99 protein-coding genes, 1 pseudogene and 3 riboswitches (1 of these 103 running past the window's edge) are annotated in these 115343 nt (G+C 72.2%); of the genes and pseudogenes, 41 read left to right on the forward strand and 59 right to left on the reverse strand.

Annotation, left to right across the window (positions count from 1 at the left end; all coding sequences use genetic code 11):
* Positions 1-168: 168 nt before the first annotated feature.
* Positions 169-1611: a hypothetical protein gene (locus tag AB0K00_RS36170; protein WP_363530144.1), complete on the forward strand. Its 1443-nt coding sequence runs from the start codon at positions 169-171 to the stop codon at positions 1609-1611.
* Positions 1608-2189: a bifunctional 4-hydroxy-2-oxoglutarate aldolase/2-dehydro-3-deoxy-phosphogluconate aldolase gene (locus AB0K00_RS36175; protein WP_363530147.1), complete on the forward strand. Its 582-nt coding sequence runs from the start codon at positions 1608-1610 to the stop codon at positions 2187-2189. The genes AB0K00_RS36170 and AB0K00_RS36175 overlap by 4 nt, the downstream gene beginning before the upstream one ends.
* Positions 2190-2255: 66 nt before the next feature.
* Here AB0K00_RS36175 and AB0K00_RS36180 read toward each other — a convergent pair whose 3' ends face one another.
* Both AB0K00_RS36180 and AB0K00_RS36185 read right to left on the reverse strand, forming a co-directional pair.
* Positions 2256-3404 carry a hypothetical protein gene (locus AB0K00_RS36180; protein WP_363530149.1) on the reverse strand — a complete coding sequence of 383 codons (1149 nt, stop codon included), beginning with the start codon at positions 3402-3404 and terminating at the stop codon, positions 2256-2258.
* A complete protein-coding gene (locus AB0K00_RS36185; protein ID WP_363530444.1) occupies positions 3401-3745 on the reverse strand; it encodes a helix-turn-helix transcriptional regulator in 345 nt (114 codons plus the stop codon). Before AB0K00_RS36185 ends, AB0K00_RS36180 begins: the two co-directional genes overlap by 4 nt.
* A 115-nt stretch (positions 3746-3860) precedes the next feature.
* Here AB0K00_RS36185 and AB0K00_RS36190 point away from each other — a divergent pair, with 115 nt between their 5' ends.
* Together AB0K00_RS36190 and AB0K00_RS36195 are read left to right on the forward strand one after the other, a co-directional pair.
* Positions 3861-4220, forward strand: coding sequence for a PadR family transcriptional regulator (locus tag AB0K00_RS36190; RefSeq protein WP_363530152.1), 360 nt, complete (start codon positions 3861-3863; stop codon positions 4218-4220).
* Positions 4217-5602, forward strand: coding sequence for a permease prefix domain 1-containing protein (locus tag AB0K00_RS36195; protein ID WP_363530155.1), 1386 nt, complete (start codon positions 4217-4219; stop codon positions 5600-5602). The genes AB0K00_RS36190 and AB0K00_RS36195 overlap by 4 nt, the downstream gene beginning before the upstream one ends.
* A 32-nt stretch (positions 5603-5634) precedes the next feature.
* On the opposite strand, the gene AB0K00_RS36200 is transcribed toward AB0K00_RS36195, so the two are convergent.
* Positions 5635-6870, reverse strand: coding sequence for an MFS transporter (locus AB0K00_RS36200; RefSeq protein ID WP_363530158.1), 1236 nt, complete (start codon positions 6868-6870; stop codon positions 5635-5637).
* Between the two features lie 64 nt (positions 6871-6934).
* Here AB0K00_RS36200 and AB0K00_RS36205 point away from each other — a divergent pair, with 64 nt between their 5' ends.
* The 6 genes from AB0K00_RS36205 to AB0K00_RS36230 all read left to right on the forward strand — a co-directional run bounded on the left by AB0K00_RS36205 (position 6935) and on the right by AB0K00_RS36230 (position 13394).
* Positions 6935-7504 (forward strand): DUF1349 domain-containing protein, encoded by a 570-nt coding sequence (locus AB0K00_RS36205; RefSeq protein WP_363530161.1) that lies wholly within the window; start codon positions 6935-6937, stop codon positions 7502-7504.
* A gap of 120 nt (positions 7505-7624) precedes the next feature.
* A complete protein-coding gene (locus AB0K00_RS36210; protein ID WP_363530164.1) occupies positions 7625-8056 on the forward strand; it encodes a hypothetical protein in 432 nt (143 codons plus the stop codon).
* Between the two features lie 38 nt (positions 8057-8094).
* Positions 8095-10029: a S8 family serine peptidase gene (locus AB0K00_RS36215; RefSeq protein ID WP_363530167.1), complete on the forward strand. Its 1935-nt coding sequence runs from the start codon at positions 8095-8097 to the stop codon at positions 10027-10029.
* Positions 10030-10051: 22 nt separating this feature from the next.
* Positions 10052-10351 carry a hypothetical protein gene (locus tag AB0K00_RS36220; protein ID WP_363530169.1) on the forward strand — a complete coding sequence of 100 codons (300 nt, stop codon included), beginning with the start codon at positions 10052-10054 and terminating at the stop codon, positions 10349-10351.
* Entirely contained in the window at positions 10348-10734 is a 387-nt protein-coding gene (locus AB0K00_RS36225) for a hypothetical protein (RefSeq protein WP_363530172.1), read from the forward strand. The genes AB0K00_RS36220 and AB0K00_RS36225 overlap by 4 nt, the downstream gene beginning before the upstream one ends.
* A gap of 71 nt (positions 10735-10805) precedes the next feature.
* Positions 10806-13394 carry a tetratricopeptide repeat protein gene (locus tag AB0K00_RS36230; RefSeq protein WP_363530175.1) on the forward strand — a complete coding sequence of 863 codons (2589 nt, stop codon included), beginning with the start codon at positions 10806-10808 and terminating at the stop codon, positions 13392-13394.
* An 18-nt stretch (positions 13395-13412) separates the two neighbouring features.
* On the opposite strand, the gene AB0K00_RS36235 is transcribed toward AB0K00_RS36230, so the two are convergent.
* The 11 genes from AB0K00_RS36235 to AB0K00_RS36285 all read right to left on the reverse strand — a co-directional run bounded on the left by AB0K00_RS36235 (position 13413) and on the right by AB0K00_RS36285 (position 26866).
* The gene (locus tag AB0K00_RS36235; protein ID WP_363530178.1) at positions 13413-13976 is read right to left on the reverse strand and encodes a hypothetical protein; all 564 of its coding nucleotides are present in this window, start codon (positions 13974-13976) and stop codon (positions 13413-13415) included.
* Between the two features lie 136 nt (positions 13977-14112).
* A complete protein-coding gene (locus AB0K00_RS36240; RefSeq protein ID WP_363530181.1) occupies positions 14113-14742 on the reverse strand; it encodes a response regulator transcription factor in 630 nt (209 codons plus the stop codon).
* Complete coding sequence (locus AB0K00_RS36245) at positions 14739-16022, reverse strand: sensor histidine kinase (RefSeq protein WP_363530184.1); 1284 nt, start codon at positions 16020-16022, stop codon at positions 14739-14741. Before AB0K00_RS36245 ends, AB0K00_RS36240 begins: the two co-directional genes overlap by 4 nt.
* 3 nt (positions 16023-16025) lie before the next feature.
* Entirely contained in the window at positions 16026-16766 is a 741-nt protein-coding gene (locus tag AB0K00_RS36250) for an ABC transporter permease (protein ID WP_363530187.1), read from the reverse strand.
* A gap of 10 nt (positions 16767-16776) precedes the next feature.
* Positions 16777-17685: an ABC transporter ATP-binding protein gene (locus tag AB0K00_RS36255; RefSeq protein ID WP_363530190.1), complete on the reverse strand. Its 909-nt coding sequence runs from the start codon at positions 17683-17685 to the stop codon at positions 16777-16779.
* A 1317-nt stretch (positions 17686-19002) separates the two neighbouring features.
* Entirely contained in the window at positions 19003-19560 is a 558-nt protein-coding gene (locus AB0K00_RS36260) for a hypothetical protein (protein WP_363530193.1), read from the reverse strand.
* An 80-nt stretch (positions 19561-19640) separates the two neighbouring features.
* Positions 19641-20618, reverse strand: coding sequence for a ribonucleotide-diphosphate reductase subunit beta (locus tag AB0K00_RS36265; RefSeq protein WP_363530196.1), 978 nt, complete (start codon positions 20616-20618; stop codon positions 19641-19643).
* A 17-nt stretch (positions 20619-20635) separates the two neighbouring features.
* On the reverse strand, positions 20636-22978 hold the full coding sequence (locus AB0K00_RS36270) for a ribonucleoside-diphosphate reductase subunit alpha (protein ID WP_363530199.1): 2343 nt from the start codon (positions 22976-22978) through the stop codon (positions 20636-20638).
* A 154-nt stretch (positions 22979-23132) separates the two neighbouring features.
* Positions 23133-23356: riboswitch (cobalamin riboswitch) on the reverse strand.
* A gap of 67 nt (positions 23357-23423) precedes the next feature.
* Positions 23424-25424, reverse strand: a complete 2001-nt coding sequence (locus AB0K00_RS36275) for a DnaJ C-terminal domain-containing protein (protein WP_363530201.1) — start codon at positions 25422-25424, stop codon at positions 23424-23426.
* 210 nt (positions 25425-25634) lie between these two features.
* A complete protein-coding gene (locus AB0K00_RS36280; protein WP_363530204.1) occupies positions 25635-25775 on the reverse strand; it encodes a hypothetical protein in 141 nt (46 codons plus the stop codon).
* 575 nt (positions 25776-26350) lie between these two features.
* On the reverse strand, positions 26351-26866 hold the full coding sequence (locus AB0K00_RS36285; protein WP_363530206.1) for a hypothetical protein: 516 nt from the start codon (positions 26864-26866) through the stop codon (positions 26351-26353).
* Positions 26867-27224: 358 nt separating this feature from the next.
* Here AB0K00_RS36285 and AB0K00_RS36290 point away from each other — a divergent pair, with 358 nt between their 5' ends.
* On the forward strand, positions 27225-27497 hold the full coding sequence (locus tag AB0K00_RS36290; RefSeq protein WP_363530209.1) for a hypothetical protein: 273 nt from the start codon (positions 27225-27227) through the stop codon (positions 27495-27497).
* A 120-nt stretch (positions 27498-27617) separates the two neighbouring features.
* Here the strand turns inward: AB0K00_RS36290 and AB0K00_RS36295 are convergent, their stop codons facing one another.
* From AB0K00_RS36295 to AB0K00_RS36320, 6 genes are all read right to left on the reverse strand, one after another.
* On the reverse strand, positions 27618-29282 hold the full coding sequence (locus AB0K00_RS36295) for a lectin (RefSeq protein WP_363530212.1): 1665 nt from the start codon (positions 29280-29282) through the stop codon (positions 27618-27620).
* Positions 29283-29507: 225 nt separating this feature from the next.
* Positions 29508-32078, reverse strand: a complete 2571-nt coding sequence (locus tag AB0K00_RS36300; RefSeq protein WP_363530215.1) for a glycoside hydrolase family 2 TIM barrel-domain containing protein — start codon at positions 32076-32078, stop codon at positions 29508-29510.
* Entirely contained in the window at positions 32075-32923 is an 849-nt protein-coding gene (locus tag AB0K00_RS36305) for a carbohydrate ABC transporter permease (RefSeq protein WP_363530218.1), read from the reverse strand. The genes AB0K00_RS36300 and AB0K00_RS36305 overlap by 4 nt, the downstream gene beginning before the upstream one ends.
* Complete coding sequence (locus AB0K00_RS36310) at positions 32920-33870, reverse strand: sugar ABC transporter permease (protein ID WP_363530221.1); 951 nt, start codon at positions 33868-33870, stop codon at positions 32920-32922. Before AB0K00_RS36310 ends, AB0K00_RS36305 begins: the two co-directional genes overlap by 4 nt.
* A gap of 65 nt (positions 33871-33935) precedes the next feature.
* Positions 33936-35228, reverse strand: coding sequence for an extracellular solute-binding protein (locus AB0K00_RS36315; protein ID WP_363530224.1), 1293 nt, complete (start codon positions 35226-35228; stop codon positions 33936-33938).
* A gap of 196 nt (positions 35229-35424) precedes the next feature.
* A complete protein-coding gene (locus tag AB0K00_RS36320) occupies positions 35425-36285 on the reverse strand; it encodes a substrate-binding domain-containing protein (RefSeq protein ID WP_363530227.1) in 861 nt (286 codons plus the stop codon).
* Between the two features lie 131 nt (positions 36286-36416).
* Here AB0K00_RS36320 and AB0K00_RS36325 point away from each other — a divergent pair, with 131 nt between their 5' ends.
* The 3 genes from AB0K00_RS36325 (at position 36417) to AB0K00_RS36335 (ending at position 43722) form a co-directional block, all read left to right on the forward strand.
* Positions 36417-37592, forward strand: a complete 1176-nt coding sequence (locus AB0K00_RS36325) for an ROK family transcriptional regulator (RefSeq protein ID WP_363530230.1) — start codon at positions 36417-36419, stop codon at positions 37590-37592.
* A 282-nt stretch (positions 37593-37874) separates the two neighbouring features.
* Positions 37875-40391 (forward strand): discoidin domain-containing protein, encoded by a 2517-nt coding sequence (locus tag AB0K00_RS36330; RefSeq protein WP_363530233.1) that lies wholly within the window; start codon positions 37875-37877, stop codon positions 40389-40391.
* Between the two features lie 28 nt (positions 40392-40419).
* Positions 40420-43722 carry a discoidin domain-containing protein gene (locus AB0K00_RS36335; protein WP_363530236.1) on the forward strand — a complete coding sequence of 1101 codons (3303 nt, stop codon included), beginning with the start codon at positions 40420-40422 and terminating at the stop codon, positions 43720-43722.
* Here the strand turns inward: AB0K00_RS36335 and AB0K00_RS36340 are convergent.
* Positions 43719-44648, reverse strand: coding sequence for a WYL domain-containing protein (locus AB0K00_RS36340; protein ID WP_363530238.1), 930 nt, complete (start codon positions 44646-44648; stop codon positions 43719-43721). The genes AB0K00_RS36335 and AB0K00_RS36340 overlap by 4 nt on opposite strands.
* Before the next feature lie 63 nt (positions 44649-44711).
* Between AB0K00_RS36340 and AB0K00_RS36345 the strand changes: the two genes are divergently transcribed.
* Genes AB0K00_RS36345 through AB0K00_RS36360 form a run of 4 tightly spaced genes read left to right on the forward strand, consistent with a single transcriptional unit; the run spans position 44712 to position 47116 of the window.
* Complete coding sequence (locus AB0K00_RS36345) at positions 44712-45569, forward strand: hypothetical protein (protein WP_363530241.1); 858 nt, start codon at positions 44712-44714, stop codon at positions 45567-45569.
* A gap of 32 nt (positions 45570-45601) precedes the next feature.
* Entirely contained in the window at positions 45602-45916 is a 315-nt protein-coding gene (locus AB0K00_RS36350) for a helix-turn-helix transcriptional regulator (RefSeq protein ID WP_363530244.1), read from the forward strand.
* The gene (locus AB0K00_RS36355; protein ID WP_363530247.1) at positions 45913-46890 is read left to right on the forward strand and encodes a hypothetical protein; all 978 of its coding nucleotides are present in this window, start codon (positions 45913-45915) and stop codon (positions 46888-46890) included. The genes AB0K00_RS36350 and AB0K00_RS36355 overlap by 4 nt, the downstream gene beginning before the upstream one ends.
* 10 nt (positions 46891-46900) lie before the next feature.
* Positions 46901-47116 (forward strand): zinc-ribbon domain-containing protein, encoded by a 216-nt coding sequence (locus AB0K00_RS36360; RefSeq protein WP_363530250.1) that lies wholly within the window; start codon positions 46901-46903, stop codon positions 47114-47116.
* A 97-nt stretch (positions 47117-47213) separates the two neighbouring features.
* Here AB0K00_RS36360 and AB0K00_RS36365 read toward each other — a convergent pair whose 3' ends face one another.
* Positions 47214-48458 carry a hypothetical protein gene (locus AB0K00_RS36365; protein ID WP_363530253.1) on the reverse strand — a complete coding sequence of 415 codons (1245 nt, stop codon included), beginning with the start codon at positions 48456-48458 and terminating at the stop codon, positions 47214-47216.
* A 360-nt stretch (positions 48459-48818) separates the two neighbouring features.
* Complete coding sequence (locus AB0K00_RS36370; protein WP_363530256.1) at positions 48819-50192, reverse strand: MFS transporter; 1374 nt, start codon at positions 50190-50192, stop codon at positions 48819-48821.
* Between the two features lie 68 nt (positions 50193-50260).
* Here AB0K00_RS36370 and AB0K00_RS36375 point away from each other — a divergent pair, with 68 nt between their 5' ends.
* The gene (locus AB0K00_RS36375; RefSeq protein ID WP_363530260.1) at positions 50261-50836 is read left to right on the forward strand and encodes an XRE family transcriptional regulator; all 576 of its coding nucleotides are present in this window, start codon (positions 50261-50263) and stop codon (positions 50834-50836) included.
* On the opposite strand, the gene AB0K00_RS36380 is transcribed toward AB0K00_RS36375, so the two are convergent.
* The 3 genes from AB0K00_RS36380 to AB0K00_RS36390 form a co-directional block, all read right to left on the reverse strand.
* Positions 50828-51157 carry a nuclear transport factor 2 family protein gene (locus AB0K00_RS36380; RefSeq protein ID WP_363530263.1) on the reverse strand — a complete coding sequence of 110 codons (330 nt, stop codon included), beginning with the start codon at positions 51155-51157 and terminating at the stop codon, positions 50828-50830. The two genes, AB0K00_RS36375 and AB0K00_RS36380, sit on opposite strands and share 9 nt — an antisense overlap.
* Before the next feature lie 202 nt (positions 51158-51359).
* Entirely contained in the window at positions 51360-52109 is a 750-nt protein-coding gene (locus AB0K00_RS36385) for a CbtA family protein (RefSeq protein ID WP_363530266.1), read from the reverse strand.
* Between the two features lie 14 nt (positions 52110-52123).
* Positions 52124-52342: a CbtB domain-containing protein gene (locus AB0K00_RS36390; protein WP_363530269.1), complete on the reverse strand. Its 219-nt coding sequence runs from the start codon at positions 52340-52342 to the stop codon at positions 52124-52126.
* Positions 52343-52381: 39 nt separating this feature from the next.
* A riboswitch (cobalamin riboswitch) is annotated at positions 52382-52513 on the reverse strand.
* Between the two features lie 162 nt (positions 52514-52675).
* Here AB0K00_RS36390 and AB0K00_RS36395 point away from each other — a divergent pair.
* Both AB0K00_RS36395 and AB0K00_RS36400 read left to right on the forward strand, forming a co-directional pair.
* A complete protein-coding gene (locus tag AB0K00_RS36395; RefSeq protein ID WP_363530272.1) occupies positions 52676-53266 on the forward strand; it encodes a class I SAM-dependent methyltransferase in 591 nt (196 codons plus the stop codon).
* A 273-nt stretch (positions 53267-53539) separates the two neighbouring features.
* Positions 53540-53953 carry a hypothetical protein gene (locus tag AB0K00_RS36400; RefSeq protein WP_363530275.1) on the forward strand — a complete coding sequence of 138 codons (414 nt, stop codon included), beginning with the start codon at positions 53540-53542 and terminating at the stop codon, positions 53951-53953.
* Here the strand turns inward: AB0K00_RS36400 and AB0K00_RS36405 are convergent.
* On the reverse strand, positions 53932-54399 hold the full coding sequence (locus tag AB0K00_RS36405) for a hypothetical protein (RefSeq protein WP_363530278.1): 468 nt from the start codon (positions 54397-54399) through the stop codon (positions 53932-53934). The two genes, AB0K00_RS36400 and AB0K00_RS36405, sit on opposite strands and share 22 nt — an antisense overlap.
* On the opposite strand from AB0K00_RS36405, the gene AB0K00_RS36410 reads away from it, so the two are divergent.
* Positions 54380-54616 carry a hypothetical protein gene (locus AB0K00_RS36410; RefSeq protein WP_363530280.1) on the forward strand — a complete coding sequence of 79 codons (237 nt, stop codon included), beginning with the start codon at positions 54380-54382 and terminating at the stop codon, positions 54614-54616. The genes AB0K00_RS36405 and AB0K00_RS36410 overlap by 20 nt on opposite strands.
* Positions 54617-54806: 190 nt before the next feature.
* On the opposite strand, the gene AB0K00_RS36415 is transcribed toward AB0K00_RS36410, so the two are convergent.
* The 5 genes from AB0K00_RS36415 to AB0K00_RS36435 form a co-directional block, all read right to left on the reverse strand.
* Positions 54807-55136: a metalloregulator ArsR/SmtB family transcription factor gene (locus AB0K00_RS36415; RefSeq protein ID WP_363530283.1), complete on the reverse strand. Its 330-nt coding sequence runs from the start codon at positions 55134-55136 to the stop codon at positions 54807-54809.
* Positions 55123-55560 (reverse strand): SRPBCC domain-containing protein, encoded by a 438-nt coding sequence (locus AB0K00_RS36420; protein WP_363530286.1) that lies wholly within the window; start codon positions 55558-55560, stop codon positions 55123-55125. The genes AB0K00_RS36415 and AB0K00_RS36420 overlap by 14 nt, the downstream gene beginning before the upstream one ends.
* A gap of 119 nt (positions 55561-55679) precedes the next feature.
* Positions 55680-59153, reverse strand: a complete 3474-nt coding sequence (locus tag AB0K00_RS36425) for a discoidin domain-containing protein (RefSeq protein WP_363530289.1) — start codon at positions 59151-59153, stop codon at positions 55680-55682.
* A gap of 275 nt (positions 59154-59428) precedes the next feature.
* Entirely contained in the window at positions 59429-60184 is a 756-nt protein-coding gene (locus tag AB0K00_RS36430) for a DUF899 domain-containing protein (protein WP_363530292.1), read from the reverse strand.
* Entirely contained in the window at positions 60177-61133 is a 957-nt protein-coding gene (locus AB0K00_RS36435) for a sigma-70 family RNA polymerase sigma factor (RefSeq protein ID WP_363530295.1), read from the reverse strand. Before AB0K00_RS36435 ends, AB0K00_RS36430 begins: the two co-directional genes overlap by 8 nt.
* A gap of 66 nt (positions 61134-61199) precedes the next feature.
* Here AB0K00_RS36435 and AB0K00_RS36440 point away from each other — a divergent pair, with 66 nt between their 5' ends.
* Positions 61200-61709 carry a hypothetical protein gene (locus tag AB0K00_RS36440; RefSeq protein WP_363530298.1) on the forward strand — a complete coding sequence of 170 codons (510 nt, stop codon included), beginning with the start codon at positions 61200-61202 and terminating at the stop codon, positions 61707-61709.
* Here the strand turns inward: AB0K00_RS36440 and AB0K00_RS36445 are convergent.
* Positions 61681-62547, reverse strand: coding sequence for a hypothetical protein (locus tag AB0K00_RS36445; protein WP_363530301.1), 867 nt, complete (start codon positions 62545-62547; stop codon positions 61681-61683). The two genes, AB0K00_RS36440 and AB0K00_RS36445, sit on opposite strands and share 29 nt — an antisense overlap.
* Positions 62541-62861: a PadR family transcriptional regulator gene (locus AB0K00_RS36450; protein WP_363530304.1), complete on the reverse strand. Its 321-nt coding sequence runs from the start codon at positions 62859-62861 to the stop codon at positions 62541-62543. Before AB0K00_RS36450 ends, AB0K00_RS36445 begins: the two co-directional genes overlap by 7 nt.
* A 65-nt stretch (positions 62862-62926) precedes the next feature.
* Here AB0K00_RS36450 and AB0K00_RS36455 point away from each other — a divergent pair, with 65 nt between their 5' ends.
* Together AB0K00_RS36455 and AB0K00_RS36460 are read left to right on the forward strand one after the other, a co-directional pair.
* The gene (locus AB0K00_RS36455) at positions 62927-63484 is read left to right on the forward strand and encodes a hypothetical protein (RefSeq protein ID WP_363530307.1); all 558 of its coding nucleotides are present in this window, start codon (positions 62927-62929) and stop codon (positions 63482-63484) included.
* A gap of 46 nt (positions 63485-63530) precedes the next feature.
* Positions 63531-64142 (forward strand): hypothetical protein, encoded by a 612-nt coding sequence (locus AB0K00_RS36460; RefSeq protein ID WP_363530310.1) that lies wholly within the window; start codon positions 63531-63533, stop codon positions 64140-64142.
* Here AB0K00_RS36460 and AB0K00_RS36465 read toward each other — a convergent pair.
* Positions 64079-65278, reverse strand: a complete 1200-nt coding sequence (locus AB0K00_RS36465) for an alpha/beta fold hydrolase (protein WP_363530313.1) — start codon at positions 65276-65278, stop codon at positions 64079-64081. The genes AB0K00_RS36460 and AB0K00_RS36465 overlap by 64 nt on opposite strands.
* Positions 65279-65422: 144 nt before the next feature.
* Here AB0K00_RS36465 and AB0K00_RS36470 point away from each other — a divergent pair, with 144 nt between their 5' ends.
* Positions 65423-66445, forward strand: a complete 1023-nt coding sequence (locus AB0K00_RS36470; protein ID WP_363530316.1) for a serine/threonine protein phosphatase — start codon at positions 65423-65425, stop codon at positions 66443-66445.
* Positions 66446-66462: 17 nt separating this feature from the next.
* Here AB0K00_RS36470 and AB0K00_RS36475 read toward each other — a convergent pair whose 3' ends face one another.
* Together AB0K00_RS36475 and AB0K00_RS36480 are read right to left on the reverse strand one after the other, a co-directional pair.
* Entirely contained in the window at positions 66463-66621 is a 159-nt protein-coding gene (locus AB0K00_RS36475; protein ID WP_363530319.1) for a hypothetical protein, read from the reverse strand.
* A 10-nt stretch (positions 66622-66631) separates the two neighbouring features.
* Positions 66632-68926, reverse strand: coding sequence for a hypothetical protein (locus tag AB0K00_RS36480; protein ID WP_363530321.1), 2295 nt, complete (start codon positions 68924-68926; stop codon positions 66632-66634).
* A 47-nt stretch (positions 68927-68973) separates the two neighbouring features.
* Here AB0K00_RS36480 and AB0K00_RS36485 point away from each other — a divergent pair, with 47 nt between their 5' ends.
* Positions 68974-70986, forward strand: a complete 2013-nt coding sequence (locus AB0K00_RS36485; RefSeq protein WP_363530324.1) for a hypothetical protein — start codon at positions 68974-68976, stop codon at positions 70984-70986.
* On the forward strand, positions 70983-71510 hold the full coding sequence (locus AB0K00_RS36490) for a GrpB family protein (RefSeq protein ID WP_363530327.1): 528 nt from the start codon (positions 70983-70985) through the stop codon (positions 71508-71510). The genes AB0K00_RS36485 and AB0K00_RS36490 overlap by 4 nt, the downstream gene beginning before the upstream one ends.
* A gap of 15 nt (positions 71511-71525) precedes the next feature.
* On the opposite strand, the pseudogene AB0K00_RS36495 reads toward AB0K00_RS36490, so the two are convergent.
* Positions 71526-71852: pseudogene (locus AB0K00_RS36495) on the reverse strand (GrpB family protein); the annotation flags it as partial.
* 36 nt (positions 71853-71888) lie between these two features.
* A complete protein-coding gene (locus AB0K00_RS36500; RefSeq protein WP_363530330.1) occupies positions 71889-73856 on the reverse strand; it encodes a hypothetical protein in 1968 nt (655 codons plus the stop codon).
* Between the two features lie 225 nt (positions 73857-74081).
* Here AB0K00_RS36500 and AB0K00_RS36505 point away from each other — a divergent pair, with 225 nt between their 5' ends.
* From AB0K00_RS36505 to AB0K00_RS36535, 7 genes are all read left to right on the forward strand, one after another.
* Positions 74082-75050 carry an NAD(P)-dependent alcohol dehydrogenase gene (locus AB0K00_RS36505; RefSeq protein ID WP_363530333.1) on the forward strand — a complete coding sequence of 323 codons (969 nt, stop codon included), beginning with the start codon at positions 74082-74084 and terminating at the stop codon, positions 75048-75050.
* Positions 75051-75101: 51 nt separating this feature from the next.
* Positions 75102-75314: riboswitch (cobalamin riboswitch) on the forward strand.
* Positions 75315-75452: 138 nt separating this feature from the next.
* On the forward strand, positions 75453-77720 hold the full coding sequence (gene metE / locus AB0K00_RS36510; RefSeq protein WP_363530336.1) for a 5-methyltetrahydropteroyltriglutamate--homocysteine S-methyltransferase: 2268 nt from the start codon (positions 75453-75455) through the stop codon (positions 77718-77720).
* Positions 77721-77883: 163 nt separating this feature from the next.
* A complete protein-coding gene (locus AB0K00_RS36515) occupies positions 77884-79356 on the forward strand; it encodes a DUF1996 domain-containing protein (RefSeq protein ID WP_363530339.1) in 1473 nt (490 codons plus the stop codon).
* Between the two features lie 171 nt (positions 79357-79527).
* Positions 79528-80826 carry a ferric reductase-like transmembrane domain-containing protein gene (locus AB0K00_RS36520; RefSeq protein WP_363530342.1) on the forward strand — a complete coding sequence of 433 codons (1299 nt, stop codon included), beginning with the start codon at positions 79528-79530 and terminating at the stop codon, positions 80824-80826.
* Positions 80827-80917: 91 nt separating this feature from the next.
* Positions 80918-82150, forward strand: a complete 1233-nt coding sequence (locus tag AB0K00_RS36525) for an LLM class flavin-dependent oxidoreductase (protein ID WP_363530345.1) — start codon at positions 80918-80920, stop codon at positions 82148-82150.
* A gap of 22 nt (positions 82151-82172) precedes the next feature.
* The gene (locus tag AB0K00_RS36530; protein ID WP_363530348.1) at positions 82173-83426 is read left to right on the forward strand and encodes a cation:proton antiporter; all 1254 of its coding nucleotides are present in this window, start codon (positions 82173-82175) and stop codon (positions 83424-83426) included.
* On the forward strand, positions 83410-85047 hold the full coding sequence (locus AB0K00_RS36535) for a tryptophan 7-halogenase (RefSeq protein WP_363530351.1): 1638 nt from the start codon (positions 83410-83412) through the stop codon (positions 85045-85047). The genes AB0K00_RS36530 and AB0K00_RS36535 overlap by 17 nt, the downstream gene beginning before the upstream one ends.
* Before the next feature lie 28 nt (positions 85048-85075).
* Here AB0K00_RS36535 and AB0K00_RS36540 read toward each other — a convergent pair whose 3' ends face one another.
* Genes AB0K00_RS36540 through AB0K00_RS36570 form a run of 7 tightly spaced genes read right to left on the reverse strand, consistent with a single transcriptional unit; the run spans position 85076 to position 90645 of the window.
* On the reverse strand, positions 85076-85954 hold the full coding sequence (locus tag AB0K00_RS36540) for an LLM class flavin-dependent oxidoreductase (RefSeq protein ID WP_363530354.1): 879 nt from the start codon (positions 85952-85954) through the stop codon (positions 85076-85078).
* Complete coding sequence (locus AB0K00_RS36545) at positions 85869-87236, reverse strand: glycosyltransferase 87 family protein (protein ID WP_363530356.1); 1368 nt, start codon at positions 87234-87236, stop codon at positions 85869-85871. Before AB0K00_RS36545 ends, AB0K00_RS36540 begins: the two co-directional genes overlap by 86 nt.
* A complete protein-coding gene (locus tag AB0K00_RS36550) occupies positions 87233-87628 on the reverse strand; it encodes a hypothetical protein (protein ID WP_363530359.1) in 396 nt (131 codons plus the stop codon). The genes AB0K00_RS36545 and AB0K00_RS36550 overlap by 4 nt, the downstream gene beginning before the upstream one ends.
* Positions 87625-88749: a molybdopterin-dependent oxidoreductase gene (locus AB0K00_RS36555; RefSeq protein WP_363530362.1), complete on the reverse strand. Its 1125-nt coding sequence runs from the start codon at positions 88747-88749 to the stop codon at positions 87625-87627. The genes AB0K00_RS36550 and AB0K00_RS36555 overlap by 4 nt, the downstream gene beginning before the upstream one ends.
* A complete protein-coding gene (locus AB0K00_RS36560; RefSeq protein ID WP_363530365.1) occupies positions 88725-89369 on the reverse strand; it encodes a methyltransferase domain-containing protein in 645 nt (214 codons plus the stop codon). Before AB0K00_RS36560 ends, AB0K00_RS36555 begins: the two co-directional genes overlap by 25 nt.
* Entirely contained in the window at positions 89366-89995 is a 630-nt protein-coding gene (locus tag AB0K00_RS36565) for a DUF2064 domain-containing protein (RefSeq protein ID WP_363530368.1), read from the reverse strand. Before AB0K00_RS36565 ends, AB0K00_RS36560 begins: the two co-directional genes overlap by 4 nt.
* Entirely contained in the window at positions 89992-90645 is a 654-nt protein-coding gene (locus tag AB0K00_RS36570) for a glycosyltransferase family 2 protein (RefSeq protein WP_363530373.1), read from the reverse strand. Before AB0K00_RS36570 ends, AB0K00_RS36565 begins: the two co-directional genes overlap by 4 nt.
* Positions 90646-90758: 113 nt before the next feature.
* On the opposite strand from AB0K00_RS36570, the gene AB0K00_RS36575 reads away from it, so the two are divergent.
* Positions 90759-91784 (forward strand): NAD-dependent epimerase/dehydratase family protein, encoded by a 1026-nt coding sequence (locus AB0K00_RS36575; RefSeq protein ID WP_363530378.1) that lies wholly within the window; start codon positions 90759-90761, stop codon positions 91782-91784.
* Here the strand turns inward: AB0K00_RS36575 and AB0K00_RS36580 are convergent.
* On the reverse strand, positions 91779-92720 hold the full coding sequence (locus AB0K00_RS36580) for a LysR family transcriptional regulator (protein WP_363530380.1): 942 nt from the start codon (positions 92718-92720) through the stop codon (positions 91779-91781). The two genes, AB0K00_RS36575 and AB0K00_RS36580, sit on opposite strands and share 6 nt — an antisense overlap.
* A gap of 128 nt (positions 92721-92848) precedes the next feature.
* Here AB0K00_RS36580 and AB0K00_RS36585 point away from each other — a divergent pair, with 128 nt between their 5' ends.
* A complete protein-coding gene (locus tag AB0K00_RS36585; RefSeq protein ID WP_363530383.1) occupies positions 92849-94075 on the forward strand; it encodes an MFS transporter in 1227 nt (408 codons plus the stop codon).
* Here AB0K00_RS36585 and AB0K00_RS36590 read toward each other — a convergent pair.
* Positions 94072-94752 carry an SHOCT domain-containing protein gene (locus AB0K00_RS36590; RefSeq protein ID WP_363530386.1) on the reverse strand — a complete coding sequence of 227 codons (681 nt, stop codon included), beginning with the start codon at positions 94750-94752 and terminating at the stop codon, positions 94072-94074. The genes AB0K00_RS36585 and AB0K00_RS36590 overlap by 4 nt on opposite strands.
* 70 nt (positions 94753-94822) lie before the next feature.
* Complete coding sequence (locus tag AB0K00_RS36595; protein WP_363530389.1) at positions 94823-95224, reverse strand: GNAT family acetyltransferase; 402 nt, start codon at positions 95222-95224, stop codon at positions 94823-94825.
* Between the two features lie 57 nt (positions 95225-95281).
* Here AB0K00_RS36595 and AB0K00_RS36600 point away from each other — a divergent pair, with 57 nt between their 5' ends.
* Positions 95282-95692 (forward strand): hypothetical protein, encoded by a 411-nt coding sequence (locus AB0K00_RS36600; RefSeq protein WP_363530392.1) that lies wholly within the window; start codon positions 95282-95284, stop codon positions 95690-95692.
* Here AB0K00_RS36600 and ahcY read toward each other — a convergent pair.
* The 4 genes from ahcY to AB0K00_RS36620 form a co-directional block, all read right to left on the reverse strand.
* Positions 95689-97149 carry an adenosylhomocysteinase gene (gene ahcY / locus AB0K00_RS36605; RefSeq protein ID WP_363530395.1) on the reverse strand — a complete coding sequence of 487 codons (1461 nt, stop codon included), beginning with the start codon at positions 97147-97149 and terminating at the stop codon, positions 95689-95691. The genes AB0K00_RS36600 and ahcY overlap by 4 nt on opposite strands.
* Positions 97150-97191: 42 nt before the next feature.
* A complete protein-coding gene (locus tag AB0K00_RS36610; RefSeq protein ID WP_363530398.1) occupies positions 97192-98046 on the reverse strand; it encodes a hypothetical protein in 855 nt (284 codons plus the stop codon).
* Complete coding sequence (locus AB0K00_RS36615) at positions 98039-102136, reverse strand: SNF2-related protein (protein ID WP_363530401.1); 4098 nt, start codon at positions 102134-102136, stop codon at positions 98039-98041. The genes AB0K00_RS36610 and AB0K00_RS36615 overlap by 8 nt, the downstream gene beginning before the upstream one ends.
* A gap of 144 nt (positions 102137-102280) precedes the next feature.
* Positions 102281-102667 carry a hypothetical protein gene (locus AB0K00_RS36620; RefSeq protein ID WP_363530404.1) on the reverse strand — a complete coding sequence of 129 codons (387 nt, stop codon included), beginning with the start codon at positions 102665-102667 and terminating at the stop codon, positions 102281-102283.
* A 136-nt stretch (positions 102668-102803) separates the two neighbouring features.
* On the opposite strand from AB0K00_RS36620, the gene AB0K00_RS36625 reads away from it, so the two are divergent.
* On the forward strand, positions 102804-104096 hold the full coding sequence (locus AB0K00_RS36625; protein ID WP_363530406.1) for an MFS transporter: 1293 nt from the start codon (positions 102804-102806) through the stop codon (positions 104094-104096).
* Here the strand turns inward: AB0K00_RS36625 and AB0K00_RS36630 are convergent.
* Positions 104071-104727: a hypothetical protein gene (locus tag AB0K00_RS36630; RefSeq protein WP_363530409.1), complete on the reverse strand. Its 657-nt coding sequence runs from the start codon at positions 104725-104727 to the stop codon at positions 104071-104073. The genes AB0K00_RS36625 and AB0K00_RS36630 overlap by 26 nt on opposite strands.
* A 142-nt stretch (positions 104728-104869) precedes the next feature.
* On the opposite strand from AB0K00_RS36630, the gene AB0K00_RS36635 reads away from it, so the two are divergent.
* Positions 104870-106138: an MFS transporter gene (locus AB0K00_RS36635; protein WP_363530412.1), complete on the forward strand. Its 1269-nt coding sequence runs from the start codon at positions 104870-104872 to the stop codon at positions 106136-106138.
* Here AB0K00_RS36635 and AB0K00_RS36640 read toward each other — a convergent pair.
* From AB0K00_RS36640 to AB0K00_RS36655, 4 genes are all read right to left on the reverse strand, one after another.
* Positions 106128-108167: a prolyl oligopeptidase family serine peptidase gene (locus AB0K00_RS36640; RefSeq protein ID WP_363530414.1), complete on the reverse strand. Its 2040-nt coding sequence runs from the start codon at positions 108165-108167 to the stop codon at positions 106128-106130. The two genes, AB0K00_RS36635 and AB0K00_RS36640, sit on opposite strands and share 11 nt — an antisense overlap.
* 4 nt (positions 108168-108171) lie before the next feature.
* Entirely contained in the window at positions 108172-110460 is a 2289-nt protein-coding gene (locus tag AB0K00_RS36645) for an EAL domain-containing protein (protein WP_363530417.1), read from the reverse strand.
* A gap of 130 nt (positions 110461-110590) precedes the next feature.
* Positions 110591-111949, reverse strand: coding sequence for an NAD(P)/FAD-dependent oxidoreductase (locus tag AB0K00_RS36650; RefSeq protein WP_363530420.1), 1359 nt, complete (start codon positions 111947-111949; stop codon positions 110591-110593).
* A 137-nt stretch (positions 111950-112086) separates the two neighbouring features.
* On the reverse strand, positions 112087-112323 hold the full coding sequence (locus AB0K00_RS36655) for a hypothetical protein (RefSeq protein WP_363530423.1): 237 nt from the start codon (positions 112321-112323) through the stop codon (positions 112087-112089).
* Between the two features lie 209 nt (positions 112324-112532).
* On the opposite strand from AB0K00_RS36655, the gene AB0K00_RS36660 reads away from it, so the two are divergent.
* Positions 112533-114452: a S8 family serine peptidase gene (locus AB0K00_RS36660; RefSeq protein ID WP_363530425.1), complete on the forward strand. Its 1920-nt coding sequence runs from the start codon at positions 112533-112535 to the stop codon at positions 114450-114452.
* A gap of 102 nt (positions 114453-114554) precedes the next feature.
* Here AB0K00_RS36660 and AB0K00_RS36665 read toward each other — a convergent pair whose 3' ends face one another.
* Positions 114555-115343, reverse strand: the 3' portion of a protein-coding gene (locus AB0K00_RS36665; RefSeq protein WP_363530427.1) for a hypothetical protein. 525 nt of this gene lie beyond the right edge of the window; 789 of the gene's 1314 nt are visible here — the last part of the coding sequence; its start codon lies beyond the right edge, outside the window — the gene reads right to left on this strand; the stop codon is at positions 114555-114557.

Consider the following 115343-nt stretch of genomic DNA (forward strand, 5'->3'; position numbering starts at 1 on the left):
ACCCTCGACGACCTGCACGAAGAGTCCGGCATCCCGGGCAACGCGGCGTTCTACCCTCGTCCTGGACGGCGGCGCCACCGCCGTCCAGCCCGCCGCCCTGCTCAGACCCGGCCCGCGGGCCGGCCTCGGCCTCCCGCCGCTCACGGAGGCCCCTGCAAAGGAGTCCTGATGCCACTCACCCGTCGCACCGCCCTCGCCGCGAGTGCCGCCGGAACGGCCGGTGCCCTCATCGGCGCCGCCGCCCGCCCGGCGCCGTCCGCCGCTGCCGCCGCCGACTACGTCATCCGCCACGACCAGCCCCGCCAGACGATCCTCGGCCTCGGCGTCGAGATCCAGTCCGACTCGATCGGCTCCGGCAACAACGGCCTGCCGGCGGCGACCACCTCCGTCCCGCACGACCTCGTCGCGTCCGAGCGCACCCGCATGTACCGCGACCTGTTGAAGATCCGCGACGACCGGGGCTTCCGCTACCTGCGGCTCGCCCTCGGCCTCTACCTGCGCGGCCTGGACAGCACCCAGAAGCAGATCATCGGCCGCTGGCCGACCCAGCTGGCGGAGCTCGCCGAACTGGTCGCCCAGTCCGGGATCGAGGGCGTGTCCGCCGAATACTGGTCGCCGGCGCCGGGCTGGAAGTCCAACGGCAGCTACGTCGGCGGCACGATCGCGTCCACCGACCCCGGCTGGCTCGACCAGTACGGCGACGCGATCGTGCGCGACCTGCAGTACCTGCGCGACAACGGCGTACCGGTGAAGATGTTCAGCCTGCAGAACGAGCCCAGCATCGGCTCCGTCGCCTACTCCTGCTGCACCTACAGCAACGACCAGTACTACAAGGCGTTCAAGGCGATCGCGCCGAAGATCCGCGCCGAGTTCCCCGGCATCGTCATCCACGCCGACGCCGAGAACGGCCAGCGCGGGCGGGGCGGCGCCCTCATCCGCGCCGACGCCACCGCACTGTCCCAGGTGGACGGCTGGTCGTTCCACCGCATCGGCAGCGACAGCAACGACCAGCTGCAGAACAACTACACCAGCGACGCCGCCGGCAAACCGGTGTTCAGCAACGAGTTCGAGTATCAGGTGCCGACCAGCGACTGGAAGATGGTCAACACCGCACAGTCGATCATGAACTGGATGACGTTCCAGAACTCGCCGACCTGGTTCTGGCTGCACGCACTCAAGCCGACCTACAACTCGGAGGCCTCCGGCTACTCGCTGGGCTTCTGGCGCCCCTATGACGACGACGACTTCACCAAGTACCCGACCATCGCCAAGGGACACTGGGACTACAACCCGCGCAACTTCAACGGCATCCACGGTTTCGTGAAGTACCTGCCGTGGAACTCGGTGCGCTACGCCGTCGACGAGGGCACGGTGCGCACCGAGCAGCGGATCATGGCGTGGAAGACGCCGCAGGGCAAGCTCGTCTTCGCCATGACGAACCGGAGCCTGTCCACGGTGACCTATACCGTCGACACCGGCAGCGTGCGGTCGTTCCAGGGCCAGCAGTACACGCCGACCGCCCGCAACACCAACCTGACCGACAAGACCGGCCCGGTGCTCACCCTCACCTTGCCACCGACGTCGGTCCAGTTCTGGATCGAGCGGCTGTGACCTTCGACGACCTGCTGGCGGGCCGCCCGCTGGTGGCGATCCTGCGGGGCGTGCCGCTGGCGCGGGCCGTGGAACTGGCGACCGCCGTGTGGGAGAGCGGGCTCGGCGTCGTCGAGGTGCCCATCCAGACCGGCGAGGCCGTCGACGTGCTGCGGGACCTCGCGTCCCGCGGCACGCCGGTCGGCGCCGGCACCGTGCGCAGCCCCGGCCAGGTCGCGATCGCGGCCGCGGCCGGCGCGGCGTTCACGGTGGCGCCGGGGTTCGACGCCGAGGTGGCCCGCGCCAGCCACGACGCCGGGCTGCCACACCTGCCCGGCGTCGCCACCGCTACCGACGTCCACCACGCGCTGCGGGCCGGCTGCGGCTGGCTCAAGGCGTTCCCCGCGGGGTCGCTCGGGCCGGGCTGGCTGCGCGAGTTGCGCGGCCCGTTCCCCGAGGCGCGCTTCGTCGCCACCGGCGGCATCGGCGCGCACAACGCCCGCGACTACCTCGGCGCGGGCGCGGCGGCACTCGGCGTCGGCGGCGCGGTCACCCGCGACGGCGGGCTCGCCGCCCTCCTCGACGTCCTGCGCCGCTGAGTCGACGTCGTGCGGCGCTGAGCCGCCGTCCTGCGTCGGCGAGTCGACGTCCTGCACCGCTGTCCGTCACAGGGCGATCTGCCCCGACAGGCCGAGGAAAGCGACCACGAGACTCAGCGCGACCAGCCACACCACCGGATGCTTGGCCCGTGGCAGGGGACCGGCGGGCACCGCGACCGCGGGGGCGAGGGCGGCGAGGACCGCCGTGCCCGCCAGGCCCAGCGCCACGAGCGACGCCATGACGCTCGAACCGCGCAGGACCGCCGCGGCGATGAGGGAGTCGTGCGGCGACCAGCCGTCGATCGCGGCGAGCCCGACCACACCCGCGACCGTGGGCAGCAGCACGGTAGTGACGCCCAGCGCCAGTGACGACAGGCCCAGGACCAGGGTGGCGGTGCGCAGCCGGGAGCGGTGGCGGGCCCTGGCGTGCAACGCCCAGACGGCCAGGAGCCAGCCGGTCACGGCGCCGGCGAGCAGCCCGGCGAGGGCCAGGGTGGTGACGGCGGCGGGCGCGGGGCGGTGGACGCTCACGATGAGATACACCGGGTCGCCCTCGCTCCACGAACCGCCGCCGTCGGGATCGCGGTCACCGAGCCGCGCCGCGACCCGCACGACCTGGTCGTCCTTCGAGGCCCAGAACACGCCGTCGGCGGAGGGCGGGTCGGTGCGCCAGCCGGCCGCGGCCATCCGCTCCCGGGAGCCGGCCAGCACGGCGGCGACGTCCTGGGTGCCGGTGCGCAGGCGCAGGTGGACCGCGCCGGGCGCGGGCTGCGGGCCGGTGTTGCCCTCGTCGCCCGGTGCCGTGCGCATGCCGAGCCAGTCCTGGTCCAGGGGGTCGCCCGGGTCGACGACGGGTGCCTGCGCCGGCTGCCCGAAGGCGACCTGCGCGGTCGCGGCACCGGCCGCGGCGGACGGCATCGTGGTCGACGCCTGCCAGCCGAGCCAGCCGGTGGCCGCGGCACCGCCGATCCCGACGAGGAGCGCGACGACGGTGGCGGTGACCGCACCGGCCGCGCCGGGCGGCGGCAGGAACCGGGCCCGGACCCCACCGGCGAGCAGGTCGACGGTCTCCCACGCCGTCGGGCGGCGCTGGCCGGGCGGCGCCGCGTCGAGCAGCGTGGTCAGGATCTCCGCGCCCTTGTCCCGCCGGAAACGGCGCGGATAGGCCAGCAGCAACCGCCGGTAGGCGCGTTCCAGCCCGGCGTCGTCGTTCATCGTCCGGCTCCGAACGCGTAGGCGAACCCGCCGGCCTCGTGGGTGCGCAGGCGGGCCGCGGCCATCGACGCGGCCGTGCGCATCCGCACCACCTCGGCGCCGAGCGCGGCGGACCCGGCGTCGGTCAGCCGGTAGTAGCGGCGCAGTCGCCCTTGCAGCGCCTCCTCCCGGTCCACCGCGAGGAGCCCCTCGCTGGTGAGCCGCTCCAGTGCGGCATACAGCGTGCCGGCGCGCAGCGTGACCCGCTCCCCGGACAGCCGGGCGACGGTCTGCATGATCCCGTAGCCGTGCTGGGGTCGCTCGGCGAGGGCGGTCAGGATGTAGAAGGTCGGCTCGTGCATCGCCATGCCGCGACTATACCGACGGTCGGTATATGCAAGCCATAGGTATTTCAGTCGATCATTGCGTGACCAGATACCTAGCAGTACTATGCATCGTACTTCTAGGGGTGATGCCGTGAAGGTTGCCAAGGACCTGGTGGCCGCGTCTGCCACGCCGATCGTGCTCGGCATCCTCGCCGAGGGCGAGAGTTACGGCTACGCGATCCTCAAGCGCATCAACGAGCTCTCCGGCGGCGAGCTGGACTGGACCGAGGGCCTGCTCTATCCGCTGCTGCACCGGCTCGAGCGACTCGGCCACGTCGAGTCGACCTGGCACGCGGTGACGGGGGAGCGGCGCCGCAAGTACTACCGCGTCACCGACCAGGGCCTCGCCGAGCTCGCCGAGCAGCGCCGCCAGTGGGACACCGTCGTCGACACGCTCAAGGAGATCTGGCGCGCCCCGTTCACCGTCATCCCATTGGAGAGCCCGTCATGACGACACCCGACGGCCACGAGGGCGCGCGCGAGGGTCTGGAGGCGCAGATCGGCCAGTGGCGCCAATACGTGCAGCGCCGCCGCGAGCTGCAGACGTCCGACGCCGACGAGCTCGAGGACCACCTCCGCGGCTCCGTCGACGAGCTCGTCGCCGCCGGCCTGAGCGAGGACGAGGCGTTCCTCGTCGCGGTCAAGCGCATGGGCAGCCTCGACGAGCTGTCCCGCGAGTTCGCCCGGGAGCACTCCGAGCGGCTGTGGAAGCAGCTGGTCCTCACCGGCGAGCCCGGCACCCCCGCCGCCGACACCAGGTCGCGCCGCACCCTCTGGGTGATGATCGGCTGCGCCGCCGGCGCCGCCGCGACGTTCAAGGTGCCGGCGCTGTTCGGCATGGACCTCGACGACGACGGCGTGTTCTACGCGACGAACATCAGCCTGTTCACCCTGCCCTGGCTGGCCGGCTTCCTCGCCTGGCGCCGGCAGGCCCCGCGCCCGCTGATCGCGATCCTGGTCGCCCTGTTCGCGCTCGGTGCCGTCGCCGCCAACGTTTACCAGCTCGACGAGGACTCGCAGTCGCTGGTCATCACCAGCATCCACCTGCCCATCGCGCTGTGGCTGGTGGTCGGCCTGGCGTATGTCGCCGACGACTGGCGCAACACCCGACGGCACATGGACTTCATCCGGTTCACCGGCGAGGTGTTCGTCTACTTCGTCCTGATCGCCCTCGGCGGCGGCGTCCTCATCGCGTTCATGGTCGGCACCTTCCAGGCCATCGGCGTCAAACCCGAGCGGTTCATCCTCGAGTGGCTGCTGCCGTGCGGCGCCATGGCCTCGGTCGTCGTCGCCGGCTGGCTCGTCGAGGCCAAGCAGAGCGTGGTCGAGAACATCGCGCCCGTCCTGACCCGCCTGTTCACCCCGCTGTTCACGGCGGTGCTGCTCGCGTTCCTCATCGCGGTGGGCGTGACCGCCTCCCGCATCGACGTCGAGCGTGAGGCCCTGATCCTGTTCGACCTGCTGCTGGTCGTGGTCCTGGGGCTGCTGCTGTACTCGATCTCCGCCCGCGACCCGTTCGCACCGCCCGGCGGGTTCGACAAGCTCCAGCTGGCCCTCGTCCTCAGCGCGCTGGCCATCGACACCCTGGTGCTGATCGAGATCACCGGCCGCGTCACCGAGTTCGGCACCACCCCGAACAAGGCCGCCGCGCTCGGCGAAAACGTGATCCTGCTGGTCAACCTCGCCGGCTCCGCGCTGCTCCTGCTGCGGTTCATCCGCCGCCAGGGCAGGTTCGCCGCGCTGGAGCTGTGGCAGACCCGCCACCTGCCGGTGTACGCCGCCTGGGCCTGGATCGTCGTCCTGCTCTTCCCGCCGCTGTTCAGCTTCGCCTGACCCGGCCCCAGGGGTAATACCCCCCGATTCCCCTACCCGTTGTCACGGCGGGCGGGGGGCGGGGGACCGTCCGGGCCGCCGTACCGGACGAGGACGATCGTGGCGGCGAGCAGTGCGGCGCAGGTGGCGAAAGCGAGCGGCGGGCCGCCGAGCCGGGCGACCGCGGCGACGCCCAGCCCGCACGCGATCGCGCCGACGTATTCGGCCTGGGCGAGCAGCGAATGGACGGTGGCCCGCACGTCGCTGCCCGTGTGCCGGTTGATCCAGATGGTGCCGAAGGTACGGGTCAACGGCAGCGCGCCCGCCGCCAGCAGCACCGCCACGCTGCCGGTGAGCTCCTCGGGTGCGACGGCGAGGCCGAGGGCGCCGGCCACCGCGACCCCGCAGGCGACGACGAACCCGCGCCGCACCGTGCGCCCGCCGTCGATGTGCGGCTGCACGGCGCGCAGCGCGACCGCGCCGAGCGGGAACGTCAGCGCGCCCAGCGCGGTGAGCCACGCGACGGGATCGGCGGGCAGGCCGAGGTCGACCAGCCGCAGCGGATACAGCCGCCCGAACGCGCCGGCGACGCCGTTGGCCAGCAGCGTCGCCGCGAACACGACGAGGAGCACGCGGCTGCCGCGTACCACGGCCGAACCGCGCCGCAGGATCACCCAGGACGCCGCCCACCGCCCGGTGCCGGCCCGGACGAACCGCCGCTCCGGGAATCCGACCACCACGACGGCGCCGAGCAGCAGCATGGCGACGCCGGCCACGATCATCGCCGGGGCGGGGCCGGTCAGCCAGGCCAGTCCGCCGACGCCGAGCAGGCCGGCGACGGCACCGGTCAGCTGGGCCCGGCCCGAACGGACCAGCACGGTCGGCACGCGCGCCGGGTCGTCGAGCTCGTCGCTGATCCAGGCGACGTCGGCGCCGCTGGCGAACGTCCAGGCCAGCCCCCACAGCATCTGTGTGGCGACCAGCGGCCAGAACCCGGTCACCAGGGCGGTGACCACCATCGCGGTGCCCATCAGCAGCTGGGACACGACCAGCGACCACTTGCGGCTGACGGTGTCGGCGAGGACGCCGGCCGGGATCTCGAACAGCAGCGCGACCGCCCCCTGCGCGACCCCGATCAGCACCAGGTCCGACGCCGGCAGGTGCGCCTCGACGACCAGGTAGACGCTGGTGACCAGCCACCAGCCGCGGTGCAGCACGGCCCGGCACCAGGTCCACCGCACGAAGACCGTGTCGAGCCGCGCCCCGCGCGAGGTGTCCGGCGACGTCACGGCACGACCGTACGGGCATCGTGCGGGTCGGCGCGGGCCCGTCCCGGCAACTACGCTCTGCGGCGTGCTGGAGAACATGTCGTGGTTGAACGAGCCGCGGGACTGGTCGATGCGCGACGGCGTGCTGCACGCGGTCACCGACCTGAGGACCGACTTCTGGCGCGCGACGTTCTACGGCTGGACCACCGACAACGGGCACTTCTTCCACCACGCGGCGACCGGCGACTTCACCGCCGAGGCCGTCGTGTCAGCCGCGCACACGACCCGGTTCGACCAGGCCGGCATGATGCTGCGGGCCGACGAACGCAACTGGCTCAAGACCGGCCTGGAGGTCACCTCCGGCGCGGTGCAGATCAGCACGGTCTTCACCCGCGGGTACTCGGACGTGTCGATGGCCCCGGTGGCAGGGTCGCCCAGCGAAGTCGCGATGCGGATCTCCCGCTTCGGCGCCGCGGTGACGGTGCACTACCGCGGCGACGACGGCCCGTGGCACCTGCTGCGCCTCGGCCACCTCGACCTGCCCGCCACCGTCGACGTCGGTCTCATGTGCTGCTCGCCGGAGCGCGCCGGGCTGCGGGCCACCTTCCGCGACTTCCGGATCGGTCCGCCGATGTCGCGGGACAACCTGGAGTAGCACGGTTGCGCATGGACGGGGCGGCCAGTTGTGTCAAGTTCCGTTAAGACCGGCCGGGACGGCTGAGGCTCGAAGACAGGGCCGCCGCGGTGGCGGTCCACCGGGCACTTGGAGGTCCTGATGACCGTCGTCGACGACAAGCCGCTGACCGAGGAGCAGGTGCGGGAGCTGGTGATCCGGGCGGGGATGCTGCTGCGCTTCCGGCCGGTGCCCGGGTCGGACCCGAAGCAGGCCAAACTGTGGTTACAGTCCGTCGCGGAGTACCTGGCGTCCGAGGCGCTGCGGCGGGTGCTGCGGCAGCTCGGCGTGGAGGTGCCGGCCGACCTTGCCAAGCCCGTCGAGGACCAGTCGGCGGTGCTGGACCACCTCACGCAGGTGATCGACGGTCACGACCGGCACGACGACAACCCCGCCCTGGCCGTCGCCGGTCTCGTCGGGCTCGCGTACCTCGGTCTGGTGACGTACGCGATCTACTGGAACGTCACGCAGGAGTCGTCCGGGGGAGAGAACCCGGATGCCGGATCCCCCGTCGACGGCGGCGCGTCAGGCTGAACCGGACGCGACGACACCGCGACGCACCGGAGGCCACGATGACCGAGCCTGACCAGCCACGCCTGATCCGCCACGCCGGTCGCACCATGGACCCGCGCACCGCAACACCGGCCCGGGCGGCGGCGAGCGTCGCCGGCCGGTCGCCGGGCGCGGGCGTGCGCAGCGTGGTGCAGTTCCGCCGGGCGCTGACCCGCGACGAGCGGGCCCGGGTCCAGCGCGAGCACGGCCTGGCATTGACGGACTACCTGCCCGACGGCGCCTACGTGGAGAGCGTGCCCGCCGACCGGGTCGCGGACCTGGAGCGGGACCCGCTGGTCCAAGCGGTCCTGGCGTTCGGCGCGGACCTGCGCCGGCCCGCCACCGGCGGCCGCAGGAGCCTGGTGCGTCGGCAGCGTCCACGGTACGAGGTGGCGCTGTTCGCCGACGCCGACGGCCCGACGGTCCTCGCCGAGCTGGCGGGCCTCGGGGCGCAGGAGCCGGTCGTGCTCGACGACCGGCCTCACGGGGGCACCGTCAAGATCCGGTTCGGACTGCCGGAGCCGGTGGAGCCGGCCCTGGACGGGATCGCCGGCCTCGACGACGTCCGATGGCTCGACGAGGTCGGCGAGGCGAAGCTCGACTCCTCCGAGGTGGCACCGCCGGTGGTGGCGGCCGTCGCCCGCGACTGGGCGGCGCCGCTGTGGCGGCTCGGCCTCACCGGCGCCGGCCAGGTCATCGGGGTCATGGACAGCCCGGTCGACCTCGGGCACCGGTTCTTCGCCGACCCGCAGCAGCAGGTCGGACCGTCGCACCGCAAGGTCACCGGGTACCGCAACGCGGTGGCGGAGCCGCCCGCCCGGCACGGCACGTTCGTCGCCGGAATCGCCGCCGGCGACGACCCGGGCCGGCCGGGCGGGCACCCCGACCGCGGCGTCGCGTGGGCCGCGCGGCTCACCTACGGCAACGCCGACGACATCGAACGCGCCGGCGTGCTCGCGTACCTTGCGGCGGCCGCCGCGGACGGGGCGCACGTGCACACCAACAGCTGGCACGACGAACCCGAGATCCAGTACGACCAGCTGGCCGCGGACCTCGACACGTTCACCTGGAACCACGAGGAGCACCTGGTCCTCGGGTCCGCCGGGAACCGTGGCGAGCGCATGGGCCCGCCCGGCACCGCGAAGAACGTCCTGTCGGTCGCGGCGTCACTGGGTCCGGCGCCGGCCGGGTTCGGTGACGGCGCGACCGGCCCGGCCGCCGACGGCCGCCACAAGCCGGAGGTGATGGCGCCCGGCTGCTCGATCCGCTCCGCCGTCGTCGGCACGGCCGCCGGCGTCGACCTCGACCGGCACGTCTTCGGCAGCCTGACGGCCATCTGCGCGAGCAGCTGGGCCACCCCGGCGGTCGCCGCCCTCGCCGCACTGGTCCGCCAGTACTACGTGGACGGGCACCACCCGGGCGGCCCGCTGGTGCCGTCCGCGGCGCTGCTGCGGGCCACCGTCATCGCCGGTTGCCTGCCCGACAGCCCCGGTTCGTACCCGAGTGACACCGGCGGCTGGGGTGCCGTCCGGGTCGACGAGACGCTGCGCGGGCCGCTGCTGGTCCGCGACGTGCGGCACGCCGGCGGCCTGGACACCGGCGAGAGCGCCACCCTCGAGGTCGACGTCGCCGGCCCGGCGCGGCCCCTCAGCGTGACGCTCGTCTGGACCGACCCGCCGGGGCTGGCCGGGTCGGACGCGCCGGCGGTCAACGCCCTCGACCTCACCGTCGAGCCACCGCACGGCGGGCCGCCACTGCACGGCAACGTCTTCGCCGGCGGGTTCTCAACCCCCGGCGAGGCATCGGGGCGGCGTGACACGGTCCAGCGCGTCCTGGTCCGCGAACCGGTTCCCGGGCGGTGGACCGTGCGCGTCACCGCGACCGCCGTTCACGTCGGCAACCCCGGCCAGGGGTACGCCCTGACGGTCGCCGGCGACATTGCACAGCTCTTCTGACATCAGCGAAGGAGGCACCACCATGCAACAGATCAAGGGTGTGCGGGCAGTGGTCCAGGGGGACCTGCCCGAGGAGATCATGGAGCGGATCGCGGTCGCCGTGCGGCGCACCGTCCTGCACGAGCTCGCCGACGTGGACCTCGGGCCGCGGCTGCGGCAGGTGCCGCTGCAGCCCGTGGCGAAGCCCGCGGCCGAGGACATCGGCGTGGTCGACTTCGTGCCGCCGCTGATCCCGTTCGTCCTCGGCATCTGGTTCCAGCCCGGTGAGGAGCCGCTCCTGCCGGACATCGGCGGGACGGTCGAAGGAGCGGTGGACGCATGAGCACGTGCCCGAGCAGCTCGTGCACGCCGGGGAACCTGCTGATCGGCATCGTCCGGCCCGACGGGACCCTCGCCGGGGTCAGCCCGCCGCTCGAACTCGACACCACCTTCGTGGAACGGGCCCAGGCCGGCGAACGGGCACCGGAGGCGCGGATGCGCTTCGCGGGACCGTGCGTCACGTCCCGCTGCCGGCAGTGGACCGGCGACCGGTGCGGCGTCGCCGACCTGATTGCCGACGCCGCACCCGGCGCCGGCCAGGAACCGGCCGGCCTGCCGCCGTGCCCGATCAGGGCGACGTGCCGGTGGTGGGCGCAGCGCGGCGCCGCCGCGTGCCGGATCTGCCCGTCCGTCGTGCACACCTGGCGCACCGACCCCAACGGGTGACCGGACCGGCCACCCTTTCCAAGCGGCGGGCCGCCGGGGGACACTGCGGTCAACCGTCCGTGGAGGATCGTGTGCGCGCGCTGCCCCGGCCAACGCTGCCCCCGGGACCACTCGCAGACCTGTTCGACGAGCTGCACCAGCTGCACCATCGGGCCGGCTGGCCCAGCCTGCGGCGGATGGCGGCCGAGGTCGGCTGCAGCCACACCACCATCGCCACCGCGTTCAGCGGCCCCCGGCCACCGCGCTGGGGGCTGCTGGAGCTCATCGTCGAGGCCCTCGGCGGCGACCCGGAACACTTCCGCGCCGGCTGGCTCGCCGCGACCCAGTCCGACCCCGACGAGACCACCGGCGGCCCGCCCGCGGCGGCGGCGTTCACCTACGTCACGCCGCGGGACCTGCCGGCACCGGCCGCGCCGTTCATCGGCCGGGCCGCGGAGTTCGCGCTCCTCGACGAGGCCCTCGCCGCGGCCCGCGCCGGCGACGCGTCCAACGTCGTGCTCATCGCCGGCCCGCCCGGCGTCGGCAAGACCAGCCTCGCCGTGGCGTGGAGCCACACCGTCGCCGACCGGCACCCCGACGGGCAGCTCCACCTGGACCTGCGCGGCTACGACGTGAGCCGCCCCCGCACCCCGTCCGCCGCCGCCGACGCGGTCCTCCGCCGGCTCGGCGTCGAGGCCTCGGCGTTGCCGCGGGAACTGAGCGAGAAGTCGGCGCTGCTGCGCTCCCACCTCGCCGACCGGCAGCTGCTCATGGTGCTGGACAACGCGCACTCCGCCGACCAGGTGTGGCCGCTGCTGCCCGGCCCGTCGTGCTTCGTCGTCATCACCAGCCGGGACAGCATCCCCGGGCTCGTTGCCCGTACCGGTGCCCGCCGGGTCCTGCTGGACCGCCTCGACGCGGCCACCGCCGCCGAACTGCTCACCAGGCTCCTCGGCGCGCCGGCCCACGCGGACCCGGACGCCGTCCGCGCCCTCGCCGTGCGCTGCGCGTACCTGCCGCTCGCGTTACGCGTCGCCGCCGAGGTCGTCACCCAGGACCCGCAGCAGCCGCTCGCCGAACAGGTGGCCCGCTTCGACCGCCGCACCGCCCGGCTCGACCTGCTCGACGCGGGCGGCGACGAGCGCACCGCCGTCCGGAGCGTCTTCTCCTGGTCGCTGCGCCGGCTCAGCGCACCCGCCAGGAACCTGTTCGAGCTGCTCGGCCTCAGCCCCGCCCGGCACCTCGACGACGACGCGGCGGCGGCGCTGCTCGGCGCCGGCCCGGCAGCCGGGGCCGCCGCCGTCGGTGAGCTGCTGCGCGCCCACCTGGTCGAGCGGCGCGCCGACACGTTCGGGCTGCACGACCTGCTCCGCGACTACGTGGTGGAACTCGCCGCGACCCGCCCCGAGGCCGAACGCCGCAACGCCCGCCTGCGGCTGTTCGAGCACTACGTCGCCGCGTGCCGGCGGGCCGTCGCGCAGGTGCGCACCGACCCCGACGCTGCCTGGCTGCGCCGGCACCGCTCCTCCCTCGTGGCGGTCGCCCGCTCCGCCGCGCAGGACAGCCCCGCCCTGTGCCTGGAACTCGCGTCGCTGCTGCACGGATACCTCGAGGGTGCCGGGCACTACAGCGACGCGATCGCGGTCCAGCGCACCGCCATCGAGGTCGCCCGCCGCCGCGGCGACGCCGGGCCGCTGTGCGCCGCCCTGTGCCGGCTCGCCGACGTCCTGCGCCGCGCCGGCGCCCTCACCGACTCCCTGGCCGCGGCGAGCGAGGCACTGACCATCGCCGAGGCGCTCGGCGAGCCGGTCCGCGTCGCCGGCGCGCTGCAGGCGTTGGCGGCCGTTCACGTCCGGCAGGGCCACAACGAGCTCGGCAGCGACGAGCTGGGCCGGGCCGCCGGCATCTTCCGCGACGTCGGCGACCGCGCCGGCGAGGCGGCCGCCGCGAACCGCCGCGGGATCGCCCTCATGCAGTTGGGCCGGCTCACGGAGGCATTGCAGCAGCACGAGCGGGCGTACACCGTCTACCGCGACCTCGACCTGCGGCTGCCGATGGGACGGGCCGCGAACAACCTGGGCGTCCTCTGCGTCCGGCTCGGCCGGTACGACCATGCCACCGCCGTCCTCACCGAGGCGCTGGGGCTGGCCCGGTCCACGGGCAACCGCGCCGGGGTCGGGGTGGCCCTGGCCAACCTCGGCGACGTCGCCGCCCGGCAGGGACGCTGGCAGGACGCCGCCGGCCACTTCCGCCAGGCGGTCGACGCCTGCGAACAGGTCGGGTACCTCGGTGGTCTCGCCGACGCCCGCCGCGGCCTCGGCCTGGCCGTCGCGCACCTCGGCGACCACGACGAGGGCCTCGCGTTGCTGCACGACGCGCTGCGCCTCGGCCGGCGCGTCGGCGACGCCGACATCGAGGCCGCCACCCTCATCGACATCGGCCACCTGCACCGGCTGACCGGCAAGGACGGCTCCGGCAGCTACCGGTCCGCGTTCGCCACGACCGTGACCACCGGCGACCTGTACCAGCGGGCCCGTGCCCTGGACGGCCAGGGCCACTGCGCCAGGGACGCGGGGCACCCGGACAGGGCGGCCGAGCACTGGCGCGCGGCGCTGGAGCTGTTCGAACGGCTCGGCGTCCCGGAAGCCGCCACCGTCCGTGCTGCCCTCGCCGACCTGTGAGCGGCGGCCGTCCTGCGCTTACAGGGGTGCGAGCCAGCTGGGCCAGACGACCATGATGTGCGCCGCGGCGACGTCCGCACCGGCGGTTCCGGCCAGCGTCGCGCCGAGGACCGCAGCGGACCCGACGACCGCGGTCAGCAGCACGTTCCACGACGTGACCAGGCTGGCGTCGGGCAGGGACGAGGACAGCGCCTCGTACACGGTGGTCGGCAGCGCGTCGGTGACGTGCATCGAGAACTCCGCGGGGGCGGCGAGGGCCTGCAGCGCCTGAATCCTGCCCTGCAGCTCGGCGCTCTGGTCGACGGTCAGCACCTTGCCGTCCGCCAGGGCCATGACCGCCCGGGTCGCCAGGCCCGCCAGCGCGGCCACCGGCGCGTCCCGCAGCGTCGCCACCTCGACCTGCCCCCAGGTGACCACGACGTCGCGGACCAGCTCCTCCTGCTCCTGCGGGGTCAGCACCGTCGCCAGGTCCTTGCTGTGCCCGGTGCCGAAGTTCTTGCTGTGCCCGGCACCGAAGTTCTTGCTGTGCCCCGCACTGACGTTCTTGCTGTGCCCCGCGGCGACGTCCTTGCTGTGGCTCATGGTGGGCTCCCGTCTCGTGACCGACCTCGATGCCCTCATTCTCATGGCGCCGGGACCGGGGTTGACGAAATTGGCCGGAACCCCGCCCGACCAGGTTGCCCGTCGGCCGGGGTTGCCCGTCGGCCGGGGTTGCCCGTCAGCCGCGGGGCGTCAGGTAGCCGCGGGAGAACGCTGCGGCCACGGCGGCCGCCCGGTCGTTGACGCCCAGCTTCGCGTACACGTGCAGCAGGTGGGTCTTGACGGTCGCCTCGCTGATGAACAGCTGCCGCGCCGCGTCGCGGTTCGTGGAGCCCTGCGCGATGAGCTCCACCACCTCCAGCTCACGCCGCGACAGCGGCTCCGACGCGGGCTGGCGCAGCTGCCCCATGAGCCGGGTCGCGACGGTGGGGGAGAGCACCGCCTCTCCGCGCGCGGCCGCCTCGACCGCGCGGAACAGCTCCTCCCTGGGCGCGTCCTTGAGCAGGTAGCCGGTGGCGCCCGCCTGGATGGCGGGCAGGACGTCGCTGTCGGTGTCATACGTGGTGAGCACCAGGATCCGGGCCGGCACCCCACGCCTGGCCAGCTCCTGAATGGCGGTGACCCCGTCGGTCCGCGGCATCCGCAGGTCCATCAGGATCACGTCGGGCTGGAGCCGCTCCCCGGCAGCGACGGCCTCCGCGCCGTCCCCGGCCTCGCCGAGCACCTCGAAGCGCGGGTCGGCGCTGAACATGCCGCGCAGCCCGTCCCGCACCACCGGGTGATCGTCGACGATCAACAGCGAGATCACTCTCCACCTCCAGCTGGAATGGCCGGTACCGTCGCTGAGATCGCCGTGCCACCGCCCGGTTCCGACTCGATCTCCAGCCGCCCCGCGAGGCGCTGCACCCGCTGCCGCATGCCGACGAGGCCGAATCCTTGGTCGCGGGCGCCGTTGACGCGCCTGGCGTTCGGCTCGAAGCCCACTCCGTCGTCGCGCACGTCGAGGGTCACCAGGTCCTCCATGTAGGACAGGGTCAGGCCGACCCGGCTCGCCCGCGCGTGCTTGGCGACGTTCGCGAGCGCCTCCTGCGCGGTCCGCAGCAGCGCCACCTCGACGTCGGTGTGCATCGGCCGGGCGTCGCCGGTGGTGGTCAGCGCCGCGTCGATCAGGTTGACCTCCGACCACCGCCTGGCCACCTCGCCGATCGCATCCGGGAGACGGGCCTCGGCGAGCGCCGCCGGCTGCACCGCGTGGACCGTCTGGCGGGCCTCGGTGAGGCTCTCCCGGGCCAGGTTCATCGCGTTCGTCATGTGCTGGCGCACCGCCGCCGGCTGGTCCAGGGTCTGCTCGGCGGCCTGGAGCTGGGTGAGGATGCCCGCCAGGCTCTGCGCGAGCGTGTCGTGGATCTCCCGCGCCATCCGTTGCCGCTCGTCGAGCACCCCCGCCTCACGCGCGTGCACCATCAGCTGCGCGTGCAGGGCGGCGTTCTCCGCGAGGGCGGTCTCCAGCTTGACGTTGGCCTTGTGCAACTCGGCGAGCGCCTGCTTCTGCCTGTCGTTGCGGTGCTCGGCCATCTCGGTGAAGTAGAAGACGGCGCCGGCCAGCACCGAGGAGACCGCACCGACGGCCAGCCACGCCCACCACAGGCCGTCGCCGCTGATGTTGGCCAGCCCGCCCATGAACGCGATCGCCGAGATCATCGCGGTGGCGACGACACCGGCGTACCGCCAGCGGCCGCGCAGGCACTGGAACGCCTGCGGGTAGCCGAGGAAGGCGAAGAAGCCGTACCAGGGCGCGATCGCCACCAGCGCGGCGGCCAGCGCGAGGAGCCCGATGTAGTACAGGCCCATCAGCAGCCGCTTGTCGTGCCACTGCGGGTGCAGCGTGTAGAACCACAGCAGCCAGAGCGCGGCCACGAGCGACAGTCCGAGCACCGTGGTGAGCTGCCCCGACACGTGCCAGAGCGGCTCCAGCAGGGTGATGGTGACACTGACCGCCAGCAGCAGGTACGGCATCACCTTGAGCGCCGCGGTCTCCTTGCGCTCCCACCGGTCGAACTCCTCGCGCAGCTCGGCCTCGATGCTCACCTCTTACTCCCACCGGAAGTGTCGTGCGGCCAGCCCTCCGGCCAGGATCGTCCACCCCACCAGGACCGCAAGGTGCAGCGGATGCGGCCAGTGACCTGCGGTGGCGTCCTGCAATGATTGCACGCCGGCGCCGAGCGGCGTGTAGTCGCTGATCGTGTGCAGGACATCGTTCATCGTGTCGCGGGGCACCCAGAGCCCGGCGAAGAAGACCAGCGGGAAGAACACCAGGGACCCGATCGCACTGGCGCTCCTGCCACTCGGCGCGAGCGCGGCGACCAGCAGCCCGATCGCGAACATCGCCAGCGCCACGAGCAGGTAGCTGACCAGGTACGCCGGCAGCTGTCCCGGCAGCCCGACGTCGAAGCCGAACCGGCCGATCGCCAGCATGACCAGCATCGTGACCACGGACATTGCCGTGGCCATCAGCAGCTGCGCGCCGATCATGACCCCCGGCTTGACCGGTGTGGTCCGCAACCGGCGCAGCACACCCTTCTCGCGGTACGTGGCGAACAGCTGCGACAGACCACTGAGCGCGAACAGCGCGATACCCATCGCGACGATGATCGGCAGGTAGATGTCGATCATCCGCATGCCGCCGAGCTCCTCGACGGGTTCGCGCATCGACGGGACCAGGCCGAGGACGACGAGCAGGACCGGGGCGAACGCGACTGCGAAGAACACGACGATCGGCTCGCGCAGGAACAGCCTGGTCTCCACGGCGGTGAGCTTGAACAGGGCGGACATGGTGCGCTCCTCAGGAGTCGATGCGGCGGCCGGTGAGCGCGACGAACGCGTCGTCGAGCGTGGTCTGCTCGACGCGCAGGTCGGCCGCGGCGACCTGGTGGCGGGCAAGGACAGTGGTCACCGCGAACAGCAGGTTCCCCGTGCCGGTCACGACGAGCTGGCCGCCGGCCCGTTCGACGGACACGACCTCCGGCAACGCGGTCAGCACGGCATGATCCAGCGGCACGGACGGGCGGAACCGGATCCGCTGCCGCTCGTCGACCCTCGCAACGAGCCCCGCGGGCGTGTCGAGCGCGACGAGCCGGCCCGCGTCGATCACGGCCAACCGGTCGCAGAGCCGCTCGGCCTCCTCCATGAAGTGCGTGACCAGCAGGATCGTGACGCCGCGGTCACGGATACGCTCGATAAGGTCCCACGCGTCGCGCCGTGCCTGCGGGTCGAGCCCGGTGGTAACCTCGTCGAGCACCGCCACCTTCGGGTTGCCGACCAGCGCGAGCGCGATCGACAGGCGCTGCTGCTGCCCACCGGACAGCCGCCGGAACTGGGTGCCGAGCTTGCTGGTGAGGTGCAGGGTCTCGATCAGCTCACGCCAGTCCGCCGGGTTGCGGTAGAAGGAGCTGTAGAGCTCCATCGCCTCGCCGACCTTGAGCTTGTCGGGCAGCTCACTGCGCTGCAGCTGCGCGCCGAGCAACTGCCGCAGCTCCCCGTCGTCGCGCTGCGGATCGATGCCACAGACCGTGATGGAGCCACCGTCGGCGGCCCGCAACCCCTCGATGCACTCGACGGTGGTCGTCTTGCCCGCACCGTTGGGCCCCAGGATGCCGAAGATCTCACCCGGCTCGACGGCGAAACTGATCCCGTCGACCGCGGTGTGCCCGCCGTACCGCTTGACGAGGCCGTCAACCTCGATGATTGCCATACCGGAAGCCTGCCGCCCGCGGCCCCGCACCGAATCGACCACGCAGCCACGGCCAGAGCGGACCGTGGCGGGCCCGCCGATCAACCGATCGGTGGACCGCCGCATCAACCACCGCTGCACTCCGGCCCGCGGCCCGCTCGACCTGAGGACACGGTGATAGACCTGAGGGACGCGCTGACAACCCGGTCGTCACCGCGATCGCGGGCGCCCGAGCAACTCGCCCACACGTAATACACCGTGACGTCGACCGTCCCGCTGGCCCGCCAAGCACGTCAACGGTCCCGCCGGCCCGGCCGAGGACGTCCGGGTGTCCCACTGGGCCTGGCCGAGGACATTGACTCGCACCGCCCGCCCGCCCGCCCGCCCGCCCGTCGCGCCGCCCGCCCGCCCGTCGCGCCGCCCGCCCGTCGCACCGACCGCTTGTCGGCACGGACGGCCGCCGGCTCGGATCGCCGTCGCACGCCTGCCGCGCCGCGCGTCCGTCGGCATGGATCGTCCGTCGGCATGGACGTCCGTCGGCACGGATCGCCCGCCGGCACGGACGTCCGCCGACACAGACCGGTCGGCAGCCAATCGGGCACGGAGACCCTGGGCGCCGAACGGCAGGGACCGAGGCCGGCTTGCGGCCGAACCTGATCCTGTGCGTGACGCTCGCCGCACCGACGTTCGTCGCACCGACGACGGCCGGCACGGATCGCTTGCCGCACGGATCGCCCGCTGGCATGGACCTGCCGGCCACAGAGGCCCTGGGCGCCGAACGGCAGGGACCGAGGCCGGCTTGCGGCCGAACCTGATCCTGTGCGTGACGCTCGCCGCGCCGACGCTCGCTGCACGGACGGCGGCCGGCACGACCGCCCGCCGCACGGATCGCCCGCTGACACGGACCGGTCGGCAGCCGGCCGGCCGCAGAGGGCTCCGGGCGCCGAACGGCAGGGACCGAGGCCGGTCCGTGGCCGAACCTGATCCTGTGCGTGACGCTCGCCGCGCCGACGCTCGCCGCAGGGACGGCGGCCGGCACGGATCGCCCGCCGCAGGGATCGCCCGCTGGCGCGACCCGGTCGGCAGCCGGCCAGCCACGGAGATACCGGGCGCCGTGCGGCAGCAGCCGAGGCCGGCCGGCGACCGAACCTGATCCTGCGCGACCAGGCACCGCGCTCCGCGCGACAGGCACCGCGCTCCGCGCGACAGGCACCGCGCTCCGCGCGACAGGCACCGCGCTCCGCGCGACAGGCACCGCGCTCCGCGCGACCAGCACCGCGCTCCGCGCGACGAGCACCGCGCTCCGCGCGACGCCCGTCGCGTGGTGCGTCGACGGGCCTACTTCGACATGCCGGGGCAGTACTGCTCGACTTCGGTGTTCACCTTGTCGATCTCGGCGTCGAAGGACGGGTCGCCGAATTTCTCGGCGCGCAGCATCTTCGCGATCGTCGCCGCGTAGTTCGCGATGGCCGTCTTCACCGCCGGGTCGACCGCCTTGGCCAGCTCGGCGTCGACCGCCTTGCTGATCCGGCCGAGGATGACCTCGCCCTTTGCCTGTGCCTTCGCCTGGGCGGCCTTGTCCCCGCTGACACTCGCCGCGGCCAGCTCACCGACCACCGGCAGGAGCGCTTCCTCCTCCGCCTCATAGACCGCCTTGACCGCCGTGCACACGGCCTCGGTGTTGGCCTTCACGTCGACCGTCGGGCTCGGCGCGGCGGCACTGCTCGCGGCGCCGCTCTGCGCTGCGGCGGCGGTGTTGTCCGGCTGCTGCGTGCACCCCGTGGCCAGCCCCACCGTGGTGGCAAGGGCCAGCGCCAGAAGAACTCGTTGCGATCGCACGTCATGCTCCCCGTCTCGTGAACCAAGCACGCAGATGATAGAGACCACCACCGACATTTTCCGACCTGTGCCGGTCAGCGCCGGGTCGCGAACGGCCCCGGGCGGACACCGCCCGGGGCCGTGCGGCATCCGACGCCTCAGAAGTCGTCGTCGAAGCTGACCGTCCCGGTGACGCCGACCTGGTACGCCGAGACGCGCCGCTCGAAGAAGTTCGACAGCTCCTGCACGTCCTGCAGGTCCATGAACCCGAACGGGTTGGCGGAGCCGTACAGCGGCGCGATGTCCAGCTGCGCCAGGCGACGGTCGGCGACGTGCTGCAGGTACTGGCGCATGTCCACGGTGGACAGTCCGGAGACGCCCTGGCCCAGCAGGTCCTCGGCGAACTGGACCTCGCACTCGACGGCCTCGGCGAGCATGTCGCGGACCTGCGCGGCCAGCGCGTCGTCGAACAGGTCCGGCTCCTCGGCGCGGACGACGGCGATGACGTCGAACGCGAACGCCATGTGCATCGACTCGTCGCGGAACACCCAGTTGGTGCCGGATGCGAGGCCGTGCAGCAGGCCGCGGGAGCGCAGGAAGTACACGTAGGCGAACGCGCCGTAGAAGAACAGGCCCTCGATGCACGCGGCGAAGCAGATGAGGTTGAGCAGGAACGCCCGCCGGTCGTCCCGTGTGGACAGTCGCCGCAGCGAGCCCAGGGAGTCGATCCAGCGGAAGCAGAACCCGGCCTTGCGGCGGATCGACGGGATGTTCTCCACCGCCGCGAACGCCTCCGCCCGGGCCGCGTCGTCCGGCAGGTACGTGTCCAGCAGGTTCAGGTAGAACTGGACGTGCACGGCCTCCTCGAACAGCTGCCGGGACAGGTACAGGCGGCCTTCGGGGGAGTTCACGTGCTGATACAGGTTGAGGACGAGGTTGTTGGCGACGATCGTGTCGCCGGTGGCGAAGAACGCGACGAGCCGGCCGACGAGGTGCCGCTCGGCCGGGGTGAGCTTCGCCAGGTCGGTGAGGTCGGTGTGCAGGTCGACCTCCTCGACCGTCCACGTGTTCTTGATGGCGTCGCGGAACCGGTCGAAGAACTGCGGGTACCGCATGGGCCGCAACGTCAGATCCATGCCGGGGTCCAGGAGACTCACTGGCACGCCTCGCACGACTCGGGGTTCTCCAGCGAACACGCAACCGCGTCCTCAACTGGAGCCACCAGGGACACCGTCGCCTGCTGGATGCGCGTAGCGGGGCGGGACCGCAGGTAATAGGTGGTCTTCAAGCCGGCCTTCCACGCGTACAGGTACATCGAGGAGAGCTTGCCGATGTTCGGCGCGCTCATGAACAGGTTCAGCGACTGGCTCTGGTCGATGTACGGCCCGCGGGCGGCGGCCAGGTCGATGAGCGCCCGCTGCGGCAGCTCCCACGCGGTGCGGAACAGCGCCCGGGTCTCCGCCGGTAGCGCCGCGACGCCCTGCACGGACCCGTCGGCGCGCTTGATCTCCTCCCGGACCTGCGACGTCCACAGGCCGCGGGACTTCAGCTCCCGCACCAGCGCCGTGTTGATCTGCAGGAACTCACCCGACAGGGTCTCCCGCTTGAACATGTTGGACACCTGCGGCTCGATGCACTCGTAGCACCCGGCGATCGACGCGATCGTGGCCGTCGGCGCGATCGCGATGAGCAGCGAGTTGCGCAGCCCGTACGCGGCGATGCGTGCCCGTACCGCAGCCCACCGTGCCTCCTGGGTCGGGATGACGCCCCACAGGTCCGGTTGCAGGTCGCCGCGGGCCGCCCTGGTCAGCTGATACGCCGGGTGCGGGCCGTGCCGCTCGGCGAGGTCCGCGGAAGTCTCGAGGGCGGTCAGGTAGATTTCCTCGGCGATGCGCGTCGACAGTTCCCGCGCCTCGGGCGCGTCGAACGGCAGCCGCAGCGCGAAGTACACGTCCTGCAGGCCCATGACGCCGAGCCCGACCGGCCGCCACCGCGGGTTCGACGCGGCCGCCTCCACGCTCGGGTAGTAGTTGATGTCGATGACCCGGTCCAGGAACGTGACCGCGGTGCGGACCGTCGCGCGCAGCCGCTCCCAGTCGATGCCGTCGCCGGCCACGTGCGCGGCGAGGTTGACCGAGCCGAGGTTGCACACGGCGGTCTCGCCGTCGCTCGATACTTCGACGATCTCGGTGCACAGGTTCGACAGGTGTACGACCTCGCCGGGCGTGCCGGTCTGGTTGCTGAGCCGGTTCGACGGGTCCTTGAACGTCATCCAGCCGTTGCCGGTCTGCGCCAGGGTGCGCATCATCTTGCCGTACAGGTCACGGGCCTTCACGGTCCGCACGGCGCGCTGCTCCGCGGCCCGGTATGCCTCGTCGAAGGCTTCGCCGTACAGATCCGGCAGCTCCGGCGCCTCGGCCGGGTCGATGAGCGACCAGTCCGCGTCCGCCTCGACGCGGCGCATGAACTCGTCGGGGATCCAGTTGGCGAGGTTGAGGTTGTGGGTGCGCCGCGCGTCCTCGCCGGTGTTGTCCCGCAGCTCCAGGAACTCCTCGACGTCCGGGTGCCACGGCTCCAGGTAGACGCACGCCGCGCCCTTGCGCCGTCCGCCCTGGTTCACGGCGGCGACCGACGCGTCCAGGGTGCGCAGCCACGGCACGATGCCGTTCGACAGGCCGTTGGTACCGCGGATCAACGCGCCCCGCGAACGTACCCGCGACCACGAGATGCCAATCCCACCCGCGAACTTCGACAGCTTCGCCACCTGTGCGTACCGGTCGTAGATCGAGTCGAGCTCGTCGCGAGGCGAGTCGACGAGGAAGCACGACGACATCTGCGTGTGTGCCGTGCCGGAGTTGAACAGGGTCGGCGAGCTCGGCAGGTACGCCAGCGACGACATCAGCCGGTAGAACCCGATCGCCTCGGCAGGGGTGGTCGACAGCCCGCACGCGACCCGCAGCAGCCAGTACTGCGGCGTCTCCACGACCAGGCGCGTCGTCGGGTGCCGCAGCAGGTACCGGTCGGCGACGGTCCGCAGCCCGAAGTACTCGAACCGCAGGTCCCCGCTCAGGTCGACGGCGTCGTCGAGCTTGCGCGCGTTGACCGCCACGAACTGCGCGGTCTCGGCCCCGATCAGCCCCTCGGCGTGCCCCACCCGGACCGCCTGGCTGAACGACGCGATGCCCTGCCCGCGGACCTCCTTGTCGAGGTACGCCGACAGCAGCCGAGCCGCCAGCCGCGAGTACTGGGGCTCCTCGCCGATCATGTCCGCCGCCGTCTGGATCGACAGCCGGTCCAGTTCCGCGGTGGTCGCGCCGTCGTACAGGCCGCTGATGGTCTTCGTCGCCACCCGCAGCGGGTCGACGTCGTCGAGGTCGTCGGCCCACCGCCCGACCGCCCGCACGATCTTGTTCACGTCGACCGGCTCGCTGGCGCCGTTGCGCTTGCGGACCTGCATCTGCGCCCGCCGCTGGACCGGCACTTCCTCCGCGGTCATCTGCGTGAGTGTCACCCTTGGTGCTCCTCTTGCTCGTCTCCGGAAAGAGGCGAACGCGGGACACGCAGGCGGAGCCGGCACGGCCGCCGCCGGCGACCGGGCACGTCACAGCCGTCGGCCGTCCCACGCGACCTCGGACCGCCGCACTCCCGTCCTCGGGCGCGGCGCTGCTGGCAGGTCTTCGGACTCGCGGGCACGGTCACGGCACGTGCCGCGAACCTCCTACCGGCCGTCACTTCCCAGGCCCGGATGGCCCAGTGTTTGCTCGACGGCTTTCGTTCCCACTCACCGCTGCGGGGCAGTCCCGGTCTCACACCGGGTTCCCTCTTGCCTCGACCGGACTGGATACCCGGCCGAACCAGCTGCGCCACGGACTATATCTGGTACCCCATCGCAGCACGCACACCCACATGTCGTGCCGCGTGTCGGGCAGGTCCGCCAAGGGTTAGTCGCCCAGCCCGTCGATGTGGTCACGCAACCGGTCGACGAACCTTCGCGGCTGCCGGGGTACCCGTGGCGGCGGCGCGGCTGCCGCCGTGGGTGGCAGCTCACCGCGCTCCTCCGCGAAGGCGCGCAGGATCTCCCGCTCCGTCGCGCGGACAGCAGCAGGCACGACCACAGTCACCCTGATAGAACCGGCGGACGATCCGAGCCCGTCAGTACGTCCACCGGAGAAGGGAACCCGGTCGCCGTGCTGGACACCGGGCTGCAAGCGGACCGTGACGGTCCCGTCGTAGGCCTTGTACCGCAGTGTGGTGCCCAGGGCCGCGACCGCCATCGGCAGACGTGCGAAGGCGTACCCGCGGAACAAGTCGCCGGAGAGATCCCCACGGTCGTCCGGCCTGGTGGCAACGAACTCATCGAGCAGCAGCCGTTGGGTGGCGGTCAGGTCGGTCGGCGTCGGCACGTCCACGTGTATCTCGAGGTTGCCCCGTCCCGCGCCGGCAGCGCGGGGCAGCCCCTGGCCCTGGACCAAGATCGTCGAGCCGGGCTGTGTCCCTGGCTCCAGTCGCAGCACCTCGTGACCGTCGAGGATCGGAATCCTCATGGTGCCACCGAGCGCTGCCAGGGCCATCGGCACCGTGAGCTGGTAGTGCAGGTTGTCGCCGGCGCTGCGCAGCGGCCCCGCCTTTTCGCGGACCGTGACATAGAGGTCGCCGGCGCTGTGTCCGCCCTCGCCGTGGTTTCCCTGACCGCGTACCCGCAGGGTCTGGCCCGCTCGTACGCCGGCCGGGATGCGCAGCGCGAACCCGCTCAGTTGCCGGTTGCGCTTCGCTCCCGAGCACGTGAGGCAGCGGCTGTTGACGACCTCGCCGGTGCCCCCGCACACCCCGCACGGAACGCTGCGCTCCAGTGTCAAGTCGATGGTCGTGCCGAAGACGCATTCCCGCACGCTGAGGGGCAGCTCGACGGACAGGTCCGACGTGGAGCGCTCCTGTACCCCGAACACGCGCTCGAACGTATCCGGATCATGTCGCTGCCGGCCCCCGCCGTCGCCGGCTTCGATGACGACGCGGCGGCGCCCGGCCGGGGGATGCGGCGCGCCGCCGGACTGCGGTGCGGCGTTGAACTGTGCACCGGCGCCGGTGCGTGACGGGTCGGCCGCGGATTTCTGCCCGCTGGCCACGGTCGGATGAGGCGCCGACGGGGTGGACCTTGCGCCCGGCCGGTAGGCCACGTTGCGAGCGATCGCCACCAGTCCGCCGGTGTCCCTCTCACCACGCTTGGGAATGGGCCGGCCGCGCGCCCGGAGCCGCTGGTAGATGTGGCGGTACAGGGTGTCGAGATCCAGCAATTCGGGACCGTCGGGGATGCCGTTCTTCAACGCCTCGATCAACTCGCCGGTGAAGGCGGTGTACGGCTCATTGTCCGGTGCGAGCGCGAGCCGGGTCCGGGCGGTCGCGGTGAGCACACACGTGCCGAAGATTTCCAGACCGTCCGGCGTCGGTCCGTCCGGGCTCATCCATGTGCCGAGTGCCCGGCCGCTGTAGCAGCAGTCGATGATGGCCACCTTCCGGCGGGCGCGGCTGGCGTCCAGGAACTCATTGCGGATCCACTTGAACGGAATCGACTCGCGGTTGGGTCGCAGCCGGTCCGCGCCCGGCAGCGCGAGATACACCTCGTCTTCGTCGCGGTCGTCGATCAAGCCGTGTCCGGCGAAGTAGAACAGCAGCGTGTCCGTGGCGCGGTCGGCCTGTTCCCGCAGCACGTCGAGCACCTCGGCGCTGCTGCTCGGCTGGTTGAGGACCCTGCAGTGCGCGCGCGGCAGACCCCACCGACTGGTGTCCTGCAGTAACCGCCGCAGCCCGGCGATGTTGTTTCGCACTGTCGGCAGATCGTCGAGTGCGCCCTCGTCGTCGCCGGCCCTGGCGGCGTGGCGTTGATACCGGGACACCCCCACCAGGACGGCCCGTGACGCTCGCGGATCCGGCAGCGTCCCGGTCATCGGACCGGCCGCCGCTGCATGGCGCCGTTCATCGGTGCCTCCGTCTCCCAGGATCCGGATCACTGACCTTGGGGCGCACGGTGCCGCCCGCACTCACCGCAGCCTACGACCGGGGGACGCCTACGCGGTGCAAGAATCCGAAGGCTGACGCTGTGCCGCAGCCGTTGCGACCGTCGAGCCTGGGCCCATGTCCGGCCGGCGGGTCGCGCGTCAGGTGGGCAGCAGGGACTCCTCGATCACGATGAACGGGTGCACGTGGAGGTGCAGGCTGCCGCGGAGGACGTCGACGTCGGGCGCGATCCGCAACGAGGTGCGAGCGCCGTCCGCCTCGATCGTGACGGTTTGTGGCACCCTCGTGGAACAGGTCCAGCACCGGGCGTCCGTGCCGGGTCCATCGCGTCATGTGGGCGGGGGAGTCCCCATCGTCAGGGCTCGCCGTCGGTTCGACGCCGAACGTCTCGAGGAACTCCCGTGCGCTGGGAACGTGGGGCTCGCGGTGTCGGATCATGATTGCCGGCGTCCTACGGACTGTCCGGCCGGGAGTTCCGGCGCGACCACGACGTCGATGACGGGCTGCTCGAGGCCGGTCGCGCGGCTCGACCGCCAGATCGTGCTGACCCGCAGCCTCCACCGGTCACGTGCATGCAATCGGGGACGGTCTGCGCCTCGACGACGCCCATGTGCAGGAACCGGAGCAGGAACCGGTCGAGATCCTCGGCCAGGGTGCTCATCGGGGCCGGTCGGGCAAGCGTCCCGGCTCGCGCGTCCGCCGGGTCATCCTCGCAGCGTGGTGGCCCAGTCGTCCGGTGCTTGAGCGGGTTCGCCGCTCATAGGTGCGGGCGGCCAGCGGCGGTGTGCCGCCGGTCCCCGCCCGCACCCATGAGCGCGCTGTGCGTGGTGCCGGTGCTGCTCCTTGCGGGCGCGAGCTACCCCGCCAGAGCCGGGCAGTACTTCGCGGCCTCGGCGCTGGCCTTGTCCAGCTCGGCCTCCAGTGCCGGGTCGTCGACGCCGTCCATGGAGCTCAGGAACTTCGAGAACGAGGCCACGAAGTTCTCGATCGCTGCCTTCGCCGCCGGGTCGGCGGCCTTCTCCAGCTCGACGTTGACCGCCTTCGTCAGCCGGGCCAGGACCACCTCACCCTTGGCCTTCGCCGCCGCGACTCCGGCCTTGTCGTCCTTGACGCCGGCGGTGAGCAGCTCGGTGAGGACCGTGGTGATCGCTTCCTTCTCCTTGTCATAGGCCGCTACGACGCCCTTGCACACCGCCTCGGTGTTGGCCTTCGCGTCGACGCTCGGGCTTGCCGCGGCTGCGGCGCTGGTGCCGCCGGCGGTCGCCGAGGCGGTGCTGCCCTTGGCGGCGCCGTCGGTCTCCTCGGCGCACGCCCCGGTCAATCCCACCGTGGTGGTCAGGGCCAACGCCAGGATGATCCGTCGCAACTGCATGTCTGTGTGCTCCCCAGGGGTGGTGTGATCCAAGCCTGCCGAGCATAGAGACGACCACCGACAATTTTCCGGCCCGCGGACCGTGAGACTGACCTCAACCAGCCAGCGACAGATGAGCAGATTCCGGGCAATGCGCACCCGGCGGAAGCATAGGGTGATCACGAGCTGACCGGCGGCAACGCGCTGGTGACAGGTGCGATGACGACGACCCGTCCCGTGTCCACACCACCGACCGGACTGACGTCGGCGCAGGCCTCCCGCCGTGGTTCCTCGTCCTGCGCACCGTCTGGCGGCGCGATCTCCTGCAGCGGATCCTCGGCCTCAAGGACCCGCGCGGCGGCGCGTAGGCTGCGGCCTCGTGACTGTTGACATCGCAGCTGAAACCCCCGGCGACAGCGACGCCGAGGAGACCTTCGAGACGGCCGCCGAAGCCGGCGACGGCCCGTCGATCATCTACACCGCGTACTTCACGGCAGCGGAGGAGCTGGTTGAGCACATCCGCGCCGCGGACGTGCTCAACCTCGGCTTCCGCGTCGAGTCCTACGTCGTCTCCTCGGACGAGGCATCCGACGCCACCCAGATCGAGTTCGAGTTCACCCTGCTCAGCGAGCTGCCCGTCCGCGGCGAGTGACGCCGCACGGCCCGCCACCCGGGGATCGCGACCGGGTGGCGGGCCTGCGGAGCAAACGGAACAAAGCGGGTCAGCAGAACAAAGCGGGTCAGCGGAACACAACGGAGCAGGCGGGTGCGGCTACGCCGCGATCTGGTCGAACTGCTCCCAGCCGCCGATCGCGGTGCGGTTCGCGATCAGCGCCGCGGCGCCCGCGTTCTCCGCGCAGACATAGCGGTTGTTCACCGTGGCCAGCAGGCTGACGGTGCCGTTGCTGTTGCGGATCAGCTTGAACGTCTCCCAGGGGCCGGCCGCGGTGCGGTTGGCGATCAGTGCGGCCGCGCCGGCGTTGTCCGCGCAGACGATCCTGCTGTTGACCCTGGCCCGCAGCGCGATGTTCCCGCCGCCGAGGTCGACGATCTCGAACCGTTCCGCGTTGCCGACGGCCGTGGCGGTGGCGATCAGCGGCGAGTTGCCGCTGTTCGCCGCGGAGACGTAGCGGTTGTTCGCCCTGGACCGGAACGCGACCGCGGTGCCGGTCGGTGGGGTGCTCGGCGGGACGCTCGGGCCACCGGCGATCGGCTGGGTCGGCCGGGTCGCGGTCAGGGGCGTCTCGCGCTTGAACATGCGGCCGCCGTCGGCGGTGATGCGCAGGTAGTAGTCCGAGGAGCAGGCCACGCCGTCGGCGTCGAGCGCGGGTCGGCCGAAGTTCGTCGGCTGCATCGAGGCGTTCTCCGCCGTCTTCGCGATCTGGTTGCCCTCGTTGAACTCGTCGAACATCGACACGTACAGGCCCTGCGCGCCGAGCCGGGTCATGTTGTAGATGTGATGCCAGTAGAAGTCGCCGTGGGCGCGGGCGCCGGCCGACAGGTCACCGGGCATCACGCAGGGCTGGTAGTCGATCCCTCTGGCGTTGCAGTCGGCCTGGTCGCCGACGTTGACGTTGTTGTAGTACGAGTCCAGCCCGCCGATGTCACCGGTGCGGCCGACCATCCACGGCGAGATCATGTTGAACGCGTGGTAGACGTCCAGGAAGCCGGGGCGGGAGTCGTTGACGCCGGTGCGCCACCAGGTCGGCACGCCGCCGATGACGTAGCAGCCCTGGGCCTTGAACCAGTTGATGACGTCCAGGCACGGCGCGGGCGCGAACGGCCGCCCGGGGTCGTTGAACCCGAAGCCCCAGATACACACGACCGGCTTGCCGTTCTGCCGCGCGTACGCCGGCGACGCGGTGTAGGCAGACATCTTCGTCGTCCAGTCGGTCTTGATCTGCGACTGCATGTTCGTCCAGCTGGTGACGTCGTACATGATGTAGAACTTGCGGCCGTAGGCCTCCGCGGCACTGCGGACCTTGACCGTCATCGCGTCGCGGATGGGTCCCTCGCCGCCGACCGGGTTGAAGCGCTGCAGGGCGGCGGTGTCGCAGCCGTAGTCGCGCATCCACTTGAAGTGGGTGTCGACCGTCTGCTGGTCGTAGGACGAGAACAGCTTGGCGGGCTGCCCGTTGCCGAGGTTCGCGTACGCGGTGGTGTAGCTCTTCGTGTACTCGCGCATGTCCGGCCACGAGACGAGGGTGGTGTTGCTCGGCGACGGCGGCTGGCTGCCGTTGGCGCTGTAGTGCCACCACTGGTTGATCGGTGACCCGTCGCCGAGGCAGGCGAACCAGCCCTGGTAACCGACGGAGATCTTGCCGACCACATCACCGGGAGCGCTGGCCGCCTCGGCGGTGCCGGCAACGTACGCGGTGGCACCGAGACCGGCGGCGGCGACGCCTCCGACCAGGATCTGGCGTCGGGAGAGGGTCATGGGGGTGTCCTTCCAGAGGGAACGCGGGCGGCGCGTGCCATGGTGGAGGAGCGCGCCGACGCACCTGCTGGAAACGGCGAACGGTGAGGGATTCGTCGCCGTCGTTGACTGTTGCAAGAGTGTTGCAGGGCTGTCAACGTCTTCATTGGATGACAGCCCGATTAAACCGAGGGTTGTGCCGGACGAAAGACGCATTTAAGGCACAGACATCGGTGGTGTGCGGCGTCATGGTGACGCTTCCTCCGCCGCGTGCCCGGCGACCTCGCCGAAGGACCGGACCGCGAGGCTGGGCAGGTCACCGGTCGCCGGACGCGTCGTGATCGCCGTGCCGTCGCGACGGGTGATCCGGAAGACGTGCTGTTCGCCCGGCAGGAGCGTGACGAGAGCGTCGGCGACGGCGACCGCGCTCGCCTCGGCGCCGAGCGTGGCGGCGAGCCGGTCGGCGAACACGCACACGTCACGCAGGACCGTCACGGCGGTGACCGTGACATGCAGCTCGCCGTCGACGACGGCCAGGTCGGTGCGGTGTTCGGGCCGCGGGGCGCGCAACGCCCGCTCAGGACGGTAGGCCCAGGTGGTCCGCACGCCGTCGGCGTCCACCACGAGCAGCTCGGCGGCCGGGTCCGCGGGCTCGCCGACCTCGGGGTCGACGGGCAGGCGGACGAGCCCTCCGGGCGGGCAGGTGGCCCGCAGGTGCGCTCGGGCGAGTTCCTGGCCGTCCAGCCCGATCCGCCGGACCAGGACCTCCGGATGCCAGGCGGCGTCGCCGTCGTTGACGAGCGCGAGCACGAGCCCCTCCGGGCCGGTCGGGTCGTGCGTCGGTCCCGGGTGGACCGGCTGGATCGTGGCGAGCCGCGGCGCGAACGAGCGGCGCAGGGCGTGCCACAGCGGCTTCTCGATCCCCGCGTGGTCGACGGCCGACCAGCTGATCGCGGGCCAGCAGTCGTTGAGCTGCCACACCACGACCCCGCCGCAGCGGTCGCGGGAGCGCAGCCACTCGACGCCGGCGGACACCGCCCGGGCCTGGACGACCTGGGTCGCGAAGTGCCAGTCGGCGCCGTTCACCGGGGTCGGTACGTGCGGCTGGAGCCCGCGGGTGAGCTTGTGCATGCCGTCGATCGCCCGCAGGTGGTGCTGGGTCAGGGTCGAGTCGGGGCCGGGGGTCTGCCCGTCGACGACGCGTTCGAGCGTGGTCCAGGCGGCCGGACCGCACCAGCCCATCTCGGCGACGAACGCCGGGTCGTGGTCGCGGTAGTGCGCGTAGTCGCCGTCGTTCCAGGGGTACCAGAGGTGGCTCGGCCCGTGCGTGTCCGCGAGCGGGTCCCGCTCGACGGTGCCCGACCAGGGCGAGTTCGGCAGGTACGGGCGGGTCGGGTCGAGCCGGGCGAGCACGCGGGGGAGCACGTCGAGGTAGTAGGCCGCGCCCCAGCCGCGGGTGCCGAGCTGGTCGGCCCACCCCCAGTGGTGCCAGCCGAGGACCGTCTCGTTGCCGCCGCACCACAGCACCAGGCTCGGGTGCGCCGACATGCGCGCGACGGCCTGCTCGGCCTCGGCGGTGACGAGGTCGACCATGTCGTCGTCCTCGCAGTAGGCGGCGCAGGCGAAGAGGAAGTCGTGCCAGACCAGGACGCCGCGTTCGTCGCAGGCGTCGAGGAACTCCTCGGTCGCGAAGTGCCCGCCGCCCCAGACGCGCAGCAGGTTGGCGTTGCCGGCGACCGCCTGGTCGATGCGGGCGGCCACCCGGGCCGGGGTGACGCGGCCGGCGAAGGTGTCGTCGGGGATCCAGTTGTACCCGCGGATCCGCACGAGACGGCCGTTGACGACGAGTGCCCAGCGGGTGCCGGCCTCGTCGGGGGTCTCGTCGACCGTCACGCTGCGCAGGCCGACGCGGACGCCGGTGGTGTCCAGCACGGTGCCGGCGTGCTCCAGCTCGACGTGGAGGCGGTACAGCGGCTGCCCGCCGACGCCGATCGGCCACCACAGCTCGGGATCGGTGACGGCAACGGTGACCGCCACCTCGTCGCCGGTGACCGTTGCCGTAGCGGATCCGGCGGACCGGCCGGCCGGGTCGGTCAGCTCGACCCGGACCTGGGCACCCTCCGGTGCGTCGACCCGGACGTGCGTCGTGACCTGGGCCGAGGTGTGGTCCGCGGCGAGCCGGACGAGCGGCCGGACATGATCGATCCGCCCGGCGTAGGTCTCCAGCCGGATGCCGCGCCAGATACCGGCGGTGACGTGGTGCGGCCCCCAGTCCCAGCCGAAGTTCGCCGCCGCCTTGCGCACGTGGGCGTACGGCTCGTCGTACGGGCTGGGCAGCGGACCGTGCGCGTGTTCGTGCGCGTACGCGGCGTCCCAGGCCGAGGCGAAGCGCACCTCGACGACGTTGTCGCCGGGCTGCAGGGCGTCGTCCACCCGCCACCGGTAGGCCAGGTGCTGGTCGCGGGCGGCCCCGATGTGCAGGCCGTTGACGTAGACGTCGGCGATGGTGTCGAGGCCGTCGGCGACGAGGTCGGTGCGGGTGCCCGGCGTCCGTGTCCACTGGACGCGGCGGTGGTAGCTCCAGTGGGAACGGCCGACCCACGCCTGCGCGTGCTCGCCCCGGCCGACGTCCGGGTCGGTGATGAGGCCGGCCGCCAGCAGGGCGGTGTGCACCTCGCCCGGCACGTGCGCGGGGATGCTCGTCGTGCGGACCGCGTCGGGCGCGGTGTCCGGGCCGTCGACCCAGGTCAGTTGCCATGCGCCGCCCAGGTCGAGCCGGGTGGCGGTGGTGGTCGTCGGTTGGGTGGTGAGTGTCATCCTTTGACCGCCCCTGCGGTGAGAGCTTCCTGCATACGGCGGTTCGACAGCGCGTATGTGATGTAGACCGGCAGCAGCGTGAGCACGGTGCCGGCGGTGAGCACACCGAAGTTGGTGGCGTCGGAGATGAGCGTGGGCAGCGCGACCTGCGCGGTTCGCACGCCCGGTGCGGTGCCGGTGATGGTCAGCGAGAACAGGTACTCGTTCCAGAACGTGAGCAGCTGCAGAATCGTCACGCTGACCAGGCCGGGCATCGCGATCGGGATGAACACGCTGATCAGCAGCCGCCAGTGCCCGGCGCCGTCGAGGGCGGCGGACTCCACCAGCGCGGGCGGCACGGTGCGCATGAACTGGGTGAGCAGGAGCACCGACAGCGGCAGGGCGCTGGCCGGCAGAAAGAGCATCTGGAACTCGCGCGTATAGAACAGGTCCAGCTTGATCGCCAGGATCACGGTGGGGATCAGCGCGGCGAACGGCGGGATGAGGAACCCCGCGGAGAACGCCCCCGTGATCACCCGGGAGAGCCGGTTGTTCTGGCGGGCCAGGGCGTACGCCGCGGGCAGCGCCAACGCCAGGGTCAGCACGATCGCGACGACCGAGATGAGCAGGGAGTTGAGCAGGGCCTGGCCCAGGTCGGCGGTGCGCCAGGCGGTGCTGAAGTTCTGCCACAGCCAGTGCGACGGCAGCGCGAACGGGCGGGTGAAGATCTCGACGTTGGTCTTGAGCGCGCTCACCGCGAGGTAGTACAGCGGCGCGGCGAGCAGCAGCGCGTACAGCCACGACAGGACGGTCGCGGCGGGTGCGCCGGCCCGCCGTGGCCGGCGGGTGACGTTCGGGGCGGTCATCGGGTGTTCTCCATCGGACTGCGCAGCAGCGCGCGGATCAGGGCCATCCCGGCGATGCCGATCAGCAGGAGCACGACCCCGACGACCTGGCTGTAGCCGAGGTCCCGCTGGGCGAACGCCTTCGCGTAGACCAGGTAGGACAGCGTGGTGGACGAGGTGCCGGGCCCGCCCTTGGTGAGCAGGAGGATCAGTGCGGCGGAGGTGAACAGCGTCCAGAGGAACTGCAGCATCGTGAGGGTGCGGACGTAGTCCTTGACCATCGGGAACGCGATCTGCCACATGATGCGGAACCGTCCGGCGCCGTCGATGCGGGCCGCCTCGATCACGTCGGCGGGCAGGCTCGACAGGCGGGCGGCGAACAGCACAGCGGTCCAGCCGACGCCGCGCCACAGGTCGATGGCGATGAGACTGGCGAGGGCGGTGTCCGGGTCGGCCAGCCACGCGGTGGCCCACGTGTCGAGACCGAGCGTGCGGAGCAGGCCGTTGACCCCGCCGTCCGGCGACAGGACCCCGTAGAAGACCATGCCGGTGATCGAGATCGAGATGAGTCCGGGGGAGAAGTACAGCACCGACAGCACCCGGTAGCCGCGCGGCTTGGTGTTGAGGTGGTACCCCAGCATGAACGCCAGCGGGATCATCACCGGGATCACCACGGCGACCTGCACGGCGCTGTTGCGCACCGCGGCGTAGAACGCGGGGTCGGCGAAGACCTTGCTGATGTTCTCCGTCCCGGCGTAGGTGGGCTCGTAGAGCAGCCCTTTCCACCGCAGGGTCGCGATGACGAACATCGCGCCGAGCGGGCCCACGGCGAAGACGGCGAACCACAGCAGGGACGGGACCGTCAGCCAGAGGACGCGGGACGAGTGCAGGCCGCCGCCGCGTCTTCGCCGTTCGGTGACGATCGGCGGCACGGCGCCGGTGCGGGCCAGGGTGCTGGTGGATGCCATGAGACGTTCCTTTGACAAGCGGGGGGCCGCAGCGGGTGCGGCCCCCCGGTGCTCAGCGGGCGGTGTCAGCCCTTCGTGGCGGTGTCGAGGCCGGCGCAGATCTGCTGCGGCGTCGACTTTCCGTACGCGCCGGTCAGGACCTGGATGATGCGGTCGGACGCGGAGCCGATCCAGACGTCGGGCAGCACCGCGTAGTCCACCGTGGCGTCCAGCCCGAGCGACTGGGACAGCAGCGGGTTCGTGGCGTACGTGGCGAAGTCGCCGGTGGTCGGCGGCAGGATGCCGGAGTCCTTGACGAAGTCACCGACGGCCGTGTCGGCGTAGAACTTCGTCACGAGCTTGCGCAGGTTGTCGATCCGGTCCTTCTCCGCGCCGCGCTTCGTGATCATGAAACCGACGCCGGTGAAGCCCCGGAACGCCGTGGGCTTCTTGAACGTCGCGCCGCTCGGGATCGGGAACCCGCCGAGGGTGGTGTGCTTGTCGATCCCCGTGCCGGACGCGGTGGACTCGGTGTACGCCCACGAGCCGGCCGGCATGATCGCCGCCTTGCCGCCGTAGTAGGACGCGTACATGTTGTCGGCGTTGAGCCCGGCGGCGTTGTCGACGAACACCCCGGCGTCGCGGAGCTGGGTGAACAGCTTGATGCCCTCGAGGACCGACGGCGTGGCGCAGTAGCCGCCCTTCTGCATGACGCCCTGCATCGCCTTGGCGTCGGTGTAGGACTGCGCGATCTGGTAGAAGAACTTCTGGCCGGTCCAGTCGTTGCCGCCGACGGCGAGCGGCGCGACACCCGCGGCGCGCAGCTTCCCGGCCGCGGCGATGAGCTCGTCCGTGGTCGCCGGGATCTTGTCGACACCGGCCTTCTTCAGCAGGTCGGTGTTGTACCACAGCGGCCAGCTGAACCCGGAGAACGGCAGGCCCTGCAGCTTGTCGCCGGCCCGCCACTCGTTGAGCGCGGCGGGCTTGATCTTGTCGGCCAGGCCCCAGTCCTTGAGGTACTGGTCGGCCGGCACGGTGACGCCGGCGTCGAGCCAGCCGAGTGTCTTGTCGAACAGGTTGACGATGACGAGGTCGGGCGACTTGCCCGCGGCCACGGCGTTCTCGACCTGGTCGTCGATGGTCTCGAGACCCTCGGTGACGTTGACCTTGATGCCGGTCTCCGCGGTGAACGCCTCGAAGACCCGGTTCTGGGCGGCCGCCGCCGAGTTGCCGGCCGACCAGCGGGTGACGACGTCGATGGAGTCGGGTGCTGCCGCTTCGTCGGAGCCGCAGGCGACGAGGGCGGGGCTGAGGGCGAGGGCGCTGAAGACGAACGCGGCCACGGCGCGCACGGCCCGTGGCCTGGTGCGGTGGTCCATGGGGATTCCTTTACATCTCGGGCAGGGGAGGGTGACAGCGCATCGAACTGCCGACCGGCGCTGTTTGCCGCAGGGGGAGGGGTGTCCCGGGAAGTGCTCGACACAGCGTCGCCGACGCCACGTCCGAAGTCAACAACAAAGATTTTTAATCTATGAACCTATGAGTGCTGCGCCGACACGGTCCGGCGGGACCCGGTCACCGGCTGGAGTGGCGGACCGTCAGCCGCGCCGGCGCGGCCCGCACGGTGCGCGGCGCCGCCCCGGACAATGCCTCGGCCAGGGTGTGTCCGACCAGCTCGCCCAGCTCCTGCACGTCATGGCTGACGGCGCTGAGCGACGGCACCGCCAGCTGGCACAGCGCCGAGTCGTCCCAGGCGACGAGGGACAGGTCGGCGGGCACCGCGATGCCGAGGCGGGCGGCCTCGTGCAGGGCGCCGAGCGCCATGACGTCGTTGTCGAAGACCAGCGCGGTGGGCCGCCGGTCGAGCGCCGCGAGGGCGGTGACCGCCCGGACGCCCGCGGCCTCGGAGTAGTCGCCGTCGAACGGCGTGGTGCGGATGCCGTGCTCGGCCGCGACCGCCTCGAACGTGCGGCGCCGGATGATGGTGTGCGCCATCTGCGCCGGCCCGCCGACGTGGCCCAGGTGCGTGTGACCTGCCGCGGCCAGCTCGACGACGACGTCGCGCATGGCGACCTCGTCCTGCGTCCACACCGTCGGCAGCCCCTCGGCCGTGACCGGGTCGCCGATGACGACGCTGGGCAGGCCCAGCCGCTTGACCAGGGCCACCCGCTCGTCGCCGGGCAGCAGGTCGATCAGGATGACCCCCTGCACCTGGCCGTACTGCGCCCAGGCCCGCATCCGCTCGACGGCCTGCGGCACCGTGGCCACGACCTGCAGCAGCACCGGCACGCCGAGCGGGACCAGGACGCGCTCCATACCGGCGATGAACTCGTGGAAGAACGGCTCGGCACCGAGGACCTCCGCGTCGCGCACGAGAGCGAGGCCGACCGGCGTGCCCTGCTGCGGTCGGGCCGTCGCAGCGGGTACCGCGGCCATTGCGTCCTCCTCGTGGGTTAATCTTCGTCCCCGTAACGTAGTCGTGCGACAGCGTACGGCGAGACGAGAGGCGGTTGCGCGTGGCGCGACGGGAGTCTGCGGCCGCAGGACCCGGTAGCCGCGCGCTCATCGTGGACCTGATCCGGTCCTCCGGGCCGATCAGCCGGGTCGAGCTGGTCAACGCGACCGGCCTGACCCAGCCGACGATCTCGAACATCGTGCGCCGGCTCATCGACGACGGTGTCGTGCGCGAGACCGGAGACACGGTCGCCACCCGCGGCAAGCCCCGCGCCATGCTGATCATCAACTCCCGCGCCGCCTACGGCGTGGGGATCCACGTGGGTGCGGACACGCTGACCTGCGTGGTGACGGACACCCGCGGCGGCACCGTCGGCCGCCAGCTGGTCGCCGCCGCCGAGGACGGCCGGCCGGAGAGCGTGGCCGCCCGGCTCGCGACGCTGTACCACGACGTCACCCACGGCCTCGGCCTGCCGCCGCAGAGCGTGGCCGGCATGGCCGTGGTCGGGCCGGGGCCGGTCGACGTGGCGCGGGGGCGGTTCCTCGCACTGCCGGGCCTGCAACGCCCGGCCGGGCTCGACCTCGCCCATGCCCTGACCGGCCGGCTCGGGGTGCCGGTGCTGGTCGACAGCGACGCGGCGGCGGCGACCGTCGGGGAGTTCTGGGGGCGGCAGGTGTCGCGCGAGCGCACCTTCGGCTGCCTGTACATGAACTCGGGCATCGGCTCCGGCGTCGTGCTCGACGGCGCGCTGCACCGGGGGGCGAGTTCCAACGCCGGGAAGCTCGGCCACATCGCGGTGGTCCGCGACGGCGAGCAGTGCCACTGCGGCAACCGGGGGTGCCTGGAGCAGTACGCCGCGCCGCGGGTGCTCGTCGCGCGGGCCCGGACCATCCGGGGACTGGCCGACCGCCTGCGGATCCGGGCCGAGGATCCCGACGCGCGGGCCTTCGACGTGCTCGCCCGCGCCGCGATCTACGGCGACGAGCAGGCCCGCGCGCTCATCGACGAGTCGGCGGCGATGCTCGCGGAGGGCGCGGTGGCCCTGGCGAACCTGTGGGACATCGACACGCTCGTGCTGGCCGGGCCCGGGTTCGCCGTCGCCGGGTCGATCTACGTCACCGAGATCCGCCGCCGGCTCGCGCAGCGGGCGTTCGCGCGCGACGTGCACGACGTGCGGGTCGACCTGTCCAGCAACCCGCGGGACTCCGCGGCGATCGGCGGCGCCGCGCTGGTGCTGCAGGGATCCGTCGCGCCCGGGCACGGCCCGCAGGTCGGCGCCCGGCTCTAGCGCGATCCGGCCGGTGCGGCTACGGTGCTCAGATCGGCCACCGCCACCGGTTGACGGACGAACTCGACCACGCATAGATTAAAAATCTAACTTAGTGCGGGACACCCTGGGTCATCGGCGGCCCAGCGGTCCTCTCCCGGCCGAATCCGCCACGGCCGGGCACCCGCTCGCATCCCACCCCACCGCCTGAGTCCTCGCCAGGCGTGCCACGCCATGTCATCGTCGCTGCCCACTGTGACCGGCGATCACGTTGGGAATCCGCCACCGCAAAGGACCCCCGCCTTGACACACAGCAGGACACCCAGCAGGACCCGCAGAGCCACGCGGGCACTGTGCGCCGCCGGCGCCGTGCTCGCGATCGCGACGGTAACGGCGATCGTGGCGCCCATGATCCCGGCGAACGCCGCCGGCCGCGCCATCCACGTCGCGAAGAACGGCAACGACGCCAACGCCGGCACGCAGGCCGCGCCGTACCTGACCATCAACCGCGCCGCGCAGGAAGCGCAGCCCGGCGACACGGTGCTCGTCCACGCCGGGCTCTACCGGGAGACGGTCAAGCCGGCCCGCGGCGGCACGGGCGAGACGGCCCGCATCACCTACACCAAGGCCGGCGACGGTGAGGTCGTCGTCAAGGGCTCCGAGGAGATCAACAACTGGGTGCGCGGCACCGGCAACGTCTGGAGCGTCACGCTGCCCAACACGTTCTTCGGCGCCTACAACCCGTACGCGACCGGGCACCCGCAGGGCGGCGGGGGCGGCTTCTTCCCCGGCTACAACGCCGGCGACGTTTACCTCGACGAGCAGGCATACCTGGAGAAGCCCGCGCTCAGCGACGTGCAGGCCGCGGGTGGCACCTGGTATTCGCAGGTGGCCGGGAGCAACACGACGATCTGGGCGAACTTCAACGGCCAGGACCCGAACGCCAGGCTGGGCGAGATCAACGCGCGCCGGCAGATCTTCGCCCCGGACGCGTGGGGCCTGGGCTACATCACCGTCGACGGCCTCACCGTGAAGCACGCGGCCAACACCTACTCCGACTTCCCGGACAGCCCGACGCGGCGGCAGGCCGGCGCCATCAGCGTCAACGGCGGCCTGCGCTGGATCATCCAGAACAACATCGTGATCAACGCGCGCACCATCGGCATCGACATCGGCCTCGGCAACGACGAGTGGGCGGGCAACCGGCCGGGCACCACCCGGACGAGCTTCCGCGACACCAGCAAGTACGGCTCGCACATCGTGCGCAACAACTACATCGGCAAGTCCGGTCAGTCGGGCATCGCCGGCGTCTTCTCCTGGAACTCCGACATTCTGTACAACATGATCGAGGACACCAACTACCGCAACGAGTTCAGCGGCGCGGAGACGGCCCCGATCAAGGTGCACTACATGAACGAGGGCCTCATCAAGGGCAACTACGTCAAGAACTCCCGCGGCGGCAACTCCGCCGGCATCTGGACCGACTGGGGCAACCAGAACGTCCGGATCACCGGCAACATCGTCATGAACAGCCCGTGGGGCTACTACGCCGAGGCCGTGCACGGCCCGATCCTGGTGGACAACAACGTCTTCATCGGCAACAGCGACATCCGCACGCTGGACGCCACCGGCATTGTCTTCGCCAACAACCTGTTCATCGACAACGGCAGGTTCGCCATCGACGGCGGCGGCCGGGACGCCTACTACTTCCAGCCGGGCACGATGAACGAGTCGACCGCGCTGACCTCGCCGCAGAAGGACTTCTGGTACAACAACCTGGTCCAGGGCTCGACCCTGCCGGACAACGCGACCGGCAAGACGCACGTGAAGGAAGGCAACTTCACCGGCGTCGTGTCCAACGTGCAGTACACCGCCACCAACACCTCGATGCAGCTCAACTTCAACCTCAACGCCACCGGCATCAGCGGGCTGACCCCGGTGACGAAGGCCCGCGTCGGCACCATCCCGCGCGCCAACGAGAGCATCGCCGCCGACGTCACCACCGATTTCTTCGGCGCCGCGATCAACACCGGCAACGTCATGGCCGGCCCGTTCGCCGGCGCGCGCAACGGCGCCAACACCTTCACCCTGTGGCCGCCGGCCGGTCAGACCGTGCCGAAGCCGCCGGCGCCCCCGGTCGGCACGCCGGTGAACCTGTCGCGGAACGCGGCCGCCCGCGCCACCGCGTCCTACCAGGACGGCACGCTCGTCGCCGCGAACGCCATCGACGGCAACACGGCGTCGCGGTGGTCCAGTGACCACAGCAACGACAACAACGCCTGGCTGCAGGTCGACCTGGGCGCCACCTACAGCGTCACCTCGGCGACGCTGCAATGGGAGGCCGCGTACGCCAGGGGATACAAGGTGCAGGTGTCCGACAACGGGACCCAGTGGACGGACGTGTACTCGACCACCACCGGTGACGGGGGTGCCGACACCGTGACGATCGGCCGGAACACCCGGTACGTGCGGATGCAGGGCGTCACTCCGAACACGCAGTGGGGCTACTCGCTGTGGGAGTTCGAGGTGTACGGCACCGCGACCAGCCCGACCGGCGGCCCGACGTTCTACGCCAACGCGGACTACAGCGGGACCGGGGCGACCCTCGGCACCGGCAACTACGACCTGCCGCAGCTGCAGGCTGCGGGCATCGCCAACGACACCGTCTCCTCGATCAGGGTGCCGAGCGGCTACCAGGTCACCGCCTACGCCGACGCCGGCTTCGCAGGCACCGCCTGGACGTTCACGGCCGACACCCCGAACCTCCTCACCACGGGCAACAACGACGCCATCTCCTCGCTGCGCATCACCACCCGGTGACCCTGACCGCCATCAGGAAAGGAACCCCATGAGACACAGCGCGAAACGGGCCCGGGTAGCCCGGCGCCTGCTCGGCGTCGCCCTCGCCGTACTGATCCTCGGCACGGCCGCGGTGCGGCTGCCGGCCGCCCTCGCCGACACGCCGGTCAACCTCTCCCGCAACGCCGCCGCCCGGGCCACCGCGTCCTACCAGGACGGCACGCTCGTCGCCCCGAACGCCATCGACGGCAACGCCGCCACCCGGTGGTCCAGTGACCACAGCAACGACAACAACGCCTGGATCTCCGTGGATCTCGGCGCCGCCTACGCGGTGACCACCGCGGTCCTGTCCTGGGAGGCCGCGTACGCGCGGGCGTACAAGGTGCAGGTGTCCGACAACGGGACCCAGTGGACGGACGTGTTCTCGACCACCACCGGCGACGGCGGTGCCGACACGGTGACGATCGGCCGGAACACCCGGTACGTGCGGATGCAGGGCGTCACTCCGAACACGCAGTGGGGCTACTCGCTGTGGGAGTTCGAGGTCTGGGGCACCGGTGACAGCACCCAACCGCCGCCCCCGCTGGGCGGCGCCCCGGCGGTCGCGACGTCGAACACCTATCCGCAGACCTACGGCGACTGGGCGAACGGTCTGCTGGCCGGCAACGGCAAGCAGGGCGTCATCGTGTTCGGCAACCCGCGCAACGAGACCGTCGTGTTCAACGACAAGCGGTTCTTCATGGCGCGGTCGGAGTCCCGCCCGCACCGCACGTTCAACACCGTCAGTGCGGGCAACATCAACACGATCCGGGACCAGCTGATCGCCGGGCAGTACCAGCAGGCGAACCAGCTCGCCGCCGACGTCCAGGGTTACGGCGGCGGCGGTGAGGGCAGCAAGCACCCGGGCTTCAAGATGACCATGCAGATGCCCGACGCCGGCACGGTGCGCAACTACGTCCGCTCCACCGACTACGCCAACGGCGTGGTCTCGGTGAAGTGGACCGACGACAAGGGCAACTGGCAGCGCGACGCGTTCGTGTCGCGGACCGACGGGGTCACGGCGCAGTACATGGCCGCGCCGAGCGGGCAGCGGGTGAACGTGACGCTCGGCCTGTCGATCGACGCGGGCATGAACCTGACGACCAAGGGCGTCACCTACACCAACAACTCCAACGTGAACTTCCTCAACCTGCGCGCGAAGTATCCCAACGGCTCCTACAATGCCGGCTATGAGGGCGTCACGCGCATCGTGACCGACGGCACGAAGACGATGTCCGGCACGAACGTCGTGGTGTCCAACGCGACCTACGTGACGCTGCTGTCGCTGACCCAGCGGTACAACGGCACCTACAACGGCGGTGTCACGGCCGAGACGGAGTGGAACCGGCAGCTGCTGCAGTCGCAGCTGAACGGGATCAACGACAGCTACCAGACGCTGCTGAACCGGCACACGAGCAAGCACCGCGAGATCTTCGGCCGGGTCAACATCGACTTCGGCGCCAGCGCCACGGACCGCGCCAAGCCGACCGAACAGCTGCTGGCCGAGCAGAAGAACTCCTCGACGCCGAGCGCGGCGCTGTACGAGCGGATGTTCTACGCCGGCCGCTACCACCTGCTCGGGTCGAGCAACGACACCGCGGCACCGGACCTGCTGGGCAACTGGACCGGAGACAGCAACGTCGGCTGGGACGGCTACTACCACCTCGACGCGAACCTCAACCTGCAGATCTCCGGCGGCAACGTCGGCAACATGCCCGAGGCCATGGCCGGGTACTTCTACCTGAACCAGCAGTGGCAGGCCGACTTCCGCACCAACGCCCGCAAGCTGCTCGGCACCCGGGGCATGCTCACCGGCGGCAACACGCCGAACGAGGAAGGCCTCATCTCCAATATCAACTTCGATTATCCGTACCAGTACGTCACCGGCGGCGAGTCGTGGCTGCTGCAGCCGTTCTGGGAGTACTACCAGGTCACCGGTGACACCACCTTCCTGGCCAACAAGTACTACCCGCTGATCCGGGACATGGGCGACTTCTACGAGGACTTCCTCGTCAAGAAGGACGGCAACGGCAAGTACATCTTCGCCGGGTCCATCTCGCCGGAGAACCGCCCGCCGAACGGGGTGCCGCTGGCCGTCAACTCGGTGTACGACATCTCCGGCGCGCGGTTCGCGCTGTCGACGCTCATCCAGACCAGCCAAACCCTCGGCCGCGACGCCGACAAGATCCCGGTCTGGCAGGAGAAGCTCAACAACCTGCCGCCGTACCTCATCAACAACGACGGTGCGCTGGCCGAGTGGGCCTGGCCGGGCCTGGCCAACCAGAACCAGTACCAGCACCGGCACTCCAGCGGCCTCATGCCGGTCTGGCCGTACCGCGAGGTCACCCCGGAGACCAACCTGGCGCAGTACAACGCGGCCCGCGTGTTCCTGCAGAAGAAGGACCAGGGCAGCTACGAGAACGCCGGGCACGGCCTGCTGCACGGGGCGTTGATCGCCGCCGACCTCAACAACGCCGACTCGGTCAACGCGAAGCTGCTGCGCTTCGCCAAGGACGACTACTACTACTCCAGCATGGCCACGTCCCACTACAACAACCACGGCGTGTTCGCCACCGACGTCGTCAACTCCGTGCCCACGATCATGATGGAGATGGCGGCCGCCACCAAGCCCGGCACGATCGAGCTGCTGCCGGCGATGCCCGCGGGCCTGTCGCGGGGCTCCATCAACGGCATGCTGGGCAAGGGTCAGTTCACCATCAACAACCTGACCTGGGACAACAACGCCCGCACGATCAAGGTCACGCTGACGTCGAAGACGAACCAGAACCTGACGATGATCCAGCGCAAGGGCATCGCCTCGATCACCACCGACGGCAGCGCCGTGCAGAGCTCGCCGCTGGGCAACATTGCCCGCGTCGTGCCGCTGCAGGCCGGCCGGGCGACCACCCTCACCATCACCACCACCGCGGGCCGGACCAACCTGGCGCTCGGCAAGACCGCGACGGCGTCGTCGCAGTCCAACGCGGATCAGACCGCCGCGAAGGCGGTCGACGGCGACGCGGCGTCGCGCTGGGCGGCCGGCCAGGACGCGAACGCCTGGATCCAGGTGGATCTCGGCGGCACGTTCAACCTCAGCGAGGTCGACCTGCTGTGGGAGGCGTCGTATGCGAGAGGATACAAACTGCAGGCGTCCACTGACGGCTCATCCTGGCGGGACATGTACACCACGACCACCGGCGCCGGTGGCACCGAGAAGATAACCGTCAGCGGCCAGGCCAGATACGTCCGGATGCAAGGCACCCAACTGTCCGGGCAATGGGGCTATTCGCTGTACGAGCTACAGGTGTACTAGCGGTACAGCTCGGCGACCGCCAACGCCGCGGCCCGCATCGCCGTCCGGACCTCCGCCGGACTCGTCACCTCGACCCGGGTGCCGAGTCCGAGGAGGACGCCGACGGCGTGCGGGACCGCGGCGAAGGTGAGCCGGACGGTCGTCGAGGTGCCGTCGTCGTCGTGCAGGTGGCGGGCGAGCAGCCGGCGGACCATCGCGACCGCGTCCGGGGCGGCGGTGACGACGACCGGCAGGTCGCGGGGGCGCACCTCGACCCGGTCACGCAGCCGGGCCCACGCGGCCTCCAGGTCGAACCCGGCGGGCAGTTCCGCCGGGTGCGGCAGCACCGTGCAGGCGTGCACGCGCGACACCCGTACCAACGCCGGTTCTGTCGTCACCAGATACCAGGTCCCGGCCTTCGCGACCAGACCGGCCGGGCTGACGGTGCGCCGCTCGCGGCGGCCGTCGCTGCCCTGGTAGTCGAGGTCCAGCCGGCGGCCGCGCAGCAGCCCGTCATGGATCAGCGGCAGCAGCGGCACCGCCTCGCCGGCCCGCATCCACGGGTCGACGTCCACGATCACATGCCGGCGACCCTGGGTGATCCCGCCGCGCAGCGCCTGCCCGCCCGCGCCGATGATCTTCTCGATGGCGGAGTCGAGCGCGTCGCCGAGGCCGAGCTCACCGGCGAGCCGGGACTGGCCGACGGCGAGACCGGCACCCTCGGCGCGGCTGAGGTTCGCCAGGCCCGACCGGTACGTGTCCAGCAGCCGGATGCCGCCGAAGCGGCCGCGCTCGGTGTACACCGGAATCCCCGCCGCGCTGAGCGCCTCGACGTCGCGCAGGACGGTGCGCACGGAGACGCCGAGCCGGTCGGCGAGCTCCGGGGCGGCCGCGTCCGGCCGGGCCTGCAGCAGCAGGACCAGCGACAACAGGCGATCGGCGCGCACCAGGCCGAGTTTATCCGTCAAACATGACAGAGGGTGTCCTGTTTGACCGGCGACAGTGCAGGCATGGACGCACACATCACCGGCCCGTATGACCTGGAACGCCAGAACGAGTACTTCGGCGGCTGGACCCAGCCCGCCGGCGACGCCCGCACCATCGTCATGGCGTTCCCGGTCGAGGGCTGGACCCACTCCGCCGCCGTGCTGCTGCGACAGACCGCACCCGACACCGTCACCGGCGAGGTGCAGGGCCCCGCGGCGGCGTGGCAGCAGGCACTCGCCGTGCTGTCCCTCGACGCCGACGGCAGCGGCTGGCCGCAGGTCGGCGAGCGCGACCCGGTCATCGGCGCGTTGCAGCGGCAGCATGCGTTCCTGCGCCCGGTGCTGTTCCACTCGCCCTACGAGGCGGCCTGCGCGTTCATCATCGCCCACCGGCTGCGCATCGAGCAGGGCCGCGCGATCCGGCAGCGGATGGCCCGCGCCTACGGCGAGTCGTTCGAGATCGGCGGCACCACCGTGCACGCGTTCCCCCCGCCGCAGCAGCTGCTGCGCATCACCGAGTTCCCCGGCATCAACGAGGAGAAGGTGACCCGCCTGCACGGCATCGCGGCCGCCGCCCTGGACGGCCGCCTCGACCGGGCCCGGCTGCGCAGCCTGCCGGTGCCGGAGGCCCTGGCGGACGTGAAGCGGCTGCGCGGCGTCGGGGACTTCTTCGCCGTCGCCATCGTGATGCGCGGCGCCGGCCTGGTCGACGCGCTGCCCGGCGACGAGCTGTCCAGGGCCGGCATGCAGCGCTGGTACGACCTGCCGGCCCTCCCGTCCGACGCCGAGGTGGCCCGGTTGACGCAGGCGTGGCGCCCGTATCGCATGTGGGGCTCGGTCCTCATGCACGCCTCGGAACGCCGGGCCCGCGCGGCGGCCTAGCGCGCGCTTCTCTATGTATATAGAGTTAACGGGTGACCCGAGCCAGACAACCATCCCCGCAGACCGCGGCCGTGCTGCGCGCCCTCGCCGCGGACCCCACGCGGTGGCGCTACGGCTATGAGCTCGGCCAGGAGGTCGGGCTCAAGGCCGGCTCGCTCTACCCGATCCTCATCAGGCTCTCCGACCGGAGCCTGCTCGAGGCGTCGTGGGAGACCGATCCGCCGCAGGGCCGGCCACCCCGGCACCTGTACCGGCTGACCAGCGCCGGCCTGGAGCTGGCCGCGGCACTCGCACCCGCGGCGGCGCCGGCCCGGCAGCTGCGCACCGAGCCGCGAGCTGCCTGGTGAGCGCCGACCTGCTGCTGGCCGTCGTGGCCCGGCTGCTGCCACCCGGCCGCCGCGACTGGGGCCGGGCGATGCGCGCCGAGACCGCCGCCGTGCCACCCGGCCGTGAGCGGTGGATGCACGCCCTCGGCTGCGCCAGCACCGTCCTGGCGCAGCCCGCGGTGCTGCGGACCATCGGCTATCCGCTCGCGGCCCTGGCGGTGCTCGCCGGGGTGCTGCAGTGGTCGGCGAGCATTGCGTACGCCCCGCTGCGGTGGGGGCTGGTCGGACTCATCGCGCTGCTGCACGTGGTGGCCCTGGTGGGCCGCCGGCCCGGCGTGCTCGGCCCGGTCGGCGACGGCCGGGCCGCCCGCGCCGTCCGAGCCGGCGGATGCCTGTTCATCGCCGTGATGACGGCGTCGTTCGTGGCCCGGCTGGGCACGCACGGGCCGCCGGACGAGCAGGCCCGCTTCGGGGTACCGATCTTCGCCGTGTTCCTGACCAGCTACCTGATCGGGCTGCTCGCCTTCACCGCCCGCCGGACCGCGGTGACCGGCCGCGCCCTCGCCACGGGCGTCGCCGCCTCGCTCGCCGCGGCCGGCATCTGGGTGGCGTGCCAGTTCGTGTTCCCGCCGGTGCCGGCGAATGTCGGCGGTGCCGTCTTCACCATCGGCTGCGGCGTCGCCGCCGTCATCCTGGTGCTGTCCCGCGCCGGCCGCCGCCGGGACACGCTGCTCGCCGCGTTGTCCGTGAGCATGCTCGCCCCGCTGCTGGTCTTCACCGGCGTCGTGCTGGTGTCCAGCTACGGCCCGGCCCGCCTGATCCCGGCGCTGGTGCCGGCCGCGCTGACCCCCGCGGACCGCCTCGCCAACAGCCGCATCGAGATCCAGGACCCGTATGTCGCCATGCTGTTCCTGGCCTGCCTGGCCGCGGTCGTCCTGGCCGTCGCGAGCCTCGTCGCCGGGCGCCGCGTCCACGACCGGACCGCCACCCGCTAGGCTGCCCCCCGTGCTGATCTTCGGTTGGGGTTGGCGGGTGAAGCACCTGCGCACGTTGACCCTGCGCTGCCCGCACTGCGGCAACACGGTCGCCCACCCGCTGTACAAGCGCGTGTTGAAGCTGTCGCTGTTCTTCGTGCCCCTGATCCCGCTGCGGGTCAAGCACACGGTCCAGTGCACCGCGTGCGGCACCGAACGCGACGCCGACCCGGCCCTCCTCGGCTAGACCACCGCCTTCAGCCGCATCCGGCGGCCGGAATGTGGAGGCGACCCGCGAACGGCGCGGACGCCGGGAAAGCGTCCGCGCCGCCGCACGCCTCAGGTCACCCGGTGCGCAGTGACGCGCCGAGTGCGTTGTTGATCGTCCGTGCGGATGAGAACAACACCCAGTCGCTGCACCAGTTGGCGCCGCCGTCGTGCACGCCGGTGCAGTTCTGCCAGCCGCCCTGCAGGCCCTGGATCATGCCGGTCGCCCGGACCTGACCGGCGCCGCCGAGGGTGAAGACGGGGCCGCCGCTGTCACCCTGAATGTTGGAGATGCCGTTGTTGACCTGGTGGCCGCGGATCGTGCAGATGTTGCCGAATCCCATGCCGTCGTTGAACAGCACGCACATGGTGCCGACCTGGATACCGCAATGCACGCCGGAGTTTCCGCCGCTGGTGCAGACCGAGTCGCCGGAGCTGACGTCGCCGTATCCGATAACCGTCTTCTTGTAGCCGGAACTGTCGTTCCACGCGCCGTCGAACATCCAGTAGAAGCCACTGGTGGTCATCACCCGGGCCGCTCCGTCGGAGGAGTTCACCAGGCCGTCACCGTAGCCGGCGCTGCCGTCGCGGGCCCGGTAGTCGTGCCGCCAGCAGTGCCGGGCGGTGGTGGTCCGGTAGACCCCGTTGAGCAGGATCCCCCAGCCCGTCGAACAGGTCGTGCCGCTGCTCGGAGACAGCATGTACCCACCGGCGTTGAACGCCGCCGTGTCGTTGGAGCGGGTCGCGACCGACGGCCTGATCGTGCCGTCCGCGCCGCCGACCGAGACGTCGACACCGATCTGCGCGGACAGCGCCTTGGCCGTCACCGCCTGGGCGTTGGCCAGCGCGCTGCTCGGCACGCCGGTGTGGCTGCCGCGGACCACGACGCCGTCGAAGTCGGGGTCCAGGGTGGCGACGGACGTCACCGAGAATCCCTGCAATGCGCCCTTTCCGGCGCTGCTCGACACCGCCTGGGCGGCGTCGATCAGGTGCTGCCGGGTGAATTTGCGCTGCCGGACGGTCACCGCGATGCCGCGGCTTTTCGCCTCGGCAAGGATGGCCTGCTGGAATGCGCTGACCGGCCCTGCCCACAGGATTGTCGTGGCCAGGTTCTTCGCGTCGTTCACCGACTCGACGTAGCCGCTGCTCTCCACGCCGGGTTGGGTGATGATCCAGGACTTCAATGCCATCAGGCGTTCCTGGCGCCCGGCCAGATCGGCCTGGACCAGCTGGTCACTCGCGCCGGCGGACGCGGACGTGCCGACCGGTGATTCGTCGGCCGCGGCCGGTGTGGCGGAGGTGATGAGCAGTGCACCCACCATCAGTGTTGCGCTTGCGATGAGTCTGTTTCGGCGGTTCATCCAGTTCCCCTCAGACGTGATGGACCCGCCGGCGACACCGGCAATCGCAGAGGCTGGCGACGTGATCATTCGACACCGTTGATGCCCATGCAGAAATGTGCCGCCGGAATCGGCGCGCGCGCACTTCTGTCCCCGTTGTTGGATCACCCGTCGGTGTCCAGGACATGACGAGCGTATATGTCTTCGACATTCCTCGTTGTCCCGCAAAGCGAGCATCTGAATAAAAGGCAGGCCCACTGATAGCGGCCGATTTCAGCACGGACGCCGGCAAAGCGCGCGAGGCGCAGGAAAAGGCGCGGCCTCCCGCGGCCTCCCCGCGGTCTACCGGCGGCCGGACGGGGAGACCCGGGCGACGGCGAGCAGGAGCAGGCCGCAGCCGGCGACGAGGAACCAGCCGGGCCGCGACGCCTGCGCGAGCCCGGCCGGCCCGGCCCCGGCGACCAGGCCGCCGGCGATCGCCACGCCGATCGCCGCGCCGAACTGGCGGGCCGTGGAGGTGATGCCGCCGGCGACCCCGGCCCGGTCCGCCGGCAGCCCGGCGACCGCGGTGTTGGTGATCGGGGCGTTCGCGAAGCCGATGCCGGCCCCGATGCACAGATACGCCGCCAGCAGCACCGCCAGGCCGGTGTGGTCGGTGAGGCGCACCAGGCACAGCCCGCCGGCGGCCGCGAAACCGCCGGCGAGCAGCAGCGGCAGCCGCGGGCCGAACCGCCCGACCAGGAACCCGGACAGCGGCGCGCACACCGTGGCGGCGACGGCCATCGGCAGCGTGACGAGGCCCGCGGCGGCCGGGGTCAGGCCCCGGGCGTGCTGCAGGTACAGGGTGCTCAGCAGCAGCGTCACGTTGAGGCCGGCGAACACGACGACCGCGCCGAGCACCGCGGCGGTGAACGGGGCGCGCCGGAACAGCCGCAGGTCCATGAGCGGTTCGCGGCGCCGCATCGAGGTGAGCACGAAACCCGCCAGCGCGACGGCGACGAAGGCGTAGCCGGCGGGGGAGTCCCAGCCGACGTGCGGGCCCTCGATGAGCAGCGCCACCGATCCACCGACGAACGCGATCAGCAGCAGCTGCCCCGGCACGTCGATGGCTCGCGGCCGTGGCGACCTGGACTCCGGGACGTACACCGCGGTGAGTGCCAGTACCGCGACGATCAGCGGCACGCTGACCCAGAACACGGACCGCCAGCCGAGACCCGACACGAGCAGGCCGCCGGTGACGGGGCCGAGCGCCATGCTGGCGCCGAACACGGCGGCCCAGACGCCGATCGCCTGGGCGCGTTCCTTCGGGTCGGTGATGACGTTGACCACGATCGCGAGGGCGACCGGGCTCAGCATCGACCCGCCGACACCCTGCAGGACCCGCGCCGCGATGAGCGTCTCGATGGAGGGCGCGACCGCGCACGCCACCGACGCGACCGCGAACACGACGAGCCCCAGCTGGAACACGCGCCGCCGGCCGAAGCGGTCGGCGACCGCACCGGAGGAGATCAGCAGGCCGGCCAGGACGAGGGTGTAGGCGTCGACCGTCCATTCCAGGCCGCGCGTGCCGACGCCCAGGCCCGCGCCGATCGACGGCAGCGCCACGTTGACGATCGTCGTGTCGAGCCCGACCACGAACAGGCTCATGGAGCAGATGGCCAGCACCAGCCAGCGGTGCCGGGTGGGCCTGGGCGCTTCACGGAGCAGGGTATCCATGCCGACGATCGTCACGGGCAATCCCGCCGAACCCGCAGAGAATTTGCCAGAACTGCAAAAATGGCGGAGTGGACGACGACGTGGCGCGGCTCATCAACGACATCGGCCCGCGGCTGCGGGCGTTGCGCCGCACGCGGGGCCTGACCCTCGAGGCGCTGTCCGCCGAGACCGGCATCTCCGTCAGCGCGCTGTCGCGCCTCGAGGCCGGCCGGCGCCGCCCGACGCTCGACCTGCTGCTGCCGCTGGCAAAGGCGCATCACGTGGCCCTCGACCAGCTCGTCGCGGCACCGGCGACGGGTGATCCCCGCGTACACCTCAAACCCCGGCGCAACCGCAAGGGCAGCGTTGTCGTGGCGTTGACCCGGTATCCCGGACCGGTGCAGGTGTTCAAGCAGGTGCTCGGCCCGAGCGAGCCGCAGCTGGTCACCCACGCCGGCTATGAGTGGCTCTACGTCCTGGCCGGCGAGCTGCGGCTCATCCTCGGCGAGCAGGAGCTGACGCTGCGCCCCGGGGAGGTAGCGGAGTTCGAGACGAACATCCCGCACTGGTTCGGCCCCGCGGGCGAACAGGCGGTGGAGATCCTGCACCTGTTCGGCCCGCAGGGCGAGAAGGCTCAGGTCAGAGCCCGCCCGCGGTCAGCGTGACTGGTAGGTCCACAGCTCCGCCATCAGGCCGTCGACGAGCCGGACCAGCCAGACGAGGTTGCCCGGGCCGCCATCGGCCGGTTGCCCGACGGAGCCGACCACGGCGACCAGGTCGTCGTCGCCCAGGATGCTGTGCACGGTGAACTGCAGGTCCGGGCGGGCGGCCCGGACGGCTTGGACGGACTGCTGCACGCCGGCCACGCCGGCGACCTCCGGGTGGGCGTGATCGACCCAGTCGGGGTGCAGGATCTCGGCGGCGACGGCGACGTCGCCGGTGTTCCACATGTCGAAGTAGCGTGCGACCACTTTGGCGTTGCTCATCGAGGGATCCCCGTTCCTGATGACATCGATCGGCGCAGTGCCCGACCAGCTTGCCACGCTACTTGTGTTCGCCGGGTTTGCCGGGCGCGCGGCGCCCGGCCGCAGGTCTCCAGCGTGCCCGCAGCACTTGTGAGCGCGGCAAGCATGCTGAAACGGTGATGCCCGGCGGAGACGGCTCCACCGGGCATCACGGACGAACTGGTCAGGCGGCGACCGGCTGGGCCCTCACCACGGTGGACGTGCGCTCGCTGCGTTCGGTGAGATAACCGAACAGCAGGCCGAGCGTGGCCCACGTGACCGCCTGCGTGCCCAGCGACGCCAGGCGGAACTGCCACAGCAGGACCGGGGCGAACCCTTCCGGCACCTCGTTGACCGCCGGCAGCAGGGCGATCGCGACACCGACGACGACGGCGGCGCCGACGACCCCGGCGATCGTCGCGTTCCAGGTGCCGTAGCGCGGCTGCAACGACCGGCTGACGACGATCGCGCCGACGACCGCGGCCACCCCGATGACGAGCATCAGGAAGTACAGGCCGGTGCGGTGCTGGAGCGTGTCGGGGTTGCCGGTGGCCGGCGGGTTGGCCGGGTACTTCAGGAACGGCACGAGGGCCACTCCGACGAACCCGGCGAGGGCGACGATGCCGGCGGTGGCGCGGGCGCTGATCCGGCCGATGCGACCGATGGTGACCGCGACGGCGATGGCGAACAGGCCACCGAGCGCGACCCCGTACACGATCGAGGCGGTGGCCAGGCCGACGGTGCTCTGCACGGTCCGGCTGACCAGCTCGTGCTCGTGCTCACCGGGCGCCAGGGGCGCGGCGTGGGCCTCCTCGAACGCGATCGCGTCGTTGATCGGGCCCTCACCGAACAGATAGGCGAACAGGAACGCGGCGACGCCGGCGACCACGCCGACGATCATCCCGCGCACCAGCAGGCTACGGGCATGCAACATCTGGGTTCCCCGTCTCAGTGGCAGGGGAAGCCGAGCAGGTGCCGGCCGTCGTGGACGAACTCGTGCACGGTCTCACCGGCGAAGACCGAGGTGATGCCCTGCTCGGCACCGACGAAGTAGAGCAGGACGACGGCGAGCACGACGCCGAACGCCGCCCACGGCAGGAGCTGCCGCAGCGGGATCGGGGCGGGTGCCGTGACCGGGGTGGTGGGAAGAGCCGAGATCGAGCTCATCAGATGCAGCCTCCTGCGGGATTTTCGCGTCCCATCGAGCGTTGTCGTGACAGTGGCCGGGTCTGACTCCCACGGGTGGTGGTTACAGCGGCGCGACCGTGCCGGGCTTGCACCGGCTTCCGTTCACCGTCACGTTTCGTTTCGGACGGTACGGACGGCGTACCAGCGTGTCAATCGACGCGCTGATCAGCGGCCCGCCGCGGGGCGACCTGCGCCGCAGCTCAGGGCGCGGGCAACCGCCGGGTGCGCAATCTCTCAGGTGATCAACTTCTCGGCCCGGCGCAGGGGGTCGGTGAGCTGACCGCCGCCACGGCACTGTGCCAGGATCGGCCGATGGGTGGTGCACGAGCAGTCTGGGACGCACACGCGGCGACGTTCGACGACGAGGCGGACCACGGCCTGCGCGACCCCGCCGTCCGCGCCGCGTGGGCGACCCTGCTGTCGGCCGCGCTGCCCGCCGCGCCCGTGTCGGTGGTCGACCTCGGCTGCGGGACGGGCAGCGTCTCGGTCCTCCTGGCCGAGGCCGGGCACCGGGTGTACGGCCTGGACGCCTCGGCCGGGATGCTCGACGTCGCGCGGGACAAGGCCGGGCGGCACGGCGTCACGGTGCCGCTGGTCCTCGGCGACGCGGCCGACCCGCCGTTCGCGGCCGCGTCCTTCGACGTGGTCCTCGCCCGGCACGTGCTGTGGGCGCTGCCCGATCCTGCCGCCGTGCTGGCCCGCTGGTCCGCTCTGCTGCGGCCGCGAGGCCGGCTGGTCCTGGTCGAAGGGCGCTGGTCGACCGGTGCGGGGATCTCCGCCGCCGACTGCGCGTCCCTGGTGCGCCGCAACGGCCGGGAGGCGGAGGTGCTGGCGCTGCGCGACGACGCGCTGTGGGGCAAGACGGTCACCGACGAGCGGTACCTGCTGCTCAGCCGCGGCTGAGCCCGGCGACGGCGCTGAAGGGCAGCAGCCACGCCTGGCTCTGGTTCAATGCCATGGGTGATCGACGGGCGAGCTCGGAGCGGCCCGCCAGGCCGCGGGCGCGTGACCGCTCTACCTTGTCGTGCTGGCCAGTCAGCGGACCCGGGCGTGGTCCGGCGTCAGCGTCGGCCGCGGGGCGCTCGGCTCGTAGCGCAGGGTCGGTTCCCCGCACGCATCGCCGGACGGTGATCCGGTGCGGATGCCCGCAGTGACAACCCGCGATATCGTCGGCGCGTGGGCATGCTGATGGAGTACTTTGCCGCGACCGGCGAAGAGCTGGCGGCGATGGACCTCGGCCTCGGCCCGGCGTGCAACGACCTGCCGTATGTCGACTGCCGGGGCTGGGTGCTGGAGGTCGAGGAGTTCGTCGCCGAGATCGACGGGCGGGACGTGAGCGAGTTCGGTCCGGACGAGCCCCTGGTCGACGGTGTCGACACCATCGACGCCGAGCGCCTGGGTCCGTGGACGGTGCGGGCCAACGACGCGTTCGTCGCCAGCCTGGTCCGCCTGCAGGAGGAGCAGATCCAGGCCTACGGGGACCGGTTCCTGCTGGAGGACTGGGAGGTCGACCGGCTCGTCGCCCTCGCCTGTCTCGCGCAGGAGGCCCGCGAGGAGGGCCGTGACATCTACTCCTGGTGGTCGCTGTAGTCCGTGACCAGCAGCGTCCACAGGATGTCGCGGACGTGCGGCGGCAGCCGGTTGCCGAGCATCCGCCGGCGGATCAGGATGAAGCCGTGCGGATCCCGGTGCGCGCCGGTGCGCAGGTAGTGCACCGCCCGCAGGGCCTGCTCGCACGAGGTGGGGTCCGGCCACTCGTGGTCCGGCTTCGCGCGGATCGCCGCCTCGGCGCTCGCGGTGCGCTCGTCGACGCGGTCGATGAGCGCATACTCGCTGCGGTCGTTGGGCCAGGTCTGGGCCCGCAGGTCGATGTTGCAGAAGGCGACGTCGACGAGGTCGGCGCCGCTGAAGTCGTTGCCGCGCCACCGGTTGCCCGGCCGGTCCGGGTCGGTGGACCAGCCTTCGGGGGCACCGTAGAACGTGCTGTGCCACACCCGCCCGTGGAACACGCAGTCGATGAACTCCGTGGAGTCCACCCGCAGGTCGCGCAGCCGCGCCTGGTCGAAGCGGCAGCGTTCGAAGCGGGTGTTGCCGAGGTACGTGTTACCCAGCGGAAACCGCGTCCGCCGGAACACGCAGTCCACGAAATGGGTCTGCCCCTGGTGCCCGACGCTGAACTTCCCGAATGACGTCTCGGTGAAGTCGCACCGCAGGAATGTCCCGCCGTATGCGCCGAATGTGTCGAACGTCTGACCTGAGAAGTCGACGTCAGCCAATTCCACATGACGGTGTTCCACTCGTAGCAGATCCACCATTGGACCGTATCAGCGTTGTGCGACAGGTACATTACGCCGCCGGGAACCAGTCGTGGCGGGACCGGCGGGCGGGATCCGATCCGGGCCGAATGCGCGGTTGTCCGCGTTGCCGACCGTTGCGGACGCATTCAGCGCAATTGTTGCCGCAGCGCGTCGAGCGGGCCGTCCCAGTCGCGGGCGAGGGCGGCGAGGAACTGCTGCGCCACCTTCATCGACGCCGAGTCCAGCCGGTAGCGGACCCGGCGCCGCTCACCCGGCTCGGCCACCACCAGGCCCGCCTCGGCGAGCAGGGCGAGGTGCTTGGCAATGGCCTGCCGGGTGATCGGCAACCGGCCGGCCAGGTGCGTGGCGGTGGCCGGCCCCCCGGCCGCGAGCGCGGCGAGGATCCCTCGCCGGCTCGGGTCGGCCAGGGCGGCGAAGACCTCCTGCGCCACCGCCTCCGGGTCAGGCCTGTCCATCGAGGTATGCGACCAGCTCGCCGAGCTCGCTGAGCCAGCCCTTGGTGTTGCCGTCGAACGCCGTGGAGTGGGCCTCGGCGTCGGCGACCTGCGCGAACCCGCTCTCCACCATCGTCAGCGTGGTGCCGGCGCCGTCGGGCTCAAGGGTGAACTCCACGTAGGTGCGCCGCGGGTCGCCGTCGGGCAGGCCGTTGACGGGCCAGCTGTAGCCGAAGACGCGGGGTGGCTCGAGGCGTTTGATGGTGAGGGTGGCGGTGTCGCCGCTGTCCCAGATGAGCGTTGCCTGGCCGCCGACGCGCAGGTCGACCTCGGCGCGGTTGCCGAACCAGGTGCCGAGACCCTCGGCGGTGGTCAGCGCCGCCCAGACCTTCTCCGGCGGGTGGGCCAGCTGCAGTGTGCGTTCGATCCGATCGGGGAACGTCATGTCCGCCTCCATATAGCAACCGTTCAGTTGCTACCAACGTATAGCAATCAACCGGTTGCGTCAACTGTCGGCTGGGGAGGGGGCGGCGTGCGGCGGCCGCCGCCCCCTCGTCGGTGGGGTCAGCTCACCGGCTCGACCCAGATGTTGCGGTAGAACACGTTCGCACCCGCGTCGCCGTGGTCCTGGAGGCGGATCTTGCCGGCGGTCGGGCCCTCGGCGGCGCCGTTGCCGGTCGGGCCGTCGATGGCGACGTTGTTGTGCACGGTGACGCCGTTCCACACGACGGTGACCCGGGCGTTCTCCGTCTTGGTGCCGGATGCGTTGAACCGGGCCGCGCGGAAGGTCACGTCGTAGGTCTGCCACGTCTCCGGGGCGGTGGCGGCGTTGCTCGTCGCCGCGACCTTGTTGTAGATCGACGCGCAGGTGTCGATGCCGGGAGCGGAGGCGACCCCGAACGAGTCGAGCACCTGCAGCTCGTAGCGGTCCTGCAGGTAGATGCCGCTGTTGGCCCTGGCCTGGCCGGTGACGTTGCCCGGCAGGTTCGGCAGCCAGAACTCGATGTGCAGCTTGAAGTCGCCGAAGCTCTCCTTGCTGCGGATGTCGCCGCCGAGGACCTCGACGCCGCCGTTACCGAGGGGCCACGTCACCGCGGCGCCGCCGGCGCCCTCGAAGTTGTTCATGTTCGAACCGTCGAACAGCACGGTGCGGTTGGTGCCGGTGGTGCTGTACGCCTCGAACTCGTAGATCCGGGCGGCCCCGTTGCCGTCACTGGCCGGTGTGGTGACGTTGAGCCGAAGGTACCGGGCCTGGGTGGTGGCGAAGTTGTGCGTTGTGGTGCCGGCGGTGTTGGCGGTGACGGTCGCGACCGTCGTCCAGGTGGTGCCGTTGGTGCTGGTCTGCAGGTTGAAGTCGCGGGTGTTCCAGGCGGCGTTCTCCCCGCCGGCGCTGGCGTGCTTGAGCACGACCCGGCTCACGTCCTGGCTGGCGCCGAGGTCGACCTGCATCCACTTGGTGGCGCCGGTCGAGCACCACTTGTCGGCGTTGCCGCCGGAGACGCTGCCGTTGACCGCCTTCGCCGGGGTCTCCGTCGTGGCGCAGGAGCTGTCGGCGGTCGCGGTCTTGTTCAGCGCGAGGTTACCGGTGGGCGGCGCGGTGCCGCCGTACACCTCGAAATCGTAGATCCGGGCGGCCGTGTTGCCGTCACTGGCGGGCGTGGTGACGTTGAGCCGTACGTATCTGGCCTGCGTCGCGGCGATGGTGTGGGTGGTCGTGCTGGCGGTGTTGGCGGTGACGGTGGCGACCGTCGTCCATGCGGTGCCGTTGGTGCTGACCTGGATGTTGAAGTCGCGGGTGTTCCAGGCGGTGTTCTCCCCGCCGGTGCCCGCGTGCTGCACGACGAACTTGCTGACGCTCTGCGTCGAGCCGAGGTCGACCTGCAGCCACTTGGTGGCGCCCTGCGAGCACCACTTGTCCAGGTTGCCGTTGGTGGTGGTGCCGTTGACGGCGCGGGCCGCCTTCTCCGACGTCGAGCAGTTGCTGTCGGAGGTGGCCGGCTTGCCCAGGGCCAGGTTGACCGGCGGGATCTGGCCGGGGATGGCGTTGAGCGTGTACCAGACCTCGGTGCTCCACAGCGACTGGCCGTTGGCGGCGGCGAACGGCTTGGGGGAGCGGATGTGCACGACCCGGCCGGCCTTGAGACCGTTGATGACCAGGGTGACCTTCTTGCCGTCGGCGGACAGGGTCGCCGAGGACACCGTCAGCGTCTCCTCGTCGATCTTCGGGCCGCCGTAGGCGGCGGTCGGCACGTAGCGCCACTGCTTCACCCGGTACTTGGTGGCCAGGGCGGTGGCGGTGGCGGCCGACAGCGGCTGGGTGTATTCGATCTCGAACCCGTTCGGCGTGGCCCGGGTGTTGAGCATGTCGAAGGTGTTGCCGCCGTTCGGGGTCAGCTTCTGCAGGCCGTAGGTGAGCTTGCCGGTCTGGCCCCAGTTGCCGCCAGCGCCGAGGCCGCCGACGTAGATGGCGCCGTCCGGGCCGAGCCCGACCTCGGAGATGCCGGCCTCGAGGCCCTGGGTCATCCGGTACAGCGCGCCCTGGTACTCGCCGTTGACCTTCTCCACGTTGGCCCGCTGCAGGCCGCCGTAGGTGACGTCACCGATGAGGAACTGCCCGGCGTAGATGCCGCTGGGCATGTACAGCGGCGTGCTCGGCGAGTTGCCGATCTCGTTCTGCGGCAGCCACAGCACCGGCTGGGTCACCGGGGCGTCGTCGAACAGGGCCTGCGGGTTGAGGTAGTGGTTGAAGAAGCGGCCCTGCTTGATGTGCAGCAGCTTCGACGACGGCTGGTAGCCGCCCTGGTTGTCGGTGACGAAGATGCCGCCCTCCGGGCCCCAGCCGATGCCGTGCGGGGTGCGCAGGCCGCCGGCGACGTAGGTGAACGTGCCGTCCGCCGGGTTGATCTTGATGGTGGTGCCGCGGTTGACCACACCCTGTGGGTTCGTGGTGGCGCCGCCGTAGTCGATCGACACCGACAGGTTCAGGTAGAAGAAGCCGTCCTGGTACAGCAGGCCGAACGCGAAGGAGTGGAAGTTGCCGTCGAACGGCATGGTCGCGACGGTCTGGTACTGGTCGGCGACCTCGTCGCCGTTGGTGTCGACCAGGCGGGTGAGCCGCTGCTTCTCCGAGACGTAGACGACGCCGTTGACGATCTTCAGACCCATCGGCTCCTTGAGGTTGCTGCCGATGCGCTTCGTGGTGACGTTGCCGGGTGAGGTGGCCCCGCCGGTGTTGCCGAGGATCCACACCTCGCCGGCCTGCGACGTGCCGGACTGGTCGTTGCCGCCCCAGGTGCAGATGACCAGGCGGCCGTCGGGCAGCCAGTCCATGCCGGTGACCTTCGGCTGGAAGCTGCTGTTCGGGCGCAGGTCCGTCAGCGTGAAGTTCGGGTTCACCGAGGTCAGCGGCAGCCCGTCGCCGGGGGAGTCGCCGGCCGTCTCGCACTCCTTGCGCCCGGGCGCGGTCACCCGCACGACCCCGGCGTCGGTGCTGAGCACCGAGTTGGGCACCGTCACGAACGAGGTCGAGCCCGGCGGCTGCCACTGCAGCGTCAGTTGCTGCCCGCCGCCGGCCTCGAAGAAGTCGATGCGCAGCGCGTGATACCCGGTGGTGAGCTGGATGGCGCCGTCCTTGGCGGTCGCGCCGTGCAACCCGTCGTGATTGATGACAACGTTGTCATCAACAAGAAGACGCGAGCCGTCGTCGCTGATGAGCCGGAACGTGTAGTTGCCGGCGGTCGCGATGTTGATGTTGCCGAGGGCCTGGGTGAGGAAGTTGTCCTCCAGGCCGAACTGGGCCGAGGTCGTCCAGTCGATCGTCGGCATGAGCTTGTCGACGTTGGGCGTCTGCGCGGCCTTCAGCGTGCAGATGCTGCTCAGCGGGGTCTGCAGGTCGAAGGTGCGCAGGGTGATGCCGGGCTCCTGCGGCGGTGGCGCGGCGGACGCACTCGTCGCGGGCAGCATCAGTGCGGTGGCCACGAGGGTGGAGGCGAGCGCACCTACGATCGGGATGCGCGTGCGCCGGGGCGGGACGGACACGGTTCCTCCAGGGGGAGAGCGGGATGCTCCGCCGGAGGTACGCCCGCCGTTGGGCACGGCGTGCGCGGACAACCGGCGGGCATCGCTGTCGATGTCCTGCGGGTTGCCTGGCACGCCGATGCCTGGCGCGGCCAATCTACGAGGCTTTCATTTCCATGTCTAGATGTTTTGCTCGCGATCAGCGAACTTTCCCGCGCCAGAGACTAAAGATTTAAGGTTCGCAGCCAGGTACGGCGGCCGCCCGCCCCCGTCGTTGCACGGACGGCCGCGGGCACTCAGCTGAAGTCGGGAACCGCGCCGCGGGAGGTGTCGGCGCGGCCCTTGGGCTCCTCCCAGTCCTCCTGCCGGCCGAGCGCGGTCAGGTCGAGGATCCCGTAGGAGCCGCCGACGTGTTCCGTGCCACGGGCGAACGTCGAGTACGTGTGGAAGACGTCGTCGCCGTCCCGCAGGAAGCAGCTCATCCCGGGCTGCTCGATCGGCTGGTCGTCGACGTTGAGGATCCACTCCATGCCGGCGGCACGCAGCTCGTCCGGCCCGCGGTAGTTGAACTCGATCGGCGCCACCGCCGCGTCGAGGGTCACGTGGAAGTCGTAGTTGAAGTCCGACCCGAACGACGAGTACAGCGGGATCGTCCAGCCCCGCTTCGCCCGGTACCGCTCCAGCGTCGCGATCGGCGCGCGCGCCACCACGGCGTACACCGTGCCACGCGCCCGCAGGTGCCGCATGAGCCCGTCGGACAGTTCGTCGACCGCGGCCGTGCAACTGCCGCAGCCGTCCTCCCACTCGGGGTTGAACATGAAGTGCTGGACGACCAGCTGCCGCTCGCCGTCGAACAGGTCCAGCAGGCTGACCTGCCCGTCCGGGCCGTCGAAGCGGTAGTCCTTGTCGACCCGCACCATCGGCAACTCGCGGCGGCGCGTGTTCAGCGCGTCCTTCGCCCGCACCGCCTCCTTCTCACTGCTCAGCAGCGCTTTGCGCGCCGCCACCCACGCGTCCCGCGTCACGACGTCCGGTCGATTGTTTTCACCCATACCGGTACGACGAACGGGCGCCCGCGAAATACACGGTCGGCAGCCCGAAAACTGCGAACAGGTCGGTGTCGAGGAAGCTGTGCAGCCCGGCGACCCGTCCGGCGCGGACCTCCACCACCTGCAGCGCCCACGGCAGGTGCCGGTCGCCGTGGCGGCGGTACTGCCCGAACGCGGCCGTCCCGTTCGCCTCCGTCGGCACCAGGATCGAGCCGGCGCACTCGGCACCCGGCCCGCGCAGGAACCATCCGATCTCCGCCGGCCCCCGCAACCATTGGGTGAACGGCGGCATCGACTGCACCGCGTCCTCGTGCAGCAGACCGACCAGCGCGTCGACGTCGTAGCGTTCGAAGGCCTCGACGTACCGCGACAGCAGCCGGCGGTCGTCGGCGCTGAGCTCCCCCTGCTGCCCGCCGCGCCCCTGCCGGGTGTCGAGCGTGGCCCGCGCCCGCAGGAGCATCGCGTTGGCCGCCCCGACGCTGACCCCGAGCAGCCCGGCCGTCTCCGCCGCCGACCAGGAGAGGACGTCGCGCAGGATCAGCACCGCCCGCTGGCGCACCGGCAGGTGCTGCAACGCCGCCACGAACGCCAGCCGGACCGTGTCCCGCGCCGCCACCACGTCACCCGGGTCCGTCGGCAGCGGCGTCAGCCAGAGCTGCTCCGGCGCCGTGCTCGTGCCGTCGAACATCGCGGCCGGCGACGCGGGACCGAGGTCCATCGGCACCGCCCGCCGGCGCCGCTCCCGCAGCAGGTCGACGCACACGTTGGTGGCGATCCGGTAGACCCAGGCCCGCGCCGACGAGCGCCCCTCGAACGTGTCGCCGCGCCGCCACGCCCGGACCATGGTCTCCTGCACGGCGTCGTCGGCCTCGAACACCGAGCCGAGCATCCGGTAGCAGTAGCCGACCAGCTCGCCCCGCATCGACGCCAGCTCATCGACGGCCAAGGTCATGCCCCGATGCTATCCACGCCGTCGCGGGCCCGCACACGGGCGAGGTGGCGGCTATGCTCCCGGGCCATGCGGGGGAGTGGATCAACGGCGCTGACCGTGGTCGTCTCGATCGTGCTGGCGGCTGGCACCTTGGCATGCTCGCTGGGCGACACCTTCACCAGCAACTGCACGTACGCGGGCGGGGACCAGTACGAGACCGGGGCGCTCGCCGGCGAGTACAGCGACCCGAAGACCGGCACCGTCACCCTCGCCGCCGACGGCACGTTCACCGCGAACGGGCTGCGGACCAAGGGCGCCACGGGCGAGGAGCCGCTCGGCGGGCACGGCACCTGGTCGCTGCGGGCCAGGCCGTCGCCCGCGGACACCGCCGAGGCGGGGATGCTCGTGCTCACCTTCCGCAACGACGACGGCACGACGAGGGACTGGACCCGGATCAACCCCGGCGGCTCGCGGGACGGCGTCGTGGACTACCTGTTCTACCTGTACGGCGACCTCGAATCGTGCGAGCTGCAGCAGATCCACCGGACCGGACCCCGGACGTCCGGTCTCACCCCCGGGTCACCGACGGCGAGCTGATCAACGGGTCCTGCGCGCCGGCCGCCGGGCGGCGGGCGCCGATGAGGGCGCCGAGGGCGAAGCCGGCGAAGACCAGGAACATCGGCGGCTCGAGCAGGATGTCGTCGCGCAGGACGAAGATCTCCCAGAAGTCCGGGTGGGGCAGGCCGAACGAGCTGTCGGTGAGCCACGCGAACAGCCACATCGGGCTGTACTCCCAGTGCCACGGGTTGTCCGGGGAAGGGATCGTGCCATACATGATGGTGGGGACCGCGGCGTCGAGGAACAGCAGCACGCCGGCCAGCCCGATGACCCAGGCGCGGCGGATCCTGTTGTGGCCGGCCGGGCGGGCGACGAACGCGAGCGTGGCGGCCAGGCCGGTGAAGAACAGCACCGTGGCCAGCGTGTGCCCGCCGTAGCTGTCGGCGTTGACGGTGCGCACCAGCACCACGCACATCGCGCAGCCCGGCACGGTCAGCACCGGGATGAGAGCGAGGGTCGGGGCGCGCCGGATGGTGAACCGGTGCCCGACGGCGACCATCACCAGCGCGCCGACCACGGACAGCGGCCCGAGCACGGCGCCGAGCAGCGCGACCGCCATCGTCACCAGCGGCATGAGCAGCACCAGCCGTGCGACCGCCGCCGTCTTCGCCGCCGCGGTGGCGAAGGAGAACGGGCGGACCGCCGGCCGCGTCGCGGCCAGGCTGGCGGCGAAGCGCAGCATCCGCCAGTGCCGGCGCCGCGCGGCGAGCGCGTGGACCTCCGCCGCCCACTCGAGGCGCATCTCCTCGCGCAGGTCCGCGGGCCAGCGCCGGGCGGCGATGGCCAGCAGCAGCCGCGCCAGCCGGGCGGTCACCACGCCGGCCTCGGGTCCGTCGCCGTGGCCGGGCCGCCGCCGAGCTGGGCGCGCAGCTCCGCCAGGGCCTGCCGGGCCTGCGTGGCGCCCTCGCCGGTCAGCCGGTACAGCCGGCGGGCGGGGCGGCCCGCCTCGGACGGGTCGATGCGCTCCCAGTGCCGCTCGACCCAGCCCGCGTCGGCGAGGCGGTGCAGGATCGGATAGAGCGTGCCGCTGGCCAGGCCGCAGTGCTGCATGAGCTCGAGGCCGTAGTGGTCGGCGTGCGGGTCGGCGAGCAGCGCCGCCAGCACCCGCGCCGTCGGCACGGTGATTCGCATGCGCGCACTATATCGTCGGTCTACATAGGGTGCCAACCGGCCCGGGCTCTGCGACACTCGCGGCCATGAACGCCGACGACGACCGCCTGCGCGCCGAAGACTTCGTCCCCGCGGCGGGCGGCGAGTGGTACGGGCTGCTGTTCGCCAACCCGGCCCTGCCGCCGCAGTTGACGTGGTCGTTCACGTTCCCGTTCGAGGACGTGGCGCGCGCCGACGACGCCCTCCTCTCGCTGACCGTCGAATGGCTGCCCGTGCCGGCGGCCGGCTGGCGCCACCTCGCCGGGCACCGCCTGACCTGCGCCGAGTTCGCCGAGCCGGCGGAGGCCAGCGTCTACCACTACCTCCACCACCGCTTCGACGCCGTCGACCTGCACCTCGTGGAGCAGCGGGAGCGGATGCTGCGGGCCGTCGCCACCGTCTCCGGCGACGTCGACGGCCTCGGCGTCGACCCCGTGCACGCCGACGCCTGGCTGACGTTCGCCGGCATCCTGGTGCAACTGCCCGGCGTGACCGACCCCGGCGTGGCGCTGGCCCGCCTCGGCGAGTTCACCGACCCGAGCGGGCTGATCTTCGACCCGGCCGGCGGCGGCGCGACCCTGCGCTTCACCGCGCGTCCGGACTGATCCCCGCCGAACGGTTACGCTGGCGGTCTCACAGAGGTGGGAGCTGATGTCGTCGACCTGGCCGACCGTGCGGCTGGACGCGATCCAGCGGCTGCGCGTGCTGAGCGCGACGCTGCGGGCGCCGCTCTACGCGGAGACCCGCTTCGCCGAGCCGCCCGACGACGTGTGGTCGGTCGCCGCTGACCTGCCGGCCTTCCTGCCCCGCTGGATCCGCACGATGCGCTCCTTCGACTACGTCGACGACGACATCGATGGCGCGGCGACGAGGCAGGCGGTCGCGGTGAGCCGGATCGGGCACCGCGCCGTGTTCGACGTGGCGCTGGAGCGGGGCTGGTGCCTGATGCAGAGCCGGAACGTGATCGGCGGGATGGCGGCGGTACCGGACGGCGACGGCACCCGGTTCGCCGTGTTGGGTGGCGTACGCGGGCGCCTCCCGCGCGTTCACGGGCTGGTGTTCGTGCCGTCGGCGCCGGGTCCGCCCGGCGCATGTTCGGCACCCTCGCCCAGCTCGTGCACGACCGCGCCGCCGGGCCCTCGCAAGCCGACTGAGCGCCCGGCGGGCGCGGGCCGACTGAACGCCCGGCAGGCGCGTGGTCAGGCAGGGAAGTGCGCCCGGATCCGCGCCGCGACCAGGTCCGGCCGCTCGTCCGGCAGGTGATGCCCGGCGCCCGGCACGACCTCGACGGTGAGGTCGTCGGCGTGCGCGGCGGCGTCGGACAGCAGCGCCGGCGCGATCACCCGGTCGCGGGCACCGGCCACGATCAGCGTCGGCACCCGCAGGCGCACCCCGTCGGACCGGCCGCGGTGCAGCGCCGCGATGTCGTTGACCACGAAACCCCAGTGCAGCGCCTGCCCGGCGTGCGCCGCCCCGGGCTCCCGGCCGGCGGCGACGAACTCGTCGAGCTCGCCCGCCCGCCAGGTGCCCGGATCGGCGACCCCGCGGCGTAGCAGGAACCGGGTGAACGCGGGCCAGTGCCGCAGCACCAGCCGCCCCAGCACCGGGTACTCGACGACCGCCGTGTACCAGAACCGCCACGCCTGGGTGAGCAGCGCCCGCTGCCGTGGCCACGGATGCATCATGTTCAACGCGATGAACCGGCTGAACCGCTCCGGCGCGCGCAGGCACGCGGCGAACCCGGCCCAGGCGCCCCAGTCGTGCCCGACGAGCCCGACGAGCCCGACCCGGTCGTGCCCGAGCGCGTCGAGCAGCGCCACGACATCGGCCGCCCGGTCGCCGGTGCGGTGCCCGTCCCGTGACGGCGCCGACCAGCCGAACCCGCGGAAGTCCGGGCAGATCAGCCGGTAGCCGGCCGGCAGCAGCGCGATGACGTGCCGCAGGTCGAGGACCCGCGCCACCGTCTTCTCGTCGAGCCCCTCGAGGTCGCGCAGCACCAGCATGGCGCGGTGCTCCGGGCTGAGCCGGCGCAGCGTGTCGCGGACGTCGCTGGCCAGCTGCGGATCGCCGCGCGCGGGCAACTCGCTCAGCTCGGCGGGCACGGCGTCCCCGCGGCGCCGGGCGACCCGCACCGCCTCACGCGCGCAGATGGTGCGTACCCAGCCGAACAGCGCCGCCGGCTCCTTGAGCTGCCCGATGCTGCGGAAGACGACAATCATCGACTTCTGCGCCGCGTCGGCCGCGTCCTGCAACGCGATCGGCGCGCACAACCGCCCGACATACGGGTCCAGGATCCGCAGCAGCGCGTCGATGGCCAGGGCGTCGCCACCCTGGGCCCGCCGCACCAGCGCGGCCAGCGTGCCGGGGTCGACCCCGCCGCCGTCCCCCGTCGACCTCATCCCCGATCACAGTAGTCAATGCCCCGCCGGCACCGCCGGACGGTCGCGATGCGTCACCATCCGGCCGGCTGCGGCCGCCGGGCCCGGACCCGTGCGTCTGCGGTCTGTGCCCGCACCTCGCCCGCTGAGGCATGATGGGCGGCGATGCGTACCACACGGCTCACCACCAGACGTTCCCGGCACGACCGCGTCTCGGCCTCGCTCGCCGGCCGCGACGACGACCAGCTGGCCGCGTTGCTGGATGCCGCACCCGGCGACGTCGTGGGTGTGGGCGGCGGCGCCACGGTCCTCGACGTCGACGGCGTGCCGGTGTTCGCCAAACGGATCCCGATCACCGACCGGGAGCTGGCCAGCCCGCACAGCACGGCGAACCTGTTCGACCTGCCGGTCTACTGCCAGTACGGCATGTACGCCCTCGGCGGCGCCGGCTTCGGTGCCTGGCGCGAGCTGGCCGCGAACACGATCGTCACCGAGGGCGTCCTCGCGGGCGAGACGGCGTCGTTTCCGTTGCTGTACCACTGGCGGGTGCTCCCGGGCCGCCCACCGGTCGCGTCCGAGCACCTCGACATCGACGCCGTCGTCGCCCAGTTCGGGGGCGCCCCGGCCGTGCGGACCCGCCTCGAGGGACTGGCCGCCGCGACCTCCTGCCTCGTGCTGTTCTTCGAGCACATCCGCCATCCGTTGCCCGACACGCTGACCGACCCCGTCGGCAGCGCCGAGACGATCGAGCGGCAGCTGTTCGAGATCGTGGCGTTCCTGCGCGACCGCGAGCTGCTGCACATGGACGGGCACTTCGGCAACATCCGCGCCGACGGCGACGGGATCTACCTCGTCGACTTCGGCCTGGCCACCTCACCCCGGTTCGACCTGTCGGCGGCCGAACGTGACTTCGTCGCGCACAACGCCGGCCACGACGCCGACTACGCGTCGATGCGGCTGGTCAACTGGCTGGTCACCAGCGCCTGCGGGGTGCCGGTCCCGGCCGGTGGCGGCCCGGTCGCCCGCAACGCGTACGTGCGCCGGTGTGCGAGCGGCAACATCCCGCGGGACGTGCCGGCGCCCGTGGCGGCAATCCTGGCCCGGCACGCGCCCGCGGCGGCCCGGATGAACGACTTCACCTGGCGCCTGTTCGACGGCGACATCCACGCGACGTACCCCGCCGCGTAGCCCACGCCCGTGGCGGCTCAGCGGGGCATGGCACGTTCGTGATGCTCGGCAAGGTCCAGGAGGCGCCGACGGCCGCTGCGTTGGACCATCACGAGCGCGGCCGGCAGGTAGCCCCCGAGCATCGTCGTGAGGATCGGGTGGTTCGTCGACAAGTACCGTGCGGTCAGCGCGTCCACGGCACCGGATTTACAGCAGGCCGCGGTCGTGGAGCAGGGTGAGGCGATCGGGGGGCAGGCAGGCGGGCAGGTTCCGTTCGAGGTCCGCCAGTTCCACGTCGACGGCGTAGACGACGAAGTCGTCGGTGGTCGGCAGCGACGCGGTCCAGTCGCGGGTGTTGAGGTCCGCGGCGACGGCGCAGAACAGTTCCCGGGCGCGTTGGCTCCCGCGCGGGCGGGGTACGCCCACGTCCTCGGCGTCGGTGAGGGCCAGTTCCTGCCCGAGCAGCCGGGCCGTGTCCGCCACCGCGTCGAGGTCGACCTGGGCCTCCGCGGCGAGGTCGGCGGGGTTCCAGACGGCGTCGCCGGATCCTTGCGTCAGCAGGGTCCTGCGGTGCGCGTCGAGGCCCACGTGCACCAGCACGTCGAGGGGGTTCGCGGACGCGTACGCCAGCGCGACGCAGTACGCGGCGCCGCCGCCGGCCAGCCCGGCGACGGTTGCCGGGATCGTCCTGACCAGTTCCCGATGGACCGCCAGGCAGGCCTCGTCGACGGTGAATGCGGGTGGCGGGCGTTCGTAGCGCAGGTCCGCGGCGTCACCGGAGTGGACCTCCAGGCGGCGCAGGCCGTCGGCGTCGTGCTCGGCGCTGATCGACGTGAAGGGCCTGACCGGCTCGAGCCGCCGTCCCGGGGTGCCCGTCGCGCTGCCGTGGTACACCCAGATCCAGGTCACGTGCGGGCCCGTGTACCGGTACGCCTCGTACCCGCCGCCGTGCCGGGCGACCGTGGTGGCGGAGCGGATCCGTCCCGCCTCGAACCGGTACCGGTGCAGGTAGATCGGCTTGCCGTCGGCGTAGAAGTGCGCCTGCTCCACGAGCCCGGCGCCGGCGTCATGGTCGCGGTAGGTCTCGTAGTACAGCCGGCCGTGCAGGAAGCCGCTGTACTCCAGGAACGCGACCGGCCGGTCGGCGGCGTCGAAGCCGATCCGGCAGTGGTCCCGGTCCAGTGGCGGGCGCTCGGCGAGCGGCCGCCCCGGTTTGCGCAGGTCCCGTTCGTAGTGCAACGGCCGGAGGTCGAACGCGTCGTGGCTGTACCAGTCCCAGCGGACCACGGCGTCGTGCGCGGCGGACCGGCGCGACGCGTACTCCTCGGCGAGGCCCTGGAACCGGGTGTCGAGGTCGGACACCTCCGTGCCGGCCGTGTACGAGACGCTGTCGAGCCCCTGTGCGAGCCAGTCGGCGCCTTCCGGGAGGAGGTCAGCCAGCGAGGTCCGGGCGTCACCGTCGAACCTGAAATCGCCGTGCGTCCCGAAGCAGCGGCGAGCGAGCATGTCGAGCAACGCCCGCTGGGCGGTGTCGAGCGGGCCCGCGGTTGGGAAGCCGTCCGGGAACGCCTTGCGGCGCAGCCGGATGCCCCATTCGTCGGCGTGGTAGATGACGCCGTTCGCGACGCCGAGCAGCGTGTCGAGGGCCGGGACCAGCTCCCTCAGGGGCACTCGGTCGACGGCGGCGGGCAGGATCCGGTACAGGTACAGCGGACCGTGGTGCGGTAGCAGCGTCTTGTACCAGTGGGTCGCGTCCGGTTCGGTCAGCGCGTCCAGCAGTGCCCGCGTGCCGGCGGCGCCGCCGGTGTGCACCGGTGAGAGCGCGGCGGCGGCTCGTACCAGCGGATCCGGATCCGAGGCGATGACCGGCGTCGTGTCGTAGCCCCAGTCCTGCAGGCTGACGACCACGACGGCCCTGGTGGGCACGTCGAGGGAGGCGAGTGCGTTGCCGCGCAGCCAGCCGGCGGCGTCGGGCCGGTGGTGGGCGAGTTCCGGGGCGTCGAGCAGGCAGGCGTGCAGCGCTTCGAGCGCCTTGGCCGCGACCGCCGGGTCGGTGTCGGTGCGCAGGGCGGCCGCGGCGTGGTACACCGACGGCCGCAGTGCCCGGCAGGCCGCGACGTCGGCGGCGCAGCCGGGCCGGCGCTCGTCCGGTTCGGCGGCGGCACCCATGACCGACGCCAGCCAGTCCAGCAGTCCGGCCCGCACCGGCACCGTGCCGGCGCGGGCACGAACGGGCGCCAGGGTGCGGGGGTCGCCGAGCGCGGCGACGGCGAACGTCACGGCCGGCGCCGTCGCGCTGCAGAGGCTGCGCTGATGGTGGATCAGCGTGTACAGGTCGGACAGCGCCCCGTCGCGACGGTCGGCGTCATCGTCCAGCAGCGCCGCGAGCACCTTAGGCGTCGACGGCCAGTCGGGCTCCGACGGGTCCGACTCTGGGTCCGAGTCGTAGCTGTGCGAAACCGTCGACCAGTCTGTCTGTGCCAGGACGTCCTCCGGTCGCATCGACGCAGCATAGAGCGGCCCGGGCGGGTGTGATCTACGCTACGGCCGTGTATGACGGGCTGGACGCGATCGACTGGGCCTCGATGCAGCACGCCTACGGGCCGGCCGTCGAGGTGCCCGACCTGTTGCGCGGACTGGTCGACGCGGATCCGGCGGTGCGCGAGGAGTCCCTCGACGCGATGTACCACGGCGTCCACCACCAGGGCGACGTCTACGACTGCACCCTGGCCGCGGTGCCGTTCCTGCTCGAGGCGCTCACCACGCCGGGACTTCCTGGGCGGGACGGGATCGCCGAACTCCTCGCCGGCATCGGCGCCGCCGAGAGCTGGCCGTTCGAGGACGGCGACGACGACGAGGACTTCCGTGCGATGGTCGCGCGGATCGGGCAGGCCCGGCGGCTGATCGCCGGCACCGACCTGCGAGGACTCGCCGCCGACCCCGACCCGCGGCTGCGGGCGGCCATGCCGCCGCTGCTGGCGATCGGCGGGGACGACGCGGGGACCGCCGAACTGTTCTTGCGCCGGTTCGGCGCGGAGACCGATGGCGACGTGCGCCGTGCGCTGCTGGACGGGCTCGGTCGGATCGCCGTCCGCACCGGCGACCGCGGCATCGTCGCGCACCTGCTCGGCGTCGCCGCCGCGGCACCGGAGGCGTCCGCCGCGGCCGCCGCACGCATCGCCGTGGCCCGCGTCGATCCCACCCTGGTGCCCGTCGACGGCGTCGCCGGGCTGCTGGAGCGGGCGTACGCCGAGGAGGCCGCGCCCGCCGAGCCGGCCGGGTTCACCACCAACACGCTGACCGGCACGGTCCGGGTGATGATGGAGCAGGCGAACGAGGGCCGCCGGGCACCGCACGCGGCCCGCCTGGTCGACCGGCTCACCGACGCCCTCGGCCCGCGCGTCGCCGAACGCACCGCGATCCTGCAGGAGCTGCTGCGCTCGCCGCACGCGGACGTGGCCGGCGACGCGCTGTTCGGCGCCGTCAAGCTCGTCGAGGGCTGGCGGGGCGAGCACGCCGGCCTGATCCGGCTGATCGGGGGGCGCCTCTCGCACCCGGACCCGCGGGTCGTCGGGAACGCCGCGGTCACGCTGCGGTACTGGGCGCCGTTGACCGCGGTGGTCGCCGAGCCCGTCGCGGCGGCGCTGGCCGCGCTGGACGCCCGGCCGTGGCGGGACGGACTGCCGGCGTGGACCGTCCCGTCCCGCTCGGATCCGCCCGGCCTGCACCCGGCCCTGGAGGTCCTGGCCCGGCTCGGCGACGAGCGGGCGCTGCCGTCGCTGCTCACCACGCTGGAGCTGGCCCGGCGTCCGCGTGACTCGGGATACCTGCTGGCCCGCTATCCGCAGCACGCCGAGCGGATCGTCGCCGCGATGCTGCCGGTCCTTCCCCCGCGCCCCGCAGCCGAACGTCGCGGCTTCCACGCCGCGCTCCAGGCATTCGGAGCCGCGGCGGCTGCGGCGGTACCGTGGCTGCTCGCGGCACCGCTCGACGACGACGCTGCCACGACGCTGGGTCGCATCGGCCCGGGCGCGGCCGAGGCTGTCCCGGCGCTGCGGGCCGCGACGACCGGCGACGACGCGCAACTCGCCGTGGCCGCCGCCGGGGCGTTGTGGCGGATCGAGGGTTCGCCGGACGTGCTGCCGCTGCTGGCCGCCCGCATCGATGGCGCCTACGGCGGGAGTGCCTTGAGGGAGATCGCCGGGCTGGGCTCCGCCGCCGCGGACGCCGCGCCGTACGTCGCGACGTTCCTGGACGCCCCGGACCGGGGCTGGTGGCTGCCGATGCGCGCGGCCGTCGCGCTGTGGCGGATGATCGGCGACGCCGAACGGACCGCGCCGGTGCTGACCGCCGCCTGGCACGGCAACCCGCACACCCGCAACGAGATCGCCGCCGCCGTCGCCGGCCCGCTCACCGCTGCTCTGGCACCGTTGCTGCGCGCCGAACTGGCGGACCCGCGCCGGCACGGCGCCCGGGAGACGGGCTGGTCCAGCGCCCAGGTGACCGACGACGAACGCCTGCTCGCCGCCTGCCGCACTGCACTCGACGGAGCTTCGGCGTGACGATCGAGGTCCGCGACTACGACCCGGGCTGGCCGGAGCTCGCCCGGCGGGCCGTCGAGGAGCTGACCGCGGCGTTGCCGGGGCGGCTCGCGGTGGTCGAGCACGTGGGGAGCACCGCGGTGCCGGGGCTGGCGGCGAAGCCGGTCATCGACCTGATGGCCGCGACACCCGCGCTCGACGTCGTGACCTCGGTCGAGGACGTGTTGGAGCGCCTCGGGTACCGGCGGGTCGAGACCGGCATGCGGGAGCGGCTGTTCTACCGGCGGGAGGGCGAGCCCGCGGCCTATCACCTGCACGTCGTCACGGCCGGGTCGTGGGACACCCGCAACGAGCGGCTCCTGCGCGACCACCTGCTGCGGCACCCGGCGGACCGCGACGCGTACGGCGCGCTGAAACGCGAGCTCGCCGCCGCCGGGCACGACGGTGACACGTACACCCGCGCCAAGACCGAACTCATCCAGCGCATGGTCGACGCGGCCCGGGCGGACCTGGGCCTGCCATGGGTCGACGTCTGGGAGGACTGAGCGGCCGGGACCGGGCTACGGGCGGGGGTAGGTCGCGTGGATGTCACCGTCGAACAGGCACCAGGTGAAGTCGTTCATCCTAGCCGCGGCGGGGGCGTGCCGGGCGAGGATTGCCGCCACGGGCGCCGGCATGTCTCGCGGGATGTCGCCGGCCGCGCAACTGCGCACGTACGCGTTGCGGGCGACCGGTCCGCCGATGGCCGGGACCGGCACCCCGCACACGCTGAGGGCGGCGGTCGCGGCCATCAGGTCGATGACCGGCTTCGCCGCCAGCCCCGGCACCGCGGTGCTCCCCACGTGCTCGACGACCCCGAGCCGCCCCGGCAACGCCGGGGTCAGCTCCTCGACGGCCCGGGTCGTAGTCGTGGACCTCGATCGTCATGCCGGGACTCCGCCGGTGCCGGCGAGTGCGGCGCGGCAGGCGGCGAGCAGGCGTTCGTCGTTGGTCACCTGATTGCTGGACCAGCCCCTGTCCCGGGCACCGTACCGGCGCGGGTCCACCGATTCGGCGCGCAGCAACGGCACCAGGGCAGCGGCGAGCGGGCCGGCGGTGAACGGGCCCGCAGGAGACGGACCGGCGACGGCGGCGACGATTGCGTTGCGGGTGTGCGGGTTGCCGTGCCAGGCGGCGGTCAGCACCGGCGCCGTCCGGTCCGCGTCGCCGATCATCCGCCACAGTGCGACGGCCGCGTGCATGGGCCGCCACCGGTCCCCGTCCGGGGCGCCCAGGACCGTCGCGACAATTGGTGCGGCGTCCGCGGCCGCAGCGCCGAGCTCGGCGATCGCTGCGAGGGCAGCCGTGCCCCACGGTCCGTCGATGTGCGCGGCCAGCAACGGCAGCACCGCCGGCGAGCCTTCGATCCGCCACAACGCGCCGGCCGCGGCCACGGCGAGTCTCGCGTCGTCGCCGGTCGCCGCGGCCCGCAGCGCCGGGACGGCCTCGGCAGCCGCGGGGCCGATGCGACCCAGCGTCGTGGCAGCGTCGTCGTCCAGCGGCGCCGCGAGCAGCCACGGTACCGCCGGAGCCGCTGTAACGCCGAATGCCTGGAGTGCGACGTGGATCCCGTGCCGTCCGGCCGCGCGGGGTGCGGACAGGACCGGCAGCATCGCCGCGACGATCCGCTCGGCGTGCCGCGGGTAGCGGGCCAGCAGGTACCCCGAGTCGGGCGGCCGCTGCCGCAGCTCCAGCGCGGTGAGCAGCAGCGGCAGCGCCCGCTCGTCGGCGAGCCGGGCGAGGACGTCCAGGGTCGGGTGCAGGCCGGGTGGCTCCGACCGGGACGGGACCGTCCACGCCGGCAGCCCGTCCCGCCACGGCAGGGCGTCCAGAGTGGACAGTGCCGCCGCGACGGGCTCGGCGACCACGGCGGTCAGCGGCGCCCAGCACCGCAGCGTGGCCGCGGTGTGGCCGACGACCCGCGGGTCCGGGTGCGAGAGGCGCCGCCCGATCGCGCGGATGACCTCGGCGTGCTCGCCCCGCCAGCGCTCGACGAGTTTGATGGCGCCCAGCAGCGCGTCGCCGGCCACGTCGGCGTGCGGCGAACGCAGCAGTTCCCGTAGGATCGCGACGCGGTCGGCGACGCGCGGGCCGAGTGCGTCGGTGAGCCCGTCGATCATGCGGGCCGCATGCGGTGCGCGGCGGGCTTCCGGGACCGCACTGGTCACTGTCTCCGTGGTGAATCCGGCGGGCTCGGCATACGCCCGCTCCAGCAGCCCGGCGGCACCGTCGAGGGGTACCCGGACGGGATCGGCGCGGGCGGCGGCGATGAGTGCGGCGGCCGCCACGGAGGGCTCCGGTGCCGCGGCGGCGACGCCGAGCAGGTGCGCGACGATGCCCGCGTCGCCGGTGCGGGCGGCGATCCGGCCGAGCCCGTCCAGCAGCGCCCGCCGCGCGTCGCCGTCGGTCTCCACGCCGAACCGGCTCGTGAACACCTCCGCGACCCGCGGATCGTCCTCGCGGATCGTCAGCAGCGGCGGCATGGCGGCCCGCAGCCAGGGGTCGGGGTCGGCGGCGAGGCCGAGCAGGTCGCCGCCGGCGATCAGCTGCCGCGCCTGCCCGATCCGCGCGACCGTCGCACCGAGGTCGTCATCGTCGCCGGCCACCTCGAACGGCCAGCTGCCGGCGGCGCCGATGCTCGCGAGGAGCTCGGCGATCCCGTCCCGGCCCGGAACCCCAGGTGTTCGCAGCACCTCCAGCAGGAACGGCACCGTGGCGAGCATGCGGTCGTCCAGGTCGCCCACGTTGCGCATCGCGTCCAGGGCCATCCCGCGCACCGCCGGGTCCGGGTCGATCAGCCCGCGCAGCAGGTCGGGCATCCCGGTGGCGGCGAAATCGAGGTCGTCGTACACGGCCGAAGCGTAGAACACCTGGTCCGGGGCGCCCTATGCTCCGCCGATGGCCGACCTCGTCCCCGAAGTCGTCGACTGGCTCACCAAGGACCAGTAGCGGTCAGCCGCCCTTCTCCCACACCGGCGCCGACGGGAAGCCGCGTTCGGCCCGCCCTTGCCGAGCCACCCGCAATGGCTGAGCGGCACTCAGCGTGGTAACAGCAACACTGCCGCATGATGGCGCGCATGCGAGCGGTCATGTTCCACGCATACGGTCCGCCCGAGGTCCTCGCCGTGGCGGAACTGCCGGCGCCGGTGCCGAAAGGTGACCAGGTCCTGGTTCGGGTGCACGCCACGACGGTCACGTCCGCGGAGTGCGGGATGCGCCGCGGCGAGCCACGATGGGGCCGGGTCATCCTCGGGCCACGCCGTCCCCGCAAGGGCATCCGCGTGCTGGGGCTGGAGTTCGCCGGTGAGGTCACCGCGGTCGGCCCGGCGGTGCGCCGCACGCAGGTCGGTGAGCGGGTCTTCGGGTTCACGGGCTTCGGCGTGGGCGCGAACGCCGAGTACAAGTGCCTCTCGGAGCGGGCGTCGTTCACCACGATCCCACCCGGTGTGAGCTACACGGACGCCGCGGCCAGCGTCGACGGGTACACCACCGCCTGGTATTTCCTGCACACCCTCGCCAACGTCCAGGCCGGGCAGCGGGTCCTGGTCATCGGCGGGTCCGGCAGCATCGGCACCTACGCCGTCCAGGTCGCCGCCCACGCGGGCGCGGAGGTCCACGCCGTCTGCAGCGGCCGCAACGCCAAGCTGGTGCAGGAGCTCGGCGCCGGCCGGGTCTTCGACTACACCGCCGAGGACTTCACCACCAGCGGCGAACGGTACGACGTCGTCTTCGACACCGTCAGCGGCAGCTCGTTCGCCCGGTCCCGGCCGGTGCTGACCCCGCGTGGCTGCTACCTGCCCACGACCGGCCTGGTGAACAACGTGCACGCGTGGCGGACCGCGGTCACCGGCGGTCCCCGGGTGCGCACCGGCATGTCGGTGCGCAAGCACGCGGCCCTCGCCGAGCTCCGCGAACTGCATGCGCAGCGACGGATCCGGGTCGTCATCGACCGCACGTACCCGCTGTCGGAGATCGTCGCGGCGCACCGCTACGTCGACAGTGGACGGAAGGTCGGCAACGTGGTCATCACCGTGGTCGGCGGCTGACCACCGGAACTCGCCCCCCGCCGGGCCGGACTGTGGGCCGGGCGGCGACGTATCATGGAGGGCAGTGCTGGTTCGCTCCTGCCACCGCAGGGGCGTCGTAAGAGGGAACCCGGTGGGAATCCGGGGCTGCCCCGCAGCGGTGAGTGGGAACGACCGCCGTCATGAGCACTGGGTCCGTGAGGGCCTGGGAAGCGACGGCCAGTAGGAGACCGGTGACGGTCGTGCCCGCGAGTCCGAAGACCTGCCCGCACCGCGTGCGCGACCCCGCGCACGCCGCCGACGGCTGCGCGGGCTGGCCAGGGCGACCCGGTGGTGCCCGGCGCCCGTCGCCGCAACCCCGTGGGCCGCCGTGCTGTGCCTTCCCGGGTGGTCGTCGACCACCTCGAGGGAAGGGACACCGGCGTGACGACGACGCCATTCGGCCTGAGCACTGTGCTCGGCTATCCCCGCATCGGCCCGGACCGGGAGCTCAAACGCGCCCTGGAGTCCTACTGGGCCGGCCGGATCGACGCGACCGCCCTGCAGCGCGTGGGCGCGCAGCTGCGCGCCGGCGTGTGGCGGGACCTGCGCCACACCGGCGTGGACGCGATCCCGTCGAACACGTTCTCGTTCTACGATCACATGCTCGATGCCGCGGTCGCCGTCGACGCGGTCCCGGACCGGTTCCGGCGCCTCGGCCTCGGCGACCTCGACACGTACTTCGCGATGGCCCGCGGCACCGCCGCCGAGCCGGCGCTGGAGCTGACGAAGTGGTTCGCCACCAACTATCACTACCTGGTCCCGGAGATCGGCCCGGACACGGTCTTCGTCGCCCGGCCCGGCAAGCCGGTCGCCGAGTTCACCGAGAGCCGAGAGCTGGGCATGACGACCCGGCCGGTGCTGGTGGGGCCGGCAACGTTCCTGCTGCTGTCCAAGGCCGCGGCCGGCGCCCCGGAAGGGTTCCGGCCGTTCGACCGCCTGGACGACCTCGTCACCGTGTACGGGGAGCTGCTCGCCGAGCTCGCCGACGCCGGAGTGGTGTGGGTGCAGCTGGACGAGCCGGCGTACACCGCGGACCGCACCGCCGCCGAGATCGACGCGTTGCGGGCCGCGTACGCCCGGCTCGGCGCGCTGCGGCAGCGCCCGCGCCTGTTCGTCGCATCGTACTTCGGGGACCTGGGCGACGCGCTGCCGGCGCTGCTGGCGACGCCCGTGGAGGCGATCGGCATCGACCTGGTCGCGGGGCCCGGCAACGTCAACCGGCTCGCCGGCTGCGGGCCGATCCCCGGCCGCACGATCGTCGCCGGGCTCGTCGACGGGCACAACATCTGGCGCACCGACCTGCGTGCCGCCGCCGCCCGCGCCGCGGTCCTCACCGGCATCGCCGACGACGTCGTGGTGTCCACGTCGTGCTCGCTGCTGCACGTGCCGGTCGACCTCGACGCCGAGGCGGACCTCGACCCGCAGCTGCGGGCGCGGCTGGCGTTCGCCCGGCAGAAGGCCGGCGAGGTCGTCCAGCTCGGCCGGGCGCTGCGCGACGGCGTCGCGGTCCTGCCCGAGCCGCCGGCGGCGCCGCCCGCGGCGTGGCGCGACGACGAGGTCCGTTCCCGCCTGGCGCGGCTGCCGGTCGCCCGGCGCGGCGCGTACGAGGACCGGGCGAAGGCGCAGCAGGAACGGCTCGGGCTGCCGCCGCTGCCGACCACGACGATCGGGTCGTTCCCGCAGACCGACCAGTTGCGCAAGGCCCGGGCCGCGCTGCGCGCCGGAACGCTCGACGCCGGCGGCTACGCCGAGCGGATGCGGGCCGAGATCGCCGACGTCATCGCGCTGCAGGAACGCCTCGGCCTGGACGTGCTCGTGCACGGCGAACCGGAGCGCAACGACATGGTCCAGTACTTCGGCGAGCAGCTCGCCGGGTTCGCCGCCACCGCCAGCGGCTGGGTGCAGTCGTACGGTTCCCGGTGCGTGCGGCCGCCGATCATCTACGGCGACGTCAGCCGCCCCGCGCCGATGACGGTCGGCTGGGCCACCTACGCCCAGTCGCTGACCGGCCGCCCGGTGAAGGGCATGCTCACCGGGCCGGTCACGATCCTCGCCTGGTCGTTCGTGCGCACCGACCAGCCCCTGGCCGACACCGCCAACCAGGTCGCGCTCGCCCTGCGCGACGAGACGGCCGACCTGGAGGCGGCCGGGATCCGGATCATCCAGGTCGACGAACCGGCGCTGCGGGAGCTGCTGCCGCTGCGCCGGGCCGAGCAGGGGGCGTACCTGGACTGGGCGGTGACCGCGTTCCGGATCGCGACCGGCGGGGTCGCCGACGACACCCAGATCCACACCCACCTGTGCTACTCGGAGTTCGGCGAGGTGCTGCCCGCGATCGACGCCCTCGACGCCGACGTGACCAGCATCGAGGCGTCCCGGTCGAAGCTGGAGATCCTCACCGACCTGCGCACCGCCGGCTACGGGCGCGGCATCGGGCCCGGCGTGTACGACATCCACTCGCCGCGCGTACCGGAGCAGACCGAGATCACCGAGGCGTTGCGGCACGCCGTCGCGGCCGTGCCCGCGGACCGGCTGTGGGTGAACCCTGACTGCGGGCTCAAGACCCGGGGCTACCCCGAGGTCGAAGAGGCCCTCGCGCGGCTCGTCGCCGCCGCGGCCGAGGTCCGCACAGAGCTAAGCAGAATTTAAAGAAAAAAGTGTAATCGAGTGGCTCGGAACGGCGCACCAGGTGCGTTGTTCCGGGCCTATTCGAAATCTTCCTTTATGTCTTGAATCAAGTATCGCAACCGAACCATACTTGCCTGCGCAACGAGCCCAGACATTGCAGCGCACGGCAAGACAAAGGACCGGAATGCGTACTGACCCACCAGACACCACCGCGGCACCGCGGCGCACGAGCCGGCGGGGGAGGGTGGCCGTCGGGGCCGCCGTCGCCCTCGCGCTCGGCGCCACCGGCACCTACATCGCCACCGCCAGCGCCGACGAGGTCGCCGCCCCAGCCACCCGACTGGAAGCGGAGTCGTTCTCGGCGCAGTCCGGCGCGAAGACGGAGAACACCGCCGACGCCGGCGGCGGCAAGAACGTCGGCTGGCTCGCCAACGGCGACTGGCTGCAGTTCGACAACGTGACCGTCGGCGGCGCCGACCTCGCCGTCCGCGTCGCGGCGCAGAACAAGGCCGGCGGCTCGATCGAGCTGCACCTCGGCTCGCCGACCGGCAGCCTGCTGGCGACGTTCCCCGTCGCGTACACCGGCGGCTGGCAGAAGTGGACGACCGTCAGCGCCAAGGCCGCGAGCGTCCCCACCGGCCGCCAGACGGTCGTCGCGGTGATGAAGAGCGGCCAGGCCGCCGATTTCGTCAACATCAACTGGCTGACCCTCGGCCCGTCGTCGCGCCCACCGGCGACCGCGACCGTCGCACCCCCGGCCAGCAGCGCCGCTCCCACCACGGCCCCGCCGCCGACCAGCAGCGCCGGCGCCGGCTGGGTGGACGTCGACCAGGCCGCCTGGCAGCAGGAGCTCGCCGCGTTCAACGCGATCAAGCAGCTGCCGATCCCGGCCGGCACGACCCGGGTCGCCGAGTTCCACACCGACTGCGCGGTCTCGAACGAGGCCAAGGACGACCCGATCGTCCTGCCCGGCCTCACCGGCGCCTCGCACATGCACACGTTCTTCGGCCCGACCGTCGACGCCAACACCAAGCCCGCCGACCTGTTCAACCGGGCCACGAACTGCAACGCGCCCGGTGACAACAGCGCCTACTGGGTGCCGCAGCTGACCCGCAACGGGCAGCCGGTGAAGATGAAGAGCTTCCGCGTCTACTACGGTTCCCGGCTGCCCGACCCGTCGGCGACGGTGCCGTTCCCGCCGGGGCTGGTCATGGTCCACGGCGACGCGAAACGCCAGGTCGCCACGCCGAAGGGCGCCAACGGGCAGTTCTGGTGCGCCGGCAGCGCCGAGACCGGGCGCAGCGCCGACGGCAACTGGCCGGTGTGCGCGCCCGGCGGCAACCTCATCTTCCAGCTGACGTTCCAGGACTGCTGGGACGGCAAGCACATCGACTCGCCCGACCACAAGTCGCACATGGGCGGGGCGCAGGGCGGCAAGTGCACGGGTCAGTACCCGGTCGCCATCCCGAACCTGTCGTTCATGGTCAACTACGAGTCGCTCGGCGGCGACGGCCTGGCGCTGTCCTCCGGCATGGCCTCCTCCATGCACGGCGACTTCGTCAACGCCTGGAAACCGGCCAACCTCGGCCCCCTGGTGAAGATCTGTCTCAACGCGAAAGCGAAGTGCGGCATCGAGCCGAAGTTCGCCGGCGGCTGACCCGGCCCGTCCCCGAACACACCCGCGGCCCCGCCATTCCGGCGGGGCCAAAGGCGTTTCCGGGTAAGCATTCCGACGATTCCGGCGGTGACCGATAACGCTTTTTGGGAAACCGTCGGCATGCTCACAACCAGTGCCGTGGGACGGGCGGGATTCGTACATTCAAACACCGTGAGAATCGTCGCGGCGGCCAGCCTGATCGTCGTCACCGCACTGTGGGCGGCCGGCCTCGACACAGGCCCGGCGGGCATCGCCGCGGCCGGCCGGCTGGCCGCGCTCTGGTCGGCGGACCTGCTGCTGCTCCAGATCGTGCTGATGGCCCGGATCCCGTGGCTGGAGCGGACCTACGGCCGCGACACCGTGGCCCGCTGGCACCGGGTGACCGGCCACGCCTCGATCCAGCTGCTGCTCGCGCACGTCGTCCTTGCCCTCGTCGCCTCCACCCGCAACGCCGCCACCGGCCCGGCCCGGCACCTGTGGACGCTGCTCACCGGGCACAGCATGATCCTGGCGGTGCTCGCCCTCGCCGCGCTGCTGCTGGTCGTGGTGACGTCGGTCCGTTCGGTACGGCGGCGGCTGCGCTACGAGTCCTGGCACCTGCTGCACCTCTACGCCTACCTCGGCGTCGCGCTCGCCCTGCCGCACGAACTGGTGCTCGGCAGCGACTTCCGGTCACCGGCGGCGCGGGCGTACTGGTGGAGCGCCTACCTCGCGGCCGCCGGCGCCACCGTGGTGTTCCGGCTCGGCCTGCCGATCTGGCGCACGCTGCGGCACCGCCTCGCCGTCGACCGCGTCGTCACCGAGGCACCCGGCCTGGTCTCGGTGTACCTGACGGGCCGGCGGCTCGACCGGCTCGACGCGCGGGCCGGGCAGTACTTCGTGTGGCGGTTCCTGGACGGCCCCGGCGCCCTGCGCGGCAACCCGTTCTCGCTGTCCGGGCCGCCGCGCGCCGACCGGCTGCGGATCACCGTGAAGACCGTCGGCGACGGCACCGCCCGGGTCGCGGCCCTGCGCACCGGCACCAGGGTGCTCATCGAGGGGCCGTACGGGCGGATGACCGCGGACACGTACTCCGGCGGCCCGGTCACCATGCTCGCCTGCGGCGTGGGCGTGACCCCGCTGCTGGCGCTGCTGTGGGACCTGCCCTACGGGCACGCCAAGGCCACCCTCGTCTACCGCACCCGCCACCCGGACGAGGTCGCGTTCCTGCCCGAGCTGGAGTGGCTCGCCCGGCAGCGCGGCGTCCGGCTCGTCCCGCTGGTCGGCCCGCGCGCCGCACCCGGCTCCTGGCTGCCGGTCGGCTACGCCGACTACACCGACACCGAGGCGCTGCGGTCCCTGGCCCCCGACATCGCCGAGCACGACGTCTACGTGTGCGGCCCCGACGCCTGGACGCAGGCCGTGCTCCGGGCCGCCCGGCAGATCGGGGTGCCACCCACGCGTCTGCACCTGGAGCGGTTCGCCTGGTGAAACGGGCGCGTCGCCCAGCGGCAACATTGGCGATCGACTATGACTGCCGCTACTGTGCAGGGGAGTGGACGCGTGCCAACGGGGAGGACGCATGGGCCGCATCGGCTTCGGGGTGCTCATGTTCCCGATCCACCGCCCCACCCACAACCCGACCCTGCAGCTCGAAGGCGACCTTGAGCTCGCGGTCCTGTGCGACCGGCTCGGCTTCGACGAGTTCTGGTTCGGCGAGCACCACTCCGGCGGCTGGCAGATCATCGGCGCGCCCGAGCTGATGATCGCGGCCGCGGCCCAGCGCACCGGCCGCATCCGCCTCGGCACCGGCGTGAGCACCTTGTCGTACCACCACCCGCTGACCCCGCTCGACCGGATCATCCAGCTCGACCACCTCACCCGCGGCCGGCTGATCTTCGGCGTCGGCGCGGGCGCCCTGGCCCTCGACGCCACCATGATCGGCCACGATCCGATGCAGGCGCGGCGGATGATGGAGGAGTCCCTCGAGGCGATGACCGCGCTGCTCCGCTTCGACGGGCCGGTCAGCCGCACGACCGACTGGTTCGAGCTGCGCGACGGTTACCTGCACCTGGCGCCCCACCAGGAACGCCTCGACATCCGCGTCGCCGTGTTCCGGTCGCCGTCGGGTCCGCGCCTCGCCGGCCGGTTCGGCGCGGGCATGCTGTCCTTCGGTGCGTCCGCCGCGATCGGCCTCGGCTCGGAGAACCCGATGACCACCGCGTGGGAGATCGCCAGCGAGCGGGCCGCGGCGTTCGGCCAGGTCGTCGACCGGCGCCGGTGGTCGGTGATGAGCCCGATGCACCTGGCCGAGACCGAGGAGCAGGCGCGCCGCGAGGTGCGGTGGGGGCTGCCGGCCTACATCGGCTACATCCGGCAGATCCTGCCGATGAACGTGCCCGTCGACCTCGACGACACCGACGCCGTCGTCGACGTGCTGCACACCGTGGGGCACGCCGTCGTCGGCACCCCGGAGATGGCGATCGAGCACATCGAGCGGCTGCAGCGCATCAGCGGCGGCTTCGGCACGTTCGTGATCGAGCACGCCGACCTCGCCGACCCGGAGGCGACCCGCCGCTCCTACGAGCTGTTCGCCCGGCGGGTGATGCCGCACTTCACCGGCGCGCTGCGGCCACGGCTCGCGGCGCACGAGCGGGAGCTGGCGCACGACGGGCTGACCCGGCGCACCATGGCCGCCGCGCAGGCCAAGGCGGGCGTGGAGCACTCCCGCGAACGCGCCGCGCTGCGCATCCCCCGGCAGCGGCTGCCACACCACGACGCGCCGCCCACCGAGCACCGCGCGGACCAGGCATGAGCCCCGGAAGGTTGGTACGTCGATGACCAGTGCGGCCCTCGCCCAGGTGTTCCTCAGCCTCGCCGTCGTCGTCGGGCTCGCCCGCATCGGCGCCGCGCTGTTCGAACGGTTCGGCCAGCCGGGCGTCGTCGGCGAGATCGTCGCCGGCATCGCCGCCGGGCCGTCGCTGCTCGGCGCCGTCGCGCCCGGCGTCATGGACACGCTCATCCCGAAGTCGGTGCTGCCGTCGCTGCAGGTCGTCGCGCAGCTCGGCCTCATCGTGTTCATGCTCGTCGTCGGCGCCGAGGTGGAGACGATCCTCGCCGGGCGCAACGCGCGCCTCATCGCCGCCGTCGCCGTCAGCGCGTCCGCGGTGCCGTTCGGGCTCGGGGTGCTGCTTGCCCTGGGTATCTGGCCGCTGTACCGCACGCCGCCCGGCCTGCCGGCGTTCCTGCTGTTCATCGGCACCGCCCTCGCCGTGACCGCGTTCCCGGTGCTGGCCCGCATCGTGCGCGACCGCGGCCTCGCCGGGACCACGATGGGCACGGTCGCCCTGGCCTGCGCGGCGTTCATCGACCTCGCCGCGTGGAGCGTGCTGTCGGTCGTCGTGTCGATCGCCGGGAAGGGCGGCCACGGCTGGACCCCACTGCCGCTCGCCCTCGCCTTCATCCTGGTGATGATGTTCGTGGTCCGCCCGCTGCTGGCCCGGGCGCAGCGCAGCGGGCGGCTCGACCGCATCTCGCCGCAGGCGATCCTTGTCCTGGTGCTGGTCGGCGCGGCGCTGAGCGCCTGGTACACCGAGACCATCGGGCTGCACAGCATCTTCGGGCCGTTCGTGCTCGGGCTCGCCCTGCCCCGCCACAAGCCCACCATCGAGCTCATCACGACCCGGCTCGCCGACACCAGCAGCGCCCTGCTGCTGCCCGCGTTCTTCGTCATCGCCGGGATGGCCGTCGACGTGCCCGGCCTCGACCCGGTCGACCTGCTGGTGCTGCTCGGCACCGTCGCCGTCGCGGTCGCCGGCAAGGTCCTGGCGACCGCGCTGCCGGCCCGGCTGTGCGGGATGGGGCCGCGCGACGCGTGGACGCTCGGGGTGCTGCTCAACACCCGCGGCCTCACCGAGCTCGTCGTGCTCAGCGTCGGGCTGTCCCTCGGGCTGCTGCACCCGCACCTCTACACCATCCTCGTCGTCACGGCCGTGCTCACCACCGTGGCGACCGGCCCGCTGCTGGCCGTGCTCGGCAACCGCGGGGCGGCGACCTCTCTCCGAGAGGACGTTCATGAAGACGCACGTTGAGGTGATGGTGCTGGGCAGCGGCATCGGCGGCAGCACCGTCGCGGCCATCCTGGCCCGGCTCGGGGTCTCCGTCGGCATCGTCGACGCGGCCCGGCACCCGCGGTTCGCGCTGGGGGAGTCCACGATCGGGGAGACGTCGTTCCTGCTGCGGCTGCTCGCCGCGCGGTACGACGTGCCGGAGCTCGCCCAGGTGTCCACCAGCGGCGGCATCCGCGAACACGCCAGCCACCGGTGCGGGATCAAGACGAACTTCGGCTTCGTCTACCACCGCCCCGACGTCGAGCACGACCCGTACGAGGTCACCCAGTGCTCGGTGTCCGAAGGACCGTTCGGCCCCGAATCACATCTCATGCGCGCCGACATCGACAAGTACCTGTTCGAGGCGTCGGTGCGCTACGGCGCGACGGCCCGCGAGGGCGTGCGGGTCCGCGCGATCGACTTCACCGACGACGGCGCCACCGTCGAGCTCGACAGCGACGAGGTCTTCACCGCCGACTACGTCATCGACGCGACCGGCCGCACCTCGGTCCTCGCCGACAAATTCGGGCTGCGCGACGAGCCGTGCCGGTTCAAGACCGACTCCCGCACCATCTTCACCCACATGCGCGGCGTCGTGCCCTACGACGCGGTCGAGGAGTCCAGCGGCCAGCCGAACCTGTGGCACCAGGGCACCCTGCACCACCTCTTCGACGGCGGCTGGCTGTGGGTCATCCCGTTCGACAACCACGAGGCGTCGGAGTCCGACCTCGTCAGCGTCGGGCTCAGCCTGGACACCAGGCGCTTCCCGAAGCAGGACGGCGTCACCCCCGAGCAGGAGTGGGCAGGCTTCCTGTCCCGCTACCCGGCGGTCGCGCGCCAGTTCGCCGGCGCCACCTCCGCGTTCCGCTGGATCTCCACCGGCCGCACCCAGTTCTCCTCGAAGCGCACCGTCGGCGACCGGTGGGTGCTGATGAGCCACGCCGCCGGCGCGATCGACGCGCTCTTCAGCCGCGGCATGGCCAACACGATGGCGGTCATCGAGGCGTTCGTGCCCAGGTTCCTGGCCGCCCGCAAGGACCGCGACTTCAGCGCCGCCCGCTTCGACTACCTGGAAACACTCAACCAGCGGATCCTTTCGAACAACGACAAGCTCATCGCCGGCTCCTACATCGCCTTCCGCGACTTCGACCTGTGGCGGGCCTGGTCGAAGATGTGGTACCTGGCCTGGAACCTCGGCGTCATCCGCATCGCCGGCACCTACTACCGCTACCTGGAGACCGGCGACGACGGGCTCTTCGACCGGCTGCACGCGGGCCCGCTGCCCGGCTCGTTCTGCCCGGACCTGCCCGCGGCGCAGGTCCAGTTCGACGCCTGCTTCGACGTGATGGAGCAGGTCGAGCGCGGCGAGCTCGACCCGGCCGATGCGGTGACGAAGCTGGCGTACCTGCTCGGTGACGGCGAGGCGTCACCGGAGCCGCTGAACCTGCACGACGTGCTGCGCCGCTGGCACGACGGCTCGATGGAGACGCAGCGGCTCATCCACCAGTGGGGCCGCACCGTCGGCCCGCAGCCGCTGCGGCAGTACTTCGAATACGACCGGGCCATCATCCCCGTCGCCGCGCGGCAGGTCCTCACCGCGTGACGGTCAGCGGGTCCTCACCGCGTGACGGTCAGTGCAACAGGCGCTCGGCGATCGCGTCGGCGATCGCCGGGTCCTCGGTCCACACCGGGTCGTCCGGTCGCGGGTCGTGGAAGACGACGTCGGTGAAGCCGAGCGCCGCATACCGCCCGACGAAGTCCTCGAACGCCGCGACGCTCGCCAGGGGCCGCTCCGCGGTGTTGCCGACGAGGTAGATGCGGTCGATCGACGCCGGGTCCCGGCCGAGCTCGGCGCAGCGCCGCTCGAGGATCGCCGCCTGCTTGCGGACGGCGGCCTCGATCGCGGCGGGCGACTGGTCGGCCGCGTCCGGCTCGCCGAAGGTGATCCACGCGTCACCGAGCCGCGCGGTGAGCGCGAGGGTCTTCGGCCCGGCGGCCGCGATCGCCAGGGGCAGCCGGGGCCGCTGGACGCAGCCGGGGATCATCCGCGCGTCATCCACGGTGTAGTGCTCACCGCGGTGCGAATACGCCGGCTCGCGCAGCAGCCCGTCGAGGACCTCGACGAACTCGGTGAGCCGCGCCGCCCGCTGCCGCGGCGTGCGCACCTCCTCGCCCAGGACGGTGGCGTCGAAGCCGGTGCCGCCGGCCCCGATCCCGAGCGTGACCCGCCCGCCGCTGACGTGGTCGAGCGTCATCGCCTCCTTGGCGAGGGACACCGGGTGCCGGAACGTCGGCGACGTCACCATCGTGCCGAGCCGCACCCGGCTGGTCACCCCGGCGAGCCCGGTCAGCCACGGCACCGCCGCGTGCCACGGCAGCTCCCGGTACCGCCGCCACGACAGGTGATCGTAGGTCCACAGGTGGTCATACCCGAGGGCCTCGAGGTGCTGTGCCCGCGCGACCGTCTGCGGCCACGGGTCGGTCGGCAGCAGCAGCACCCCGATACGCATCCGATGATCCTATGCCAGCCGCCGTGCGCCGCCGGCGAAGGAGCAGCCCGCCGGCGATGACGAGCAGCGCGGCGGCGTACGTGGCGCGCTGCACGGTGGACTGGGCGAGGCCGAGGTCGGTGGCGAGCTGCGTGAGGGTGCCGGCGAGCGCGAGGGCGAGCCACTCGGCGGGCGCGCCGTAGGCGATGAGCATCACCAGCAGCAGCGCGTACCACGGGTAGGCAGGTGCCGTGACGAGCAGCGCGGCGGCGACCATGACGGCCGCACCACGCCACGGCCGGTCGGGGTCGGCGGTGCGCAGCACGTACAGGGCGGCCGCGGTCAGGAGCAGCACCGCCGCCGGGGCGACCAGCGGCGCCGGCAGCAGCAGGCTCAGCAGCGCGAACCGGGAACCGTTCGCGTAGCCCTCCTCGTGCAGGTAGCCCGGCAGGTAGCCGAGCACGGCCGGGCCGGCCGCCAGCACGTGCGGCAGGTAGACCGCGGCGACGGCGCCGGCCGCGGCGACCGCGACCGCGACGGGTCGCCGCCGCCAGAGGGCCGGGCCGAGCAGCGCCGGCGTCAGCTTCGTGGCGACCGCCAGCCCGAGCAGCACCCCACCGAGCGCGGCGGCCCGGCGCGACGGCGCGCGGGCGAGGACGAACAGGGCGGCCGCGGCCAGACCCACCGCGGCGACGTCGACGTGGGCGTTGTTCCCCGCTTCCAGGGCCACCAGGGGGCACCACGCCCACAGGACCGCCCGGCGCGGGTCACGGCCGAGGCGGCGCAGCGCGTACCAGAGCAACACCGTCGTGCCGAACGCGAACGCGGCCATCGTCAGCTGCATCGGGCGTTCCCGCCCACCGGCCGGCACGGCGGCGAACAGGGCCTCCGCGACGGGCGGGTAGATGGTGGGCACGTCCGGCCGGTTGATCAGGGTGCAGCCGCTGGGCACGCACCAATTCGAGGCGTCCGGCCACAGGAAACCGTCGCGCAGCCGGGCCAGCTCCGGCGCGGACGGCGGATACGCGTACGGGTCGATGCCGGCCCGCTGGACCCGGCCGTCCCAGACGTAGCGGTACATGTCGTCGCTGCTGTTCGGCGGTTCCGTCCCGGCGGCCAGCGGCAGCGCGGCACCGCCGAGCAGGACCAGGACGAGCGCGGTGCGGCGGTGCAGCCGGCACACCTGGTAGGCGCCGACCGCGAACGGCACCCACATCAGCAGGTACCAGCGGCCGGGCAGGAACGCCAGGGCGGCGAGCATCGCGGCGAGGCAGCCGGCCGCGGCAATGTTGCGGGCGGTCATCGCTTCCGCCGCATGTTGACCGCGGTCCAGGCCGCCGCGGTCGCCCAGACGACGGCGAGGATCACGGCCAGCCCACGGCCGTAGGACTGCGGGAACGCGGACGGGTTGTCGGCGATCCGGCCGGCGCCGACGATGAACGGCAATGCCACCACCGTCACGGCGGCACTGACCGCCAGGGCCACGCGCACCGGGTTCCGGGCGGTGCCGGGCACCCACCGGACGAGGACCACGCCGGTCAGGATGACGGCGGGGACGATGACGAAGTCATGGGTGACCAGCAGTACGCCCAGGAAGATCAGCTGCCCCAGCGGCTGGGCGCCGTCCTGGGTCAGCCAGCCGTAGGCGCCGTAGCCGGTGACGGCGAGCCCGACGAGCAGCAGCGCGGCCCTCATGCGGACACCACGGTCAGAGCACCGACCCACTTCGTCTGCAGGACTCCGGGGCGGTTCGGCGCGATCAGCCGGCACGGGTAGCCGTGATCCGGGTGCAGCGGCGCACCACCGATGCGCAACGCGAGCAGCGTCAACGGGTCGCGGGCCGGGCCGGGGTCCAGCGTCGAGGTCCGGTACGCGCCTTCCGGCTGCAGCGACTCGACCGTGACCGGCAGGTCCAGGTCGGCGGCGCCGACGAGCCTGAGCAGGTCGACGACCCGGACCCCGGTCCACTGCGCGCCGGCGCTCCAGCCCTCGACGCACGCGATCGGCAGCGACACGGTGTGCTGCGGCAGCGCCTGCAGGTCGGCGAGGCTCAGCGCGTGCCGGCCGCCCGGTCCGCTGACCATCAGCCGGTACCCGGCGTCCACAGTGGTCACTCCGGCGGCCGCCGCGGTCTTGTTGACGGGCACGCCCTGCGGCCCGACGCCCGGCAGCCGCGGCGCGAGCACCGACAGGTGCCGCAGCGGCCGGACGGTCTGCCCGACGGTGGCGACGGTGATGACGCCGGCGGCCGTGCCGACCAGCGCGAGCACGCCACGCCGCGACGGGTCCGTGCCCGTGGCGGTGGCGGTCCGGATCACCGGCAGTTTCGCCGCGACGTGCAGCAGCATCGCGCCGATCAGCAGCCACGCGGTCCAGTAGTGCGCGCCGACGAACCCGAACGGCATCAGCGAGTACCAGTAGGCGATGTTGAGCAGCCCGGTGACGAGCTCGAACAGCGCGGCCGCGGACAGCAGCGCCACCGCGCCGCGCTCCAGCGCGTGCGGCACGCTGCGCGCCGGCGGCCACGTGAACAGCTTCGGGAAGACCGACCACACCTTCGCGGTCAGCAGCGGGAAGCAGGCCAGCCCGGTCGCGATGTGCAGCCCCTGGGTGATCCGGTACAGCTCCACCGGCCGGGACGGCCAGTGGAACCAGCCGGCCGGATGCTGGATGGCGTGGCTGAGCAGGCCTGTCAGGAAGCACACCGTGAACGCCGCGGCGAGCCACAGGCCCAGGTGCGCGGTCAGCCGCGGTGAGCGCAGCGGCGAGGTGAACCGGCGCGACAGCGCGGTCAGGGCGTCAGGTGGGCGAACCATCGGCCGGCCTCCGTCCAGGTGTCGGCGAGCCGCAGCGCGGCGTCGCGGGCGATGATGGCGATGTCGTCGACGCTCACGAACGCCCACGCGAACGTGGCGCTGGTCCGGTCGGCGCCGGTGAGGGCGACGTGCCCGCTCCAGCTGCGGTGGCCGGGCGGGTCGACCTCGACCAGGACGCTGCCGGCGGCGGCGATGAGGGTCCGGCAGCGCCCCAGCAGGCGGGCCGGGTCGCCGCCGATGCCGATGTTGCCGTCGGCGAGCAGGGCGCACTCCCAGCCGCCCTCGCCGGGCAGCGGGCCGAACAGGTTGCCGCGCAGCACCGGCGCGCCGCGGCGTTGCGCGTACCGGACCGCCTGCGGGCTGATGTCGACGCCGAGCACCCGGCGGCCGGTCGCGGCGACCGCCTCGGTGAGCCGGCCGGGGCCGCAGCCGAGGTCGAGGGTGCCGTCGGCGCACCGGCTGACGAGCTGGCCGTCGCCCGGCACCGGCCGGCCCGACCAGTGGCCCGCGTCGAGCGGGCGGACCATGGCGCCGTCCGGCCCGATCAGGCCCATCGTCGCGGATTCGCCGCGGGCGGCCCGGCGCAGGGCCGCGCCGTACACGGCCACCGGGGCGGTCATGCGGCGAGCACCGTTGCCAGGGACCGGGCGAACCGGCCCTGCGGGCATTCGGCGGCGACGGCCCACGCGTCGGCGGCGGTGTCGACGTCGCGCAGCACCGGCAGCGCCGCCACCTCGAGGCCGCGCAGCGCGGCCCGCGTCGCCGCCGCGGTGTCCGATGTGGACATCGGCACGCCGGTGAGGACCCGGGCCGCTCCCGGGTCGCGCAGGCCGAGCGCCCACCAGCCGCCGTCCTCCGCCGGGCCGAGGACCGCGTCGGCGGATGCCAGTGCCGCGCACGCCGCGACGACGTGCCCGACCCGCAGCTGCGGGGTGTCCATGCCGACGAGCAGCGTCGCGACGCCAGGTCGGGCCGTGTCGGCGTACGCGGCGGCGAGCCGCTCACCGAGACCTGCGCCGCGTTGCGGGCGCCGCTGCCAGCCGGGTGGTGCGGCGAGGTCACCGTCGACCACCAGGGTCCGGCCGGCGGCCGGCGCGGCGGTGAGGACCTCGACCGTGTCGGCGAGCATCGCCGCGGCGATCGCGGCCGCCTGCACGGGTGTCCACGGTGGACAGAGACGGGTCTTCACCCGCCCCGGCACCGGCGTCTTGGCCAGGAGCAGCAGCTGTACCCGCGGCGCCGTCACCGGCTCAGCACCTTCGTCATGTCCCGCACGGCCCGGGCGGTGCCACGCACCGTGCCGGTGACCTTCGACCGCCCGCCGGCGATGCGGGGCGCGTAGTCGATGTCGACCTCGGCGATGCGCCACCCGGCCTCCGCCGCCCGGACCATCATCTCCAGCGGGTAGCCGAACCTGCGGTCGAGCAGGCCGAGCGCCAGCAGCGCCTCCCGGCGCACCGCGCGCATCGGACCCAGGTCGTGCACGGTGATCCCGGCGGTGCGGCGCAACCGCCACGCCACCACGGCGTTGCCGACGCGGCCGTGCACCGGCCACGCGCTGCGGCTCGTCGGGCGGCGCCGGCCGAGCGTCAGGTCGAGGCGGCGCTCCAGGACCGGCTCCGCGACCCGGGGAAGCTGCCGCGGGTCGAACGAGCCGTCGGCGTCCATGAAGCACACGACGTCCGCGGTCGCGGCCTCCAGACCCGCGTGCGCGGCGGCGCCGAACCCACGCGGGGCGGCGTGGACGACCACGGCGCCGTGCGCCGCGGCGATCGCCGGCGACCCGTCGGTGGAGCCGTTGTCCGCGACGACCGCGCGGTAACCGTCCGGCAGCCGGGACAACACCCAGGGCAGCGCGGCGGCTTCGTTGAGACAAGGCAATACGACATCTGGCACGGATCGGACGCTACCCACGATCCGCCGGCGAAGATCTTACGAGCAGCGAACCAACCATTACGAACCGCGAACACGGCCACCGGGCCGCCGTGGCACTGCCTACGGTCAGGGACATGCGGATCCTTGTCACCGGCGGCGCCGGGTTCATCGGCGTCCACGTCGTCGCCGCCCTGCGCGACGCCGGCCACGACGTCACGGTGCTCGACCTGCTGCACCCGGCGGCGCACCGCACCCCCGACCCCGCGTTCCCGCGGGCCGACGTCCGCGACCGGGCCGCGGTCGCCGCCGCCCTGGACGGCGTCGAGGTCGTAGTGCACCAGGCGGCGATGGTCGGCATGGGCGTCGACCTCGCCGACCTGCCGGAGTATGTCGGATGCAACGACCTCGGCACCGCCGTGCTGCTCGCCGGGATGGCCCGGGCCGGTGTACGCCGGCTCGTCCTGGCCAGTTCGATGGTCGTGTACGGCGAAGGCGCGTACCGCTGCCCGGTGCACGGTGCTGCCCTGCCCGCTCCCCGGACCGAAGGGGACCTGGACGCCGGCCGGTTCGAGCCCGGCTGCCGTTCGTGTGGCCTGCCGTTGGAGCCGTGCGACGTCGACGAGGACGCGCCGCTGCGACCCCGCAGCGTCTACGCCGCGACCAAGGTCGCGCAGGAGCATCTCGCGCTCGCCTGGGCGATCGCCGGTGCGGGCACGGCGGTGGCGTTGCGCTACCACAACGTGTACGGGCCGGGCATGCCCCGCGACACGCCCTACAGCGGCGTTGCCGCCATCTTCCGCTCCGCCCTCGAGGCCGGCCGGGCACCCCGGGTCTTCGAGGACGGCGCCCAGCGCCGCGACTTCGTCCACGTCACCGACGTCGCCGCGGCCAACGTCCTCGCCGTGACCGCTCCGGTGGACGGGTTCCGGGCCTACAACATCGCCTCCGGCACACCCACCACCGTCGGTGCCATGGCCCGCACGCTCGCCGCCGCCATGGACGGACCCGAGCCCGTCATCACCGGTGACTACCGCGCCGGCGACGTCCGCCACGTGGTCGCTTCCCCGGCCCGCGCCCGTGCTGAGCTGGGCTTCACCGCCCGCGTCGACCTGAGCGACGGGATGCGGGACTTCGCGACCGCGAACCTGCGAAGCTCATGATGTCCGGGCCGCCCAGGCCGGCAGCCAGACCTTCTCGCCGGATGTGTCCACGCGTCTGGAGCTGAGGAAGTCGCGGAGCTTGCCCAGCGCGGGATGCGGGTTGTCGTCGCGCCAGATCAGTGACATCGGGTAGACCGGCGCCGGGTCGCGCACCGGGATGCGCCGCAGGTCGTAGCTGTCCGGCCACAGGTATCGCGTGCGTTCACCGGCCAGCGTCGCCAGCTCCGCGGAGTCGGCGATCTCGGCCAGCAGCACCTCGTTGCCGAAGACCGGCCCGACCCGGTCGATGGTGAGGCCGAACGCGTCGGCGAGTTCGTCGTAGTAGCCGGCCCATTCGGTGCCGGCGGCCATGCCGGGCATCCAGATGCGGTGTGCGGCGAGCTGTGCGGGTGTGACGGCGCGGGCGTTGGCGAGCGCGTGGCGGGGCCCGACGAGGAGCTCGTGATGCTCGTCGATCACCCGGGCGGTCCTGATCGCGCCCGGCAGCCGGCGCGCGGGGACGGTGACGGCGTGGAAGGTGGCGTCGACCGTCCCCGCCTCGACGGCGGCGGTCGCGGCATGGACGTCGGCGTCGAGGGTGACGACATCCAGCTCGATCCGCGGATGCATGCGGTGGAAGTCCTGCAGCAGCACCCCCGGCGCGGTCCGTCGACTGTGGACGTCGACGCGCAGCGCCCGCCGGCCGGGTCGCACCGAGGCGTCGGCGCGCGCTGCCACCCGGAGCAGTTCCCGGGCGTGGGGCAGGAATGCCTGGCCGTCGATCGTGAGCTGGGCGCCGCGAGCCGTGCGGGTGAACAGCCGCACCTCCAGGTCCTTCTCCAGCGCGGCGATGCGCTTCGACGCGGCCTGCTGGGTGATCGACAGCGCGACCGCGGCGTCCTGGAACTGGCCGGCGTCCGCGGCGGCGACGAAGGTACGCACAGCGTCGAGATCCACGGACCGACTCTACGCACACAACGGTTGGTTGTGGCTCGCCACCGGTTCGGTTGTTTGATCCGTGGTCTGCCGGCCTGCTTCGATCACCGCGATCAACGGCGAGTTGTGTGACTTCGGAGGTGATGGGCTTGGCGGCGAGACGATCCCTGGGCCGGCGGTTCGGCTGGTTGTGGGCGGCGTACGCGGTCAGCGCCTACGGCTCCGGGCTGGGGTTCGGTGCCCTGCCGCTGATCGCCGTGCTGGTGTTGGATGCCAGCCCCGCACAGGTGTCGGCCCTGTCCGCGGTGGGCCCGGCGGTGGGCGCGCTGATCGCCGTGCCGCTCGGGCCGTGGGTGGACCTGCACCGCAAGCGGCCGGTGATGATCGCGATGGATCTGGCCCGGTGCTCGGCCATGCTGACGATCCCCGTGGCGTACGCGCTCGGCCGGCTCGGTTTCGTGCAGCTGCTGGTCGTCTCGGCCGTGGTCGCCGCCGCCAAGATCGCCTTCACCGCGGCCGGCGGCGCCTACCTCAAGGCCCTCGTGCGGCCGGATGACCTGCTGGTGGCCAACGCGCGGTTCGAGTCCACGACGTGGAGCTCCATCGCGGTCGGGCCGCCGCTGGGCGGCGCGGCCGTCGGCGTGTTCGGCCCGGTCGTCACCGTCGTCGCCGACGCGCTCAGCTACCTGCTCTCCGCGCTGGGCATCGCGGCGATCCGCGGCCCCGAAGCACACCCGCCGCACACCGGCAGGCGCCGGGTCCGGGCCGGCGAGCTGCTCGACGGCTGGCGGCACCTGCTGAGCCACCCCGGCCTGCGGGCGCTGTACCTCAACCAGCTGCTCGTCAACGGACTGATCATGGCCACCGAGCCGCTGCTGGCCGTGCTGCTGCTCCGCGACCTCGGATTCCCACCCTGGCAGTACGGCCTCGCCTTCGCCGCCCCCTGCGTCGGTGGACTCATCGGCTCGCGCCTGGCGCCGAGGGTCGTGGCCCGGCACGGGCAGCACCGCATCCTGCGCACCGTCGGCACGCTACGGGCGATCTGGCTGATCGGCCTCGCCTTCGTCCAGCCCGGCCTCGCCGGCCTCGCAACGGTGATCGCGGTCGAACTCGCGATGATCATCAGTATGAGCCTGTACAACCCGGTGCTCGCGACCTACCGGCTGGAGCACACACCGCAGGACCGCGTCGCCCGGACACTGGCGGCCTGGTCGATCAGCACCAGCGCGGCCATCGCCGTCCTCAGCGCCCTCGGAGGACTGCTCGCGGAGGCCGCCGGCCCGCGGACCGCCCTCACGGTGGTGGGCCTGCTCATCCTCACCAGCCCGCTGCTGCTGCCCCGCCGGGACCCGGCGCCGGCGACAGCCGGTGTCTAGCTGCCGTGCAGGGCCGCCTGCTTCTTGGCCTCGAACTCGTCCGTGGTCAGGATCCCCGCGGCCTTCAGCTCCGCCAGCTGCTGCAGCAGCGCGAGCCGGTCACCGGACGTGGCCGGACTCGACTTGAGGGCGTCGAACTCGGCCCGGGTCAGCGCACCGATGGTGCGCAGGCGTTGCAGCCGCCTGAGGTCGGCCTCGCCGACGTGCACCGGCACGCTCGCCTGCCGGCGTGGCCGCGAACGTGGATCGCGTGGGTCGCCGTGCCGGGCGACGAGCTGGAGGATCCCGACGGCGCCGAACGCCAGACCGAGAGGGATGAAGACCGCGGCCATGATGTACACGGCGAGCTTCGCGCCGGGGTCCATCGACGTGGTGAGCGCCTTGACGAGCAGGGCGATGCCGCCACCGGCGAACCCGGCGGTCCAGAGGACCTGGCCCGCGCCCGGCTTCACCAGGCCGCCCTCGCTCAGGAACAGCGCCGCCATCCAGATGACCAGGCCGACCGGCAGCAGCAGAATCCACGACACGGTGTCGTCCGGGCACGGACCGGCGATCACGTTCGCGCCGCCCGTCGCGCACGAGCTGAGGTCGAGCAGGTGGTTCAGGCCGGCGCCGAGCAGGAAGATGCCGGTGAAGCCGAGCGCCAGGCTCGACGCCGCACGCATGGTCAGACGCATTCCGCTCTCCCGCGCTCAGTTGCCGCACAGCGTCGCATCGGCGTCGATGCGGGCCTGTCCGGAAACCGACTTACGGCAGCGGCTTCGTGCACAGCACGTCGGGGCACGGCAGGTAGCCCAGCGTCTGCCAGAAGTGGAGCCCGGCCTCATTGTCCGGCATGACGAGCAGGTTCACCCGGGGGCAGCCGAGCGCGGCGAGACGGCGCTCGACCTCCTGGACGAGTCCGGTCGCGATCCCTTGTCGGCGTCGGTCCGGGTGTACCGCGAGGCGCAGGATCCAGCCCCGCCGCCCGTCGTAGGTCCCCATCACGACGCCGGTCACGTCGTCGCCGCTCACCGCCACCAGGAACAGCTCCGGGTCGCGGGTCAGTTTCGCCGCCAGCTCGGCGCGGGGCACCACCTCGCGGCCGGCCGCCGACCACACCGCGACGACAGCGTCGTGGTCCGTCCACTGGAACTGGCGGATCTGCATCACGACTGTGCGTCCCGTCTGCCGGCGTACCGTTGAACCTGCGAGGAGGTGGATCACATGATTGTCACCCAGGATGAGATGCGGGTGGCTGTGCCGCCGATGTCCGCGTATGAGCATCTGGTGCGGTTCAGCGAATACTCGCGGTTCATGTCCGGAGTCCTCGGCGTCACGCCGGTGCACGACACCGCCGCACACCTGGCACTCGACATCGGAGGGCGGCGGGTCGAGGTCGACGCGGTGCTCAACGACGTCGAGCCGGGCCGGTTCGTGCGCTGGGACAGCGACGCGCTGGTGGAGTCGTTCTGGCTGTCAGCGGCCGGCGACCACGCCACCGACGTGGTCGCCGTCGCGGAGCTGGACGACAGCCTGGTGCAGATGTATGAGCGGCAGCCGGACGCCGCGTTGCACGCCCGGCTGCACATGGACCTCAAGGGCTTCAAGCGCTTCTGCGAAGAGTCGGACGCTTAGTAGCGGTAGTGCTCCGGCTTGTACGGGCCTGCCACGTCCACGCCGATGTACTCCGCCTGCTCCTTGCTCAGCTCGGTGAGCCGAACGCCGAGCGCCTCGAGGTGCAGCGCGGCGACCTTCTCGTCGAGGTGCTTCGGCAGGCGGTAGACCTGGCGCTCGTAGGAGTCCGGCTTCGTGAACAGCTCGATCTGCGCGATCGTCTGGTTGGTGAAGCTGTTGGACATCACGAAGCTCGGGTGACCGGTCGCGTTGCCGAGGTTGAGCAGCCGGCCCTCCGACAGCACGATGACCGCGTGGCCGTCGGGGAACGTCCACTCGTGGACCTGCGGCTTGATCTCGTTCTTCACGATGCCGGGGACCCGCTGCAGCCCCGCCATGTCGATCTCGTTGTCGAAGTGACCGACGTTGCCGACGATGGCGTTGTGCTTCATCTTGGCCAGGTCGGCGGCCATGATGATGTCCTTGTTGCCGGTGGTGGTGATGAACAGGTCGGCGGTCTCCACGACGTCGCCGAGCCGGACCACGGGCAGGCCGTGCATCGCGGCCTGCAGCGCGCAGATCGGGTCGATCTCGGTGACGACGACCCGGGCGCCCATGCCGCGCAGCGCTTCCGCGGCGCCCTTGCCGACGTCGCCGTAACCGCAGACGACGGCGAGCTTGCCGGCGAGCATCACGTCCGTGGCGCGGTTGATGCCGTCCAGGAGCGAGTGCCGGATGCCATAGGTGTTGTCGAACTTCGACTTGGTGACCGAGTCGTTCACGTTGATCGCGGGGAACAGCAGCTCACCGGACTCGGCGAGCTTGTAGAGCCGCTTGACGCCGTTGGTGGTCTCCTCCGTTACGCCACGGATGCCGGCGGCAAGCTTGGTGAAGCGCCGGTTGTCCTGTGCGAGGCTGTCGGCGAGGGTACCGAGGACCAGCGCGAACTCCTCGGAGTCGGCGGATGTGGGCTGCGGGACCTGCCCGGCCGCCTCGAACTCCACGCCCTTGTGCACCAGCAGCGTGGCGTCGCCGCCGTCGTCGACGATCATGTTGGGGCCGAGGCCGTCACCGAAGTCGAACAGCTGGTCGGTGCACCACCAGTATTCGGCGAGGGTCTCGCCCTTCCACGCGAACACCGGCGTGCCCTTGGGCTCCTCCTGCGTCCCGTTCGGGCCGACGACGACCGCGGCGGCCGCCTCGTCCTGGGTGGAGAAGATGTTGCAGGAGACCCAGCGGACCTGCGCGCCGAGGGCGACGAGCGTCTCGATGAGCACCGCGGTCTGCACCGTCATGTGCAGGGAGCCGGCGATCCGCGCGCCGCGCAACGGCTGCGCCTCGGCGAACTCGCGCCGCGTCGCCATCAGGCCCGGCATCTCGTGCTCGGCGAGGCGGATCTGGGTGCGGCCGGCCGCCGCGAGGGAGAGATCGGCAACGGCGAACTCGATCCCGTTGCGCGTCTGCAGATACTTGTGCATAGCCTAAGGTCACCTCCTGGTGACAGGAGGCGCCCTTAACGGTCAAGGGTAGTCAGCGACCGAGCGTGGCGAACCCTCGCGGGGCTCGTCGCAGCGCCTCTCGGCCGTGACCGCGGCGTTGCCGCGATTGGTTTCGACGGTACCGCCGCCCTCGCTGCTCTGGCAACCCAGTGTGCGGTAGACGTCACGGAGCAGGTCGCCGACCTCGAAGCGGCCGACGGTGAGGTCCAGCGCGTCGAGCTGGTCGAGGATGGCGTCGGTCCTGATGACGGTGCCGGGCAACGGTTCCACCGGTTTCGGCAGTCGCGGGCCGGCGGTCCAGAACCCTGCCGTTGTGTGTACCTCCGGTGTTTCCGGCGCCTTCGGGGTGATGTGGCTCAACGCTGACACGCGGTGGCTGCGCAGCTGCTCGAGGAGCTCGTCGCGGCCCTTGCCACGCCAGGCGAGGATCTGGAACGGGTCGCTGTCGAACTCCTCCGCCAGGACGTAACAGGCGGCGGTGAGGTGCCGGCAGGGTTTCTGCCAGCCCGGGCAGTCGCAGTCCATGACGAGCTCGGCGAGGCTCTGGGGAAAGAGCGACAGGCCGAACGTCTGCAGGATGCCGTCCAGGTCCTCGGGAAGGTGCCCGGCGAGCAGTTTCGCCGCGTGCCGGGCCTCCTGCGCGAGGGCCCGTTCGATGCGGGACCAGTCGGCGGCGGAGAACGCCCTCGTCGCGATCCGCGACCGGTAGGTGTCGCCGTCCTCGTCGAGCACCAGCGCGGTCACGATGCTGCTGGAGATGGTGAGCGAGCGCACGTTGCCGGCGCGGGCGTAGCGGCGGCCGACGGAAAATGTCGTACCCATCCGCAACGATTCCAGCATGGCGATGAACTGCTGGGACCACCTGGTTTCACTCATCCGTCGCCTCCGGGCGCAGCGTCATCAGGTCCAGGAGGTCGTCGGTGGACAGTCCGGTGAGCCATCCTTCGCCGCTGCCGACGGCGACCCCGGCGAGCGTGCGTTTCTCGGCCATGACGGTGTCGATGCGCTCCTCGATGGTGCCGACGCAGACGAAGGTGTGCACCTGCACGTCCCGGCGCTGCCCGATGCGGAAGGCGCGGTCGGTGGCCTGCTGTTCGGTGGCCGGGTTCCACCAGCGGTCGACGTGCACGACGTGGTTGGCGGCGGTGAGGTTGAGCCCGGTCCCGCCGGCCTTCAGCGACAGCAGCAGCACCCCCGGGCCCGTCCCGGCCTGGAAGCGTTGCACCATCGCGTCGCGGGCGCCCTTCGCGGTGCCGCCGTGCAGGAATTCGACCCCGGTCCCGAGCCGCGCGGCGAGGTAGGGCGTCAGCATGTGGCCGAATTTGGCGAACTGGGTGAAGACCAGCGCCCGGTCCCCGGCGTCGAGGGCGGTCGCGAGGATCTCCTCGAGGCGGGCCAGCTTCCCCGACCGTCCCGGCAGGGGAGTGCCGTCGCCCATCAGGTGCGCCGGGTGGTTGCACACCTGCTTGAGTTTGGTCATCGCCGACAGCACCAGGCCCTTGCGCTGGTCACCGGCGCGCCCCTCGCGCAGCTTGACGAAGAGCTCGTCGACGACCGCCTTGTAGAGCGTGGCCTGCTCCAGGGTCAGGTTGCACCACTGCCGGCGTTCGAACTTGTCGGGCAGGTCGGCGATGACGGCCCGGTCCGTCTTCACCCGCCGCAGCAGGAAGGGCCGGGTGACCCGGCGCAGCCGGGCGGCCGCGTCGGCGTCGGCGTAGCGCTCGACCGGCACCGAGTAGCGGGCCCGGAAGATGCTGGCCGGCCCGAGGATGCCGGGGTTGAGGAAGTCGGCGATCGACCACAGCTCCGTGAGGCGGTTCTCCACCGGCGTCCCCGTCAGCGCGACCCGGTGCCGCGCCGGGATCTCCCGCACCGCCCTGGCCGCGGCGCTGGTGCTGTTCTTCACGTGCTGCGCCTCGTCGAGCACGATGCGGTCCCAGTCCTTCGCCGCGAGCCGCTGCACGTCACGGGTCGCCACCTGATAGGTGGTGAGGACCAGGTCCACGTCGTCACGCAGCGCCCGCTCGGTGCCGTGATGCACCGCGACCCGCAGCCCCGGCGTGAAGCGTTCGATCTCGCGCCGCCAGTTTCCCAGCACCGACAGCGGGCACACGACCAGCGTCGGCGGCCGCGGCCCGCGCTCCCGCAGCAGCGCCTCCAGCGCGAGCACCTGCACCGTCTTGCCCAGCCCCATGTCGTCGGCGAGCAGCGCGCCGACCCCGAGCCCGTCGAGGAAGGCCAGCCACGACAGCCCCTTGCGCTGGTAGGGCCGCAGCGTCGTGGCGAGGGACGCGGGCGGGTCGAGCAGTTCGAGGCGTTCCACGGCCCGGCCGGTCAGCAGGTCCGCGAGCCAGCCGGTGCCGTCCACGCCGGTGACCGGCAGCGGCAGGTCACCCTCCGGCGCGAGCCGCACCAGCCGCATCGCCTCACCGGCCGACATGTGCCCCTGCCCGCCGCGGGCGAGGAAGGCCAGGCCGGCCCGCAGCCGGTCCCGGTCCAGGTGCACCCAGCGCCCACGCAGGCGCACCAGCGGCACCTTCGCCCGGGCCAGCTCCTGCAGGTCCGCCTCGCTCAGGAACTCGTCACCGATGGCGAGCCCCCACCGGTAGCGCACGATCGCGTCCCGGTTCGCCGTCGTGTCCCGCAGCACCGGGCTGGCCGGCTGCGCGGTGTGCGTCGTCAGCGTCAGCCCCAGATCCTGCCGCCGCTGCCACTGCGCCGGCAGCAGCACCCCGAAGCCCGCGTCGTGCAGCATCCCCGCGTGCCGCAGGAAGCCGTATGCGCCGATCGTGTCCAGCCGCAGCCGCTCGGGCCGCGCCTGGTGCAGCGCCTCGTCCAGCTCAGGCCAAAGCCGGCTGGCCCGGCCCAGGTCCTCCAGCAACACGTCCTGCGGGTAGTCGACCCACCGGAAGAGCGGCGACGACGCGTCCAGCCACACGTCGTGCGCCGGCACGAGCAACCCAGGCTCGGCAACCGGCTGCAACAGAAACTCCAGCAACCACCCCGACACATCCCGCCCGTCATCCACCCGCACCGCACCCTGCCCCTGCACGGCTGCATGGCCGTGCACCGCGCCGTGCCCGTGCACCGCGCCGTGCCCGTGCACCGCGCCGTGCCCGCCGCTGTCGGTGTCGACGGCGTCGTCGAACTCCTCGACAAAGGTCAGCCGGAAGCACAACCGCACCGCCGCGGGCCGCCCACTCGCCGCCCACCGCCGCACAGCATCACGCACCCGCCGCACATCTGTGCTCTCCCGCACCGCCCGCCCAACGCCCTCACCCCGCCCGCGGACCCCGCCGTTCTCCCCACGGACGCCGCTGTCCTGCTCACGGACGCCGCTGTCCTGCTCACGGACGCCGCTGTCCTGCTCACGGACTCCGCCGGCCTGTTCGCGGATGTCGCTGTTCTGCCCGTCGGCCGTGCTGTCGTGTTCGCGGACGCCGCTCTGCCCGCCGACAGTGCCGTTCTGCCCGCCAACCCCGCCGTCCTGTCCGCGGACGTCGCTGTTCTGCCCATCGACCGTGCTGTCCTGTTCGGCGACACCGCTCTGCCCACCGGCCTTGCCGTTCTGCCCGCCGACCCCGCTGTCCTGTGCGCGGATGCCGTTCTGGCCGTCGGCCGTGCTGTCCTGCGCGCGGACTCCGCTGTCATGTTCGCGGACGTCGCTGTTCTGCCCGTCGACCATGCCGTCCTGTTCGCGGGCCCCGCTGTCGTGTTCGCGGACACCGCTCTGCCCGGCGACCTTGCCGTTCTGCCCGCCAACCCCGCCGTCCTGTGCGCGGATGCCGTTCTGGCCGTCGGCCGTGCTGTCCAGCGCGCGGACTCCGCCGTCCTGTTCGCGGACGTCGCTGTTCTGCCCGTCGACCGTGCTGTCGTGTTCGCGGACGCCGTTCCTGCCGTCGACCGTGCTGTCCTGCGAGTGGAGGCCGCCGTTCTGCCTGCGGACCCCGCTGTCTTGTCCTGGGACGCCGCCGTTCTGCGCGTCGACATTGCCGTTCTGGCTCGCCCGCGCCACCTCGCCCACACGGTCGCCTTGCCCGCGAGCGCTGTCACCCTGCCCGCGCGCATCATCGCCCCGCCCGAAGTTGCGGTCCAGCCGACTGGGCCCTTCTCCGGCCTCCTCGCCGGGCACCATTCCGGCCTGCCCGCGGGGGGCTTCGCTGGTCTGGCCGCCGGCGCGGCCGTCCCCGCGGACGGCGCTGCGGTGCTGGCCGTCGGGTCTGTCGGCTGGTGGAGGGTTTGGGCGTTCGCGGAGCGTCGCGTCGGGGGCGGTGAGCGCCGTGAGCCAGGCGCGGACGGTGCTGTCCTGCCGGACCTGGCCATCGCTGACGATCGGCCGGTTGCCGAGGGCGGCCCGCACGAGCGCGTCGACCTGGAAGTCCAGCGCCGCTCGGACTGCCTGCTCGGCGGTCCAGTCACCGGCGGCGCAGGCGACTCCCGGCATGGCGCGCCACAACGCCTCGAAGGTGACGGCGTCGTCACCCCAGACCACGGGGCGCCAGCGGGCCTCGATCGGGTGGTCGAGCAGGTCGGGCAGGACCCGGCCGCGCTGGACCAGGTCGGTGGCGAAGGTCACCAGATCTGTCAGCGTGCCGATCGAAGCACCTGGCCGGACGTCCTCCACCGGCGCCCGGCCCGGGTCGAGGGCGTCGAGCTCCGCGACCGGCAGGGGCTCGAGGTCGACGCCGGCCGCAACGTGCACCACGGGGACCGTCCATAGCATCGTCCGAGCGGTGTCCGCCGGGGCACCGGCGGACAGGTCCGGCGATGGGGCAGGGCGGGAGCCGACCGTCGGCAGCGCCAAGTCGGCGGTGCCGACGTCGCCGGCCAGCGGTGGCAGCGTTGCGAACGGGTGCGGGACCGCCCGCCGCGGGCGGCGCTGGAAACCTGGGGCGGGGCCGGGGGGTGTCTCGGCCCAGCAGCCCAGCTGGCCTCCCGCGGTGATGACCCCGTGCACGACGTTCACCTGCAGACCCTACTGCGGGTTGCGCCCATGACCGCGGACGCCGCCCACAGCAGTGGCGCAACGTCCGGCGTCGAGATCCGACGAAGGCGAAGATTCACGCCTGCCGAGCACGTGGCGATCGGCAGCACGCAAAGGTGCGAGCAGTCAGGTGTCGCGGCGCCGGGTCAGGACGAGATCGGCGTAGTCGTCGCCGGCGACGCCCTCGTTGACCCACCGCTCGGGGGTGGCACCCGTCAGCCGCTCCGCCAGTTCGATCGCGGCGAGCGGGTCGGCGGCCCTGCCGAGTTCGGTGCCCTCGCCGACGTACTGCTCTTCCTCCGCGCAGAGGGGCGGCAGGTTCGGCAGGTCCCGGAAGTCGTCGTCGATGTCCATGGCGGTGTGCACCGCGACCCGGAACAGTCCGTCAGCAGGGCCCACGGACACCCACCGGATCCCGGCCACCCCGGCGACGTCGACCGGGCCCAGGAACTGCTCGATAGCTTTGTCCCGCCGTAACGCCCCGAGTGTGAACGCACGCGTCAGATACCGCACCGCTGCACCGTAGAACATCGCCCGCCGGCTGCGAAGAGTCGGCGAAGTTCCACGATCGTGGATGGCGGGAGGGGGCGCGGTCCGGTTAGGTGGACGGATGGCGGAGCGGGGGCACGCGGAGCGCGGTGGTCGTCGGGTGGGGCTTGGTCGGCGGTTCAACCGGCTGTGGGCGGCGTCGGCCGCGGGGAACCTCGGGGACGGGGTCTACCGGGTGGCCATTGCGCTGCTCGCTGCGCGGCTGACCAGCGATCCGGTGGCGTTCTCGGCGCTGGCGGCGCTCGGGTTCCTGCCGTGGCTGGTGCTGGGGTTGCCGTCCGGGGTCCTGGTCGACCGGCACGACCGGCGGCGGCTGGCGCTCGTCGTCGGCGCGATGCGCACCGGGGTCCTCGCGGTGCTGCTCGCGGCGGTTGCGGTGGATCGGGCGTCGTTGTGGCTGCTGTACGTCGTGGTCCTGGTGCTCGGCGCGGGCGAGACCGTGTACGACAACGCCGTCGGCTCGATGGTGCCGGCGGTGGTCGGCGACCGGGAACGGTTGGAGACGGCGAACGGGCGGCTGCAGGGCGCGGGGTTGCTGGCGCACGACTTCGTCGCGCCGCCGCTGGCCAGTGCGGTGTTCGCGATGGCGGCGGGGGCCGCGTTCGGGATCAACGTCGCCTGCTTCGCGCTGGCGGCGCTGCTGATGCTGGCGTTGCCCGGCACGTACCGGGCGCAGGTGGACCAGCCGACGCGGATGACGCAGGCGATGGGGCAGGCGGTGCGGTTCGTGCGCGGTGACCTGTTGCACCGGGCGATGCTGTCGGTGGTCGTGGTGCTCGGCTTCGCCAATGCGATGGCGATGGCGCTGGTGGTGCTGTGGACGCGGGAGGTCCTCGGCATTCCGGAGGCGGCGTTCGGGCTGTTCCTGCTGACCGCCGCGGTCGGCGCGCTCGCCGGCAGCCAGACGGCGGCGTGGGTCGCGGCGAGGACCGGTCGCGGGCGCGCGATGGCGTTGTCGGCGGTCGTCACCGGCCTCGGCATGCTGCTCGCCGCGGCCACCCGCTCGCCGTACGTGGCGGCCGTCGGCTGGGCGCTGACGGGCTGGGCGATCCTGGTGTGGAACGTCGTCTACGGCTCGCTGCGGCAGCGGCTGACGCCGGACGCGCTGCTGGGCCGGACCATCGGCATCTACCGGGTGGTCGCCTGGGGCGTGATGCCGCTCGGCGCGATCGCCGGCGGGGTGCTCGCGGACGCCGGTGACCTGCGCACCCCGATCCTCGTGGCGGCGCTGCTCACGCTCGCCGCCGGCGGGTACGCCGCGCTCCGCCTGACCAACACCCGCGTCGACACCGCGATCACCAAGGCGGACGCCGAAATGAAAAACACAACAGACGGAGCGGAAGCGGCAGAAACGACGGGAGACGCGGTCAGTGGTGGTCGCGGCGCAGCGTGATCTGGAAGGTGCGGGCGGGCGGGGCCGGTTCGCCGCTGAACGCGGCGAGCAGCGTGCACGACAGCGGCGCCGCCGGGGCGGTGATCTGATGCGCGGTCACGTGCGCGGAGTCCCAGTGGATGCGGGGCAGGTCGCGCGACGGGCCGAAGCAGGCGTCCAGCTCCGCCCGGGTGAGGGCCGCCTCGGTGAAGGAGATGACGACGGCGGACAGGCCCGCGCGGTCGTTCATCGACAGTTCGAGCCGGGCGGTGCCGGGCGGGCTCGGCTGCACGAACAGCCGGCCGAAGTCGTCCTGCGTCGGCGCCGGCAGCCCGAGCAGCGCAGCGACCTCGGCGGGGTGTTCGGTGGTGACCCCGCAGATGCGCCGCGCCCAGGTCCACAGCAGGTCGGTGGTGATCGGGCGGGCGATCAGGTCGAGCAGGTGCGCCGGGGCGGGCGGGCGGCGCCAGACGGTCGGCCAGTCGTCGAGGTCGACGAGTTCTGCCCCGTCGACGATGAGGGTGTACAGCGGCTCCGCCGGGAAGTCGTTGACCCGCACGGTGAGGGTGCGCCCGTCGACCTCGGCGTGGTAGGGGAACTCGCCGTCGCCCGAGTGCTCCCACCGGATGGGCGTGGCGGTCAGGTCGCTCATGACACGATCCTCAGGGGCCGGAAGCAGGCGATGGACAGGCAAAGCGGACCCGGACAGCGTATGGGGTGTCCGCAAGCCCACACTTGAGCGCCGTCACAACTGCCACCGCTGCGGGTCCGCAAACGCTAGCGTCGCTGGTGCAATGCGCAGACATGTCATGTGGGCGATCGGGCTCACCGCGTACATCATCGCCGTGTTCCACCGGTCCTCCCTCGGGGTCGCCGGGGTAGCCGCGGCGGATCGCTTCGGGGTCGGCACGTCGCTGCTGGCCCTGCTGTCCGTGGCGCAGCTCGCCGTCTACGCGGGCATGCAGATCCCGGTCGGGGTGCTGCTGGACCGGTTCGGGTCGCGGCGCATGCTGGTCGTCGGCGGGCTGCTCATGGTCGCCGGGCAGCTGCTGTTCGCCTACGCCGGGGACATCGGCCCCGCGATCGCGGCCCGGGTGCTCATCGGTGTCGGCGACGCGATGACGTTCATCAGCGTGCTGCGGGTCGTGGCGATGTGGTATCCGCCGCGCCGTAACCCGCTGATGGTGCAGCTCACCGGCATGGTCGGGCAGCTCGGTGCGCTGTCGTCGGCGGTGCCGCTCGTGGTGCTGCTGCGCGACGCGGGGTGGACGGCGACGTTCCTGGGCGCGGCCGTGCTCGGCGCCGCCGCGGTCGCCCTGGTCGCGCTGACCCTGAAGGACGCACCGGCACAGGAGCAGGGCAAAGCGGATAAAACGCCGAAGGCGTTGAAGCTGTCGTGGGAGCATCCCGGCACCCGGCTCGGGCTGTGGACGCACTTCGTCGCGCAGTTCTCCGGCAGCGTGTTCGCGCTGCTGTGGGGGTTCCCGTTCCTGACGCAGGGGGAGGGCCTCGCCCCGGCGACCGCCGCGCTGCTGCTGTCGCTGCTGACGGTCGGCGGCATCGTCCTCGGCCCGGTCATCGGGCACTTCTGCGGGCGGCTGCCGTACCATCGCTCGACCCTGGTCCTCGGCATCGTGGCCGGCTCGGCCGCCGCGTGGGCCGTGGTGCTGCTGTGGCCCGGCCGGGCGCCGCTCGCGGTGCTGACCGGGCTGGTGCTGGTCCTCGCCGTGAACGGACCCGGTTCGATGATCGGGTTCGACTACGCGCGGTCGTTCAACCCCGCGGGGCGGCTCGGCGGCGCGACCGGCATCGTCAACGTCGGCGGGTTCGCCGCGTCGATCGTGTTGATCGTCGGCATCGGCGTGCTGCTGGACCTGCAGACCCCGGCCGGCGCCGCGCACCCGACGCTCGGGGCGTACAAGTGGGCGTTCGCCGTCCAGTACGTGCTGTGGGGCGTCGGCGCGGCGCAGGTGTGGCGCTACCGGCGCACCACCCGCCGCATCATGCCGCCGGAGCACCTCGCCGCGATGCGCCGCGGCGAGGCACTGCCCGTCACGCCTTAGCCAGGGTCCGCCACAGGAACTCGAAGGTCAGCGCCCACTTGAACGCCAGCTGCGCGTTGTCGGCGGCGCCGCCGTGGCCGCCCTCGATGTTCTCGTAGTAGGCGACGTCGTGGCCGTGCTCGCGCAGCCGGGCGACCATCTTGCGGGCGTGCCCGGGGTGCACCCGGTCGTCCCGGGTCGACGTGGTGATGAGCGTCGGCGGGTACGGCACGCCCTGCCGCACGTTCTGATACGGGGAGAACAGGCTCAGGTACGCCCAGTCGTCGGCGACGTCCGGGTCGCCGTACTCCGCCATCCACGACGCCCCGGCCAGCAGCAGGTGGTAGCGGCGCATGTCCAGCAGCGGCACCGCGCACACGATCGCGCCGAACAGGTCCGGGTAGCGGGTCAGCATGACCCCCATGAGCAGCCCGCCGTTGGAGCCGCCCTCGATGCCGAGCTGGGCGCGGGTGGTGATGCCACGCTCGACGAGGTCCGCGGCGACCGCGGCGAAGTCCTCGTAGGCGCGCGGCCGCTTCTCCCGCAGCGCCGAGCGGTGCCACTGCGGGCCGTATTCGCCGCCGCCGCGGATGTTCGCCACCACGTACGTGCCGCCGCGCGCGAGCCAGCCGCGGCCGATGATCGAGTTGTAGGACGGGACCCGCGACACCTCGAAGCCGCCGTAGCCGCTCAGCAGCGTCGGCCCGGGTCCCGCCGAAGGGTCGCCGACCACGAAGTACGGCACCTGCGTACCGTCGGCGGACGTGGCGAAGAACTGCCTGGTGGTGATCCCGTCGGTCGGGAAGTAGGACGGGCCCTGCTTGAGCACCACCGGCGGGTCGCCGCCGAGGACGCCGTGGCGCAGGGTCGGCGGCAGTGTGAAGCCGCTGGACAGCAGCAGGAACTGCTCGTCGGCGTCGGCGTTGGTGTCCCACACGTCGGTCTGGCCCAGCTCGAGGCCGCCCAGCACGGTGCGCTCCCAGTGCCCGTCCACGAACGACAGCAGCTCCAGCCGGCTCTGCACGTCGGCGAGCAGGACCAGGATCAGCCCGTCGTGGGTCCAGTCGCTGTAGGACAGCGACGTGTGCGGGTCGGGCGTGAACAGGGTCGTCAGGTCCCGGCTGCCGGCGAGGAACGCGGCGAGGTCGACGATGAGCAGCGACCCGGCCGGGTGGGTGGCGCCGCCGACGGCCCAGTCGGTGCGGACCCGGATGAGCAGCCAGTCGCGGTGCAGGTCGACGCCGGCGTCGTCGGGCACGTCCAGCTTCGTCAGCTCGCCGTCGACGAGCAGGTGCCGCTCGGCGTGGAAGAAGTCCAGCGACCGGCGGATCAGGGCCCGTTCACCCTCGGCGGACGGGTCGCTGGACGCGCGGACGGACACGTCCTCGGCGGTGCCCTCGAACACCAGCGGCGCCTCCAGCACGGGGGTGCCGCGCCGCCACCGCCGGACCTGCCGCGGGTAGCCCGACGACGTCATCGCGTCCGGCCCGGTGTCGGTTCCGACGAAGATCTCGTCGATCGAGATCCAGCTCACGTCGCTCTTCGCCTCGGGCAGGGTGAAGCCGCCGTCCACGAACTCCTTGCGGTCCAGGTCGAACTCGCGGACCACGGCCGCGTCGGCGCCGCCGCGGGACAGCGACAGCAGCGCCCGGTGGTCGCCGGCGAGCGGCCCGCGGCGCAGGTAGGTGACGCCCTGCCAGACCCAGTTCTCGTCCTCGGCGGCGGCGAGGGCGTCGAGGTCCAGGACCGTCTCCCAGGCGGGGTCGTCCGCGCGGTAGTCCGCAAGGGTGGTGCGCCGCCACAGGCCGCGGGGGTGGTCGGCGTCCTTCCACAGGTTGTAGACCCGTTCCCCGTGCCAGGCGATCATCGGGATGCGGTCGTCGGCGTCCAGCACGGCGCGGATCTCGTCGCGCAGCTCGGCGAAGCGGGCCTCGCCGGCGAACGTGGCGACGGTCTCGGCGTTGCGGTCACGGACCCAGGCCATCGCGTCGGCGCCGTCCACCTCCTCCAGCCAGAGGTGGGCGTCCTCAGCGGTGATCGTGTCGGTCATCGGTTCAGTCTGACGGAACGGCGGCGGGCAGTGCCACGCGGACCGCCTGGTTGCCGGCCCAGGTATCGGCGAACGTGGCCGGGTCGACCGCCCTGCCCCACAGCCAGCCCTGCGCGAGTGGTACACCCAGCGCGATGAGCACGTCACGCTGCGCCGGGGTTTCCACGCCCTCGGCGACGACCGCGAGGTGCAGGGCGCTGCTCATCGCGACCACGGCCCGGACGATCTCTTCGTCCTCCGCGCTGGTGCCGAGGCCGTTGACGAACGACCGGTCGATCTTCACCCCCGTGACGGGATGGCGGCGCAGGTACCCCAGCGCGGAGAACCCGGTGCCGAAGTCGTCGACGGCGATCCGCACGCCGAGGGCGCGCAGCTCCACGAGGACCCGTTCGGTGAGGTCGCTGCCGTCGACCATGACCGACTCGGTGATCTCCAGGACCAGGTTGGCGGCGGGTACGCCCGCCTGGCGCAGCGTGCCGGCGAGCCGCTCCGCGAACGCCGGGTCGCCGAGCTGCCGCGGCGAGACGTTGACCGACATCCAGAAGTCGTCGTCGACCACGCCGTCGGCGCGCCACCTGGCCAGCTGCGACACGGACTCGCGCAGCACCCAGGCGCCCAGCGCGGAGATGAGGTTGGAGTCCTCGGCGACCGCGATGAACATGTTGGGCCCGATCCAGCCGCGGACCGGGTGCTGCCACCGGCACAGCGCCTCGGCGCCGGCGGGCCGGCCGGTGATCATGGTGACGATCGGCTGGTAGGCGATGCTGAGCTGCTCGTGCGCGACGGCGGCGCGCAGCGCGACCTCGATCTCGACCCGCTCCCGGACCGCGTCGCGCATCGAGGCGTCGAAGACCGTCCAGCGGTTGCGGCCGGACTCCTTCGCCCGGTACATGGCGGTGTCGGCGTCGCGCATGAGCGCGTCGGCCTGGTCGGCGCGCGCACCCTTCGGCGACTGCACGATGCCCATCGACGCGCCGATCACGACGTCCGCGGTGGCGCCCTCGGCGGTGACCACGACCAGCGGCCGCTCGACGCACTCCATGATCCGCCGGGCGTTGGCCATCGCCTCCGGCTCGGTGCAGCGCTGCACGACGACGAACTCGTCGCCGCCGACCCGGGCGATCGTCGCCGCGGGCGGCAGGGCGTGCCGCAGCCGGGTGCCGACGTCGATGATGAGCTGGTCCCCGGCCGTGTGCCCCCACGAGTCGTTGACCAGCTTGAACCCGTCGAGGTCGAGGTAGAACATCCACACGTTCGCGCCCCGCTCCGGGCGGTCGTCGCCGAGCAGCCGCTCGACCATGATGCTCAGCATCCGCCGGTTGGGCAGGCCGGTGAGCGGGTCGTGGGTGGCCTGGTGCTCGAAGCGGCGCTGCGCGGCGGCGTGGCTCTGCACCGCGTCGGAGGCCCGCACCAGCAGCAGCGCGACGATCGCGGCGCCACCGAGGCCCAGCGCCCAACGCTTCACCGGCGTCTCGGCGCCCAGCGTGACGGTGAGCACGAACGGCATCGCCACCGCCGGCCCGATGAGCAGCATCCGGGGCAGCGACCACGCCTGGATCGGCAGCGGGGTGGCCCGCGCGAGGGCCTTGGCGGTCGGGTGCAGCGCGGCGGCGCCGCCGAGCGTGAACGCCAGCAGGAACGGCAGCGCCATCAGCCGCGGCCCGGTCACGTCGCCGTTGCGCCCGATGATCGCGTAGCCGAGGTCGCCGCAGAACACCAGGACCATCATGGAGCCCATCAGCATGAACGACGGCTGCCGGACGGCCGTGGTGAACGCCAGGTTGGCCACCAGCAGGACAGTGACCGTGTCCAGCAGCGGATACAGCCCGGCGATCAGGGTCACGATGAGCGGCCGGCCGGGGATCGACGCGGTCGGCAGCACGAACAGCAGCGTCGAGGCGAGCGCCGCGCCGATGCACACGATGAGCCCGTCGAGCAGCGCGTGCCGGTCCATGCCCCACCGGCTCTGGAACGTGACCAGCGAGGCGATGAAGAACCCGAAGCCGCACACGGTGAACGCGTCGCCGATCTGCGCGATCGGCGCCGGCTGCTCGACCAGCATGGCCCGCACGATGATCCCGACGAGGAAGAACGACGCGGCCGCCGTCATCAGCCGCCACGGCCGGCGCGGCCACACGCCGTGCAGGCGCGGCCCGAACGCCCAGGCCAGCACGCACACGCCGCCGATCACCGCCGATGCCAGGTCGGCCGCGACATTCACGGCGAACAGGACGGTGCAGATGGTGCCGAGCGCGAGGAACGCCAGCCAGAGCCGGTCGCGGCGCAGGCTCACCCGGCCACCTCCCAGCCTTCTCGTCGTGCGCATCCTATCGGCGGCACCGAGTGCTGGTTGAGGTCTTTGCGGCCGGGCGCGCCGCGCCGGACGGCCCGCACCGCGTCGGCCGTCCGGCGCGGCGCCGGGGTCAGGACAGGTCGCGCAGGGCGTCCTCGATGCCGCGGTGGAACGTCGGGTACGCGTAGATCATGTGGCGCAGCGTCTCGACCGGGACCTCGGCGTGCACCGCGACCGCGAGGGCGGACAGGACCTCGCCGCCGACCGGGCCGGCGGAGGTGGCGCCGACGAGGATGCCGCGGTCGGCGTCCTCGACGAGCTTGATGAAGCCCTCGTTGCCGGCCTTGTGGATCCAGCCGCGGGACGAGGCCGGGACCTGCCCGGTGCCGACCCGCACCCGCAGGCCGTTCGCGCGGGCCTGGGCCTCGGTCAGGCCGACGGCGCCGATCTCCGGGTCGGTGAACGTCACCCGCGGCGTCGCCCGGTAGTCCGCCGGCGGGCCGTCCTGGCCGAGGATGTCGCGCACGGCGATGCCCGCCTGGTACATCGCCATGTGCGTGAACGCGCCGTGGCCGGTCACGTCCCCGACGGCCCAGACCCGCTCGCCGGCGCGCATGCGGTCGTCGACGGTGATGGCGCGGGCCGCCGGGTCGAGGCCGAGCCGGTCGATGCCGAGCTTGGACAGGTCGACCTTGCGGCCGGTGGCGACGAGGAGCTTCTCGGCGGTGACCGTTTCGCCGTCGGACAGGGTCACCGTGAATCCGGCCGCGTCGTGGCGTACCGACGACGCCTTGACCCCGACGTGCACGGTGACGCCGTCGCGGGTCAGCGCGTCGCGGGCCAGGTCCGAGGACTCGGGCTCCTCGAGGGCGACGAGCCGGTCGAGGGCCTCCACGACGGTGACCGTCACGCCGAAGCGCGCGAAGACCTGGGCGAGCTCGACGCCGATCGCGCCGCCGCCGAGCACGATCAGGGAAGCGGGCAGGGTCTCGGCCTCGATCGCCTCGCGGTTGGTCCACAGCGGTGTGCCGGCGAGGCCGTCGATCGGGGGGACCGCCGGCTCGGTGCCGGTGCCCAGGACGATCCCGCGGGTCGCCCGGAAGACCCGGTCACCGGCGGTGACCTCGTCCGCGCCGGTGATCGTGGCCCAGCCGCGGACGAACGTGACGCCCTTGCCGACCAGCCGGTCGACGGCGACCTTGTCGTTCCACGAGTCGGTGGCCTCCTCGCGGATGCGCCGGGCGACCGGGGCCCAGTCGGCGCGCACGTCGGCGGCGCCGGCCAGCTGCGGCACGCGCCTGGCCTCGGCGAGCGCGTTGCCCGCCCGGATCATCATCTTGCTCGGCACGCAGCCCCAGTAAGGGCACTCACCACCGACGAGCCTTCCCTCGATGCCGACCACGCTCAGGCCCGCCTGGGCGAGGCGCCCGGCGACCTCCTCGCCGCCGACACCCAGCCCGACCACCACAACGTCCACGGTTTCCGCCATGGCGCAACCCTATGGCCTGCCGGCGCCCGTAAGAGTTACAGACCGCGAACGTGCCCGCGCCGCGACCGTCGTGCCGCGAACACCGACCGCGACCGCCGGGCGGCGCCTCGGCTACCGGTCGCCTCGGCTACCGGCGGCTACTGGTCGCGGCGGCGGGACGCGCGGACGCCGAGGAAGCCCAGGACGCCGACCGCAGTGCCGAGGGCCAGCGACACGGTTATCAGCCCGACGTGGATCCAGAAGAACGCCGAACCGTGCGCAACCGTCCACGACCGGTCGTCGTCCCAGATCGCCAGCAGGAACCGCGGCCAGATCAGCCAGCTCCACACCGCGACCGCGATCAGCAGCAAAGACCAGCGCCGGGACAACACCACCGCCGCAGTATGCCAGCGCCCCGTGTCAGACGATCGGGGTGACCGCCGGCAGGGGGGATTACAGCAGGTCAGAAAGCCTGTCGGGTGTTCGGCGCATTCTGGTCACCGGGCCGTGACTTTCGGTGAACGACACCGGATCGTGGTGATTCGAACGCACGGAGTGAGTGTGTTCGTGCTCCATGGATGGGGAGATGCGGATGATGAAGCCGATGACGGGCCGTCGTCGATTGCGCGCTGGCGCGTCGGGACTGGTCGCCGTCGCGACGTCGCTGGGGTTGCTCGCGTTCGGTGGCGCTGCCGCCGCCGTGACCAGCCCCGAGCCCACCGGCGGCAACGGCCGCCTCGGTGGCGGCTGGTCTGCCGACGAATGGCCGGCGGGTGCCGGCACCACGCTCAAGAGCGTGCGCTCGATCATCAAGGCGGACAGTGGCGCCGCGGCGTCGCTGACCGGCCAGGGGGTCGGGATCGCGCTGATCGACACCGGGGTCGCCCCGGTGGCCGGACTGCCGGCCGCGCAGCTCGTCAACGGCCCGGACCTGTCGTTCGAGTCGCAGTCCGGGCAGTTGCGCTACCTGGACACGTTCGGCCACGGCACGCACATGGCCGGCATCATGGTCGGCAACGACGCCGCGACCGGCACGATCGGGCTGGCACCCAAGGCGAAGGTGACCTCCGTCAAGGTCGGCACCGCCACCGGCGCCAACGACGTGTCCCAGATGATCGCCGCGATCGACTGGGTGGTGCAGAACCGCAACCACGACCCTTCGAGCCCGATCCGGGTGCTGAACCTGTCCTACGGTTCGAGCGGCATGTCGGCCTCCACGGTCGACCCGCTGATGTTCGCCGTCGAGCAGGCGTGGCAGGCCGGCATCGTGGTCGTCGTCGCCGCGGGTAACGACGGCAACACCACCACCGCGCTCACCAACCCGGCGATGGACCCGTTCGTCGTCGCCGTCGGCGCGTCGACCACCAACAACACCGTCGCGATGACCGACGACGACCTGGCCTCCTACACCAACAACTCCAACGCGGCCCGCAAGGTCGACCTGCTGGCACCCGGCACGTCGATCGTGTCGCTGCGCGACCCGGGCTCCAACGTCGACCAGCAGTACCCGACGGCCCGCGTCGGCGACACCGGCTTCAAGGGCAGCGGCACCTCGCAGGCCGCGGCCGTCACCGCCTCGGCAGCGGCGCTGCTGCTGCAGCAGCGGCCGTCGCTGACCCCCGACCAGGTCAAGAAGCTCCTGGTCTCCGGCGCGACGGCGCTGACCACCGGCACCGCCGGGCAGAAGGGCATGAAGGAGCTCAACGTCGCGGCGACCATCGCCCTGGCCACCCCGACGACCACGCAGACCGCCACGAAGGGCACCGGCACCGGCTCGGTGGAAACCGCTCGCGGCGGCAACCACCTGTCGTTCAACGGGATCGAGCTCAGCGGCGAGCAGTCCATCTTCGGCCCGTTCAACGGCGCCGCGTGGGCCAGCCTCGCCGCGCAGAAGACCAGCTGGAACGGCGGCATGTGGATGGGCTACCGGATGGCCGGGGACACCTGGACCGGCGCCGGCGGCACGGGCGGCACGGGACAGATCACCGGCTACGCCGGCAAGTGCGTCGACGTGCAGAACCGGCAGAACATCAACGGCACGCCGATCCAGCTGTACGACTGCAACAACACCCCGGCGCAGTACTGGGTGCTCGCCGCGGACGGCAGCGCGCAGGCCCTGGGTAAGTGCCTGGACGTCACGGCCGCCGGCACCGCCAACGGCACCAAGGTCCAGCTCTTCGACTGCAACGGCACGCCGGCCCAGCAGTGGCGGGTCAACACCGCCCGCCAGCTGGTGAACGTCAACGCGAGCAAGTGCCTCGACGTGGACGGCTGGAACACCGCGAACGGCACCGCGCTGCAGATCTGGGACTGCCTCGACCAGGACAACCAGCGCTGGGTCCCGCCGTCGACGTCGCGGACCTGGGCCGCCGCCTCGTGGCAGGGCACCCCGTGGACCGGCACCGGCTCGTGGAGCGACCCGGAGTGGTCCGAGCAGTACTGGACCGGCCACTACTGGTCCGGCCACTACTGGAGCGGTCACTACTGGTCCGCCGACGACTGGTCGACGTCCAGCTGGTCGTAACGCTTTCCCCGGCACCGCACAAGGCGGGGCGCTCTCACCCACGAGGGCGCCCCGCCGCCGTTCCTGGACGCAATTCCGGGATGATCTGTCGGACTCTGGCACCTAGAGGTTTTCGAGTCTGCCGCGGTCGATGTAAACCTGCGCCCATCGGGCGATCCGCGCCCTGTACCGGTCGATCAGTGCGGGGCCGAGTTGGCTGACCGACTCCTCGAGCAACGCGTCGTGGGTGAAGACGTAGACGCGATGTGAAGATGCGGCGCCATGGTCGGTACGAGGCACAACCGTCCTGCCGAAGTCTCCAGCCAGGATGTGCTCGAGCTTGAACGGTGGCAGGCCGGTCAGCTGCTGGAGCTCGACAGCGCTCAGGCCGCCTCGCCGCGCGGCGAGGAATCCGATGATGTCCTGCTCGGCCTTGCCCCGCTGAAGAAGGCCGTTGAGCTCACGTCGGGCCCGCGACGCAACATTCGTGGCGTGGGGAGACACGTCGAGATGCCGGATGCGACATTGCCGCAGGGGATGGCCGTCTGCGACGTCATGTGGCAACGGAGGATCCGGCCTGCTCGATACGATGACTCGGACCTGATCCCCAAGCAGGCTGGGCAGTATTGATGCGATGCTGGCGAGACCCGTGCCCGGCCGGCTCTTCCCGTCCTCATCGAGCCCGTCGACGACCAGGACGAGCTGACGGCCGAGTTCGGCTACCTGCTGCAATGCGTCGCGAATCATCGATCGCCGATATGTATCCCGCAGTGTCAGCACACCCGTGGACGGCATGGGCCGGCCCAGAATCGCCGCCAGTTGTTCGGAGAGCACATCAACGAGCCCGATACTGTCGGCATGACCCGCGAGGCGCGACGTCACGAAGAAGGACACGACGTCGACATCCTCCGG

It is taken from the genome of Dactylosporangium sp. NPDC049525 (assembly GCF_040676755.1).
In the GTDB taxonomy this organism is placed as follows: domain Bacteria; phylum Actinomycetota; class Actinomycetes; order Mycobacteriales; family Micromonosporaceae; genus Dactylosporangium.

What these genes read in the sequence shown, in the direction of transcription:
- AB0K00_RS36635 (WP_363530412.1), top strand. Translation starts at nt 104,870, where the DNA reads ATGCGCAGACATGTCATGTGGGCGATCGGGCTCACCGCGTACATCATC.
- AB0K00_RS36590 (WP_363530386.1), bottom strand. Translation starts at nt 94,752, where the DNA reads ATGCGTCTGACCATGCGTGCGGCGTCGAGCCTGGCGCTCGGCTTCACC.
- AB0K00_RS36380 (WP_363530263.1), bottom strand. Translation starts at nt 51,157, where the DNA reads ATGAGCAACGCCAAAGTGGTCGCACGCTACTTCGACATGTGGAACACC.
- AB0K00_RS36300 (WP_363530215.1), bottom strand. Translation starts at nt 32,078, where the DNA reads ATGACACTCACCACCCAACCGACGACCACCACCGCCACCCGGCTCGAC.
- AB0K00_RS36610 (WP_363530398.1), bottom strand. Translation starts at nt 98,046, where the DNA reads ATGAGTGAAACCAGGTGGTCCCAGCAGTTCATCGCCATGCTGGAATCG.
- AB0K00_RS36220 (WP_363530169.1), top strand. Translation starts at nt 10,052, where the DNA reads ATGCAACAGATCAAGGGTGTGCGGGCAGTGGTCCAGGGGGACCTGCCC.
- AB0K00_RS36310 (WP_363530221.1), bottom strand. Translation starts at nt 33,870, where the DNA reads ATGGCATCCACCAGCACCCTGGCCCGCACCGGCGCCGTGCCGCCGATC.
- AB0K00_RS36195 (WP_363530155.1), top strand. Translation starts at nt 4,217, where the DNA reads ATGACGACACCCGACGGCCACGAGGGCGCGCGCGAGGGTCTGGAGGCG.
- AB0K00_RS36345 (WP_363530241.1), top strand. Translation starts at nt 44,712, where the DNA reads ATGGACGCACACATCACCGGCCCGTATGACCTGGAACGCCAGAACGAG.
- AB0K00_RS36305 (WP_363530218.1), bottom strand. Translation starts at nt 32,923, where the DNA reads ATGACCGCCCCGAACGTCACCCGCCGGCCACGGCGGGCCGGCGCACCC.
- AB0K00_RS36285 (WP_363530206.1), bottom strand. Translation starts at nt 26,866, where the DNA reads ATGCAGTTGCGACGGATCATCCTGGCGTTGGCCCTGACCACCACGGTG.
- AB0K00_RS36535 (WP_363530351.1), top strand. Translation starts at nt 83,410, where the DNA reads ATGAAGACGCACGTTGAGGTGATGGTGCTGGGCAGCGGCATCGGCGGC.
- AB0K00_RS36395 (WP_363530272.1), top strand. Translation starts at nt 52,676, where the DNA reads ATGGGTGGTGCACGAGCAGTCTGGGACGCACACGCGGCGACGTTCGAC.
- AB0K00_RS36435 (WP_363530295.1), bottom strand. Translation starts at nt 61,133, where the DNA reads ATGACCTTGGCCGTCGATGAGCTGGCGTCGATGCGGGGCGAGCTGGTC.
- AB0K00_RS36465 (WP_363530313.1), bottom strand. Translation starts at nt 65,278, where the DNA reads ATGAGGTCGACGGGGGACGGCGGCGGGGTCGACCCCGGCACGCTGGCC.
- AB0K00_RS36270 (WP_363530199.1), bottom strand. Translation starts at nt 22,978, where the DNA reads ATGACCGCGGAGGAAGTGCCGGTCCAGCGGCGGGCGCAGATGCAGGTC.
- AB0K00_RS36260 (WP_363530193.1), bottom strand. Translation starts at nt 19,560, where the DNA reads ATGTCGGTGGTGGTCTCTATCATCTGCGTGCTTGGTTCACGAGACGGG.
- AB0K00_RS36560 (WP_363530365.1), bottom strand. Translation starts at nt 89,369, where the DNA reads ATGACCGCCCCGGTGGCCGTGTACGGCGCGGCCCTGCGCCGGGCCGCC.
- AB0K00_RS36630 (WP_363530409.1), bottom strand. Translation starts at nt 104,727, where the DNA reads ATGAGCGACCTGACCGCCACGCCCATCCGGTGGGAGCACTCGGGCGAC.
- AB0K00_RS36460 (WP_363530310.1), top strand. Translation starts at nt 63,531, where the DNA reads ATGTCGTCGACCTGGCCGACCGTGCGGCTGGACGCGATCCAGCGGCTG.
- AB0K00_RS36335 (WP_363530236.1), top strand. Translation starts at nt 40,420, where the DNA reads ATGAGACACAGCGCGAAACGGGCCCGGGTAGCCCGGCGCCTGCTCGGC.
- AB0K00_RS36410 (WP_363530280.1), top strand. Translation starts at nt 54,380, where the DNA reads ATGAACTCCGTGGAGTCCACCCGCAGGTCGCGCAGCCGCGCCTGGTCG.
- AB0K00_RS36575 (WP_363530378.1), top strand. Translation starts at nt 90,759, where the DNA reads ATGCGGATCCTTGTCACCGGCGGCGCCGGGTTCATCGGCGTCCACGTC.
- AB0K00_RS36315 (WP_363530224.1), bottom strand. Translation starts at nt 35,228, where the DNA reads ATGGACCACCGCACCAGGCCACGGGCCGTGCGCGCCGTGGCCGCGTTC.
- AB0K00_RS36550 (WP_363530359.1), bottom strand. Translation starts at nt 87,628, where the DNA reads ATGAGGGCCGCGCTGCTGCTCGTCGGGCTCGCCGTCACCGGCTACGGC.
- AB0K00_RS36385 (WP_363530266.1), bottom strand. Translation starts at nt 52,109, where the DNA reads ATGTTGCATGCCCGTAGCCTGCTGGTGCGCGGGATGATCGTCGGCGTG.
- AB0K00_RS36650 (WP_363530420.1), bottom strand. Translation starts at nt 111,949, where the DNA reads ATGGCGGAAACCGTGGACGTTGTGGTGGTCGGGCTGGGTGTCGGCGGC.
- AB0K00_RS36525 (WP_363530345.1), top strand. Translation starts at nt 80,918, where the DNA reads ATGGGCCGCATCGGCTTCGGGGTGCTCATGTTCCCGATCCACCGCCCC.
- AB0K00_RS36455 (WP_363530307.1), top strand. Translation starts at nt 62,927, where the DNA reads ATGAACGCCGACGACGACCGCCTGCGCGCCGAAGACTTCGTCCCCGCG.
- AB0K00_RS36540 (WP_363530354.1), bottom strand. Translation starts at nt 85,954, where the DNA reads ATGCGTATCGGGGTGCTGCTGCTGCCGACCGACCCGTGGCCGCAGACG.
- AB0K00_RS36505 (WP_363530333.1), top strand. Translation starts at nt 74,082, where the DNA reads ATGCGAGCGGTCATGTTCCACGCATACGGTCCGCCCGAGGTCCTCGCC.
- AB0K00_RS36390 (WP_363530269.1), bottom strand. Translation starts at nt 52,342, where the DNA reads ATGAGCTCGATCTCGGCTCTTCCCACCACCCCGGTCACGGCACCCGCC.
- AB0K00_RS36420 (WP_363530286.1), bottom strand. Translation starts at nt 55,560, where the DNA reads ATGACGTTCCCCGATCGGATCGAACGCACACTGCAGCTGGCCCACCCG.
- AB0K00_RS36295 (WP_363530212.1), bottom strand. Translation starts at nt 29,282, where the DNA reads ATGACCCTCTCCCGACGCCAGATCCTGGTCGGAGGCGTCGCCGCCGCC.
- AB0K00_RS36415 (WP_363530283.1), bottom strand. Translation starts at nt 55,136, where the DNA reads ATGGACAGGCCTGACCCGGAGGCGGTGGCGCAGGAGGTCTTCGCCGCC.
- ahcY (WP_363530395.1), bottom strand. Translation starts at nt 97,149, where the DNA reads ATGCACAAGTATCTGCAGACGCGCAACGGGATCGAGTTCGCCGTTGCC.
- AB0K00_RS36170 (WP_363530144.1), top strand. Translation starts at nt 169, where the DNA reads ATGCCACTCACCCGTCGCACCGCCCTCGCCGCGAGTGCCGCCGGAACG.
- AB0K00_RS36225 (WP_363530172.1), top strand. Translation starts at nt 10,348, where the DNA reads ATGAGCACGTGCCCGAGCAGCTCGTGCACGCCGGGGAACCTGCTGATC.
- AB0K00_RS36185 (WP_363530444.1), bottom strand. Translation starts at nt 3,745, where the DNA reads ATGCACGAGCCGACCTTCTACATCCTGACCGCCCTCGCCGAGCGACCC.
- AB0K00_RS36265 (WP_363530196.1), bottom strand. Translation starts at nt 20,618, where the DNA reads ATGGATCTGACGTTGCGGCCCATGCGGTACCCGCAGTTCTTCGACCGG.
- AB0K00_RS36660 (WP_363530425.1), top strand. Translation starts at nt 112,533, where the DNA reads ATGACGGGCCGTCGTCGATTGCGCGCTGGCGCGTCGGGACTGGTCGCC.
- AB0K00_RS36275 (WP_363530201.1), bottom strand. Translation starts at nt 25,424, where the DNA reads ATGACCGGGACGCTGCCGGATCCGCGAGCGTCACGGGCCGTCCTGGTG.
- AB0K00_RS36480 (WP_363530321.1), bottom strand. Translation starts at nt 68,926, where the DNA reads ATGCGACCGGAGGACGTCCTGGCACAGACAGACTGGTCGACGGTTTCG.
- AB0K00_RS36450 (WP_363530304.1), bottom strand. Translation starts at nt 62,861, where the DNA reads ATGCGAATCACCGTGCCGACGGCGCGGGTGCTGGCGGCGCTGCTCGCC.
- AB0K00_RS36320 (WP_363530227.1), bottom strand. Translation starts at nt 36,285, where the DNA reads ATGGCCGCGGTACCCGCTGCGACGGCCCGACCGCAGCAGGGCACGCCG.
- AB0K00_RS36235 (WP_363530178.1), bottom strand. Translation starts at nt 13,976, where the DNA reads ATGAGCCACAGCAAGGACGTCGCCGCGGGGCACAGCAAGAACGTCAGT.
- AB0K00_RS36440 (WP_363530298.1), top strand. Translation starts at nt 61,200, where the DNA reads ATGCGGGGGAGTGGATCAACGGCGCTGACCGTGGTCGTCTCGATCGTG.
- AB0K00_RS36595 (WP_363530389.1), bottom strand. Translation starts at nt 95,224, where the DNA reads ATGCAGATCCGCCAGTTCCAGTGGACGGACCACGACGCTGTCGTCGCG.
- AB0K00_RS36640 (WP_363530414.1), bottom strand. Translation starts at nt 108,167, where the DNA reads ATGACCGACACGATCACCGCTGAGGACGCCCACCTCTGGCTGGAGGAG.
- AB0K00_RS36255 (WP_363530190.1), bottom strand. Translation starts at nt 17,685, where the DNA reads ATGGCAATCATCGAGGTTGACGGCCTCGTCAAGCGGTACGGCGGGCAC.
- AB0K00_RS36530 (WP_363530348.1), top strand. Translation starts at nt 82,173, where the DNA reads ATGACCAGTGCGGCCCTCGCCCAGGTGTTCCTCAGCCTCGCCGTCGTC.
- AB0K00_RS36545 (WP_363530356.1), bottom strand. Translation starts at nt 87,236, where the DNA reads ATGACCGCCCGCAACATTGCCGCGGCCGGCTGCCTCGCCGCGATGCTC.
- AB0K00_RS36365 (WP_363530253.1), bottom strand. Translation starts at nt 48,458, where the DNA reads ATGGTGGGTGCACTGCTCATCACCTCCGCCACACCGGCCGCGGCCGAC.
- AB0K00_RS36600 (WP_363530392.1), top strand. Translation starts at nt 95,282, where the DNA reads ATGATTGTCACCCAGGATGAGATGCGGGTGGCTGTGCCGCCGATGTCC.
- AB0K00_RS36215 (WP_363530167.1), top strand. Translation starts at nt 8,095, where the DNA reads ATGACCGAGCCTGACCAGCCACGCCTGATCCGCCACGCCGGTCGCACC.
- AB0K00_RS36515 (WP_363530339.1), top strand. Translation starts at nt 77,884, where the DNA reads ATGCGTACTGACCCACCAGACACCACCGCGGCACCGCGGCGCACGAGC.
- AB0K00_RS36250 (WP_363530187.1), bottom strand. Translation starts at nt 16,766, where the DNA reads ATGTCCGCCCTGTTCAAGCTCACCGCCGTGGAGACCAGGCTGTTCCTG.
- AB0K00_RS36210 (WP_363530164.1), top strand. Translation starts at nt 7,625, where the DNA reads ATGACCGTCGTCGACGACAAGCCGCTGACCGAGGAGCAGGTGCGGGAG.
- AB0K00_RS36470 (WP_363530316.1), top strand. Translation starts at nt 65,423, where the DNA reads ATGCGTACCACACGGCTCACCACCAGACGTTCCCGGCACGACCGCGTC.
- AB0K00_RS36430 (WP_363530292.1), bottom strand. Translation starts at nt 60,184, where the DNA reads ATGGGTGAAAACAATCGACCGGACGTCGTGACGCGGGACGCGTGGGTG.
- AB0K00_RS36370 (WP_363530256.1), bottom strand. Translation starts at nt 50,192, where the DNA reads ATGGATACCCTGCTCCGTGAAGCGCCCAGGCCCACCCGGCACCGCTGG.
- AB0K00_RS36555 (WP_363530362.1), bottom strand. Translation starts at nt 88,749, where the DNA reads ATGGTTCGCCCACCTGACGCCCTGACCGCGCTGTCGCGCCGGTTCACC.
- AB0K00_RS36180 (WP_363530149.1), bottom strand. Translation starts at nt 3,404, where the DNA reads ATGAACGACGACGCCGGGCTGGAACGCGCCTACCGGCGGTTGCTGCTG.